This is a genomic window from Streptomyces katrae, from assembly GCF_000717655.1.
GTDB lineage: Bacteria > Actinomycetota > Actinomycetes > Streptomycetales > Streptomycetaceae > Streptomyces > Streptomyces katrae_B.
In genome coordinates, this window is the sequence record NZ_JNZY01000032.1 from 1 (window position 1) to 81,596 (window position 81,596).

58 protein-coding genes and 5 pseudogenes are annotated in these 81,596 nt (G+C 69.5%); 28 read left to right on the forward strand and 35 right to left on the reverse strand.

All coding sequences use genetic code 11. The features are described from left to right. Positions 1–657 precede the first annotated feature (657 nt). Both IF09_RS0130005 and IF09_RS0130010 read right to left on the reverse strand, forming a co-directional pair. Positions 658–1,176, reverse strand: a complete 519-nt coding sequence (locus IF09_RS0130005; protein ID WP_030300945.1) for a hypothetical protein — start codon at positions 1,174–1,176, stop codon at positions 658–660. Positions 1,177–1,401: 225 nt separating this feature from the next. Then, on the reverse strand, positions 1,402–1,728 hold the full coding sequence (locus IF09_RS0130010; RefSeq protein WP_030300950.1) for a hypothetical protein: 327 nt from the start codon (positions 1,726–1,728) through the stop codon (positions 1,402–1,404). A 74-nt stretch (positions 1,729–1,802) separates the two neighbouring features. On the opposite strand from IF09_RS0130010, the pseudogene IF09_RS48345 reads away from it, so the two are divergent. The 5 genes and pseudogenes from IF09_RS48345 to IF09_RS0130035 all read left to right on the forward strand — a co-directional run. After that, positions 1,803–2,223 (forward strand): annotated as a pseudogene (locus IF09_RS48345) (transposase); the annotation flags it as partial. 139 nt (positions 2,224–2,362) lie between these two features. Continuing rightward, positions 2,363–2,872, forward strand: coding sequence for a hypothetical protein (locus tag IF09_RS43625; RefSeq protein ID WP_234321193.1), 510 nt, complete (start codon positions 2,363–2,365; stop codon positions 2,870–2,872). A gap of 648 nt (positions 2,873–3,520) precedes the next feature. Continuing rightward, positions 3,521–4,843, forward strand: coding sequence for an AAA family ATPase (locus IF09_RS0130025; RefSeq protein ID WP_030300955.1), 1,323 nt, complete (start codon positions 3,521–3,523; stop codon positions 4,841–4,843). Then, positions 4,840–5,493, forward strand: a complete 654-nt coding sequence (locus tag IF09_RS0130030; RefSeq protein WP_030300957.1) for a hypothetical protein — start codon at positions 4,840–4,842, stop codon at positions 5,491–5,493. Before IF09_RS0130025 ends, IF09_RS0130030 begins: the two co-directional genes overlap by 4 nt. A gap of 217 nt (positions 5,494–5,710) precedes the next feature. Continuing rightward, positions 5,711–6,175, forward strand: a complete 465-nt coding sequence (locus tag IF09_RS0130035) for a hypothetical protein (RefSeq protein WP_030300959.1) — start codon at positions 5,711–5,713, stop codon at positions 6,173–6,175. Positions 6,176–6,418: 243 nt separating this feature from the next. Here IF09_RS0130035 and IF09_RS45895 read toward each other — a convergent pair whose 3' ends face one another. From IF09_RS45895 to IF09_RS0130075, 6 genes are all read right to left on the reverse strand, one after another. Then, the gene (locus IF09_RS45895; protein WP_037636354.1) at positions 6,419–6,661 is read right to left on the reverse strand and encodes a hypothetical protein; all 243 of its coding nucleotides are present in this window, start codon (positions 6,659–6,661) and stop codon (positions 6,419–6,421) included. An 18-nt stretch (positions 6,662–6,679) separates the two neighbouring features. After that, a complete protein-coding gene (locus tag IF09_RS0130050; protein WP_030300963.1) occupies positions 6,680–6,958 on the reverse strand; it encodes a hypothetical protein in 279 nt (92 codons plus the stop codon). A gap of 124 nt (positions 6,959–7,082) precedes the next feature. Next, a complete protein-coding gene (locus tag IF09_RS45900) occupies positions 7,083–7,781 on the reverse strand; it encodes a hypothetical protein (protein ID WP_158710078.1) in 699 nt (232 codons plus the stop codon). A gap of 493 nt (positions 7,782–8,274) precedes the next feature. Then, positions 8,275–8,805, reverse strand: coding sequence for a hypothetical protein (locus tag IF09_RS0130065; protein ID WP_030300969.1), 531 nt, complete (start codon positions 8,803–8,805; stop codon positions 8,275–8,277). A gap of 199 nt (positions 8,806–9,004) precedes the next feature. After that, positions 9,005–9,193: a hypothetical protein gene (locus IF09_RS40785; RefSeq protein ID WP_051833099.1), complete on the reverse strand. Its 189-nt coding sequence runs from the start codon at positions 9,191–9,193 to the stop codon at positions 9,005–9,007. A gap of 638 nt (positions 9,194–9,831) precedes the next feature. Next, complete coding sequence (locus tag IF09_RS0130075; protein ID WP_030300971.1) at positions 9,832–10,287, reverse strand: DUF3592 domain-containing protein; 456 nt, start codon at positions 10,285–10,287, stop codon at positions 9,832–9,834. Positions 10,288–10,558: 271 nt separating this feature from the next. Between IF09_RS0130075 and IF09_RS0130080 the strand changes: the two genes are divergently transcribed. Beyond that, entirely contained in the window at positions 10,559–12,130 is a 1,572-nt protein-coding gene (locus IF09_RS0130080; protein WP_030300973.1) for an alpha/beta hydrolase, read from the forward strand. 204 nt (positions 12,131–12,334) lie between these two features. On the opposite strand, the gene IF09_RS0130085 is transcribed toward IF09_RS0130080, so the two are convergent. From IF09_RS0130085 to IF09_RS43635, 6 genes and pseudogenes are all read right to left on the reverse strand, one after another. Continuing rightward, a complete protein-coding gene (locus IF09_RS0130085) occupies positions 12,335–12,838 on the reverse strand; it encodes a hypothetical protein (RefSeq protein ID WP_030300975.1) in 504 nt (167 codons plus the stop codon). Next, positions 12,835–17,454: a putative T7SS-secreted protein gene (locus tag IF09_RS0130090; RefSeq protein WP_051833101.1), complete on the reverse strand. Its 4,620-nt coding sequence runs from the start codon at positions 17,452–17,454 to the stop codon at positions 12,835–12,837. The genes IF09_RS0130085 and IF09_RS0130090 overlap by 4 nt, the downstream gene beginning before the upstream one ends. Beyond that, positions 17,454–18,017: a hypothetical protein gene (locus IF09_RS0130095; RefSeq protein WP_030300979.1), complete on the reverse strand. Its 564-nt coding sequence runs from the start codon at positions 18,015–18,017 to the stop codon at positions 17,454–17,456. The genes IF09_RS0130090 and IF09_RS0130095 overlap by 1 nt, the downstream gene beginning before the upstream one ends. After that, on the reverse strand, positions 18,017–18,448 hold the full coding sequence (locus IF09_RS0130100) for an SseB family protein (RefSeq protein ID WP_030301057.1): 432 nt from the start codon (positions 18,446–18,448) through the stop codon (positions 18,017–18,019). Before IF09_RS0130100 ends, IF09_RS0130095 begins: the two co-directional genes overlap by 1 nt. Before the next feature lie 1,797 nt (positions 18,449–20,245). Continuing rightward, complete coding sequence (locus IF09_RS0130115; protein WP_030301062.1) at positions 20,246–20,725, reverse strand: lamin tail domain-containing protein; 480 nt, start codon at positions 20,723–20,725, stop codon at positions 20,246–20,248. A gap of 351 nt (positions 20,726–21,076) precedes the next feature. Beyond that, a pseudogene (locus IF09_RS43635) lies at positions 21,077–21,406 on the reverse strand (transposase); the annotation flags it as partial. A gap of 370 nt (positions 21,407–21,776) precedes the next feature. Between IF09_RS43635 and IF09_RS0130125 the strand changes: the two are divergent. Further along, positions 21,777–22,322, forward strand: coding sequence for a hypothetical protein (locus tag IF09_RS0130125; protein WP_158710079.1), 546 nt, complete (start codon positions 21,777–21,779; stop codon positions 22,320–22,322). A gap of 400 nt (positions 22,323–22,722) precedes the next feature. On the opposite strand, the gene IF09_RS40790 is transcribed toward IF09_RS0130125, so the two are convergent. Next, positions 22,723–25,854, reverse strand: a complete 3,132-nt coding sequence (locus IF09_RS40790; RefSeq protein ID WP_037636355.1) for an ATP-binding protein — start codon at positions 25,852–25,854, stop codon at positions 22,723–22,725. 361 nt (positions 25,855–26,215) lie between these two features. On the opposite strand from IF09_RS40790, the pseudogene IF09_RS43640 reads away from it, so the two are divergent. From IF09_RS43640 to IF09_RS40795, 3 genes and pseudogenes are all read left to right on the forward strand, one after another. Continuing rightward, positions 26,216–26,494, forward strand: a pseudogene (locus IF09_RS43640) (RHS repeat-associated core domain-containing protein); the annotation flags it as partial. Positions 26,495–26,853: 359 nt separating this feature from the next. After that, the gene (locus IF09_RS0130140; RefSeq protein WP_158710080.1) at positions 26,854–27,264 is read left to right on the forward strand and encodes a hypothetical protein; all 411 of its coding nucleotides are present in this window, start codon (positions 26,854–26,856) and stop codon (positions 27,262–27,264) included. A gap of 320 nt (positions 27,265–27,584) precedes the next feature. Continuing rightward, positions 27,585–28,717, forward strand: a pseudogene (locus tag IF09_RS40795) (RNA-guided endonuclease InsQ/TnpB family protein). A 73-nt stretch (positions 28,718–28,790) separates the two neighbouring features. Here the strand turns inward: IF09_RS40795 and IF09_RS0130150 are convergent. From IF09_RS0130150 to IF09_RS42040, 4 genes are all read right to left on the reverse strand, one after another. Next, complete coding sequence (locus tag IF09_RS0130150) at positions 28,791–34,169, reverse strand: DEAD/DEAH box helicase (protein ID WP_051833104.1); 5,379 nt, start codon at positions 34,167–34,169, stop codon at positions 28,791–28,793. After that, on the reverse strand, positions 34,166–35,122 hold the full coding sequence (locus IF09_RS0130155) for a hypothetical protein (protein ID WP_030301073.1): 957 nt from the start codon (positions 35,120–35,122) through the stop codon (positions 34,166–34,168). Before IF09_RS0130155 ends, IF09_RS0130150 begins: the two co-directional genes overlap by 4 nt. Next, positions 35,115–37,133 (reverse strand): hypothetical protein, encoded by a 2,019-nt coding sequence (locus tag IF09_RS0130160; RefSeq protein WP_030301074.1) that lies wholly within the window; start codon positions 37,131–37,133, stop codon positions 35,115–35,117. The genes IF09_RS0130155 and IF09_RS0130160 overlap by 8 nt, the downstream gene beginning before the upstream one ends. A 306-nt stretch (positions 37,134–37,439) precedes the next feature. Then, positions 37,440–41,984, reverse strand: coding sequence for an AAA family ATPase (locus IF09_RS42040; protein ID WP_158710081.1), 4,545 nt, complete (start codon positions 41,982–41,984; stop codon positions 37,440–37,442). Between the two features lie 108 nt (positions 41,985–42,092). Between IF09_RS42040 and IF09_RS42045 the strand changes: the two genes are divergently transcribed. Further along, a complete protein-coding gene (locus IF09_RS42045) occupies positions 42,093–42,962 on the forward strand; it encodes a hypothetical protein (RefSeq protein ID WP_051833107.1) in 870 nt (289 codons plus the stop codon). Positions 42,963–43,283: 321 nt separating this feature from the next. After that, a complete protein-coding gene (locus IF09_RS42050) occupies positions 43,284–43,508 on the forward strand; it encodes a hypothetical protein (RefSeq protein WP_051833109.1) in 225 nt (74 codons plus the stop codon). Positions 43,509–43,741: 233 nt separating this feature from the next. Here IF09_RS42050 and IF09_RS42055 read toward each other — a convergent pair whose 3' ends face one another. Both IF09_RS42055 and IF09_RS42060 read right to left on the reverse strand, forming a co-directional pair. Continuing rightward, positions 43,742–44,071: a hypothetical protein gene (locus IF09_RS42055; RefSeq protein ID WP_051833111.1), complete on the reverse strand. Its 330-nt coding sequence runs from the start codon at positions 44,069–44,071 to the stop codon at positions 43,742–43,744. Further along, positions 44,047–44,502 (reverse strand): hypothetical protein, encoded by a 456-nt coding sequence (locus IF09_RS42060; protein ID WP_051833113.1) that lies wholly within the window; start codon positions 44,500–44,502, stop codon positions 44,047–44,049. The genes IF09_RS42055 and IF09_RS42060 overlap by 25 nt, the downstream gene beginning before the upstream one ends. Before the next feature lie 131 nt (positions 44,503–44,633). Between IF09_RS42060 and IF09_RS0130180 the strand changes: the two genes are divergently transcribed. Beyond that, complete coding sequence (locus IF09_RS0130180; protein WP_234321194.1) at positions 44,634–45,242, forward strand: TetR/AcrR family transcriptional regulator; 609 nt, start codon at positions 44,634–44,636, stop codon at positions 45,240–45,242. Next, positions 45,239–45,586 (forward strand): nuclear transport factor 2 family protein, encoded by a 348-nt coding sequence (locus tag IF09_RS0130185; protein WP_030301082.1) that lies wholly within the window; start codon positions 45,239–45,241, stop codon positions 45,584–45,586. Before IF09_RS0130180 ends, IF09_RS0130185 begins: the two co-directional genes overlap by 4 nt. A gap of 309 nt (positions 45,587–45,895) precedes the next feature. Here IF09_RS0130185 and IF09_RS0130190 read toward each other — a convergent pair whose 3' ends face one another. Then, positions 45,896–46,906, reverse strand: coding sequence for a hypothetical protein (locus tag IF09_RS0130190; protein WP_030301083.1), 1,011 nt, complete (start codon positions 46,904–46,906; stop codon positions 45,896–45,898). Positions 46,907–46,915: 9 nt separating this feature from the next. After that, positions 46,916–51,619: a DUF6531 domain-containing protein gene (locus IF09_RS0130195; RefSeq protein ID WP_051833115.1), complete on the reverse strand. Its 4,704-nt coding sequence runs from the start codon at positions 51,617–51,619 to the stop codon at positions 46,916–46,918. Positions 51,620–52,217: 598 nt separating this feature from the next. Between IF09_RS0130195 and IF09_RS40810 the strand changes: the two are divergent. Next, a pseudogene (locus IF09_RS40810) lies at positions 52,218–53,158 on the forward strand (IS110 family transposase); the annotation flags it as partial. A gap of 4 nt (positions 53,159–53,162) precedes the next feature. Then, positions 53,163–54,089, forward strand: a complete 927-nt coding sequence (gene mobF, locus IF09_RS0130205; protein WP_078613539.1) for a MobF family relaxase — start codon at positions 53,163–53,165, stop codon at positions 54,087–54,089. On the opposite strand, the gene IF09_RS0130210 is transcribed toward mobF, so the two are convergent. Beyond that, positions 54,010–54,798 (reverse strand): AfsR/SARP family transcriptional regulator, encoded by a 789-nt coding sequence (locus IF09_RS0130210; protein ID WP_051833119.1) that lies wholly within the window; start codon positions 54,796–54,798, stop codon positions 54,010–54,012. The two genes, mobF and IF09_RS0130210, sit on opposite strands and share 80 nt — an antisense overlap. A 345-nt stretch (positions 54,799–55,143) precedes the next feature. On the opposite strand from IF09_RS0130210, the gene IF09_RS0130215 reads away from it, so the two are divergent. From IF09_RS0130215 to IF09_RS0130240, 6 genes are all read left to right on the forward strand, one after another. After that, a complete protein-coding gene (locus IF09_RS0130215; RefSeq protein ID WP_030301088.1) occupies positions 55,144–56,010 on the forward strand; it encodes an alpha/beta fold hydrolase in 867 nt (288 codons plus the stop codon). Then, positions 56,007–57,275, forward strand: coding sequence for an NAD(P)/FAD-dependent oxidoreductase (locus tag IF09_RS0130220; RefSeq protein WP_030301090.1), 1,269 nt, complete (start codon positions 56,007–56,009; stop codon positions 57,273–57,275). The genes IF09_RS0130215 and IF09_RS0130220 overlap by 4 nt, the downstream gene beginning before the upstream one ends. Positions 57,276–57,340: 65 nt before the next feature. Further along, entirely contained in the window at positions 57,341–57,619 is a 279-nt protein-coding gene (locus IF09_RS0130225) for an acyl carrier protein (RefSeq protein WP_030301092.1), read from the forward strand. Beyond that, positions 57,612–58,835, forward strand: a complete 1,224-nt coding sequence (locus IF09_RS0130230) for a beta-ketoacyl-[acyl-carrier-protein] synthase family protein (protein WP_030301093.1) — start codon at positions 57,612–57,614, stop codon at positions 58,833–58,835. The genes IF09_RS0130225 and IF09_RS0130230 overlap by 8 nt, the downstream gene beginning before the upstream one ends. Then, a complete protein-coding gene (locus IF09_RS0130235; RefSeq protein WP_030301094.1) occupies positions 58,832–60,025 on the forward strand; it encodes a beta-ketoacyl synthase N-terminal-like domain-containing protein in 1,194 nt (397 codons plus the stop codon). Before IF09_RS0130230 ends, IF09_RS0130235 begins: the two co-directional genes overlap by 4 nt. A 90-nt stretch (positions 60,026–60,115) precedes the next feature. After that, a complete protein-coding gene (locus IF09_RS0130240) occupies positions 60,116–60,820 on the forward strand; it encodes an RNA polymerase sigma factor (protein ID WP_063607446.1) in 705 nt (234 codons plus the stop codon). 137 nt (positions 60,821–60,957) lie between these two features. Here IF09_RS0130240 and IF09_RS42065 read toward each other — a convergent pair whose 3' ends face one another. The 5 genes from IF09_RS42065 to IF09_RS0130265 form a co-directional block, all read right to left on the reverse strand. Continuing rightward, on the reverse strand, positions 60,958–61,692 hold the full coding sequence (locus IF09_RS42065; protein WP_051833121.1) for a 4'-phosphopantetheinyl transferase family protein: 735 nt from the start codon (positions 61,690–61,692) through the stop codon (positions 60,958–60,960). Then, positions 61,689–62,435: a 3-oxoacyl-[acyl-carrier-protein] reductase gene (fabG, locus tag IF09_RS0130250; RefSeq protein ID WP_030301098.1), complete on the reverse strand. Its 747-nt coding sequence runs from the start codon at positions 62,433–62,435 to the stop codon at positions 61,689–61,691. The genes IF09_RS42065 and fabG overlap by 4 nt, the downstream gene beginning before the upstream one ends. Positions 62,436–62,506: 71 nt before the next feature. Next, positions 62,507–62,974: an ester cyclase gene (locus tag IF09_RS0130255; protein WP_051833123.1), complete on the reverse strand. Its 468-nt coding sequence runs from the start codon at positions 62,972–62,974 to the stop codon at positions 62,507–62,509. Positions 62,975–63,189: 215 nt separating this feature from the next. Beyond that, positions 63,190–64,626 carry a DHA2 family efflux MFS transporter permease subunit gene (locus IF09_RS0130260; RefSeq protein WP_051833124.1) on the reverse strand — a complete coding sequence of 479 codons (1,437 nt, stop codon included), beginning with the start codon at positions 64,624–64,626 and terminating at the stop codon, positions 63,190–63,192. A 44-nt stretch (positions 64,627–64,670) separates the two neighbouring features. Then, on the reverse strand, positions 64,671–65,144 hold the full coding sequence (locus IF09_RS0130265; protein ID WP_030301103.1) for an ester cyclase: 474 nt from the start codon (positions 65,142–65,144) through the stop codon (positions 64,671–64,673). Positions 65,145–65,401: 257 nt separating this feature from the next. Between IF09_RS0130265 and IF09_RS42070 the strand changes: the two genes are divergently transcribed. The 5 genes from IF09_RS42070 (at position 65,402) to IF09_RS0130290 (ending at position 69,985) form a co-directional block, all read left to right on the forward strand. Further along, a complete protein-coding gene (locus IF09_RS42070) occupies positions 65,402–65,914 on the forward strand; it encodes a TetR/AcrR family transcriptional regulator (protein ID WP_158710083.1) in 513 nt (170 codons plus the stop codon). A 228-nt stretch (positions 65,915–66,142) separates the two neighbouring features. Beyond that, a complete protein-coding gene (locus IF09_RS45905) occupies positions 66,143–67,033 on the forward strand; it encodes a hypothetical protein (RefSeq protein ID WP_158710084.1) in 891 nt (296 codons plus the stop codon). Beyond that, positions 67,030–68,601, forward strand: coding sequence for an acyl-CoA carboxylase subunit beta (locus IF09_RS0130280; RefSeq protein ID WP_030301112.1), 1,572 nt, complete (start codon positions 67,030–67,032; stop codon positions 68,599–68,601). Before IF09_RS45905 ends, IF09_RS0130280 begins: the two co-directional genes overlap by 4 nt. A 13-nt stretch (positions 68,602–68,614) precedes the next feature. Continuing rightward, positions 68,615–68,824, forward strand: coding sequence for an acyl-CoA carboxylase subunit epsilon (locus IF09_RS0130285; RefSeq protein WP_030301114.1), 210 nt, complete (start codon positions 68,615–68,617; stop codon positions 68,822–68,824). A 132-nt stretch (positions 68,825–68,956) separates the two neighbouring features. Continuing rightward, positions 68,957–69,985, forward strand: a complete 1,029-nt coding sequence (locus IF09_RS0130290) for a hypothetical protein (protein WP_030301116.1) — start codon at positions 68,957–68,959, stop codon at positions 69,983–69,985. 8 nt (positions 69,986–69,993) lie between these two features. Here the strand turns inward: IF09_RS0130290 and IF09_RS0130295 are convergent, their stop codons facing one another. Together IF09_RS0130295 and IF09_RS0130300 are read right to left on the reverse strand one after the other, a co-directional pair. Further along, entirely contained in the window at positions 69,994–70,968 is a 975-nt protein-coding gene (locus IF09_RS0130295) for a GlxA family transcriptional regulator (protein ID WP_037636359.1), read from the reverse strand. Between the two features lie 769 nt (positions 70,969–71,737). Beyond that, positions 71,738–72,703, reverse strand: coding sequence for an endonuclease/exonuclease/phosphatase family protein (locus IF09_RS0130300; protein ID WP_234321195.1), 966 nt, complete (start codon positions 72,701–72,703; stop codon positions 71,738–71,740). 471 nt (positions 72,704–73,174) lie between these two features. On the opposite strand from IF09_RS0130300, the gene IF09_RS40815 reads away from it, so the two are divergent. Then, positions 73,175–73,687 (forward strand): DUF6000 family protein, encoded by a 513-nt coding sequence (locus tag IF09_RS40815; RefSeq protein WP_234321196.1) that lies wholly within the window; start codon positions 73,175–73,177, stop codon positions 73,685–73,687. Positions 73,688–74,547: 860 nt separating this feature from the next. Here the strand turns inward: IF09_RS40815 and IF09_RS40820 are convergent. The 4 genes from IF09_RS40820 to IF09_RS0130325 form a co-directional block, all read right to left on the reverse strand. Then, positions 74,548–77,406: a polymorphic toxin-type HINT domain-containing protein gene (locus IF09_RS40820; RefSeq protein WP_051833129.1), complete on the reverse strand. Its 2,859-nt coding sequence runs from the start codon at positions 77,404–77,406 to the stop codon at positions 74,548–74,550. Then, positions 77,316–78,455: an ALF repeat-containing protein gene (locus IF09_RS42075; RefSeq protein ID WP_158710085.1), complete on the reverse strand. Its 1,140-nt coding sequence runs from the start codon at positions 78,453–78,455 to the stop codon at positions 77,316–77,318. The genes IF09_RS40820 and IF09_RS42075 overlap by 91 nt, the downstream gene beginning before the upstream one ends. Positions 78,456–78,747: 292 nt before the next feature. Next, positions 78,748–80,391, reverse strand: a complete 1,644-nt coding sequence (locus IF09_RS48080; protein ID WP_051833132.1) for a S1 family peptidase — start codon at positions 80,389–80,391, stop codon at positions 78,748–78,750. Positions 80,392–80,458: 67 nt separating this feature from the next. Further along, complete coding sequence (locus IF09_RS0130325) at positions 80,459–80,938, reverse strand: hypothetical protein (RefSeq protein ID WP_063607448.1); 480 nt, start codon at positions 80,936–80,938, stop codon at positions 80,459–80,461. Between the last annotated feature and the right edge of the window lie 658 nt (positions 80,939–81,596).

Below are 81,596 nucleotides of genomic sequence, written 5' to 3' on the forward strand. Positions count from 1 at the left end.
CGTTGCCCCACTCGCATTCGTCCCACAGCCGGCGCTTGGGGCCGCGCACGTACTGCTTCCACCGGTCCAGGGCCAGGATGACGTCTCCTGGCTGCAGGTAGTTCCGGGTGTGCTCGAGGCGGGCGATCTCCGCCACCGTGCGCCCGGAGAGACCGTCGATACCCGGTCTCCCACCGTGTGCCCGGAGCTGCCGCGGGAAGGCGGCCCGGAGGTGTCCTGGCCGTCTACGCGGCATGGACCTTTCTGATGGTCGTCATGCGGCCCATGCTGCCATGGCGTGAACGTGGCCGAAGACGCATGCTCCCGTGGCATCGAAGAGCAGGACGTTCCAGCGGGCGAGCGGTTTGTACGTCCGGCGGGGCCAGGTTTTCGGGCCGGCAGCCTGCCATTCCCCTCGGTCACCGACATGGCTGCGCGGGACCGCCGACGTACGCTGCCGGAGCTCCACCACTTCAGCCGCCGACTGGGAGTACCCGCGTGAGCGAGCCATCGTACGGATCCGGCGCCGAAGTCGGGGAGGCCTGCCTGTGACCAGGCCTGTTGCACGGTGGCCGTATTCCCTCGGCGGACGCCGGCCTATTATTTGCAAAGATTCGCCTGAAATGCCGGTTTGCCTGAAGCTTGTTCAGCGGGAACTCGCGGGTCGTTCTGTGCGCTTCAACTGGGGATGTCCGTGGGTTCGGTGGGGCGGACATGGAAGGGGGCTGCGGCCAGGCGGCGGGCTTCGGCTGTGACCTCAGTATCGATCTGAGCTGCTGCTTTGTCGCCGCCGTATTCGAGGAAGGCGTACTTGTCATCGAGTTCGGCGAGCCGTGCTGTCAGGGCCAGCTCATGCCCGTAGCGCTGGTTGATCCGGAAAGTGAGCTCCCAAGGTTTTAGCCCGCCGGACAGCATGCGTCGTGCGAGCGCTCGTGCGGCGGCTTCTTGGCCGGCCTCACTGGTGGCCGGATAGAGAATGAGGCCGAGCTCATCGAGCGCTTCGGGGAGCAAGTCGTGCACGTCGTAGTCCGCCTCGGCGCGTGTGCAGGCTGCCAGCACCCGAAGTCCGGGGCTGTCGAGGCCGGCGACGAGCGCGTCACAGGCCGCGCTGACGACATCGCTTGCAGGGATCTCACCCACGCTCCAGAGAGCGGCGCGGTCCTGTAGTTCGCTGGCTGCTGCATCGGTCGACGGCATCCGCCCATGATCCCTTCACTCTGGGGTCATGTGCGAACAGGTTTCACTGGTGCTGCTGCTCGGCAGCTTGCTCCAGCAGGGCCCGCGCGGAGCCTGGGCCTCTTCGAGCTGCCGGTCGACGCGGAGACGTTCTAGCGTTGCGTCCTGCCCGCGCATTCGAGGTGTTGATCCAGTGCTTGCTGACGCGGCCAGTCTTCGTGGCGGTCTGGTTGTTGAGCTTTCCGATTAACCTCCGGTGGCCGGCGAAGGAGGTTCGTTCCCGGTGACGAGGGTGACTTGGGCGGTCCATGACCAAGGCTCCGGGGGCGGATCCCAGGTCACCTCGACGTCGGTGTCGTGGAAGTCGCGCGCGAGTTCCACGACCATGACTACCGCAGCGGCGCGCGCGTCCTGCGGGTCGGTATTGATCGGAACGTCCAAGCGCCCGCAGAGCATTCCGCCTTCCACGGGTTGGATGCTGAAGCGCCATCCCTCCGGCGTCGCCAGCAGGACGATCCCCTTGGGAATTCCCCAGGCGGGCCGCTTCTTCTTCTCCTTCTTGCGTCTCACCATGCCGCTATCCAACCTCGTCGGGATGGTGGCGATGAACGGGGGCGGAGGGACTGCTGCCGCGGCGCGGTTCGGTGCCGGTCTGGCCGTGGTGGTCGGGCACCGCCGCCACCAAGGCCGATGTCGAGCGCTGTTGGCAGTCCTTCCTCCGCCGCTTCGACCTGGAGCACGCTTTCCGCCTGTTCAAGCAGACACTTGGATGGACCAAGCCCCGTCTCCGCAGCTCGGAGGCTGCCGACCGGTGGACGTGGCTGGTGATCGCCGCCCATGCCCAGCTCCGGCTCGCGCGAGCCGCTGGCCACCGATCTCCGGCGGCCCTGGGAGAAACCGGCTCCGCCGAACAGGCTCACGCCCGCCCGGGTCCGCAGGGGGTTCAGGAACCTGTGCACCAAGACCGGCTCCCCGGCCAGTGCACCGAAACCGTCTCGTCCGGGGCCTGCCCGGGCGCCGGGTTCGAAGAACGCCCGGCCACCCGTCATGACGGGGGCAGAGTCATAGCCACCGGCGAGGCGGACAGCCACCCCGCACACCACCAAACCGCGGCACACCGAGGAGCGGCAAACTGGACGGCCTGGACCATGTGCAGCGGGCACGAGGCCGAAGAATTTCACGGGGTACGTCGGTGGATCTCAGTTCAGTGATCATCGCTGTCGCAGGCGTCGCAGGAACCCTGGGAGGGGCGCTGCTCACCCAGCGCGGCTCCGAACGAGCGAAGCGTCTGGAGATAGAGCTCGTCCGAGACCATGAGGAGGTCCGCGAGGCCCGTTCGCTGCGACGCACCTGCTATGTGGAACTCAACCGGGATGCTCGGCAGTTCACCACCGCACTCAACCGCCACCTGCACGTCATGAGGGAACGCGGCGTGGCGGAGGGCGACAGCGACGCACTCGAGGAAGCGAAGAACGCGCACCGCGATCGATACTCCGAAGCACAGATGATCGCCCCCGAAGAAGTACTCAGGCGAGCGAGTGTCGTCAATCAAGCCCTGAACAAGGTCTACGGCCAGGTCAAGCGCCTCGAACGCGGTACCCCCGAACCAGGCGAAACGATGGAGACGGCGGCCCAGGCCCAGTACGAGGTCTGGGAGATGCTCCGAACTATGAGAACCGCTATGCGCCACGACCTCGGTGTGTCGCATCAAGATTGAGAGCTGGCGCAGCTGGCGCTCAGCTCCGTGCGAGCTGCGCCGTCCTGATCAGCTTTTCAGGCAATCCAGCTGCGCGCAGGGCGTGCGGTAGGACGCCCCCCCCCCCACGTGCTCTCGTCGACGTTGACGTTCGTGCCAGCCGGATCGGCGATCCCGGTGCCGGGCGTCTCGACCCTATGGACCAGCTTCTTCACGTTCCTGGGCTCGTTGGTGATGTGCTCGACGGGACGCGGGCTGTCGGTGTCGGTGTCGGTGGTGATGCTTGTGGTCGTCGTGGTGGGAGTGGCGAAAGCGGAGGAGGAGAGCGAGACGCCTCCACCGGCCAGGAGGGGGTGGCGATGAGTAGGGGGCGACACGTCGGGTCCCGGTGGCGGTCGTGGGCGAAGGCTCCTCAGGAAAGTACGGAGTGCGCAGGGGCAGGTTGCCCGTCTGTCGGCTCTGCCGGCGTTGAACCGTGACGATGGGCAGCTTGCTCCAGCAGGGCCCGCGCGGTGTCATCAGTTCACTCGGCGGCAGCGACCGGCCGTCCCGGCGCTTGGGGATCACCGCCGGTCCGGCGGTCCCGCACCGACCGCTGCTCGTATGCCGGTGATGTCTTCGACGCTAGGGTGGCAGGGCACGTGACGGCCCAGAGGAGCAGACCAGAGGATGATCACCCAGATTCGGATCGACGGCTTCAAGTCGTTCCGCGACTTCAGCCTCGATGTGCCGCCGACGCTCCTCCTGTTGGGCCCGAACGGAGCCGGGAAGTCGAACCTCTTCGATGCGCTGCGCCTGGTCGCCGGCATCGCCGACCGCGGCTTCGAGGCAACGGTCCGCGAAGACTCCCGGCTGTCCCCGGGCAGTCTGTTCCACCGGGGCGCCGATGGGCCGGGCCACACGCTCGCCATCACCATCGGAACACTGATCGCCTCGCAGGACGGCCCACTCCCGGTCCGTATCCGCCTGAGCGTGGGCCGCATGCCGAACGGCAAGGTGGGAGTGCACAGGACGAGCGCCATCTGGGTCAGCAGCCTCGTCAAACCCGGGTGGATGTCGAACGTGGGGCTGGATGAGGAAGCGCAGTCTGCCGTCGCGCAGGCGCGCTCTGCCTTCCTCGCCCGCACGGACGACGTGGACTATCTGGCTTTCAAGGGGAACATCGGCCCTGCCTGGGATCCGCAGGCTCTGGGGGACTTCGAAGGCGGCGCCGAAGAGGACGGTGAAAGGTACGCCGAGGACTTCGCGGTGGCGCCGGGCGCCGAGCTGCGCGCACTGGTGGCCCGTGAGTGCGCCTCCTGGCACCCCTTCGTTCTCGATCCGGAGGCGCTGCGCACGCCGACGGCTGCCGTCGCCACCGGCAGGACCACCCCGGACGGCGGCAACCTGGCGGCGGTCCTGCACCGCATCAAGGACGAGTCGCCCGGCAACTGGAGGCGGTTCGTCGGGGATCTGGCCGCGCTCATCGACGGAGTGCAGGACATCCGGCCGCTGTACGACCGGCGCCGGGATGAATATGACTTCGAGGTGGAGTTCAGCAACACGGGCTGGATCAGCCCGCCCGCCCTCTCCGACGGCACCCTGCGGATGGTGGCCCTGCTCGCCGCTGCCGCGGACCCGGTCTGGCCGTGCGGGATGTACGTGGAGGAGATCGAGAACGGCATGCACCCCGAGCATGTCGCCGATCTCGTACGCAGGCTCAGGCGAGGCACCGGAGTGACACCGGACGCCGCCGCCCCCGCCGCCCCGTACCGGCAGCTCATCGCCACCACGCACTCCCCGGCCCTGCTGGCAGCGCTCCGCGACGACCTCTCCGGCAGCCTCGTCTTCATGGAGCAGGCCGACAGGGTGGATCCGCAGACGCAGAGCGTCGTCCGCACGACCGTGGCCCGTCCGCTGCGGGCCTTCGATCCGGAGCGGGACCCCGGCGAGACGGTCTCACCGGAGCACGTGGAGAGGCTGCTGAGGAACCTGGGCCGGGGGGCGTCGTGACGTACAAGTACCGGCCGCTGCAACCCGGGCTGCTCGTCGAAGGCAGCGACGGGCCCTACCTGGCGAGCCTCGTCAAGCGCCAGCTGGACCGGCTGATCCAGCAACGCAGCTCGCAAACCGTGGAGGTACTGCGGTGCGAAGTGTCCGGCGTACGCACGAACGACAAGCCGGAGCGGGTATTGCGCGCGGCCGAGGAACTCGCCCGGGACTGCGACGTGGTCTTCGTCCATGGTGATGAGGACGCCCGCGACGAACGCCTGAAGCTGGTCGCCGAGCTGGAGCAGAGGCGGGGACTGGTCGCACGGGCCGGGGTCTCGGTACCTCTCGTTCCGGTGCTCATGACCGAGTCCTGGATGCTGGCTGACCGGAAAGCCCTGGAACAGGTCGTCGGAGCCGAACCCCTGAAGGCGTACCCGTACACCGCGCCCTCCGCGCTGGAGGGCCATGTCACGATGAAGGGCTGCAAGGAGAAGCGGAACCCCAAGCAGGTCTGGAGGGCCCTCCTCGGGCCGGACGGCCGCGACGTACTGAGCGACAGCGCGGAACTGCTCGTACGGCGCACGAACCTCGAGGTGCTCGAGCAGCTCCCGTCGTACCAGAAGTGGTGCGAGGACACCGCGCGGGCGCTCCGGACCCGGAACTTTCTGTAGCAGCGCAATTCCTGGCCGGGTGAACAACGGCCATCCACCGGCACCGGTGTTGCCGGCCCGCTCCCGCCCTGCCTCCGTCCGCTCCCTGGAGCGGTACGCCCCGCTCCGGCGTCGACGCGGGCACCCGGAACCGTCGTGTCGAACGCGACGTCAGCGCCGCGCCGGGCGCCACGCAGCTGTCCGACCCGCCCCGTTCTGCGGCTGGTTGTATAAGGGCATGAACGCCATACTCACCAGCCTGATCGCGGTCCTCGGCACCCTGCTCGGCTCCACCGTGACCCACGTGTTCCAGCAGCGCTCCGCCCGGCGGACGGAGGAGACGGCCCGCGATGAGCGCCTGCGGCAGGAGCGGCTGGACGTGTACGGCACGTACGCCGGGCTGCTCGTCGAGTTCCGCCAGGCCATGCTGCACCACTGGTTCTGCGTCCGGGACGGAAAGGACGCGGACGCGGAGGTCGCCTTGCGGGGGCGTTCGTTCGAGCGGCGCTCCGCGGCCCAGAATGCGTTGTTCCGGCTGCACCTGATCACGGAGGAGCCCGAGGTGCTCGCCGCGGCGGACGCTGCGTTCACGGAGGTGGGCAAGCTGGACCGCCCCGTCGACCGCGAGGCCCTCATCCCACGGCGCAACGCCACCAGCGATCTGATCAACGCGTTCGTCACGACGGCCCGTCGGTACGTCTAGGGCCTGTGCGCGTGATCGTTCGGCTGTCTTGAGCGGTCGTCGATCCAGATGGTTGCGGCCCGGAGGCGGAGGCCGACGAGGTGGCTGTCCGCGTCTACCTGGGCACTGCCACCGCCGCAGTTCTCAGCATGTGGCTCCGCACATGATCGGCCGGACGAGTTTTGGCTGCGAGGGCGAGGGCGAGGGCGAGGGCGAGGGCGAGGGCGAGGGCGAGGGCGAGGCGAGGGCGCCGGGCTGCCCGGCTTAGCCGAGGTAGTCGAGCTGTAGTACGGCGATGGTTCGGGTGTTGTGCCCGACGAGGAGGATGGCCCGCACGTCCGGCGTGATGATCTGACGAATCACTTTGTCATCAACGCCGTAGGGGTGTGTCGCGTCCAGCGGGTGTTCGCAGGCCATGGCGAGGGCTCGGGTGAGGTTCTCGCTGGCCTGCGGCGGGAGGGCGTCGTAGACGGCCTCGGCGGCTGGGTCCAGTTTCAGCGCGTACACACGCCCATACTCTCAGTTTCAGGCCGCGCCGCGGGCCGGTCCGGGTTCTCCGAGGATCCGGTGGGTGGCGTCGATCCATTCGCCGGGGAGTTGTTCGCCGCGCTCGTCGAACGCGGCCAACTCGCGGGCCTGTTCGACGGCGTGCAGGGTGCCTTTGGCGATGCGCTCCCACTTGGCGAAGACGGTGAGCAGCTCGTGGGCCGGCGCTCGGTTGATCTCGCCAAGGAAGCGCTGGGCGAGGTCAGGGCTGCCGAGCGCGTCGCGGATCCGTTCGATTGTCCACGGTGTCTCGCCCATGACCGCCTCCTCGCAGTTGGTGCGACCACGGTATCGCAGGAGGCAAACGTGAGTGGGCTATCGATCGGGTCTTGCGTGCGGGTCTGGTGACCCGGGCACCGCTGCCGCGTTGTCCAGTCCTGGCCTACGGTGTGCGTTGCCGGATGGGTACCCGGGCCTCGCCCCAAGCTGTTGAGCGAGGACTGGGCGCGGGCCCTGAGGGTGCTGCCGGGTGTGCTGGGGGACGAAGTGCAGTCGGAGGATGTTCGGCGGGCTGTGGGTGAAATGCCGTTCCGGCAAGGGCCCGGCTCGCGTAGGCCGCTGCCCCCGTGAGGCGACGCGGCTTCGTGTTGTGCAGCCATCCCTGACCAGGCGTGGGGACCCGCTTGCCCTCGGCCGCCCCATCGCGGCGTTCGCTCCTCGCTGTGGTATTGGTCCAGCAGGATGCGGTTGAAGTTGACCAGACTGGGGAGTTCCATCCGCTTTCGCAGATCGTGTACCGCCTCGTCGAGGCGTTGGGCTTCTTTTGTCGTGCGGCGGCTTTGCGCTGGTCTCGCAAGACTGTTGCAGCGATGGTGGCGCCCAGCAGGATGAGGCCGCTGGTGGCGATGACGGGGAGGGCCCAGTCGGGCAGGCTGCTGGTCTTGCTGTTGGTGGATACGTAACTGGGCGCGAGGATGATCACCACGCCCAGGGTGAGGGCCCCCGTAGCGATCGTGGCTTGCGTTTTCCGTCGGTACTGCAGTTCAGCGAGGTCCCGTTGTAATGCTGCTTGGGTTTCGGCGGCCGCGCGTGCTTCGAAGTCGTCCGTGTACTTGTGTGGCGCGGGCTTGATGTCTGTCATGCGCTACCAGACTCCTCGGGTCCGAACGCTTCGCCCATGTCGAGCGGGGCCTTCGGGTTGCTTAGCTTGTGGGGTCGTGGGCCAGGTCTCGTTGTGAAGGTCCGTGCTGGGCATCTTGAGGATCGTCTTGTGGCAATCGCCCCGGTGGTCATCGGCGAAGGGGTGCTCGGCGCTGTGCCCGAGCTGCTTGAGGAAACCGTCGAGCTCTTCCCGCAGAAGGGGCCATTCGCCTTCGGGGTACTGCTGCTTGAGCCAGGCCTCGAGGGCGCGGTCGCAGGCTCCTTGTGTGCGGCGAAGAGCGGGGTCTGTCCCATGGGGCCGTCGTCTTGGCGGTCCATACGTCTGGCCCAGACGAGGTTGCCGGCCGTTGACCTGCTGGCGGTAGACATCGCAGATGACGGTGGGGCAGTGCATGGCCTCGGGCGGGCCGCTGCGGGGCACGTATTCGATCACGACTTCTCCACGATGGGCACGGGTTGGGCCCTGGTAACCATCAGGGGAGCTTGGTGGCGGCCTTCTCGTAGTCGGCGGCTTGCGCTGGTGTGAGGAGTCGGCTGACACGTACCAGGGTCCCCCCGTGGAGGTAGTCGTATTCGGCGAGTGCGGGCAGGGCCTTGCTTGCCGCCTGGATGTATTCGGCGCGGGCTTTGGCTTCGGCGGCGGTCGGGAAGACTTCGATGCTGCCGCCGAGTTCGAGGGCGTCGGCTTCGCGGCCTTCGGTTTGTTCGGCGGGGATCCGCGCGTCGGTGAATGTGATCTTTGAGGTGTAGCCGTTGGGCCGGCCGAGCATGTGGTTCTGATCGCTCTCGGCGGTGACGGTCGTGCCGAGTTTCGCGGAGGGTACGGCGGCGGAGACGGCAGCGAAGGCGCTCGAGGCGTCACCCCCGGCCTTGCCGGGGGCGGGCGCGGCCTCGGCGGCTTTCCCGTTCGGGGCGGCCTTGGGCGTAGAGCTGGTGGCACTGCTGCACCCTGCGAGCAGGATGGCGGCGACGGCGGCTGAAGTGGTGATGGCGGCTCGGTTCATGGGATCCCCTGGGGTGCGTGAGGGCCCTATCTGACCGGCTGCTGAGGAGGGATGGGGCGAGTGTTGCCGTTTCGTGACGGCGATGGGGCGCGCGAGCCGCCGGTGCGCGCCCCTTGCGGGGCCACGGCCGGGTGATCGCCAGTCGGCGTCGGGCCGCCGCGGTCCTGCTGCTCGGCCATCACCGTGTAGCCGAGGTTCATCAGGCGAGCATGTACAGCTCGAGGTGGTGGGCTTCGCCGGGCCCATCGCGGAAGCCTTGGACGAGGCGGGGGTCGGCCTGCTTGGACCGGTAGCCGGGGTCCCAGTCGACGCCATCCCAGTCGGAGTGCGCGTGGCCGGCGTCACCGGGCTGGCGGGACACGTCGGTGGCGCGGATGCGGATGGTCACGGTCGGGGCTCCTCTGTCGATCCGGGGCAACAGGAACGGGTCGTCAGGGTTCGTGCCGCGGCACGCGGCGCAGTCCTCGGCGTCTCCAGCGGTGCGCGCCGCTCGGCGTACAGGCGCGCGCGAGGATCTCTTGACCGTCCTGCTGCAAGAGGTCGAAGGCGACGAAGTAGGCCGGCCAGCGCGCGGTGAGGCCAGCGGCGCCGCAGGTGGCGTCGGCGCTGCAATGCATCCAAGGGCAATCCACCTGCCCCGGTGTCCCAGACCACCAGTTCGCCATCGAGGACCAGGCCGTGCGGCAACTGTGCCTCGGCGGCCGCCGGACACGCGACAGCAAACCTTCAGCGGGAACGACACCGGCCTTCAGCAGAAGAACTACACCCCACAACCCGACCACCAGGCAAAACCCACCTGAAAGCCCTGTCGCCAACCACTGCACATCACACGTCGCCCATCAAGAGTCCGAAGAAGCATTCGGGCTGGTCTGACAGTTCTTCACCACATCGTGTGGCTCGCCGTATCTGCGCATTGGGGACTGTAAACGAGCTCTGTTAGCTGGTCTTGAGCCGGAGAGATGCTTCTTCATGACTCCAGGTGTACGGACCCGGGTGTTTCGCGAACGTTTTGCACGTCAAGGCCCCTTACGACAGGCCCCCTAGGGCGAACCCCAGCCCCATCGCGACGAACAACGCGCCCAGTGCGCTGAACAGCCACCAGAAGGCGGTGCCCTCGGCCGGGAGGGTCCAGCGTGACGGGTCTGCCTGGTCGTATCGGACCTCGACGCGGGCACCGACGGGGAGGGTCCTGGCCTTGGGCCGAGCGATGTTCGTCCGGGTTTCCATTGCGCGGCCGTCGCCCGTGCTCCAAGTGATGACCGGGTAGTACACGGTGGTTCCGACGCTCCGGCTGGTGCTGCCGGCATCCGAGGCCGGCGCGATCCGGGTCTCCTCAAGACGGGTCACCACGCCCCGCGCAGTGCTGCCCTCCCTCAGCAGGAACCGGACGCGCCGGATCTTGAGGGAGGCGACGACGCCGATGACCGACCCCGCGGCGGTGAAGACCGATGCGAAGAGCAAGAGGACCTGGGAAGCAGACACAGGGGCGTCTCGATTCTGGAGCCGAAGAACTCCTGACAGCATGCCAGTGCGGCGATCTCCCCTTGCGGCAGGCCCGTGGCCGGGACGGCCCTCAGCGCAGCCCGCCAAAGGTCTCCTCCCGGAGGAGGAGACCGGACCGGGGCGCAGGTCCCGGACCAGGGGGTGGACGGGACCGGGGTCCTCGTGCCCTTGGGCGATGTGCCGTACCAGGGCGGGTTCCTAGCCTCGGGGCATGCGATCACACGAAGCGGACGATGCTCAAGGAGACCCCGTGACCACTGTCAGCCCCGCCGCACGCCGCGCCTTGGCCGTGGGCCTGACCCTCGCCGCCTGCCTCACGTCCTCCCCCGTCCTGGCCACGGCCGCCGAGACCCCCTCCCAGGACAGCTCCGGGGCCGGACTGGACCGGTACTACCGCCAGCACCTCGGCTGGGGCAGCTGCATCAAGGGCCCCGACGACACCACGGGCCGCGATCTGGACCAGGCCGGCGTGCAGTGCGCGGACGTGACCGTGCCCCTGGACTACGCCGACCCCCGGGGGCGCACGATCACCGTGGCGATCTCCCGGCTCAAGGCCACCGACACCCGCCACCGCATCGGCGCGATCCTCCTCAACAACGGCGGTCCGGGCGGTCCCGCGCTCCAGTCCCCGCCGCAGGCCCGTGCGTCGATGAAGGAGGTCGGCGCCCGCTACGACATCGTCGGCTTCGACCCGCGCTTCATCGGGCGCAGCACCGCGCTGGACTGCGGCTTGCCCGTCGGCATGACCTGGCTGTCCGCCGGCACCGGCCGGGCGGGCTTCGACCGCCAGGTCGCCCTGCAGAAGAGCCTGGCCGACAAGTGCCGGGCCACCGACGCCGCGGTGCTCCCGCACATCACCACCCGCAACACGGCCCGCGACATGGACGTCATCCGCGGCACGCTCGGCGAGCGGAAGATCTCCTTCCTGGGCTACTCGTACGGCACCTACCTGGGCACGGTCTACACGCAGATGTTCCCCGGCCGCCACGACCGGATGGTGCTGGACGGGGCGATCAACCCGAGCGACTACCGCCCCCGGCTGCTGAAGGGCACCGAGCACGAGAACGAGAAGGCGCTGTCCGACTGGGCCGCCTGGGCCGCGGAGCACCACGACACCCACGGCCTCGGCCGCAGCCGCGCCGAGGTGCTCGCCGCCGTCGACCGCATCGTCGCGGCGGCCGCGCGCGGTCCGCTGACCATCGGCGCCGGCGCCGATGCCTTCCGGATCGACGACAGCCAGGTGCCGCTCCTCCTCTTCTCGGGCATCGCGGACGACACCGCCCCGGCGCGGGCGTCGTTCGGCGAGCTGCTTTCCGTACTGGCCAAAGCCGCGGAGGGCCGGCCGACGACGGTGCCGCCGATGCTCGTCCCGGAGCTCCGGTACGTGCTGCGCGGTGAGGGCGAGCCCACCGGCGCGCAGTCCGCCGTCATCTGCGGGGACGTGGCCGGCGCGCGCGATCCCGAGCTCTACTGGCGGGACATCGAGCGCAACCGCACCGCGCACCCGCTGTTCGGCGCTCTGACCAACAACATCAACCCGTGCGCCTTCTGGGACTCGCCGCGCGAAGAGCCCACCCGGGTGCGGCGCGATGCCCCTGCACTGATCGTCGCCGCCACCGGTGACCCGCGTACGACGTACAAGGGAAGCGTCGAGCTGCACAAGCAGCTGCCGAGCTCCAGGCTGGTCACCCTCGAGGGCGCCAACCGGCACGCCCTCTTCGGGCGCTACGGCAACGCCTGCGTGGACGACCAGGTCAACCGGTACCTGGCCACCGGCAAGCTGCCGGCGAGGGACCGGACCTGCGTCAAGCAGGCGGGGTAGCGGCCCGCGCTTCACGTTCCGAGCGCGGGCCAGCAGCATTCTGCGGTTGTTCGTCGCGGTCTTGGCGAACGCCGACTTGAGGGGAGACGCTCTCGCATCGCCCTGACTGGATTCTTGCGGGGGCCCGTACCCCGGGTGGCTTTGCGGCCCGAGGCAACGGGGTGAGCGGCGCGGGTACCCACCTCGCGCCCTCCGGTCAATGGGTCAGCTGGCTCGCACTGGAGCCCACAGGCTGACGCTCCACACGTCCCCGTGGCCCGCGTGACAGCCCCTTTCCTCCTCCTCGTCGTCCACGACGAGTACGGAGACGCAGGACTTCTCCGCCCGGTACTCCAGGAAGCCTCCCTGGTCGCTGAGGGTGAACTCCGGGACCGGAGGGGTCTCTGAGAGCGTCTGCACGACCTCGGCCCACGCGGTGTACGGTGCGAACCCGACGCCCGTGCCCGCGGCCCACCGGGCGGCCAGCTCGGGGGCGTTCGCGAGGCGGTGCAGCTCGATCGAGCCGCCGGACATCACCCACTCCTGCCCGGGGTTGAAGTAGAACTCGACGAACCCGTAGTCGCGGCGCAGCGAGACACCGCCCTCGCCGACGACATCGACGTGGCGGTGCGGCAGGGCCCGGTCGACCTCGGCGAGGGTGGAACCGATGCCGATGCCGTGCAGGCGCCCGGTCGCGATGAAGGAGGCGAGGAATTCAATTCCGGTCACGGCCAGTTCTCCAGTTTGTCGATCAGGGCCTGCATCTCCGCGGAGCGGTTCTGCGAGTTGCCCCAGTTGTGGGTGTCCATGTGTTCCTTGGCCGACTTCGCCTTGGCCAGGAGGTCTGCGCGCAGCTTGGGGTCGTTGTTCACCGCGTCCACGGCCTGCCGGACGCTCTTGTCCGAGGCCCAGCCGTCCTCCAGTCGAATGGGGGCGCCCTGGATGTTGCCGTCCTTGTCCACGGTGATGCTGACCTCGTGCTCCCCCTTCTTGAGCGGGATGTGGATGTGCGCGCCCTTCGTCGCCCAGTCGGAGGCGACCGGGGACACCCGGATCTTGCAGGGCTTCAGGCCGAGGGGGTCGGACCAGGTGTGCGGGTTGTGCACGTACGTCGCCGGATTGGGGGCGGGGTCGAGGCCGAGCGGGTCGTTGCTGAGGTAGCGGGCCGTCTCGGGGTCGTAGTGCCGGTGGAGGTTGTAGTGGAGGCCGGTTTCGGGGTCGAAGTACTGGCCGGGGAAGCGCAGGGGCGTGTACGCCGTGCTCCCGCTCGCCCACGTCGTCGTACCCCAGAGCGTGCTGCGGGTCCGCCAGGCGAGGTCGCCGGACTCGTCGACGAGTTCGGTGGGTGCACCGACGAGGTCGGTCACCATCGCGTAGAACCGGTCGTCCACGGCATCCTGCGGCGTGTCGACGCCGATCCTGCGCTCGGTCTGCGCGACCGGCCGCAGCCCCAGGTGGTCCCAGGTAAGTGCGACGGGCAGCGGCAGGGCGCCGCCCCGGCTGACCTGTTCGCACAGCGTGGCGCCGTCCCAGGTGAAGAGGGTTTCCTCGAGGACGCTGCGGCCGTCGTCGGCGAGCCGCTGCTTGGAGGCACGGCGGCCGAGCGGGTCGTAGCGGTAGCGCCACACCGTGCCGTCCGGCGTCACGGTGGAGGTGAGCCGGTCCTCCGAGTCCCAGGTGTAGTGCCAGGTGTCCGGCTTGCGCGACAGCCGCGTCTTCTGTCGCAGGACGGTGCGGCCCTGAACGTCGTGCTCGTAGCGGACGTCGCCGGCCCGCGTGATGCGGGTGCCCTCGAACGCCCGCGGGCCGGTCGCCTCATGGCCGGGGTGGCTCGTGGGCCAGGCCGCGGCGGTCTGGTTGCCCGCCGCGTCGTACGCGTACGTCTCCGACCAGCCGGCGGCGTGCACGGCGGTGACGCGGCCCATCGCGTCGAGGTCGAAGCGGCGCGTCCCGGAGAGCTGGTCCTCGACGGCGGCCAGATGCCCGTCCGCGCGGTAGGAGTACGCCCGACGCTGGAGGGTGCGGCTGCGCCCCGATATCTGCTGTTCGGCGAGGCGTCCGCCCGCGTCGAAGCGCTGGGCGAGGGCCACCGTCCCGCCGAGCCGCCGGACGAGTTCCCGGCCGGCCGCGTCGCGCTCGAAGGCGAGCGTACGGCCGCAGGAGCTGAGTTCGGCGGGGCGGCCGGCGGCGTCGTAGGTTCGCGTGGTGACGGCGCCGCTGGGGGTGGTCCGCCCCGTGAGCCGGCCCAGTGCGTCGTAGTCGTAGGTCAGCTCGCGGCCGTCCACCGTCTCGGACTTCAGCCGTCCGTAGCGGTCCCGCATGCGTACCAGGGTGACGTCCGCGTTCACCGCCACCGCGAGTTCGTCGAAGACGTCGTATTCGTAGGTGGTGACGGAGCCCTCGCTGTCCTTCCGGAGGACCTGGCCGAGCGCGTTGCGTTCGAAGCGGGTGGTCTGCCCGAGCCCGTTCACCCGCTCGGTCAGCCGTCCGGCCGTGTCGTACCGGTAGCGCAGCGAGCGGTCGTCGAAGTCGGTCTCGGACATGGTCCGGCCCGCGGCGTCGTACTCGTACTCCCACGTCAGGCCCTGAGGGTTGGTGACGCCCGTGAGCTGCAGGTTGACGTTGTGCCGGAACTCGTACCGCGATCCGTCCGAGTCGGTCCGGGCCACCAGCAGGTCGAAGTCCGTGTACTCGTACTCGGTGCTCTGGCCCAGGGCATCGGTGTGCGTGCGGCAGTTGCCCTCGCCGTCGTACGTCCACGTCTGGCGTGCGCCGTCCGGCTCGGTGCACGCCGCGAGCAGGCTCTCGACAGTCCACTCGAATCGGGTGACCGCTCCCAACGGGTCGGTGATGGTTGTCGGCCTGCCGAACGCGTCGCGTTCGTAGCGCGTGACGGCGCCCAGCGGGTCGGTGACCTCCATGGGCAGGCCGGCCGCGTTGCAGCGAACGCTCGTGGTCGCGCCGAGCGCGTCGGTCACCGAGGTGAGGTGTCCCGCTTCGTCGTAGGCGTAGCGGGTGGTCGCTCCGATGGCGTCCGTGTACGAGGTGCGGTTGCCACGCTCGTCGTAGGCCTGGCGGACGACGGTGCCGTCGGCGTGGGTGAGTCGGACGGGCAGGCCGAGTTCGTTGTGCTCCGCCCGCACCCGCCGCCCGTCCGGGCGCACGACCCCGGTGAGCCGCCCCTCGTCGTCGTACTCGGAGAGCGTGAGGTGGCCGAGGGGGTCGGTCTGGGAGAGCAGCCGGTGGTGGCGGTCGTATGTGGACCGGGTGACCGCCCCGGTCGGGTCGATCTGCCCGACGACCTGGACCCGGTCGTTCACGAGGTAACGGGTTGTGTTCCCCAGCCCGTCGGTGATGGACGTCAGGCGCAGGCCGGTTTCCGGGTCGGTGTCGTCCCAGGTGAACCGCGCCGCCATGTGGCCGTTGCCGCCGGCTTGGGCGGTGCAGCGGTGGCGTTCGTCGTAGACGTAGTCGAACCGGCCGCCGTTGGTGTCCGTCCACGAGGTGATCCGTCCGTGGACGTCGTATCCGAAGCGCAGGGGGCGGCCGCAGGAGTTGGTGACGTCGGTGAGGTGGCCGTCGGTGTAGCCGTACCGGAGGATCTCCTGGTCGGTGCCGTCCTGCGCGGCCGCGGCGAGGTGCAGGGCGGTGACGCGCCCGTCGGCAGTGGTGATCTTCAGGTGCTGGCCGCCGTGGTGGACGACGGCCCGCGGTGCGCCGCTCGCGTCGTACTCGAACGCGATCCACCGGCCGTTGCGGTCGTCGATCTGCGTGAGGAGCGCCAGCTCGCCGTCGGGGTGCTCGGTGAAGTGCCGGACGTGGCCGGTCTCGGGGTCGGTGAGCGTGTACGTGCCGCGGTCGCGGTCCAGGGCCCAGCGGCGGCGCCCGTGCGTCGGCAGTACGGGTACGCCCGGGGCCGGGTGCGGGTACGCCAGCAGGCTGCCGTCCTCGCAGATGAGGACGACGCCTTCGGAATCGATTTCCAGCCGCTGGTCGATGGTCGACGACCAGGACGGCCCGAACCACATGCCGGCCCGGTAGGACGACTCGAAGGTCCGCGTGAACACCAAGGGGAAGGATCCCGGAAGCGCGATGTCGGTCTGCGGCAGGACCATCCGGCCGGTGGCCATGTCGACGGGGTCTCCGTCGCACACGACCTCCTTGGGCGACCGACCCGTGCCCTCGGGGTCGCCGCCGTGGGCGCCGCGCCCCTTGCCGGTCGGCACGTCGTCGAGGTGCTTGGCGATCGAGCCCACTTTCTTGAGGGAGCCGAGGCCCTTGGAGCCGACGAGTTCGGGGAGCATCTTGCCGATGCCCTCGGAGGGGTCCTTCATGAACTCGTCGAGCATCTGCTTGCCCGCGCCCCAGGGATCGTTGACTGCGGTGACCAGGCCCGCGGCCGTCGAGTTGAGGTGCGTCAGGTATTCCGCGGGGTGTGTGAGGTTGTACGGGTCCATCGGGTTGAGGCCGCGGGCGAAGGTGAGGATGCCGGCCGTGCCCTTGACGACGCCGCCGGCCAGGTGGGTCTTGGCGAGTTCCAGGTAGTCCAGGCCGTCGCCGAGCTGTTGGGCGTACGAGGGCTTGGGCGGGGCTGCGTCGCGGGCCGCGCGGACGGCCGTACGGGTGGTCTCGGCGACCTCGTTGCGCTGCTTGCGGGCGCTGTCGAGCTTGTCCTGAGCGGCGTTGGCCAGGGCTTTGCCGGGGTCGACGAAGTCCTTGGCGTCGACCGGCCTCGGCGGCAGGGGGTCCTTCTTCTCCTTCACCGCGTCCTTGTAGACGTTGACTTGCTTGTTGTGCGCGTTTCGGGCGTCGGTGGAGACCTTCTGGGCGTGTTCGTACTCCGCCAAGGCCTCCTTGGCCTGGCCCTGGGCCCATTCGACGGTCTCGGCGAAGCGCCCCATCGCCTCGGCGGCCTTCCCGAACGCCTCGGCCGCCTTGAACCAGCGGGGCGGCTCCTTGGCCACCGCCTTCTGGAAGGCGTCCGCGGCCTTGCCCTTGAGGCCGTCGGGCTCCCCGATGCCCTTGAGACCGTTGCCGACCTGCTCGAAGGAGGCCTTGAAGTCGTTCAGGTGCGAAACCTGGGCGCGGATCTTGGAAACGCTGCCGTAGACCAGCTTCTTCGGGTCGTCGGTCTGGCCGAGTTCCATCTCGGCGACGTCCGCGCCGAGCACGTTGGCGGCGGAGCGGCTCTTGTCGCGGATCCAGTCGCCGGCGTCGTCGAGTCCGACCTCCTCTGCCAGGTCGGCCGTCTTGTCACCGGCCCACTCGACGGCGTCGCCGACCTTCTCGACCGCGTGCTCGGCCTTGTCCTCGATCGAGTCCGGTATGAAGTCCCGCCAGCCCATCAGTTCCCGCCCCCGTTGCCCTTCGTCTGCTCCAGCAGGTCCTTCAGGGATCCGATCTTCCCCGTCGAGGTCACCGTGTCCTTCGTGTCGGACCAGGTCTTCTTGATGTCCTCGGCGCCCTTCTCGAAGGACTCCTGGCTGTAGTCCGGCTTGTAGACGTCCGCGCTGAAGATGTCCCCCCAGCTCTTCTGCTCGATCTCGTCCTCGGTTGCGTGCGGGTTCCCGTAGCCGGCGTTGACGGCCACCTTGAACGCGCCGTGGATGTACTGCTCCTCCTCCCACACCGTGCCCGCGGCGATGCCCAGGTTCCCGGCGAGCGTGGAGGCGTCCTGGATCAGAGCGCGCACGCCCCACTCCCAGCGCTCGCAGAAGCCCTCGAAGTCGGTGGCCAGGCCGGCGTGTCCGGCCTCCATCCCCGTCATGGAGAGGTCACTGAGACCCTCGCCCTGCGAGGCGCCCGCCGCGTCGGAGGACTCGCGCAGCTCGGAGATGGCCGCACGCAGGCCGTCCCGGATGTTCTTGACGGCTGCGGGAGAGACCTCGAGGTCCCCGTCGCCCGCCATCAGGCCACCTCATCGGCATCGAGGTCGACGGCGTACGCGTCGGGGACGATCCCCTTGACCGGAGGGAAGAACATGGACCCGTCCTCGTCGGCCACGTTCACGGCGACCCCCGCCGGACCGCCGACCATCGGGACCACCGCGTCCACGAGTCGGGCGCCCAGGATCGCGACGTACTCCCACTCCCGGTCGCCGGCGCCGCGCGCCCGCGCGAACCGGGCCAGCGCCGCCTCGTCCGTGAAGGCGTAGAACCAGCGGATCCCACCCTGGACGGCTGACATCAGGCCACTGTGGGCGATGCCGCCGGACTCGCCAGACTCGTCGGCCGGGAGGGTCAGCGGTACGAGCAGCGCGGCGCGGCGGAACTCGCCGACCAGCCGCGCCGGATCACCGCTGCCGTCCCGGATGGCAGCTATTTCCTCTGTCAGTTCCATGGCCCTCATCCCCCCGTGTGCCGCTCAGCGCCCGATAGAAACCGTACCTCGTGTGCCGGTCTCGCTCGGTTGGCCGGACAGCCCCACGCCGACCCCGACCGACGAGATTGCCTCGAACCAAGCAGCCGTACGCTCCGCCGGATCGGTCGGGCTTGCGGCGGCCCTCGGCCGCGTCAATTCCGCGTTCCAGTTCGTCGCGATCGGGTCCGCGCCCCCTCGCCGCGACATTCGGAGGGCTGATGGCATCGGTGGTCGGTATCCGGCCGGTGTTCCTGTGCCTGAGCGCGGTCGCCGCGCTGACCGTCGTCCTGCTCAGGCCGTGGCGCCGGCAACCGGTGTCCGTGGTGGCGTGAGCCCCCCGCCGCTCCGGCAGCGGCTCCAGGCGTGGCGGCCGCCCCCCTGAAGGCGGCGTAGGCGATTGGTTGCCGACGTGCTCAGCGGCCGACTACGGCGCACAGTCACATCGGCCACGCTCGTCGCATCGGTTCGGCTCATGGATGACTCGATGTGGGCGGGAGTGCGGGAGCGGGCGCACGCTCCCATCGCTGCGCCAGCCGGCGACCGCGCCTCTGGCGCGATAGGGCACAGGTTCTTCCTCGAGGACCCTTGAACCCGGCCGAGCTGGCCGACGCAAGCTCGCCAAGGCCATCAAGGTCGGCATCAAGGCCTTCAAGATCTACAAGGAAGTCAACAAGGTCTGCGACGCCATCCACGACGCCGAACGCGGAGATTCCCGCGCGGCTGAGGTGATGTCCCGGGCCAAGAAAGCGGCCAAGGAAGCCCGCGAAGCCGAGGCGAAGGCTGCCCATCGGCAGGGAGAAAGCCGGCAAGGAAACCGCCACCAACAGCGCAGGCACCGGGAGCAAGACCGCTCGAGAAGGATCCGACGCCGAGTCGGGCGCAGGCTCCGCCTAATCGCACAGCAGCGGCGGGGCGGACGCAGAGGCGGGGGTGGCCTGCAAGCTCAACAGTTTCCCCACCGGCACCCGCTTCCAGGGTTCCTAGTGATTCTGAGTCCCTTCAGTCCCTGAGATCGTCTTCTCCGCGCGTGCGGAGGTGTTCCGTACGTGGAGAGGTGCGCCTTTGCTCGCGCGGAGAATCTGTTCTCCCGCGATCAGGTAGCCCGGATGCCGCATTTTGGTTCAGCGGCTGGCGGTGATCCACCGAACGAGGGCTGCGTTGGTCGTGTCGTCGAGTGGGGACAGGAGGCGGAGGGCTTCCAGGTCGCCGGGGAGTGGGGGAATGCCGACGGTGGTCAGCGCCGCGTGGAGGTCCAGGCGCCGTCGGTCCCAGGGCTTCAGGGCCCGGGCGCGGCGTGGGTCGGGTGGCTGCGGGTGTGCGCGCGGATTCTCCTCGTGGTCGGAGGGTGGTCTGTCTTCTTCGCCTGGTTTCTGTGGTGGGACGTCGCAGGGAATGGGCTGCACGGAGTCAGCGCCGGGGGAGCGGTAGGGGTCGAGGGTCAGCTGAGGGACCGTGACCGCTGACGGGGAACACTGCCAGGGCTCCACATGATCCTCCTGAGGTCGGGTGTGCCGCTGCTTTTCCGAAGTGCTGGAGGCGCCGCCTGGGGTTGGGGCGGGCCTGGGTGAGTTTGTGCGCTCTCAAGCCGAATCGCGTCACCCGCACGTGTCTCGAAAGGGTCCACGGTGTGTGCGGCAGAGGTGCGGTGCAGGCCTGATGGCGTCGGGCGGTCATGCGCCCAGGGGTGGGGGGTGGCGTGCCGCGGCTGGTTGCCGCGGCACGCGGCGCCGGTAGTTGGCAGTTCACGGTCCCCGATGGTGTGGCTGCCGACCCGGGTTAGCGGCGGTGGTAGTCGTGGTGTCCGCGGCCCCAGGTCTCGGTGTCGATGACGTTTCCGCGGTCGTCGCGGAGGGTGGCGGTGTCGCGCTCGTCCCAGATCTGGTGGCGGCGGTCCTGGTAGACGTCGCGGTGGGTGTTGCGTCCGTTGCCGGTGTGGACCTTGACGCTGGAGCGGCCGTCCAGGCGGAGGTGGTTGAAGCGGTAGCGGTTGCCCTGCTGGTCGGTGAGGGTGAAGCCGTGCAGGTTGACGGCATTGCGGCCGGTGTTCTTCACCTCGACCCATTCGCGGTTCAGGGTGCGGTTGTCGCGGCCGCGGCTGTCGTGCTGGACATCGCCGATGACGATCGAGGAGTGCGGGCCGCGGTGGCCGGGCCTGTCGTCGTCGTGGGCGGCGGCCGGGATACTGGCCGCGCCGACCAGGGCGCCGGCGGCCAGGACCGTGGCGAGGAGACGGCGGGTGGAGAGAGAAGCAGACATGCAGATGGCTCCTTGAACAGTCAGCCCAGCCCGGCGTTGTCCAAGCTGGGCGGGCTCCGTGCGGGTCCCGGTGTATTGCCGGGGAGCCACACTTTGGCCCGCACCACCGCTGACTGCCACAACTTGGGATGTCTGTTTCTCAATGCGGACATGTCCGTAACTCTCTCCTGCAAGGGGCAGCCGTCAAAGTCCAGTTGACGTGAATAGAGCGAAGTTCGGGGGCAGTCGTTGCGTTGCCGAAGTGAGAGGGTTTAGGCCACATAAGCAGTTCATTCACGCCGTGTCGTGTGCTGTGCGCCGAATGGGTTCCGGCTTCCGTAACAGGCACTTCTGCCATTTCCTCGCACACAGTTACGCTTCTCCGCTCTGTTGTGCGGGACTAGGGTCCGTCTTCAAACTGATCTTGCCCAGACAGGAGTGACGCGGTGTGACCGCTGCTTCGTAGGAAGTGGCGGTCTTGTCGTACCGGGTGGCGATGCCGCGGAAGCCCTTGAGCTGGTTGAAGCAGCGTTCGACGAGGTTGCGTCGGCGGTAGATCTCCCGGTTGAAGCCTGGTGGCCGGCCACCGCGGCTCCCGCGATGGTGCCGGTGCCGCTGCTGGTCGACCTTTTCGGGGATCGTGTGCGCGATGCCGCGTTGCCGCAGGTAGCTGCGGAAGCCGCGAGAACTGTATGCCTTGTCCGAGCAACTCCCACTCTTGATCGGTGAGTTCATGGTGGCGTATCACCCCACCGTGATCCACGGCCCGATGATCTTCGAAGACGGACCCTAGCCGGTCCGCTAGCAGCTTCATAAGCACCCCTGAACGCCGCTCGTACGCCTCCAGATGTCGCGCACAGCCCCCTCCGCGGCTTAGGAAGTGTCCGGTAATTCTTCCGGCAGTCCCTCCTGTTCTTCTTCCTGGTGTCTGTGCCCGGCTGTACCGATCATCGGTACAGCCGGGCGGGCCCAGCCAAGGCCCTCCTGGAAGTGGAGACATTCGTGGGCGTCAAGCATCGACGGCTCAAAGTGTCGCCTTCATTGAACCGGTGGCCAAAAAGGAGTGTTCTGCATGAAATTTTCACAGCGTGGTCCGCGCCGACTCGGAGCCCTCACAGCGGCCGGTATCGCCGCGGTCTGCATGACCGCCCTGTCCGGCGCTCCGGCCACGGCGGCCTCGGGGCCGCAGTGGATCTCCAGCGGCGCATTCTCCGGCTACGTGTTGTGCGCCAGCCCGAACACCGAGTTCGTGTACATGGCACCCACCAGCGCGGCCACGGGCAACACGTACTGCCAGTGGCTGCAGTTCGGCCCAAACACCCAGTTCACCCTGTACAACCTGGGCAAGAATCAGGTGATGGCCTACACCGACGGTAACGAGGGCCTTGTCGTGATGGAGAACAACGGCACCTCCAAGAACCCGAACAAGGAGCTGTGGTCGTGGGGAGGACAGGAGGGCTGGGGCGCCGCGGCCCTGCAATCCTTCTACGACAGCGGACAAAACGTCGACGCCAAGGCCCCCGCCGGGGACTACCCCCGCACCGACCCCGTCCGCACTCGCGGCTGGCGCCACGGCCACCAGCGCGAACTCACCTGGAACGAAGTCACCCCCAGCTGACCCTCCCACGACCTGGGAACAGGCCGGCGACCGGCGTCGCCGAGAAAACGACCTAGACTGGAAAGCACCTCCGCCCTAGACCCGCGCCGCGCCGACCGCACAAGATCCGCAAGTGAAGGTGCCGTCCGGGACCGCCGCAATCGGTCCCGGACACACCCATTCTCCCGCAAGGCGGGGCTCGGTCAGGCCTGCGGGGCACCTAACCTGGCGCACACACGGCTTGGGTGGTTTGCTGTGCGCGGACGCGTACCTCGACCGCGGTACGAGCAGCGTTCGGCCCGTGAACGCGCAGCCCGAGACCGTGTCAGCGCAGCCGAGGCCGAAGGGGGAGCCCGATGCTCGGAACGTCCGCCGGCGTGGGACGGCACGCTGCGTTCCGGCCTCAGAGGGCGCGGAACGCCTAGGGGACTGCCGCATTGGTCGGCGCGAGGGTCCTGTCCTTCGCCGGGGCCGTTGTGTCCACGCGGCTGATCACCCGCGAGGTACGGCGCAGACGAGCCAGCAGCTCCGTCGCCTCGTGGTCGGTCAGCAGCAGCGATTGGGCGATCTTGCGGTCGCTGTGGCCGCTTCGCACCATCTCCAGCATCTGGTGCTCGGTCACCGACAGGGCGGGAGTTACGGGGGGCGAAGGGCGGGGCCGGATCCCCACTGCGCTCAACGCCCGTCGCACCCGACCGGCCAGAAGGACACTGCCACAGGTGTCGGCCAGCTCCAGTGCCTCGGTCAGTGCCCGGCGTCCGCGATCGCTCTCGCCGATCCGCGTCAGGCCGGCTCCCAGTTCGTACCACGTACGGGCCAGCTCCAAGCGTGCCGGTGAACGTTCCAGCGCGGTTACGGCTTCTTCCAGCAGAGCCAGTCCTTCCCGCCCGCCCGTCACCACGCCCAGGCAACGCAGCGCCGTCCCGATCGCTCGATCGGTGCCCCACCGGTGAGCCAGCTCGACTTCTTCGGTGGCGAGCTCGCGCGCCTCCCGCTGTCGTCCGAGCGCCAGCAGGCAGGTGGCGGCCTGCGACCGCCAGGGCATCATGGCGAGATTCGTCACGTGCGCGTATCTCTCCTGAGCCCCGTAGTCCAGCAGGACGGCGAGGGCGGCACTGTGTTCTCCCCGTTCCGCCAGAAGGCGGCTACGCACCAGAAGCGTCGGCCCCTGCCAGAGCCACCCCGCGTGTCCGCTTTCCGCTTCCGAGGCCAGCGCTTCGGTGGCCAAGGCCCATTCACACCGCTCGATCAGCGATTCACCCACCAGAGCCGTCATCCCGAGCCCGACTCTGCGTTCGAGCCCCCCGGCGGCCTCTTGACCCGGATGTCCGAAGTCCGGAGTGAGCCCGACCTGGCGGCCACGGCGGGTGCGGACGGTCAACTGCCACATCATGGCCGCGGAAACCAGCCGGAAGGAGCCCCACCGCTCCCCCAGGCTTGCCACCTGGGCGAACCGTGCCGCCGCGTCGTCAAGGCGGTCAGTGGTCACGAACCCCATCCCGGCAAGACTGACGAGCATTTCGGCGCCGTCCCTGACGGCGATCCCGCCTCGCAGTGCCCGGTCGAGAAGGTCGTTGGTGACCGCGGCGCTTGCCTCCCCCGTGACGGCCGCGGCTGACAGCGCCGCCAGGACCGCGCACTCTCCGGGTGTGGCACCGGGCAGGTCGTATGCCCGTAGCCGCTCGGCGTGCTTGCGCGCCGCCGCCAGTGTGGACATGTCCTCGTAGCCGATCAGCAACATCTGCGCCTGCAGATACCACGACACCTCTCGGCCGAGCCCCGTGCCGTCATCCGCCTGGTGCAGCTCTTCGACGGCTCGCGCGAGCACGTCGACGGCACGTGCGTGCTCGTGCCCGCCGACGAACAAGGCACCGGCGAGCAGGTGGGCGGCCTGTGCCCGCGCGTAGGGATCCGTCAGCGTCGAGAGAGCCTGCGTCAGGTGGTGCATGGCCGCCGTGTCGTCGACCAGTGCTTCGGCGGCGCCCAGTTCTAGCAGCAGAGGGCCTTGTTGTGCGACGGTCATGGGTTCCCGCAGCGCCCGGCGGAGGTAGGTGGCGGTGGTCGCCGGGGCTCCCCGGCTGCGTGTGAGGCGGGCCGCCTCCCGTAGTGTGTCCACCCTCCACTGCTCACCGCTGGGTTCCGCCAGCAGGAGATGGGTGGCCACCCTGTCCCCCGCCGCCCCCTCGCGCTTGAGCAACTCTGCTGCCCTCGCGTGTCCGGTGGCTAGCTCGACGGGTCCCATCACGGCGTCGGTGATCGCCCGGCGGATCAGGGGATGGTCGAACCGCGGTACGTCACCCGGTGCCAGGACGCCGATCCTCTGCAAGCTGCGGCCCTGCTCCTTAGCCTCCGCCTCGGCCAGACCCGCGAGTTCGGCCACGATATGCCAGGCGACCCCGTCTTCGAGCACCACGAGAGCCCGGGTCAGTTGCCGGACCGGCTCCGGCTGGCTGCTGAACCGCTCCACCACGGTTACGGCCAGGATCTGACCCTGGAACTCTGCGACCCGGGACGCGTGTTCGGCGCGGGGGGTGACCGCGTGGTCGGCCAGGGTACGCAGCAACTCGCGTAGCAGCAGCGGGTTTCCCTGCGTCGCCGCCGTGCAGGCGGAGACGAACTGCGGATCGGCGTCGTGCCCCAGAGCCGTCCGCACCATTGGCGCGACACTGTCGGCGGTGAGGGCAGGCAACCCGATCTTCCGGCAGTGCGGCTGTGCGGCGATGCGTTGCAGCAACGGCTGGGCCTCTGCCCCGGTGCCCGCACGTGCCGCCAGCACCACCACCAACGGCAGGCTGCGCAGCCGCCGCACCACATACTCGAGCCAGCGCACCGAAGGCCCGTCCGCCCAGTGAACGTCGTCGATCACCAGCGCGATCGGGCCGTCGTCGGTGACATGCACCATGAGCCAGTACAAACTGTGCAGGACGCTCAGCGTCGACTCCGCTGACAGCCCTTCCTCTCCCCCACCGGTGCCCTCCACGCGCAAGGCGTGCGACGCAGGTTCGGCGGGTCCTGAGAGCAGTCGTTCCCGCCCGGCGTCATCGGTGCCCGCCAACAGCGGCTCGGCCAGCTGCCGGACGACCGAGAAGGCGAAGTTCTGCTCCAGCTCTGCGCCACTGGCCTGCACCACCCTTAGGCCGTGCTCCTGCTCATCGGCCGCCCAGGCGTTCAGCAGGGAGGTCTTCCCCATGCCCGCGTCCGCCCGCACCAGCACCACTGTGCCCTGACCGGCACGCGCCACCCGCGCAGCGTGCGCCAGCACCGCCAACTGGTCGGTCCGCTCGGCAAGAGCAGCCCTCCTCGCCTCACCGCTGGTGGCCGACGGAGCAGGCGGGCCGGAGCGCCCGGCCGTGAGTAGGGCGCCGGCGTCGGCACCCTCCAGCCCCAACGCAGCGACCAGCATCTGTACGGTGCGGCGTTGGGGCCGATCGCGGCGGCCCCGCTCCAGGTCCCTGATGGACCGTGCGGTCAGACCGGCCGCCTCGGCCAGCTCCTCCTGCGTCAGGTGCGCCGCACGGCGGAACTTCAGCAGAGCCTCACCGAACGCTTGCAATGAGCACCACCGTCGGCAAGGCGTCGACCTTGCACTGCGACCGCAACGAGCACGGCCACCCTTGCTCGACCACTACGGCGCCCCCCTCGGCGGCCACTACCCCCGCTCCTCGCGACGCCGTTCGGGCGGAGGCCGGCCGGAGCGACCATGTCCATGGTCCTACCTGTTGGTAACAGGAACCGGACCATACCGGCGATCTCCATGCCGCCCAAGGGAGCCGGACCGGTTTGGCGTCTTTCCGACGGTACTTGTACGTCGAGGACTCGAAGCGCACGGCCGGTCGGCTTCATCCGGCCGCGGAGCCGCCGGCCGCAGTCGGCCCGGTCCGGCCGTGCGGCACCGCGTGGTGGAGTCGCAGGCGACGAGCTGGAACCGGGACGCCTCCGCCTACACCCCGCTGCGCTTCCCGGGCCAGTACCACGACCCGGAAACCGGCTTCCACCACAACTACTTCCGCACCTACGACCCGGAAACCGCCCGCTACCTGACAGGCGACCCGCTGGGCCTCGCTCCCTCCCCGAACCCTGTCGCCTATGTCAGCAACCCGCACGTGTGGGCGGACCCGCTGGGGCTCAGCCCCTGCCCGCAGAAGGGCGAGGAACGGAAGGCCCTGGGGCCTTCCGAACGCGGTGACACCGTCCCGCACCTGGAGGGGTCGACGATCGTCGCGCGCTTCGCCAAGCCGGGGGAGGAGTTCAACATGGTGATCTCGGTCGGTCAGACGAGGCCGGGCGGATTCGGAACCTTTGATGACGTACCCAACCTGCAATTCGTTCGCGATCAGATGGCCATCCGCACCGACTGGAAGGGTGACGACCTGCTCCTGCAGCGCTACCGCATCTCGGAGGGGGACCCGATCCTCGTCCAGGAGAGCATCATCGGACCCCAGATGGACCCGAAGCTGGGCCCTCTGCCCGGCGGCGGGACTCAAATAGAGATCATGGAACGATCGGACCGATCCCGGCTGATCCCAGTCGGCCCACCCACGGAGATCCCCAAGTGACAGAAGCAGAACCCGGCCTCGTGGTTGCCTGGACCCAAGGCGACACCACGGTCCGGTGGAGCGGCCCCGCCGGGAACGTCGAGAAGCAGTACGAGCTTCCGCCGCGGTCCGTCGTGGCGTGGCGTGAGTACGAAGAGACACTGGTGCTGGTGGTGGAAGCGCTGGACTTCGCACCCTTCACCCCGTCGGACAACGCAGTGGTCTTCCGGGCCGACGGCTCGGAGCGGTTCAGGCTGCACCCACCGCGCGACCTGTTGTACGACGCGAGCAAAATGCACGGCTTCTACGACGCCTTCCCGCAGGACGGGCGGCCCCTTCTGATCATGGTCGCGCGCAATGCACCCGATTTCCAAGGCCGCATCGACGTGGAGACCGGCGAGATCGTGGACACCAACCACTGGCGATGAGCCGGAGGAAGAGTGTCAGCTAGCAAGGCCTGAAGCGGTATGGCTGTGCGGCGTCGGCGACGCAGTACGCCAGACGCAAAAATGGTGTCGCACAGCCGTGACCGTGCCGAAGGCCCGCGCGCCTCTAGTGCGGGCCTTCGGGACGCCTGGAAGCGGTGTGCATCCAGGGGAACCTCACCCCCGCGAGGACGGCACCCGCCGCTCCTTCGACCGTGCCGGGTACAACCGGCATACCGCGACGATCACCATCCGTCAGCCCCGACACAACGCCGAAAACCTCGGTAATCCCGGGCGTGAAGCTCGTGCGGCAGGTGAAGCTGATGCCGGAGGCCGACGAGGCCGCCGCGTTACGCTTCACCCTGCGTACGGTCAACGAGGCCGCATGCTGGGTATCCGGCGTGGCGTTCGAGCATGGCGTACCGCGTGAGTACGAGCTGCGGAAGCACACCTACGCAGAGTTGAAGATGCGGGGACTGGGAGCGCAGGCCGCCCAGCACGTGATCAAGAAGACCCGCGACGCCTACACCACGTTGAAGGCGAACATCCGCGCCGGGAACCTCGGCAGGCCCGGCTCCAGGCGTCGGATCAAGGCGGAATCCAAGCCGGTCACGTTCCGCCCCGAGGTTGCACAGCCGTACGATGACAGGTGCCTGTCCTGGCAGTACGACCAGCAGACCGTGAGTATCTGGACGACGGCCGGGCGTCTCAAGAACGTCCGCTTCGCGTGCTCCCCGGACGCGCTCAGGATGCTTCGCGAGCACCGCAAGGGCGAGTCCGACCTCGTCGAGCGCGATGGCGTGTTCTACCTGGTCGCCGTCTGTGACATCCCCGAGCCGGACGTGTACGAGCCGGACGGTTACGTCGGCGTGGACCTCGGGGTCGTCAACATCGCCACCACCACCGGCTACCGGGCTGCCGGACGCGGCCTGAACCGGACCGGCACCGGGCCCGGCAGCTCGAACTCCGCCGCACGCTCCAGGCCAAGAGCACCAAGTCCGCGAAGCGTCTCCTGAAGAAGCGCTCCCGGAAGGAAGCCAGGCATACCGCCCACGTCAACCACATCGTCGCGAAGACCATCGTCACCGCCGCTGAACGCACCGGCCACGGGATAGCCCTGGAAGACCTCACGGGCATCCGCAGCCGGGTACGGCTCCGCAAGGACCAGCGGGCATCTCTGCATTCGTGGAGCTTCCACCAGTTCGCCGCCTTCGTGGAGTACAAGGCGAAGCGTGCCGGGGTGCCGCTGGTGTACGTCGATCCGGCGTACACCAGCCAGCAATGCTCCGAATGCAGCCACATCGACCTGAAGAACCGGGTCGATCAAGCGACGTTCGTGTGCCGGTCCTGCGGGACCCTCCTGCACGCGGACGACAACGCGTCCCACAACATCGCCCGCAAGGGCGAGACCGTGTGGACTGCGGGGCGTGAGTCACGCGTCCCTGCCACCCCCTAGGGGTGTCTGGACGGAGGAGCCAACCCAGCAGCCAGCTGGACGCTACCTCCAAGCCTGGCCCTTTAGGGCCGGGTCAAGTTGACAGTGCCCGGATCTGCTCGATGATCTGCATCGGGCTCTTCTCCAGGGTGAACCAGTCGGCAACGATGATCCGGCCTGCGTCCTGGGTGTGCTCAAGTGCGGCGTCCAGGGCGGGCTGGAGGTCGGCACTGATCCGGTTCTCTTCGCACATGTGGAGTGGATGCTTCGCTACCACGGCATGGCGCAGGCCGCCTGAACTGAAGACCAGTGCGGGCAGGTCGCTGTCGAGGAGGGTGTCCTTCAGCATCTTCTGGAGGCCGGTCAGGGACCGGTAGGCGCGGTCGGTGGAGGTGCTGGCGAGACCGCCGGAGAGGACGGTCAGCAGGTCGCCGGCGAGCCGCCAGTCGAGCAGGGGGTGGTAGGCCATGTTGGAGTAGTCGCGCAGGCAGCGGGGGCACGAGGAGGTGCAGATGTCCGCGTGATCGGTCTGCCGCAGTGCGTCCAGGTACGTGTGGACGGCCTGCATGAAGCGGGCGATGATCTCCGGGCTGCCGAGGTGGGTGCTGAACCCCGCCCCGTTCTCAAGGGCATCGGCCAGGAAGGCGTAGGCGACGGGGTTGCCGGCGGGGTGCGGTCCCGTGTGGATTCCGGCGAGCAGTTCCTGCCGGCCGACATCGAGGAAGTTGGCGGCCGCGCTGCGCAGGAGGAATGCGAGCGAGTACCAGGCGGCCCGCCTGCCGTGGCTGATGTCGCCTCCGAAGGCGGGGGCAGCGGGGACGACGTTGAGCCGGTAGCCGTGGACTTCGTCGATGGCGGCTGCCGGGCCGAGGAAGAAGAAGTCCGTGGGCAGGACGGCCCCCAGGGCCACCTGCAGCTGATCGTCCTCGCCCGGGCCGGGAACGCGGTATCCGCCCCAGGGACCCGAGTTGCGGCGCAGCGAGAACAGGCCGCCGTTGTTGTCGTTGACGATGTACCGCTCGCCTGGTCCGGAGTAGACGTCCGCCTTCTCCCAGGAGGTGAAGTCGAGGGCCGCGAGGTCTGCGGCTGCCCGGGATGAGACTGTGTTCGGGGTCCAGGCGAAGACCCCGTCGAAGTCGCGCGGCGCGCTCGCCCGGAACCCGGCGGGCTCCCGCAGGTCGACGATGCCGTACTCGCCGGACCGGCACATCGGGCAGATGCTCTCGCTGTCGGACGGCGTCTTCTCGACGTGGTTGCAGACGCGGCACAGGCCCACGGTCCGGGCGTTTTCGAGTGGTTCCGCCACGGGCCTCGGGCCCCTGGGCAGGGGCTCGAAGTCGGTGACGCCGGTGACGGTGTAGACCTTGCCGTCCTTGACTACCTCGCTGCCCGGTGCGAACTGGGAGACGGACATGGCGATGTCCCGGTCGATGGTGCCGCCGGGCGGCCAGGGGAACCTCTTCTGCGGGACGTCCAGGTAGAGCTGCCTGACGCGGGTCGGGAAGCCGAACATGGGCAGCAGGCCCGCGTGTGCGAGCCGCTCGCTGAGCTCCTCGGAGCCCGTGGGCCTGGCTGCCACCTCAGTGATGTTGTCCAGCAGCTTCTCCCGCCACTCGCGGTCGAAGAAGTCGGCGGACTGGAACGGGGTGAAGGCGGTGAGGGCCTGTGCCGTCGCGGCCAGAACGCTGCTCTGCTGGTCGAGCCAGTTCCGTACGTCGGGCAGGGCGGCAGCCCAGTCCCGGGCCTTGCCGAACTCGCCGTGCACGCTGCCTGATCCGCCATGGGTGTCGAGGTCGCGGAACGCGAGGCGCAGCACTTCGGCGGCCATGGCCCGTTTCAGGATCTCCGGACGCTTGAGGGTCAGGTAGGGCGGGGGCGTGGGGTCGTTGGTGATGGCGGACGGGTTGGCGAAGTAGTGCTCGTCGTGGCTACGGCCCCGGCAGACCGTGAGGGCGGCCGCTACCGGAGAGGACCGGCGGCCGGCACGTCCGACCCGCTGCTGGTAGTTGAAGCGGCTCGGCGGCATGTTGGCCATCAGGACGGCGGAGAGCGGGCCGATGTCCACGCCGGCTTCCATCGTGGTGGTGACCGACAGGAGGTCGATTCCGTGCACGAGGGGAATCTCGGGCGGGTCGTTGAGGAAGACCTGCTGGAAGCGGGCCTGGCGGGCCTGGGCGTCGAGCCGGTCGGTCTGGCCCGTCAGCTCGGCGCAGTTCAAGCGGAAGGCGGCGCGGCTGCTGGAGGCCTTCCAGGCGTAGTAGTCGCCCGCTTCGGGGTTTGCGTCGGGCGACGGCTTGGCGGGGAGCTGGCTGCGGCACCGCGTGCAGGTTCCCGCGCTCGGTGTGAGGTGTCGGCGCCCGCAGTGGGTGCATGTCCAGGAGTGGCCGGGAGAGGGCTGTACGGCCGTCTTCCTCGGGTCGATGAGGTATTCGTGTACGGTGCCGCTGCCCCAGGCGGCTTCTGCCTGGGCCTGTACGTCGTCGGGGTGGATGCCCTGGTGCTCGGCGACGGCGGCCCAGAATTCCCTGAGCCGTGGCGGGGGCTTGGGCCTGCCTTCGCGGAGGCTGGTGAAGCGGCGCAGTTCAGCGAGGATCCGCAGGCTCGCGCGGCCGAGCCCGTCATGGTCGGGTGTGGCCGGAGCGGTGGCAATCGAGCCCAGGCCGAGCGACTCGATGTCTCGGCCGGCGCCGGAGAACAGGGATTCGAGGGTGTTCTCCAGGAGGCCGTCCTCAGAGCTGAGGGCGGCCTGCGCCGCTTCTGAGGTGTTCGCTTGGAGCGCGGGGGGCTGCTGTTCCCAGTCGAAGAGCTCGTGCCACGGCCGCTTCCCGACGCTTTGAACACTCGGCTTCGGTCCGGCGGGGTTGACTCCCAGGGAGAGCAGCCGCGTGTTGACGTGCACCTTGGCCAGGGAGTCGAGTGTCGGCGGGGAGGAGAGCCGTGCTGCCGCCGCGGCCGCGGCGGCTTCCTCGCCGTCCATCAGCGCCATGCGCAGCTCGGCTAGATCATTCTTGTTCCGCGTACGCAGGCGCGCGATCGCGTCGGCAGTGGCCGGGGTCTGCGCTCCTTGTGTATCGCGGATGTGGGCGACGTCCTCGGCAGCGGCGGCTGACTGGCCGAGTTCGTCCAGGGCGAGGAGGCGGACGAGGTCTTGGTAGTGGCGCAGTTCCATGCCCGCGGAGAGCTTCGCGGCATCCTGCCGGCTGTCGGTGAAAACGATCAGCTTGCGTTCAGCGGGGTCGGTGAACTGCTCGGCCAGCTCGTCCGACAGGACCTGGTTGATTTTCTCGAAACCGGTCCTCATCGTCCGGATGGGTGAGGTCAGCCGGACGGGGTCCGTGATGGGCCGGCGCGTGCGGTCCTTGGTGTAGACGCGCTCCCAGTCGGCTCCGCAGCAGGGGCTGCGGGTGGGGAAGGGCGGGAGGGAGGAGAGGGCGAGCCTGCTCTGTCCGGTCTTTTTGTCCGTGGGGGTGGTTACGTGGAAGCTCCAGCCGGTAAAGCCGGATTCCCGGTTGTGCAGGTGGCCGGTGGCCGGATCGTAGACACTGCGCCGGAAGGCGAACGTGGCGCTGTCCTTGTCGGCGCTCCACTCGGCGTCGTCGTCCGCGCGCTGGGGCTTCGTGGACGGCCAGTACACGACGTAGTTGGCCGCCGTACGGTCCTTGCCCGCCTGGTCGGGGACCCGGGAGAGATCGGGGCTGTCGGGGAGCAGGACCGATTTGAAGAGACTGCCTCCGGTGGCGTTCTGGGGGGCGTAGCCGCCGAGCATCGCCTCACCGCAGGACTGGCAGTACAGCAGCTCCAGGACGCGGGCGCCGCAGTCGCAGGAGGTGCGCGGGACGGAGTAGATCCTGCCCACGGACCGTTCGGCGTGCCGCAGGTGATCGGGGACTTCAGAGCACCGGCGGTCGGTGCAGGCCCACATGCCCGCGACGTTGCGGAAGAAGAGGTGGATGCGGATCCGGGGCAGGCCGCTGGCTCCGGCGGCTGCCGCGGCGCGGATGGCGGTTGCCGTCCCGTGCAGGGCCAGGCCGGCCTCCTGCGCGCTGCTGGCGGGGAAGAGCTTCCAGGCCAGGGAGGCGGCGGCCATCGAGGGGGCGGAGGGTGCGCTGGATCCGGCGCCGAGTGCGCTGGCCAGCGCGTCTGCCGCGCGGGTCGTGTCAAGCAGCTGGGCGGCCTCGGCCGGATCGGGTTCCGTGCGGGAGTACTCTGCCAGGCGGCCGGCCGCGCCGGAGATGTTTTCGGGGCCCTGGGCGCGGGGTGCGGCCTCTCCGGGGATGAAGTGGAAGGAGCCCTCGTCTGCGGCGAAGAACTCCTGGAGGAAGCGCCTGTCCGTGTCGCGCGTCTCGTCGAGCGAGGCGGATGCGGCGAGGATGCGGAGCTTCTCGGGGCGCTGGCTGAGGCCGAGCCGGTGGAGGAGATTGCGGATCAGGTATGCGGTCTCGGTGCCCTGCGTGCCGCGGTACATGTGCAGCTCGTCCAGCACCAGGGTGAACCGGGCGTCCTCGTACGCGTCCAGCCACTGCGCGGTGCTGCGGAAGAAGTCCTCGTCGCGGCTGCGCTGGAGCATCACGTTGAGCATGGAGTAGTTCGTGATCAGGATGTCGGGGGACGCGTGGTACATGTCCCACCGGCTGCGCATCTCCGCGCCGTCCAGGCGGGGGGCGAAGTAGCGGATGTCCTCATTGCCGCTGTCCTCGGCGGCTTGGCGGGCGCGCTCGCCTCGGGCGGCGGTGGCTTTCAGGTAGGTCCGCAGCTCGTCAACGGCGAAGAGCTGGTCCGGACTGCCGGTGACAGGCGTGCTGCCGGTGAAGCGCCCGAAGTAGAAGCGGTGTCCCTGGCGGTGCTCGTCGAGCCATGCGCGGACCAGGTCGCTGTCCAGGGCGCGCCTGAGCCTGACGAGCTGGTCGTCGACGAGCGCGTTCATCGGGTAGAGGATCATCGCCCGGACCGCGGGGGCATGCCCGCTCTCGCCCTCCCGCTGCGGGCGGTATTCGGCAGAAGCGCGCTCCCACCACCGGCCGGGTACGGCGGGGTCGCCCTTCCAGTCCCGTGACTCGCGCAGCAGATCGGCCAGGATGGGGATGAGGAATGCCTCGGTCTTCCCCGATCCGGTGCCTGCGGTGATCACTGCGTTGCGCCCGGGGGCCATCGTGCTTGCCAGAGCCCGTTCCTGGTGGGTGTAGAGCTGCATGCCCTTCTCGAAGAGCCCGCGCTCGGCGAACTCAGCCAGCTCTTCGGGTGCCTTGGCTGCCTTGGCCGATTCGGCGATGCTGTGTCCGGTAAGGGCGTACTCGGGCCGGAGTTCGACGAAGGGGTCGGCGTAGACGCCGCCGGGCTGGTCGAGCAGGGCCCGGCGTTCGGCCTGGAGGGCGTCGTCGCGGAGGCGGAAGGCGGTGTCGTAGTAGCGCAGGTAGGCCTCGACCAGGGATTTGTGCGTGGCGAAGGCGTCGAGGCCGGGCAAGGGCGTGCTCATGCGGTCTCCAGGCGGCGGTGCAGGGTGTGGGCGATGCGCTCGGCAACGAAGAAGGGGACTCCGTCGTAGTGCTCTGTATCCGCCGTGCGCAGGCTCGCGAGCCCTGTGCACAGGACGGCTGTGCGTTCGTGGGCCAGTGGCAGGGGCGCCCTGCGGTCGGCGGTCAGGCGTCCCAGGGCGTTGCGTCCCACCTGGCCGGGAACCGGGCGGTCGGCCTTCCAGCGCAGGGGGAGCGCTGAGGGGCGGAGGGCGTGGTGGATGCCCGCCCTCCGGTCGACGCTGTGCCAGGTGGGTTCCAGGGGAGGGACGCGCGTGCGGGGGCCGGGTGCCGTCTGGCGGGCAGGCTCACGCAGGAGCGCGTACCGGTCGAGCTGGCCGAACTGCTTGTACTTGTACAGGCCTGGTACGGGGCGGCGGCCGACGGGGCCCACGGGGCGGAACCGGCCAGTGAGGGGATCGAGCAGTTCAGCCGCGCTGTCGTATGCCGGCGGAGCTGTCTCCGGTCCGGGGTCGAAGGCGTTGAGGGACCGGGCGGCGGACTCGGCTGCGCAGGGCACGACCGCGGCGCTGACCTCCGCGGCGAATTCGTGGAGGCGTGATCGCTCCGTGTACTGGAGCCACAGAGCCGTCGGCAGCGGTATCCCAGAGCGCTCATGCTGCGGCGCAGCCACTGCCCCGCGCTTGGTGTAGAAGCCCGGGACGCCGGGGCGGGCGCCGGTGAGCACAGCGGTCTGGGTGTTCCCGGGCAGGTCGGTGACCTGGCAGGGGTTCGCATACCAGCGGCCGCCGCGCCAGTCGACGGTGGCGGCGCCGAGCGCCTCAATGCGGCTGAGCCACCGGGTGACGGGCTGCCTCTCACAGCCGCTGGCCCACGAGGCGTCACGGATGAGCACCGAAAGGGATCCGGTGCCCTGCTCCGCCATCCAGGAGATGAAGAGGTCAGGGTCAAACACGCGTGAAACTCCCTTGCGGGAACTGGCTCAAGGCCGCTTCCCGGTAGCGCTTCCACAAGGCGGCGTGGGGAACCCCTGCCAGACTGAAGAGAACGATCTTGCTCCAGAAGTCCTTGGCTGCTCTGCTCAGGGTCCCGAAGTCCGGTTCCTGCGGCCGCAGCAAGGCGACGTCTGTCCTCGTCTCGTCAATGGAGACCAGCCACACGGCCTCGGGCGGGACCGGTACGGATGCTGTCCCGCCGCCGCACAGGGCGGGAGCGCGCTGCTTCCACCACGCGGGCTCCGGGGGCCGCCGGACGGGGATGAAGTGTCCTTGCGCCGTCAGGAAGCGCGCGTCTGCGCCCAGCGGGACGGCAGCGGTGCCAGCGGGCGCACCGCAAGGAGAACCGGGCAGAGGTCCTGCCTGGGGATCCGCTGCCGGCTCGAGGTAGAACTCGGATTCCGTGCCGCCGACGGCGAGCACGTGCCGGCCTGGGGCCAGGCCTCTGCCGCGCAGCACCACCAGGCCGTCGTCGGGGACGGCCAGCTGCTGGCCGTCCAGAGTGACCAGTCCGGGCTCGCGGAACTCCTGGGAGACCGCCGCATCGGGCTCCCCGCCGTGCAGGAACAGAGAACGGTGGTGCCATTCCTGGTGCACGCGCAGTCCGTTGCGCAGGCTCAGGCGCCGGCCCGGGACGTGGCGGATGTTCTGGAGGCCGGATCGGGACAGAGCGTCGGTGAGCGCCGTCTCGTCGGAGAACTGCAGCTCCGGGGAGGCCTGCCAGCCTGGAATCGGGACGGTGCCAGGGCGGTACCACCGGTGTCCGGTATCCGTCAGCAGCCTCCGGACCTTGCTCTCGCCGGAGGGGGTGAACAGGAACACGTACGGCTCGAAGACGGTCAGCACGTCCGTCTCCGTCCAGCCCCCGGCGACCGGGTCCTCGCGCAGTGCCAGGACATCGCGGCCGCTGACGATCCGTACGGCGCTCTTCGCCCCGCGTGCGGTGAGCCCGGCCCGCAGGGCCTGGGCCACGCCGGGTACCACCCCGGAGAGTGTGTACGCCCGGTCCCCGTCACCCGAAGCAAGCTCCAGCGTTCCGCCCGGGTGCCGGAGGGAGTCGCGGTCCACGCCGGGCACCGCCTCCGCGTGCCAGCGCACCTCCCACCCCGTGAAGTCCTCCTCGAGTACGACGCGCAGGGGCACCCGGAGCAGGCCGCCGTCGATACGGTCTTGGGCGGTGGTTCCGTCCCAGCCCTCGAGCAGCGAGGCAAGCAGGGGCTCCAGGAGATGGCTCTCGGACTGGGAGCGGAGCGCCTCGAGAAGCCGCGGGGACAGGCCCCTCGGATCGGCGACGCTCCAGCCTTTGAGCTTCTCCAGCAGTCGCGCGCCAGGCACCGGCTGGCCGGGGGACAGGCCGGATGCCTGGAAGAACCGGATCAGGGCCGCGTGATCGGAAGCCCTGACCAGTGCCTGGGACTGGGCGTAGCCGATCTTCCGATAGGTGGCGTTCTCCCTGATCGTGCTGAGACCGCGGGCCCCGGCCTGTGCGCGGAGCCATTCGTCCAGGTAGCCCCACTGGTCAACAACGGCGCTGTAGTGGCTCTCAAGACGTCCGCGGTGCCGGTCGCCGCCCCAGGAGGGCCTGAGCACTTCAGCCAGGCGCGCGTAGTACGCGGGAGCTCCGGGTCCCCGTTCGCTCCGCTTCATGTTGGCAGCCGCCAGGACAGCCGCCGCGAGGAGCGGCAGGCAGGGCGGCGGGCCCTCCTGCCTGCCCCGCCTCCATCTCAGGCACTGGTCGGCGACCGGCGTATACGGGTTCTCGTGCCAGGCGAGCACGGAGCTGACCGCGGGGCCGAGTTCTTCGACTGCTTCCCCGCCCTGAAGCGTCTTCAGCTCTGTCTGGTCGATGAAGAAAAGGACCGGGGTATCCCTGCGGTCCTCGCCGAAGAAGGCACTGGCCAGGCGGTCCTGCCACCATTCGAATCCCGCCCAGTAGCTGTTCGGCTTCCCAGGGGGCGGTGCGATCGTCATCGTCGCGCTCCGCGGCGGCGGCAGGCGCGGGCTGTACCTGCGGCCCGACTTTGCGCAGGCAGCACAACAACCGCGCGCACGTGCATGAAAAGCCCCCCACCTCACGAAACCGTGCTGATGAGCAGACAGCACGCCACAGATTTATCACCTCGCAGTCTTCTGTTCATAGTTACCGGGTTTCTCGCCACGAGATGCAGTCAGCTGCTTATGTGATTGTTCAAATGCCTGCAGATTCAGTCGTGCTGACGGACAATGAGAGAATTTCTGTGGCCCTGCAGGAGCTTTCCGGGCCGTCTTCGCAGCGCATCACGCCAACCGTGTGACGTTTTTCCAGCCAGCGGCCCGCTGCAGGAGCCTGACATCGACCGACAGGGTCGCCAGGCCCGCGGGGCCGTAGAGATGGAGCACCGTGACCGGGTGCCCTCCGCCCGCGGCGATGCCGTGGACGGGAGCGCCCGTCAGCAGCGTATGGACGAGGCCGCCCGTCTGCGGGTCCCAGAGCCGCACACCGCCGGCGTCTCCTGAGACGAGCAGGGTGCGGCCGCCGGGCACGGGCAGGCCGGCCATGGCAAAGGTGTCCGGGGACTCCCAGGTGGCGATCCTGGTCCGGCTGGCAAGGTCCCAGACACCGATGTGCCTGCGGTTCGACATCGCCAGAAGCGGGCCGCCGTCGCCCTGCAGGCTGCACAGGACGCTGCCGTAGCCGTCTCTGTGGTCCCAGCAGGGCAGTACACCGGTGCGGCGTCCGGAGGCCACGTCGATGAGAACGAGGTCCTGGCCGGCACCCGCCACGACGGTGACCTCGCCGGATGGCGAGGGGGGCAGGGTCCCCAGCAGGCAGACGGGGGAATCGCCGACGTCGGGGCTGAGCGGGACCGTGCTAGTGGCGGACCACCCGTCCTCATGGTGCAGAACCACTGAGGTGAGCTCTGTGATGTTGCCCGCGGTGCCCGCGGAAACAGCCATCGGCAGGCCCTTGCCCGTCCAGGCGGTGCAGGAGGACGAGACGGACCGCGACTGGTCTCTGCGGCCCGTCATCACCATGTCCCCCGACGTAAGATCCCAGACGGACAGGTCGCCGTTCGGGTCGCTGACCGCCACGCGCGCCCCTGAGGAAACGAGCGGCAGGACCTGGCTGACGAGACCTGTCCCGATCCGCTTCAGCCGGACTCCCGTCGCGGCACTGTGCACATCGAGCGCGCCACGCGTCGCCAGGACGACGGCATCGCCGCCCGGGCCTTCACCGGATGCGGGCAGAACCGACCTGCACACGGACCATGTGGGTGTGCGCCGCCGGTGCTGGTCCAATGAGGGTCCCGGGTACACCGAGTCCGCCAGCCCGTCCTCATGGAGCGGCCCGCCGAAGCCGGGATCCCAGATCCGGATGCCCTGCGGGCCAGCCGACACCACCCTCGGGCCCGCGGGATCTTCAAGGACCGCAAGGGCATCCACGGAAGCCATATCGGCATCGAACGAACGGGCTGAATCCGTCCCGAGGCCCTGCAGCGTGATGCGGCCGCGTGCGACATAGGCGAATGCCGTCCCGCCGGGTCCCGCCACCGCCGCGCCGCCGCCTTCACGGGTGATCACCACCGGCTCAGCGGTGAAGGGGTTCCACACCTGCAGGGGTACCAGGGGATTGGGGGACTCTGCGATCAGCACGTCGTCTTCAGCGCTGTCCGGCCGGGCGACGCCAACCACACCCGACACCCGGCCGCCTCCGAACGAAGCACCCGCCATCGTGCCCGATACCGGGTCCCACAGGCGGATGCCGTCCTCACCGCACACGGCGACCAGCGCCTCGCCGCTCCTGCGGCGCACCACCGCAGTCAGCCGGCGGGAAGGCCCCTGCCCGCGGCCGTACTCCCGGGTGATGCCGTCCGGGAACCCGGAAGCCACAGACAGCCTGTCCGCGCGCGGCCTCCACACGAAGGCGCCGCGGCTGGTCAGGACGCACAGCTTCCACAGCGCGGAACCATCCGCCAGGACATGCACGTCAAAGGCGCGGGGCAGCGGCATCTGCGCGATGCGCTGCCCGGATACCGGGTCGTAGATCCGCACGTCACGCTGCCCCAGCGTAACGAGGAAAGTGCGTCCGCCGGTCGCCAGGATGGTGCGTAGCCGGTGCACCGGCCCCGTGTCCAGATCCGCGACGCGCCTTCCCGTCCTGGCGTCCCAGACCCGGACACCGCCTGCCTCCGCCGCGACGGCGATCAGCTGGCGCCCGTCCAGCGCCGGCACCACGCAGAGGGCGTTCGTCTGCCCCGGGGCTGGCGCCAGGACGTTTACGTGCGCTGTCCAGTGCCCCCACAACAAGGTCACCGGCAGGCCGTCCAGCGCGCCGGCCCGCAGTCCGGCTTCCCCGCCGGAGCCCCGTACGGCGCGCTGGAAGGCCATGCTGCCCATACGCGAGGCGTAGCCGGTGTCCGCATCGGCGTACGGCTCGATCAGCGCCGCAGCCGTCAGGTTCCGCCGCTCAGGGTCCCCGGTGGGAAGCGGCAGCGCGAGGCGGGCGCGCAGGGTTCCGGATGTCTCCTGGGCGAGGAGCTCCAGCGGCACCTCACGGTCGGTCAGGATGCCCCCGGCCGCTGCGTGGTGCAGGAAGTGCCTGCGAACATACGGATGCGCCAGGTGTGGCCCGGCACGCTCCACCAGCCCCGCAAGGGCGCGGGTGACCGCGGCCTGCGCAGCCATGTGCGCGCGCGGCCCGTCCGGGGACGTTTCTGCCGCCGGGTCCGGGTCCGGCAGCCAGCCGCGTCCCGTCAGCAGCAGGTCGGTCAGCCGCTGGTGCACGGGGCGGTAGACGGTACGGGCATCCTCCTCAGCAGTGGCGAGGTAACCCGTGAGGCGGCCGGACCGGAGGGTGCGGATGGCATGGTCAGCCGCATCCGTGTCCGCATAGCCGGCACCAAACGCCTCGCAGGCCAGCGCAGCCGTGACGGCGGGCCAGACCTCCGACCACGGCAGTCCGGCCCCCGGCGCGAACGCGGTCGCGCGCAACGCGGTGACCAGCAGGCCGGCACCGACCCCCTCAGCGGCGGCTACCGCCTCGACGTCCTGGCGCAGGAGCCCGGTGGTGCCGTCGGCAAGACGCCTCAGCCAGCCCGCTTCGCCGAGGTCCTGGCGCACCGCGGCCGTTCTCAGCTGGTCGGCGGCGATCCTGGCGTCCAGGAAGGAGGGCGCGACCGCATCCGCGATATGCCGTGCCGCCGCCTCGGCAGCCTCTTGCGCTCCCCGGTAGGGACTGGTCTGCGGCGCGCACAGCAGGGCGGCGGTGTAAGCGGCGATATCAGCGGTGCAGTCGCGGCCGTCGGTCCGCAGGACCCGTACGGCCGTTTCCTCCGTGCCCAGGGCGTCGGCTGTACGCAGGGCGTCGGCCAGCTTCCGGAGCAGCTGGTCCGCCCGCTCGTCGTGCAGGGCCGCCCCGGACGCGTACACGGTTTCAGGCGAGCTGCGGACGCCGACCACGAGGCGGACGGCCCGGCCGGTACCGCCGTCGGCAGTCAGCCGCGACAGCGGGACGATGACATCGCCCACGCAGGCGAGCGGGTCCTCTGCCTCGTCCAGTGCGTCGATGACGATGCTGACAGGACCGGCCGGGCTGGAGGAGGCCCTCCCGGCCAGCAGGCCGAGCAGGGTCTGCAAGGGGAGCTCGCGGCCGTTGGGGGCGCTGCCGAGCGCGGACAGCAGCTCTTCCACCAGCACCCGCGCGGACTTGTTCCGCGCCAGGACCGCAACGTCGACCGCACCGGGGTGGGGCCGCAGACCGTCCGGGATGCCCGCCACTACAGCTGCGTACTTCGGATCGGCCGCGAAGCCGGCGTCAGCCAGGGTTACAAGGCGCGCCAGGAGGGCCGACTTCCCCGAGCCGGCAGCGCCGGTCACCACGAGGACACCCTCGCCTTCCCGCACGAAGGCGACCATGCGCGCCATCGGCTCGGCCCGGCCGCTGAAGTACCAGCCGGGATCGCCCGTCCCAGCCCGCCCAGAAGCCCGCTCCAGCCAGAACTCCTCCAGCGGGCCGGCCTCAAGCGTGAGCTGGCGCAGCGCCGGACTCGCCGTACCCTCCACCGCCTGGAAGCGCGGGTTGGGCAGACAGGCACTCGGAGCCCTCCCGCGCGAGTGCGGCACGATCCACTCGGCGCTGACCAGATCCTTCTCCACGCCCTCGTCGTCCACGCCCACCTGGTGCAGGAGCTGTTCCCACTCCGCGAACGACAGGTAGGGGGCGGTGTAGCCGACGGCCTCGTCCCGCATCCGCTCACAGGCCAGGGCGATGCGCCGCGTAAAGGAACCGACCAGCGGCCGCTCATAGTGGTTTCCGGCCGTGACGACAGCCGTCCCCTTCAGACTGTGGCGTTCGGGGGACAGGTCCTCGAACAAAGTACTGAGCTCAGCCCGGAGTGTGCCGGACTCGCACGAGTCGACGAGCACCAGCACATGTTCGGACTCACTGTCGAGCGCCGCGGTGATGAGCTCGCTCGTCGGGAACGCAGTCGCCAGCAGCCGCTCCTCCTTCGTCTTGGGCAGCATCAGATAGTGGCGGGGCGCCCGGCGGCGAAGCCCGTGACCGGTGATGTACACGACGACGGCCTCCCTATAGCTGGCCGCCGCCAGATTCTGGGCGTGCAGGAAAGCGCGCAGCTCGTCCACGGAGCGCGGCGGCGGATCCGCCCGCACCACCTCGAAGCGCCGCTCGTCCCCGAGCGAGGGATCCGCCAGCCATCCGGTGACCCGCTCCACCTGGGCGGCGACACCCTCCAGGAACCCCGCCTGCCCGTCCTCGTAGCCGTCAACCGCGACGACCACCAGCCGCCTGCGGACGATGCCGTCCATTGCTTCCGCGCTCAACTGCGTCCCCCTGCTCAGCGGCGCCAGCCTAACCCGGCCCGTGCGGCCAGCCGTTGGCTCTCGCTACGATCAGCCTCCTACGGCCGAAAGCCGGCGGATGGGGGAACCATGAGCGCGCTGCAGATCGTCGGAGTGCACGGAATCAGGCAGGGATCGGCCGCGACGACCGCAGGGCTGAGCGACAGCTGGCAGACCACCCTTGACGCGGCACTGTCCGCTGATCCTGGCAGCGGGATCAGTGCCGTGGTGACGGTCCCCTCCTACCAGACCGTCTTCCCGCGGACGCCTACCAGGTTCGTGCGGCTCGGCGGCCAGGAGGCGGGCGCACTGTCGGACGACGCCCCCATCGACGAGGAGGAAGAGGCCTTCATTCTCCGGGCGCTGGCCGCCTATGCGCCCTCCGCTGCCGAGGACGACTCCCCCGAATCCGGTCTCACTCTCGGGGAAGGGCCGCTCACGCCCCGGATCGTGCGCAGGATCCAGGCCGTGGACCGCCAGATGGGCAAAGGCGTGACGGGCCGCATTCTGTGGCTGGTGCGCGAAGCCCACGCCTACCTGCGCAACGAGGAGACGGCTGCCGCCGTACGCGCGGCGGTTGCGGGGGCACTGGCCGCCACGGGCGCCCGCTTCGTCGTTGCCCACTCCCTGGGCAGCGTGGTGTTCTACGACATGCTCCGCCGCGGAGAGGCCACGGAGGTGACCACACTGGTGACATGCGGGTCCCCGCTCGGCTGGCTGGCCGGCCGCAAGGGCATCCATACGGAAGACGAGCCGCTGGCCGTCCCCACCGGTGTGGAGTGGACCAACCTGCACGCCGCGAAGGACTTCGTCACAGGATGCGCAGGCCTGTCCCGCTTCGCAGCAGGCGTCACGGACATCGAGGTGAACAACGGCGCGTTCCCCTTCTGCCACGACGTCCACCGCTACCTCGACAAGCCCGCCCTCGCCAGCGTCATGGCCAAGGCGCGCACCGCCTGAAGGAGCAGACCGGTTCACCCGGACCCTCGCGTCCGCCGACGGAGGAACGGGCGTGGAGGAGCCTGAATCGTCGAAGCCGTCTCGGGCTGGTCCGTGGCGAGATGGCCGCTGTCGGAGTTGTTACTGACTCTTCCCTTGCACCCGATGCCACATCAGGTGCCTTGTTGTCAGCGGTCGCGCAATTCCCCAAGACCTTCGTGATCAGCTTCACGTAATTCCCCATTGGCGCTGGGGGTGCGAGTCGACCAGGAGCAGCACTGCTCGGTGGAGCGGCCGAGCGACGCACGGGCTGCTGTCGTAGGCGGGTGAGAGTCTGGGCCCGTGCTGATAGAGGGATTTGAGAATGCTTCGGTCGTAGCCGGGGAAGAGCTCCTGGCGTTGCCGGGGTTCTGGGCGGCTTACCTGATGTGGCTGAGCCAGACGGAGGAGGACGACGACACCACTCCAGGATGGTTCGGTGTCGACGGAGCCGATGCCGATGCTGCCTGGGAGGCGCTGAACGGTGAAGACCAGTGGCCTGTCTTCCGGATCCCGTTCGCGGGGTGACGGAGGCGGCCATGGACAGATAGGCGGGCCAGTCGGGCCGCATCGGCTGTGGCACCAGCGTCTGGGCCTGGAGCACAGCCGCGTCCACTGCCTTGGTGCCTTTCGGATGCAGGACGGCCGCGGTGATGCTGCGGGTGGCCACGTCCACCGCCATCGTCAGCTCCGGCCGCCGAGCCTGGCCGTCCTCGCACACGACCATCACGTCCAGCAGAGTGCTGTCCATCATCACCAGCTCACCGGGCAGCGTCGCGACCGTCGGAGTGAACACCGGCACCGGCCGGGACGCGCGCCGCCGTTCCCCGGCGGCCGTCGCCGCCAGCCCCTCCTGCCTCGGCGAGAGACCGCACCAGCCGGTTGAACGTGGCCATCGGCGGCACCGCCACCGTTCCGGGCCCGTGGGTGTCCTCCAGCAGCCACCCCACCTGGCGCCGCAGCCGGCTCAACGTCGCCGTGGAACGCCCCTGCTGCTCCTCCAGCGCCCGCTTGATCGCGGCCACCACCCGCGGATCGGCCCGCCCGAACGCGGACCGCTCCCGTTTCAGCCGGCCGTCGACGAGACCCATCCTCCCTGCTCGCGGTGGCGGGCTCGCATCCGGCCCACCGTGGCTACGCTGACCTGCTCCCCGGCTGCGGTCAGCTCGGCGGCCTTGGCCGCCTCCCGTTCGGCAAGCCTGTACATGGCGGGGTCGTACTCGGGTCGGGGTGGCCAGTCCCGGTGGGGCCGGATGTGGCCAGTCTCGACCTCCAGGATGTGCCGCTCCCAGGCCGGGGCCTTCTCCCGGACCGCGGCGTCAAGCCCGTCCAGCGGACCGTGGACGGGAACACGCGGCGGCCGCCCCGGCCGGCGGGGGTCCAGGACAGCGAAGTCCTGGGTCCTGGCGCCCTCCTCGGCGACCAGTCGGTAGCGCTGCCCGTCCAGGCCGGCCAGAACGTGGACGCCACCGTCGAACCGGATCCGGTCCCCGACTTCGATGACGGCTGCCGGACGCTTCACCGCTCTGGGTGCTTGCGCCGACCGGCCGGCACGGCGGTCACGAGAGTCTCCTCGAACCCTGACCGATCTGGGGGAGCGGCGGGACGGACCAGCCGTGCCGGCGTGCTATTTTTGTGAGCGATCGTTCAACTATGGGGGTACCGGTGGGCCGCAAGCAGCTCTGGGATCAGGCGGACGTACTGGCCCGCGCCATGCGACTGTTCCGCCGCCGCAGCTACCTCGGGGCCTCGCTGCGGGACATCGAGGAGGCGACCGGACTGCATCCGGGCAGCCTCTACCGGGTCTTTCAGAGCAAGGAGGGCCTGTTCTGCGCCGCACTGGACGCCTACAACGACCAGGTGGTGCAGGGCCGCGTCCACGCCCATCTCCTGGAACCGTCGGACCCTGTGGCGGGCATCCGGTCGTTCTTCACCTCGACGTTCGAGACCGGCCTCGATCCCGATCCGGGATGTCTGCTCACCAACACCGCGGTGGAGTCCTTCACCGTTCCGCAGGCCGCCGCGGGAGTGCACCGAGGGCTGGAGACGATCGAGTCCGGCTTCGCCGACGCGCTGACGCGCGCCCGCGCTCTGGGCCTGCTGTCGGCGGATCTGGACGTCGAGGTGTCGGCAGCCCGGCTGCTGGCGCTCTATCAGGGCCTGCTGGTGCTGGTCCGGGCCGGCGCCCCCGTCACGAAACTGCACACCATCACCGAGGGCGCAATGGCGTCGATCGGCTCCGACAAAGAAGGACAGCGATGAGCGACTCGCAGCAGCTCTGGACGAACTACGCCGCGTGCTGGTCGGCCGACCCCGGCGAGCGGCTTGCCGCACTCGGCGCGGTCGCGGTCGAAGACGTCGCCTATCGGGACCCGGGCACGGAGGTCGGCGGGCTGACCGAGCTGGCCGCCTACATGGCCGGATTCGCCGGAGCCTTCCCCGGTCACCGATTCCGTATCGACGAGGTAGTCGAGCACCACGACCGGTCGCTCGCACGGTGGACCCAGCTCGGCGAGCAGGACGAACCCGCCATGGCGGGCGTGAGCACCGCACTCCACCGCGACGGCCGGCTCGCTGACATCACCGGGTTCTTCCTCCCCGCGTAAGCGGATCCCGCAGTCTCGCCCAGCCTGTCGCCGACAGGCTGGCGCCGCTCGGCGAGGTCACCGGCCACCGCCACTTCGGTGGCCGGGCACTGCTCCGACACGAAGACCGTGTCCTCCGTCGGGGCACCGACCGCAGCCGCCGACCGGGCTGCCGTGCCATCTCGGGCAGGGGCGTGGTCCGTGTCAGCGTTGCGGGAGTCGGCAGACTCTCGACACGGCGACTCAGTGGTGCCGTCCCCGCTCCGATCCGGCGAGGGCGGAGCCGCTCGCGGCCTGTTCGGGGAGCCGCCGTAGCTTCGGGTGGGCCCGTCAGGTGGTCGTCCAGCGTTGCACCGTCTCTTGGTCGTGGGTGAGCCAGGTGCCGTCGCCGAGGGGCACGGCTGCAACTCCCGGAGCCTGGGGGTAGTCCAGTTCGGCGACGGGCTCGAGTGTGCGTGCGTCGAGGAGGAGGTGGATGCCCTCCTCCGCCCACTGCTCCTCGGCCGCCACGACCAGGATCCGGTTGTCGTCGACGAAGCCCGGGGTGTAGCCGACGAAGACCCACTCATCGGGCAGTACGTTGCGGGCTTCGACGATGACGTCGTCAGCGCCGTCCTGCGTGCGGCAGAGGTATCCCCCGCCGACGTCCTGGCTGACCAGCACCCCGTCCGCACCGAGTCCGACGTAGGGTTCTTCAGCAGTGCCCGCCGCCCGGACGCCGAGCCCGCCGGCCGCGTAGGTGACCAGGAGGCAACGGGCGCCGTCCTGGCCCATGGAGGCGGTCAGCAGGACCTCGGAGCGTGCGTCCGGGAACTGCTGGAAGGCGTAGGTCGCCGAGAAGGTCGGCAGGACGTGCTCGCTGAGCACTTCGCCGGTGGCCAGGTCGAGGGCGCGGCAGATGTCGCCCGCGGAGAGCCCATCGGGTCCGACGGGACCGGCCATGGTCGCCAGGAGGACTCGGCCGGCGGGGTCGGGGGTGCACGCGCCAGCGGCCTCGGGCGATTGCTGCCAGTCCCGGTGACGGTGCTCCCAGCGGACGGTGCCGTCGGGCTCGTGGACGGTGACGGCCTGGCGGGTGCTGATGGCCAGGCCTCCGTCGGGCAGCGGCGAGCAGTACGGGCTGGGGTCGTCGGGAGCCGGGTCGGCCCACACGGCGCGGTCGGCGAGCACCCGGGACGGGTCGGTGCCGACCCTGCCGACGGTGATCGTGCCCTCGTGCCGGGTCACGAGCCGGTGCGCGCCGTCGCGCAGGAGCCAGCCGTCCATGTTCCCGAGCGCCTCGGCGATACCGGGCAGGGATTCATGGGCGAGCAGCCGTACGGGTACGCGGGGGTGGTTCATGTGCTCGTCCTAGTTCGGGTCCGGGGTATAGCGGCTCGGCCAGTAGAACTGCCGCCGGTGGGTGGGTTTGTCGTCACCATACGTCGGCCCCGCGAGCATGCCCTCGATGCGGATGATGGGAGCACAGAAATCGGGACAGACGCTGCGCATGGCCGCGCCGTGGGTGGGCAGCCAGTCATCCGAGCCCTTGCTGTGCAGGCGGCTGAGGTAGTGGAGGATGTTCTGCTCCGCATGCCCGCCTGGGACTTTGGGCGGTGTCGGGGGGAGGTACTGGTCGTTCGGGAGTGGGTACAGGCCCATCTCCTGGGCCAGCTTCCGCTGGGCGGGAGTCAGTTTACTCTTGCTGGTTCCGGCGACGATGAGGACGTCCTTGCCCTTGTGGCGTGTGGCGATGATCGCGACGGTCTGCCCCTCCCGTTGCCGCTTGTTGGGCAGGACCTGGGAGATCTTGTGGGCCATGTCTTCCAGGCCCTGCATACAGGGCGCCAGGCCGAGGGGGTCGGCCTCTGTGGCGGGGTTGGTGACGTAGCCGGCGGGGTTGGGGGCGGGGTCCAGGCCGAGGGGGTCGGGGCTGACGTAGCGGCCGGTCTCCGGGTCGTAGTGGCGGAAGAAGTTGTAGTGCAGACCGGTTTCGGGGTCGGCGTACTGGCCCGGGAAACGCAGAGGGGTGTGGGCGGTGGCGTCCCGGTTCCAGGCGGTGGCGCCCCACTGCGTGGCCCGGCTGTGCCAGGCGGTGGCGCCTGTGTGGTCGACGAGTTCGGTCGGTGTGCCGACGAGGTCGGTGACGATTGCGAAGAAGCGGGAGTCGACGGACTCCTGGCCTTCGGCGGCGTTGTGCGTTGTACGGTGCTCGGCCTGGGCGATCGGGCGGTGATCGTCGTACTCCCAGGTCAGGGTGGTGCCGGTGGCCGAGTCGGTCTGTTCCGCCAGGCGACTGCCGTCCCAGCTGAACAGGGTCTCGGCGACGACGGTCCCGTCGGGGGCGTGCTGCCGCTTGGCGGTGCGGCGGCCGAGCGGGTCGTAACGGTACGTCCACCGGGTGCCGTCGGGTGTGGTGCACGCGGTCAGCCGGTCTGCGGCGTCCCACTCGTAGCGCCAGACGTCCGGCTTGCGGGATATTCGCTTCTTGCGCCGCTCGACGATGCGGCCGGCCGCATCGTAGGTGTAGTGGAGTCCTCCGGCGGATGTCAGCCGGTTTCCGCTGTACGCGCGCGGCCCGCGGGACTCGGGGTGCGGGGCCTGGTCGGGCCAGTGCGCGGACGTCTGGTTGCCCTCGCTGTCGTAGGCGTAGGTCTCCGTCCAGTGGTGGGCCGAGATGCGCAGTGGGCGTCCCGCCGGGTCGAGTTCGTAGTGCCTGCTGCTGCCTGTCAGCCCGTCGGTGACGGTTTCGAGCCGGTCGTCGGCACGGTACGCGTAGAGGCGGGAGCTGAGGGTCCGGCCCTGAGCGGTGAGACGGTGCTCCCGGACCCGGCCCGCGGTGTCGTAGGAGGTGCCCAGGACCACGGGCCGCTCGGGGCTGCCGAAGGACCGGGCCACTTCGCGGCCTGCGGCGTCGTGGGCGAACGTGATGCCGTATCCGTGGAGGGCGAGGTGCGTGCGGTTGCCCGCTTTGTCGTGGGTGAGGTGGGTGGTGGCCCCGCTGGGGGTGACGCGGCGGGTCCGGCGGGAGAGGGCGTCATAGCTGTACCGGCTGGTGCGCCCGTCGACGGTCTCGGCGACGGTGCGGCCCATGGCGTCCCACTCCAGGGCGAGCCTGGAGCCGGCGGAGTGTGCCTCGGTGAGGCGCCCGGACCGGTCGTAGACGTACGTGGTGACGGCGCCGTCGACGTCACGGGCGGTGACCCGGCCGGCGTCGTCCAGGTAGGTGGTGACCTTCTGACCCAGCGGGTTGGTGCGGGAGCGCGCACGGCCTGAGGGGTCGTAGGCGTAGCGCAGGGTGCGGCCGTCGAAGTCGGTTTCGGAGACCAGGCGCCCGACGGCGTCGTACGCGTAGCTCCAGGTGAGTCCGGCAGCGTTGTGCACCTCAGTGAGGCGCAGTTCGGTGTCGTAGCGGAACTCGTAGCGCGCTCCGTCAGGCGTGGTGCGGGAGGACGGCTGGTCGAAGTGGGTGTACTCATAGCGGGTGACACCGCCGTTGGCATCGGTCTCGGTGAGGCAGTTGCCCTCCCCGTCGTAGGTCCATCGCTGGGTGGCGCCGTCGGGACGGGTGTGTGAGGTGAGGTGTCCCTCAACGCTCCACGTGCATGTGGTGACGTCGCCGTCGGCGTCCGTGACCGAGACGGGCCGGCCGAAGGCGTCGCGGGTCAGGGTGGTCGTTCTGCCTTGGGCGTCGGTGTGGGACAGGACCATACCGGCGTCGTCCGAACGGTAGGTCTGGCAGATGCCCAGCGGGTCGGTGACGGCGGCCAGGGCGCCGTTCGCGTCATACGCGTACCGGGTGGTGGCCCCGTCCGGGGTAGTGAGGGTGGTGTTGTTGCCGCGGTCGTCATAGGTGCGGCGCCACACGCTTCCGTCGGCAGCGGTCACAACGGTGGGCAGACCCCGATCGTCGTACTGCATGGTGGCGAAGGAGCCATCCGGTTCGCGTACGGAAGTGAGGTTGCCGTGCTCGTCCCAGGTGTAGCTGACGGTACGGCCCTGGCTGTCGGTGCGGCTCAGGAGCCGGTCGTAGCGGTCCCAGACCTGGCTGACCGTGTTGCCCAGGGGGTCGGTCTCGGCGACGACCTGGAGGAGGTGGTTGAGCAGGAAGACGCTGGTGGCGCCGGTGGAATCGGTGTAGCGAGTAACGCGGTTCTCGGTGTCGTAAGCGAAGGAGGACGACAGGTAGCCGTCCGGCCCTACGGTCTGTACGACGCGGCCGGCGCTGTCGTACACATACCGGAAGGTCGAACCGTTGCGGTCGGTCCATGAGGTGATGTGATCGCTGTCGTCGTAGGAGAAGCGGAGCGGCAGGCCGGACGAATTGGTCACCGCGTTGAGACTGCCGCGTTCGTCGTAGCCGTACGTCATGACGGTGACCGGGCCCGCCTGGGTACGCAGCAGAAGCGAGTCGATACGTCCGTGGCTGACCACGATCTGAACCCGGTAGCCGCCGTGGTGACTGACCGTCGTGGGCGCTCCATCGCTTCGGCGGGTGAACGTGATGCCGTTGCCGTGGCGGTCCTCGATCCCGGTGAGCCAGTACGCCGGCGAAGTGTTGTACGGGCTGCCCGTGAAAGAGCGCGTTGTACCGCTGTGCGGGTCCGATATTCGATAGGTCGTCTGCGCGTCGGCCTCCTCGCTGTACGAGAGAGGCAGCCTGGGCCCTTCGAGCGGCAGGACGGGATCGCCGCCTTCCTCCGGGAAACGGGGGTAGACGAGGAGTGAGCCGTCCTCGCGCGCCCAGATCACACCGCCACCGAGCGGGTCGGCTTCCAGGCGTTCGTCCAGCGTGGATGCCCAGCTGCGGCCGAACCACTGCCCGTAGCGGTACCCGGAGAGGTGGGTCCGGCCAAGGGTGAGCGGCAGGGTGCCGGGGAGGGCGAGGTCGGTCTGGGGCAGCGTCATCTCGCCCGTGGCTACGTCGACCGGGTCGTTCTTGCAGGTCTTGCCATTCAGCGGGATGCTGTTGCGCCGGGGATCGTCCTTTGCGCCATGCAGCGAGTCCGGCTTCGTACGGACGTCCGCACCGTTCTTGCGGTGGTTTACACCTCCACCTGCGCCGCTCTTGCCCTCGCCACCTCCGCCGGAACCTTTCTTCTTGATGCGGTTGAAGTCGTCGTGGAGGGCTTGGTCGTTCTTCTTGTGATCGGTGGATATCTGCTTGACGGCCTTCGGGAGGGTCTTTCCGACGTGGTCGCCCATCGCCTTGGTGGCTTTGCTGAGGGCTGCCATGGCCTTGTCGGCGACGGGATCGATGGCCTGCGCGATGGAGTCGCGGCCGCGAGTGCGGCCATGGTGGTGCTTGGCTTTGGTCAGCTTCGAGGTGGTCTTGCCGTGGATGCCGGTGCTGACGTGGGTGAGGTTGTTGCCCGCGCGGTGGTGTTCGTCGTGTTCGATGTGCAGGTCGATCAGACCGGTGCCGGTGCTGCCCGTGGTTGCGCCATCGGCGGATGCCAGGTGGAGCGACTCCTTGCCCGACTGGACGCCGTCGCTGAAGCCGTCCTTGCCTGCCTTCTTCGTCTGATCGAGGTCGACGCCGTCCTGGATGCCCAGGGCCATGGAGCCAAGCTGGACGACGAGGTCCGCAGCCATACCCTCCAGGGCGGCGACAGCCGGTTCGGTCATGGCGGAGACGATGTAACCAACGGCTTCCTCGGCGCATTCTTTGATGAGGCGCTTGATGACTTCCTGCGTAGCGCGCATGGCGCCTGCGCCGATCAGCATCGACAGACCACCGGTGACCGGTATGAGGGAGAGGGCGATGCCAGCCTCGGAAGCCAGATATCCCAGTTGGACCAAGGCCGCGCCCTTCATGGCGACAACGGCGTCGGCCGCCAGTTCCATCGCCCCGGCGATGGTGCGGGCCGCGCCGGCAATGTCCTTGAAGTGCTTGCCCTTGACCTTGTTCCAGTGCCGGTTCAGAGCCTCGATCGACTCGCCCTTGCTGGCGGACAGCAGGCGTTCGACGTGGTTGTTGGCGAGCTGGCCGTCGTCCAGGAGGTCGTCTGCGAACTCACGGAGCGCGTCGGCCATCTCACGGTAGGCGTCCTCATCGACGTTGGGCCAGGCCACACCGATCAAGTCAAGCAGTGTGTCCGCCCAGTCGGGCACCGTAACCGACATACCCCACCCCCGTGGTCAAATCTGATCAAACAACCGAACAGTCATACCACGGGGCCACTCTGACGGGTGATCCGCATCTGCGAACCGGACACCCAGTGCACATGGAGCCGCCGAGGTTGACGTGGCGCGACACCCACATCGCACTTTGACGCCCCGGCCCTCTGCTGCTGGGGAATGCCCTTGTGTCGTCGTCACTCTCGCGCCGGCCGTAGCGGAGCACGGTCCTGCACGGCTCCTTGAGAACTGAACGTGTGCTCCCGATTCCACGCCTGGCGGCCCTGCCGACGCAGGGGTGGACCGGGGGCTGGGCGCTCGCACGGTCTGCCCCCGCGGGCTCGTCGGGTTCGGGATCCTCGTTGGATGAGCTACCGCACGGTGACGCGTTTTTCCTCACGAGCTTCGAGCTCTGGACACGGCGTGCGCCCGTGCGGCCTTGCGGTGCCGCGCACGGCTGACGAGGTGGCGGGCCTTGGAGCCCTGGAATTAGTGCGCCGTGCGGCCCCGCGTGCTCGTCTTCGAGAACGGCACCGGAGAAGGGGCGGGATCCATGGACGTGTTCTGCGGGATCGACTGGGCGGAGGGACACCACGACGTCGCGCTCGTCGATGACACGGGCTGGCTGCTGGCCAAGTGCCGGATCAACGATGACCTGGATGGCTACCGGGTGCTGCTGGATCTTCTGGCTGAGCACGGCGACACTGCGGAGACGCCGATCCCGGTGGCCATCGAGACCAGCCGCGGCCTGCTGGTCGCCACGCTGCGGCAGGGCCCCGGCAGATATACGCGGTCAACCCGATGGCTGCCTCCCGCTACCGCGACCGGCACGGAGTCAGCCGCAAGAAGTCGGACCCGGGCGACGCCCTGGTGCTCACGAACATCATCCGCACCGACGCGCCGGTGCACCGCCCGCTGCCCGCCGACACCGACCTGGCCCAGGCCGTCGCCGTCCTGGCCCGCGCACAGCAGGACGCGGTCTGGAACCGGCAGCAGGTCGCCAATCAGCTGCGGTCTCTGCTCAGGGAGTACTTCCCGGCGATGATCGAGGCGTTCAGGGACAAGCCGGGAACCCTGACCCGCCCCGATGCCCGCCGCATCCTGGCCGTTGCGCCCACACCTGCTCTGGCCGCCAAGCTCCAGATGTGGAGGCTGACCGCCATGCTCCGGCGGGCCGGCCGCCGGCGGGGCATCGAAACGGACGCCGAACGAATCCAGCAGCTCTTCCGCGAGGAGGCCCCGCGGCAGCTGCCCCTCGTCGAGGACGCTATGGGCAAGCAGGCACTGGCCCTGCTGCTGCAGCTGGACGCCGCCTGTCAGGCGGTCGATGACCTGGCGCGGGCCACCGAGGAAGCCTTTCGGTCACACCCGGACGCGACGATCATGCTGAGCTTCCCCGGGATCGGTCCCCAGGTCGGTGCCCGCATCCTGGGCGAGATCGGCGACGACCGGACCCGGTTCGCCACGGCTGGAGGGCTGAAGGCGTACGCCGGCCGACCTGCTCGCCAAGGGCGTCTCCCCGAAGAAGGCGTTCAAGGCCGGCGCCCTCGGACGCCGCGTGATGGTCACCGGCGTCGACTTCGTGTTCCGGCCGCAGCCGACGATCTACCTGGCGCTGGGGGATGAGGAGACCCGCAGGGTGATCGAGGCCGCGCACGAGCGGGCGATCGTACGGGTGCTGGAGTGGATCGAGGACGAGGTCGCGGTGATCCGGTACGGCAAGGACGGCATCTACCGGGTGAGGCCGCCCGGCGGTCTGGTCGCCGCGCGCTTCCGCCACTACGAGGCACGCTCCGGGATGCCGCTGCTCCATGACCATCTGCTGCTGTCGGTGAAGGGACAGCGCCTGGACGGGAAGTGGGGCTCGATCCACACCACGGCCCTGCACGAGGCCACCGTGTGCGCCTCCGCGCTCTACAACGAGCTCGTTGCTGCAGAGGTCTGCGAGGCGCTCGGGCTGGCGACCGAGCCGCGCATCGTCACCCCGGGGCGCCGGCCTGTGATGGAGATTGCCGGGGTGCCGCACGAGCTGATCCGCCGGACCTCCCGGCGCAGCGACCAGATCGCCGCCTGCCTGGAAGAGCTGGAGCACGAGTACGTCACCGCCGTCGACGACGACGGCGAGCTGAAGTTCCTGCCCGTGGTCTCCGAGCGGGCCCGCGCCAAGCTGAACGCCATGGCCGCCCGCAAGACCCGCCCGCCCAAGCAGAAGACCCTGCCGCTCGCGCAGTTGCGCGCTTGGTGGAAGGCGATCGCGATCCTCACCTCCGGGGTGGCCGCCGACGTCCCGCGCGTCCCCGGTATCGCAGACGAGGCACACCGCCCCGTCGACTGCGCCGGGCGCCTCAGGAGGCGGTCTGGGCGGCGAGGGGCTTGTCGGGGGTGGTGGTCGGGGTGGGTCTGCGGAGGGACTGGTCGGAGTTGAGGACCGCCCGGTAGAGGGCGTGGATGTGGGGAGAGGGTTCGAGGCCGAAGCGGCCCGAGAGCTCGTTGCGCAGGTCGCGGTAGATCTCCAGGGCTTCCACGCGGCGCCCGGCGCGGTAGAGGGCCAGCATGAGGTGGGCGTGCATCTGCTCGTGGGTGGGGTCTCCGGCCGCGTGGGTGAACAGTTCGCCCAGGAGTTCGTAGTGCCGTCCCAGTCGGAGTTCGGCGTTGATGCAGCGGTCGAGTACGGCCCGGCGGCGCTCTTCCAGTTCCCTCGCGCGGATGGTCAGCAGCGGTCCGGTCGCCAGGTCGGCGAGGGCCGGGCCGCGCCACAGGGCGAGGGCCTGGCGGAACCGGGTTGCGGCCGCGGCGTCGTCGCCGGCTGCGACCGCGCGGTGGCCGCGCTCGGCCAGGCGCTCGAACTCGTCGGAGTCGACCTGGGTGAGTTCCGGGTTGAGCTGGTAGCCGCCGGGCCGTGTGACGATCACGACTCTTGGGTCGGTGGCGGGCGCGCCTGTCGTGGCGAGTGCGCGAAGTTTGCCTATGTAGGTGTGGATGGCTGCGCTCGCGCTGCGCGGAGCCTGCCCGGCCCAGAGTTCCTCGGTACATTCCGTGAGCGACACCAGGCGGCCGCGGTGGAGGGCCAGCAGGGCGAGCAGTTTGGCCTGTTTCGTTGCCGTCGGGGTGACATCGACTCCCTTGATATGCACAAGTAACGAACCCAGCACCGAGATATCCATCAACCCCCCCGAAGTTAGTGGTTAGCCACTAGTCACATAGCCTAGAAACTTCTGAACTGAGTTGTCAATGCACATTCATGTGACGTGGGCGGCATCGGCGCAGGTGGAAGGCTCTTTCGCGTACCGCCGGGCCGGTGCTGCGAAGCGGAACTAAAGCCTCACGCAAGCCCGCCTCCACCACGCCGCGAGTGTCCCTCCAGCTGGTCTCCACTGCTCCGGAACTCCCCCTTCATCCAGCTCCTCATCGGCGCGTTCCTGTCTCTACGGTCTCGTCAACTGCACCGACCACATCGGCGATGACGAGGAGTGAGGCCCGTGCCGGCACAACGAGGCTCACCGTCCGGGGCCTCCTGGAAGCAGTACGCGGACCGTGAGTTCGACGGTGAGACGCTGCGCATCTGGGAGCGCCCCACCGACGACCCGCACGCACCGCGCATCGCTCTGGTGCACGGGTTCGAGGAGAGCCGGCAGAGCTGGGAGCCGCTCACCGCACACCTGTCCCCGGATCTGCGCCTGTACGCCCTGGACCTTCCCTGGCGCAACGGATCGCAGCACCGGTGGGCGAGCGGCGGGACCTCCCCGGCCTGGCTGGAACGCGCCCTGTCGCTCCTGCCCGGACGGCCGGACCTGATCGTGGCGCACTCCTACGGGGCGACCACCCTGCTCGACCTGCTGACCCGGCGGGTCGAAGCCGCCCGGGTCCCGTCCGTGCTGGTCGCGCCGGTCTTCCGGCCGGACGACCGCCCGATGGACCCCGGCTTCTTCGACGAGGCGGTCCAGCGCTTCCGCGGGGTGCTCGCCGACGGGCTCCGCGCCCAGATGGGGCCGCGTGCGCAGACCGTTCCCGTGGACATCCTCGCCTCCATGGCGGACAAGGTCCGCGAACGGGTGGAGCCGCACGGCTTCCTCCAGTTCTACGCGACCCTCGCGCGCTGCCCTGACCTGCGGCTTGAGGACGTCGACGTACCCGTACTGATGATCAGCGGAACTCGCGATCCGTCCGCTCCCCCGCAGGCCGTCGACGCGCTCCGCTCGCGCATCCCGCACTTCTCCCTCCATCAGGACCCCGGCTTCAGTCACTTCTGTCAGTTGCAGCAGCCGGGCCCGGTGGCAGAGGCGATCACCGCCCAGCTCACCCGGCTGGGTCTGCGCCCCATCGAAGAGGAAGCGAACCACGCATGACCGCACCCGAAGACCGCCTGTATGACGTCGTCATCAGCGGGGCGAGCATCGCGGGCTGCGCCGCCGCCGTACTGCTCGCCCGGCGTGGCGTGCGGGTCGCCCTGCTGGAACGCCGGTCCGACCCGGCCGCGTACAAGGTGCTGTGCACGCACTACCTCCAGCCCTGTGCCTACCCGGTCCTCGACCGGCTCGGGCTGGTCCCGGCGCTGGAGAAGGCCGGAGCCGTCCACAACGAGGCGCGCTGGTACACCCGGTGGGGGTGGATCGAGCCGAAGGCGGCGCCCGGCGAGCCCAGGCTGCCGTACGCCTACAACGTCCGCCGCAGCACGCTCGACCCGCTGATCCGCGCCCACGCGGCGGACACCCCGGGTGTCGACCTGCTGCTCGGCCACAACGTCACCGGTCTGCTCCGCGAAGGCGGGCGGGTGGCGGGCGTGAAGGTCAACGGGCCGGACGGCGAGCGGGAGATCCGGGCGCGCCTGGTCATCGGCGCCGACGGCAAGGACTCGGCCGTCGCCAAGCTCGCCGAGCTGCCCACGCGTACCCATGAGAACCAGCGCTTCAGCTACTTCGCCCACTTCCGCAACCTGCCCCTGAAGGACGGCATCACCCACTCCTGGTTCCTGGAGCCGGACGTGGCGTACGCGATGCCGAACGACGACGGCGTCACGATCGTCGCCGTCATCCCCGACAAGAAGCGGCTGCCTGCCTTCCGTGAGGACCTGGAGGGCAGCTTCATGCAGTTCGTACGCGACCTGCCCGCAGCGCCCGACATCGACGCCGCCGAACGAATCACCAAGATCACCGGAACGGTCAACTATCCGCTGCAGTCGCGCAAGCCGGTCGGCCAGGGCGTCGCCCTCATCGGGGACGCGGCCGTCACCGGCGATCCCCTGTGGGGTGTCGGCTGCGGCTGGGCGCTGGAGTCCGCCCAGTGGCTGGCCGATGCCGTGGGGCCGGCCGCGACCGGCCGGGGCGATCTCGACGGTGCGCTCCTCGCCTACGCCAAGCGTCACCGGCGCAAGCTCGGCGGCCATCAGCACCTGGCCGCCGACTACGCCACCGCCCGGCCGTTCAACCCCTTCGAGCGGCTGATGTTCTCGGCGGCGGCCCGCGATGACGCGATGGCCCGCCACATGCACATGTTCGCGTCGCGGCTCATCGGGCCGCTGCGCTTCCTCAATCCGATCGCGCTGGCGAAGGCATCCGCGGTCAACCTGCGTTACCGCGGGGCTCCCGCGCACCTGTCGCACCGCGCTTCGTGAGCCGGTTCCCGCCGCTCACACCCACGTCGCGACGCACCTCCCGTCACTGAGAAAGGCATTTCACCATGAGCACCGACACGACCTACGCCCTCTCCGCCGAGCAGGACACCATGCTGCGCGAGATCATCATCGAGGTCCTGGAGCTGGAGGCGGGCGAGCTCACCGACACCAGCGGCTTCATCGAGGACCACGACGCCGACTCGCTGCTGGCCATCGAGATCCTCGCCCGCATCGAGAAGGACCTCGGCGTGGTCATTCCGCAGGACGACCTGGTCGAGATGGGCAACCTCAACGGCGTCCGTGCCGTGGTGACCCGCAGTCTCGCGGGTGGCAGCAATGTCTGAGCCGGGCACCCGCAGGGTCGTGGTCACCGGGCTCGGCGCGGTCAGCAGCGCCGGCATCGGAGCCGCCGAGTTCACGGCGGCGATCCGGGCGGGAGCGCCCACGACCTCGGAGATCAGCAGCTTCGACACCACCGGGTTCCCGCACGTCCACGCGGGTGAGGTGAAGGACTTCGAGCCCCGCGAGTGGCTGCGCCGCATCGACCCCGGCCAGTGGGGCCGCAGCAGCCAGTTCGCGGCGTCCGCGGCGCGACTGGCAGTCGCCGACGCCGGGCTGGCGGAGGAGGACCTCGCGGCGGCCCGGGCGGGTTCGGTCATGGGGACGACGAGCGGTGAGTCCGCCGTGATCGAGGAACTCGTCGCCGAGTGGGCGGCCGACAGCCTCAAGTCGATGACTCCGGGGCGGGTGGCCGCGGCCCCCGCCGGGCGCATCGCCGCCGCGGTCAACCACGAGCTCGGCCTGACCGGGGAGGCGCTGACGCTGGCCACCGCATGCTCGGCCAGCAACTACGCGCTCGGTTACGCCTACGACATGGTCGCGGGCGGCGACGCCGACTACATGCTGGCCGGCGGCGCGGATTCGCTGAACCGCTGGGCTCATGCCGGATTCTTCCGGCTGGGCGCGCTCGCGGAGGAGGTGTGCCGCCCCTTCGACGTGGACCGCAGCGGCATCCTGACGGCCGAGGGCGGGGTCGCCCTGCTGCTGGAGCCGTACGAACGGGCCGTCGCCCGGGGCGCCCGGATGTACGCGGAAGTGCTCGGCTACAGCGTGAACTGCGACGCCGAGCACATGGTGCACCCCGACCCGACCAGCATCGCCGCCTGCATCCGGGACGCGCACCGCAACGCGGGCGTCACCCCGGAGCAGATCGACTACATCTGCGCGCACGGCACCGGCACCCGCACCAACGACGCCACCGAGGTGGCCGCGGCCCGCGAGGTGTTCGGCGACCGCATACCGCCGATCAGCTCCATCAAGTCGATCATCGGTCACACCATGGGCGCGGCCAGCGGCTTCGGCGCGCTGATCTGCTGCCAGGCCCTGTACGAGGGCTTCTTGCCGCCCACCGCGAACGTCGAACAGGTGGACCCGGCGCTCGGTGCGGGCGTGGACCCCGTACCGGGCAGTGCGCGGCCGGCCAGGCCGCAGGTCGTGGAGAACCACGGGTTCGCGTTCGGCGGCAACAACGCCATCACCATCCTCGGGAGAGTCTCATGAGCAGCGCCACGGCCATGGTCGCCGCGGAGGAGGTCGCGTCGGGGCACGCCCTCGGCCGGACGGCGGCGCTCGCCGTCACCGCGGTCGGCGTCGCGACGCCGGCCGGCCTCGACCCGGTGGAGCTCGCCCGCGCCGTGCTCGCCGGGCGTCAGGGCTCCGCGGACACGGAGGGCCTCGGTGACGAGGCGCTGCCGCCGCGGGGGGCCCGCGTGGTTCCGGAGCTGCAGAACGCGTTCGCAGAGCACATCGGCCGCAAGGGCAACCGGCACCTGGACCGGACCACCCGGCTCGGGCTGCTCGCCTGCCAGTTCGCCCTGGAGGGGCACACCGGGCCGGTGGGTCCCCGTACCGGGGTGGTGCTCGGCACCAGCACGGGCAGCATCCGCAGCTCCAGCGAGTACTCGATGGAGACGCTCCGTCAGGATCGCCCGTACCTGGTGAACCCGAGTCTGTTCCCCAACACGGTCATGAACTGCGCGGCGGGCCAGATCGCGATCCGGCACGGCCTGAAGGGTGTGAACGCCACGCTCGCGGGCGGCCACCTCGCCGGGGTGCAGGCCTTGCGCTACGCCCGCAACGCCCTGCGGCAGGGGCATGCAGACCGTCTCCTGGTCGGCGGTGTCGAGGAGTACTGCGCGCAGAGCGCGTGGGGCTGGCACCGCTCGGGCGCGCTCGGCATCGACGCCCCGGTGGGCGAGGGAGCGGCGTTCCTGATGATCGAGCCAGCCGCGGCGGTGCACGCGGCGGGCCGCCGGGGTCTCGCCCGGATCCTGGCCTGTGAGACCGCTTTCGCCGGCGGGCGCGGGCTGGGCGACGCGCTGGCCGCCGTGATCGGCGCCGCGCTGGTCCGCAGCGGGAAGGACCCGGCCGAGGTGCAGGCCGTGTCCCTCGGCTCCACGGGCCAGAGGGGTCTGGAGCTCGTCGAGCAGCGCGCCGTACGCGCGGCGCTGGGCGGGCGGCTTCCGCAGCGGGTCATCCGGGTCAAGGACACCGTCGGTGAGTGCTTCAGCTCGGGCGGCCCGCTCCAGATCGCGGCGCTGCTCGGTGCATGGCAGGACCAGGGTGCGGCCGCCGCGGGCGAGACCGCGGTGGTGACGGCGGTGTCCCAGGAGGGCCAGGTCGGGTGCGTGGTCCTCGACACCAATGAGCTCGGTACCGGTGAGCTCGGCGCCGGTGGGCTCGGCGACTGACACCGGCGGAACGTGAACGGCGGGGGCCGCGAAAGCGGCTCCCGCCGCATCGGTTGACGGCTTGCAGGCCGGAAGGGCGGAGAGGTACCCATGATGTTGACGCAGTCGCGACCCGCGCCTGTCCTCCGTGAGCTCACGGACGTACCGGAGCAGGATCCGGGGCAGCTGGTCGCACGCTGTCTGGCCGGCTCCCAGGAGGCGTGGACGGCGCTCGTGGAGAGGTACGCACGGCTGGTCTGGACGGTTGCCCGGTCCCACCGGCTGAGCGACTCCGACTGCGAGGAGGTCTTCCAGCTGACCTGGCTGCGCGTGCACCAGAACCTGGCCCGCATGCACACCCCGGAGCGGTTCCCCGCCTGGCTGACGACGTGCGCGCGGCGCGAGAGCCTGCGCCAGTACGAACGCACGGTGCGCTACGTGCCCGTCGAGGACATGACCACCCTGGACCGGGACCGGGACCGGGACCGGGACCGGCGCACGGAGTCCGGTCCTGAGGAGGCGCTGCTCGAGCGGGAGAGCCGCGCCGAGATCCGTGCCGCGCTGGCCCGATTGTCCGAGCGGGACCAGGCGCTGCTCGCGCTGGTCAGCGCCGATCCGGCGCCCAGCTACGACGAGGTGAGCCTGCGCCTCGGCATAGCCCGCGGTTCGGTGGGGCCGCTGCGCGGTCGGGCGCTGCGCCGGCTGGCCGGGCAACTGGACCGGGAGCGGGAGCGTCAGGCGGAATCCGCTTCGGCCCGGGGGACGCATGCCGGGTGGACCGAGCCGCCCGAGGGCGCGGGCCAGGCACTGATCTGACGTACCAGTGCGGCGGAGGGAGTGCCCACCGCCGCCCGCAGCCGGGCGAGCAGGGCCTCGGCGTCCGCGTCCGTCTCCGACGGCCGTGTCGGCGTCGGGGTGCTGTCATCCGGCATACCGGTGCTCCTCGCTCTGTCTCATACCGCCGTGTCGAGTATCCGTCCCGGCGGTATCCGTCTGTGGCGGATGTGACGCGTGCCGACGGGGGCGGCGGCACTGGCCGTGTACCCGTCGGGGACTTCGAGATCGATGATCTGCGGCCCGCCCGGCACCTGGACGGGCGCGGGCCCCATTCCGTGCGCCAGCCCCGTTCCGGCGGCCTTGAGCCATGCCTCCCGGCGCACCCAGGTACGCAGGAACGCCGCGGGCCGCTCGCCCTCGGGCGCGGCTTCGATGGCGCGGAGCTCGTGGGGGGCGAGCCACCGGGACACGGTGTGCCGCGTGCGGTCCAGGACGGGACCGGATTCCACGTCCACGCCGACGGCGCCGCCCGTCGTGAAGGCGTAGAGCACGCCGTCGCCGGAGTGGGACATGGAGAATTCGAGGCCCTGGTCGTTGCTGACGTACGGGCGGCCGTGGGGTCCTGCGCAGACGGGGCACGCCGCGCGGGCCGGTGTCGGCTCCCCGCGTGAGGCGGGGAGGTAGCCGGCGAGCAGCAGGCGCAGACCGGCGTGTGCGAAGGCCCGGCGGTGGCGGTGCAGGGACCGGCCCGGCCGGGTGGCCCGCTGCCACTGCCGCTGTCCGTCGCCGTCGCCGTTGCCGTCTTCGTCGCTCGGGTGCAGACCGGGCCGTGGGGTCGCGCCCGGCGGCGGCACGGAGAGCCACCACGTGTGCAGTTCGCCCGTGCCGGGCGCCGGGTGCGCGGAGGTCACAACGCCACGCCGCCGTCCACTTGCAGCACCTGGCCGGTGATGTAGGAGGCCTTGTCGGAGAGCAGGAAGGCGGTGAGGTCGGCGACTTCCCGGGCGGTGCCGAAGCGTCGCAGCGGTACCGATGCGAGGGCTTCCTTGGTCGCCTTCTCGCTGAGCTGGTCCGTCATGTCGGTCTCGATGAAGCCGGGGGCGACCACGTTGACACGGATGCCGTGACGGGCGAGTTCCTTGGCGAGGGTGCGGCTCAGGCTGTTCACGCCGCCCTTGGACGCGGCGTAGTTGGCCTGGGTGGCGTGTCCGTAGACGCCGGCGACCGAGGAGATGTTGACGATCGCGCCGGCGCGCCGCTTGAGCATCCCGAAGCCGACGGTGCGGCAGAAGTTGAAGGTTCCGGTGAGGTTGGTGTCGATCACGCTCTGCCAGTCGTCGACCGGCATCATCACCAGGTGGTTGTCCTTGACGATCCCGGCGGAGTTGACCAGCCCGTAGGCCGGGCCGAGGGCGGCCTCCGCGCGCTTGACGAAGGTTTCGACGGACTGGTGGTCGGCGACGTCGCAGGGCTCGTGGAAGCAGTTCGCCCCTTGGGCCCTGACGAGTTCGACGGTCTCCTCCGAGGCGGCGGACGCGCTGCGGCCGCAGAAGGCGATGTCGTATCCCTCGGCGGCGAGTTGGACGGCGATCGCACGGCCGATACCGCGTGATCCTCCGGTGACGATGACGAGACGGCCAGAGCGCTGCGGCATGGCGGGGGTTCCTTCACAGATCGGGATCAGGTCGGGGTGCGGCGGTGGAAGCAGGGGGGACGGGGGCCCTGTCAGGGGCTGGGCAGCGGGGCGCCGAGGCCCACGTACACGTCGAGCAGATCGTCGGAGAGCCAGTACTCGGCGATGCGTCCGGTGTCGTCGAGGCGGAGGATGTCGGCGCCGCGCAGGGTGACCGGGGTCCCCGGGGCGGCGGTGACTCCGGCGGGCCGGCCGTGCTGCCAGCTGCCCTGGAAGATCCACCGGCCGATGACGTGGTCGCCGTCGGCGAACGGCCCCAGGTCCGTCCGGATACGGGCGTTCTCGTAGGACGAGCGGAAGGCGTCGATCCAGGCGACGAACTGCTCGGACGTGCGGAGGGTGGCCGGGTCGGGCATTCCGTACTGGGGGAGGTGCAGGACGAAGCCGGGGGCGAGGATCTCGTCGGCCCGTTCCCGTCGGCCGTTCCAGAGTTCCATCCACTTGTCCCACAGCTCGGTGTGCCGGTCGTGCTGCCGCGGAGTGGTCGCAGTGCTGGGCATGGTGCTCCTGGGGGTGCGGGCGGATCGTCCGTCCCTACAGAGCGCTCGGAACGCCGCTGGATACACCCGTGCGCCGGAAGGGGCGCGTACGCACGGAAGCCGGGCGGGCACGGCGTGGTGAGCCGTGTCCACCCGGCTTCCGTGTGACGGATCCGGCGTTCGGGGGCCCGAGGGGCAGGCCTCCGGGCGAAGGGTCTGGTGGGGCAGGCCGGACGTCAGCCGGCCTTGGGGCGATCGGACCGGAGCACCAGGGCGACGAGGGCGGTGGCAGCCGATGCCGCGGCGGTGAACCACCAGCCGTAGCGGAACGCGGTCAGTGCGGCGTCGGAGCCGACCGGGTTGCCGATGAGCACCACCAGGATCGACACCCCGAGCACGAAGCCGACCTGACGGAACATGTTGTTCAGGCCGGAGCCGGTGGCCACGGCGGTCGGAGGGAGGTCGCGGGTGCTGGCGCCCATCAGCGGGGCGAGGGACAGGCCCATGCCGATCCGGGTGAGCAGGACGCCGGGGAGCATGCCCAGCAGGTAGTTGGACTCCACGGATATGCCGAGGGCCCACCAGGCGGCGCCGATCGCGATGACCGTCGACCCGAGGACGATCGAGAGCACCTGCCCGATCCGCGCCACGAGCTTGCCGGACAGCACCGACAGGAACGGCAGCAGCAGGTTGCCCGGCGCCATGGCCAGGCCGGTGGAGAGCGCCGACCATCCCCAGACGTTCTGGCACCACAGCGACACGGACAGGACGGTGGCGGCGAAGCTCATGTAGTACAGCGCGGCGGCGAGGTTGGCGATGGAGAAGTCGCGGATCCGCAGCAGGGCGAGGTCGATGACCGGGCTGGCATGCCGGCCGGAGCGGAAGAGCAGTGCGGCGACGAGGACCACGGCGGCGGCCAGGCAGCCGAGGACCCGGGCCGAGGTCCAGCCCCAGTCGGGTGCCTTGATGATGCCGAGGGACAGCAGTCCGATGCCGCCGGCGAGCAGTACGGAGCCGAGGAGGTCGGGCATCGGCCGGCGCTGTCCGGCGGGGCCCCGTCCGGAGGCGAGCACCTTGCCGCCGACGACGAGGGCGACCACGCCGATCGGGAGGTTCACCAGGAAGATCCACGGCCAGGAGACGTTGACGAGGACGCCGCCGACGAGGGGCCCCGATGCCGCGGCGACGCCGGCGGCGGTGGCCCAGACCCGCATGGCCTTGGCGCGTTGCTCGGGTCCGTAGGTGACCATCAGCAGCCCCATGGAGGTGGGGCCGAGCGCGGCGGCGCCGACGGCCTGGAGCACGCGGGCGGCGTTGAGCATCTCCACCGATCCGGACACGGCGCACAGTCCGGAGGCGAGGGTGAACAGGAGGAGGCCGGTCAGGAAGACGTTCTTCATGCCGAAGCGGTCGGCGAACCGGCCCGCGGGGATCAGCAATGCCGCGAAGACGATCGCGTAGCCGTTGAGGATCCAGGACAGGTCGGCTACGGACGCGCCCGTGAAGTCGGCGCCGATGGCGGGGAAGGCGACGTTGACGATGGTCAGGTCGAGGGTGGAGACGATGATGCCCGCCGAGATCGTGCCGGCGGCCAGGATGCGGCGCCAGTCGCGGCGCGGGGTCCGGCCGGGCGCTGCGGGGGCCGGCCGTTCGGTCACGGGGTGGGTGCTCATAAAAGTCCGTTCAGGGTGCTGGGGTTCAGGGGTGCCAAGGCCGGTCAGTCCTTGATGAGGCCGAGCTGCGTGAGGAGCCCGAGGGTGTCGGCGACGGTCCAGTACTCGGTGAAGCGGCCGTCTTCGATGCGGAGGATGTTGATGCCCACGTGCTCGGTCGGCGTGCCGATCGGAGCGGTGGCGCCCGGGGTGCCGCCCCGGTGCACGGCGGTCGCCCGGTAGCGGCCGGCGACCATATCGCCGTCGACGATCGGACCGGGCTCGTCGGTGAAGTGCAGTTCCTCAAGCGCCCCGCGGGTGCCCTGGATCCAGGCGACCAGACCCGCGCGGTCCACGATCTGGTCGACGTTCGCCGTCTTCATGCGGCCCGCGAGGCTGGTGCCGTGGACGGTGAACTTGTCGGCGAGCACCTCGTCGGCGCGGGAGAAGTCGAGCTCGCCGTTCCAGAGGGCGTTCCACTTCGCCCACAGGGCGCGGGCGGCCTCGGGGGACGTGGTGGCGGGAGCGGATCCGGACATGTGGGTACCTCGCAAGGCTCGTAACGGAAGTCGGGGTGGCTGGGGGGGAGGTGCCGCCTGGGGACGGCGGGGGTCCCGAACCCCAGGCGGCAAGAGGTGACCGACCGCTTGCAGAGCGGCGCCACAACCGGGAAGATAGTACTTAGTCACTACTCAGTCAACGCCGCCCGTCCCCCCGCCGGGCAAGGCAAGAAGCAGGTGCGTGGTTACATATGGGCATGCAGAGAATGACGGGCGCCGATCGGCGGAAGCAGATCTTGGGAATCGCCTCTGAAGAATTCGCCCGAACCGGCTTCTACGGAACATCGGTCGAAGTAATTGCCCGGGCAGCCGACATCAGCAACCCTTACGTATTCCGGCTCTTCGGAACGAAGCGTGGTCTCTTCATCGCAGTTGTCGAGGCGATGTTCGACGAGATCGTCGAGAACTTCAACCGGGCCGCCGCCGAACTCGGAGGTACGGACGCCCTGATTGCGATGGGCGAGATGTACCGCACGCTCGTCCGCGAGGACCGCACGTTCCTGCTGATTCAGCTGCACGGTTTCGCGGCGTGCGACGACCCCGAGATCCGGGCCGCCGTCCAGACCGGGTTCGGCCGCATGTGGCATGCGGTCCAGAGCAGGTCCGGGGCGGACGACGTCACGGTCAAGCAGTTCCTGTCCCTGGGAATGATGCTCAACGACATGGCCGCCATGGACCTGTGGAACCTGAACGAGCCCTGGGCCGAGGCCTGCGTGGCGGTGCTGCCCGTCGAGAACTGGTCGCCCTGACGGCTGCGAACGGCCCCTGCCACACGGCGGCCCTCGTGTGCGGACCCGTCTCCCGCCGCCCAGGGGCCGTCCCCCCCACAGGCCGGGCGGACCCGCGCCGCGCACACCGCGCCGCGCGCACCCGGCCCAGGTGTATCCCGGAGCGGTCCGGTGAGCTCTGTTCCCCACGCAGTGGCCCGCACGGGGCCACTCGGGTCGAGAGACCGAGTCCGGGACGGGAGCCTGTTGATGCGCTTCAGCGAGGCCGTGACGATCAACGCGGCCGTGACATGGCTGCCGGAGCCGAGCGGGAGCCCCGCCGCGAGGGCGGCGGAATTACTGGTCCCGCAACCGCCGTCCGCGCTCGACATGGCCGTTTCGGCGGCCCGCGACGCATTGACGCTGGCGGGCGTCGAAGGCGTCGAGATCGACCTGCTGATGCACAATTCGCTATCCCGGCACGGTGATGATTCTCGCTGCCCCGCTCACGACGTGGCATGCCGAATAGGCGCGATCGCCGCCGTTCCTCTCGGAATTCAGCAGGGCTGTCACTCCGGAACGATGGCCCTTTACAGCGCCGCGATCCAGCTCGTCACGGACCCCGCGGTCGAAACCGTCCTGGTCACGACCGCCGACGCACATGCCCCCGCGGATTCCGGTGGGGGGACGAGCGGACACGCCGCACATCACGACGGTGCCGCCGCAGCGGTTCTGAGCAGCTCCGGGAGCGGTCTCCGGCTCGTCGCCCAGGTGGTCCACGCAACGGCGGACGGGGACGCGTCCGCCGACGCCGGACCGGACGCGGTACGCAAGGTGCTCACCCAGGCGCTGGCCGAAGCCGGGCTCGCCGCCGGCGACCCGCGGATTCGCCAGGTCGCCCTGCCCCGGCTCGGAGCCCCGACGCTGGAGTCCGTCTACCTGCCAGTGGTGCGCGAGACCCTGACGGGCACTCCGCGGCCGGTGCCCGCGCGCACCGGTCATCTCGGGTGCGGGGACACGCTCGCCTGCCTGGCGGACATCACGGACCAGCGGCTCCTCGATCCGGGTGAGTTCGCGCTGGTGCTCACCGGAGACGGCGGCTTCACCTGGTCCTGTCTCGTGGTGCAGCAGCCGGAGCGCGGCGAAGGGAGCCACCGATGAGCGGGACCGGGACGCCGACGGAGTCGAGGGCGCGGACGGCGGAACTGCAGGCGATCCGCGAGCAGGCCAGGCGCGGGCCGAGTGAGAGGGCGACCGAGGCGCAGCATGCCAAGGGCAAGCTGACGGCGCGGGAGCGCATCGCGCTGCTGCTGGACGAGGGTTCGTTCCAGGAGGTCGAGCAGTTGCGCCGGCACCGGGCGACCGGGTTCGGTCTGGAGGACAAGAAGCCCTACACGGACGGTGTGATCACCGGCTGGGGCACGGTCGAGGGCCGTACGGTCTTCGTCTACGCGCACGACTTCCGGATCTTCGGCGGCGCGCTGGGCGAGGCGCACGCGACGAAGATCCACAAGATCATGGACATGGCGATTGCGGCGGGTGCTCCGCTGGTGTCGCTGAACGATGGTGCGGGTGCCCGTATCCAGGAGGGCGTTTCCGCGCTCGCCGGGTACGGCGGGATCTTCCAGCGGAACACGAAGGCTTCGGGTGTGATCCCGCAGATCTCGGTGATGCTCGGCCCGTGTGCGGGTGGTGCGGCGTACAGCCCCGCGCTCACGGACTTCGTGTTCATGGTGCGTGAGACCTCGCAGATGTTCATCACGGGCCCGGACGTGGTCAAGGCGGTGACGGGCGAGGAGATCTCGCAGAACGGGCTCGGTGGCGCCGACGTGCACGCCGAGACCAGCGGCGTCGCGCACTTCGCGTACGACGACGAGGAGACCTGCATCTCCGAGGTCCGCTACCTCATCTCGATGCTGCCCTCCAACAACAGGGAAAACCCGCCCTCGTACCCGAGCGAGGATCCGGCCGGACGGCGCAACGACGTACTGCTGGACCTGGTGCCCGTGGACGGGAACCGTCCGTACGACATGGTGAAGGTGATCGAGGAGCTCGTCGACGACGGCGAGTACCTGGAGATCCACGAGCGCTGGGCCCGGAACATCATCTGCGCGATGGCCCGGCTCGACGGCCAGGTCGTCGGCATCGTCGCCAACCAGCCGCAGGCCCTCGCAGGCGTCCTCGACATCCACGCCTCGGAGAAGGCCGCACGTTTCGTGCAGCTCTGCGACGCCTTCAACATCCCCATCATCACGCTCCTGGACGTTCCCGGCTTCCTGCCCGGCGTCGACCAGGAACACGGCGGAATCATCCGCCACGGCGCCAAACTCCTCTACGCGTACTGCAACGCCACCGTCCCGCGGATCTCCCTGATCCTGCGCAAGGCCTACGGCGGCGCCTACATCGTCATGGACTCGCAGTCCATCGGCGCGGACCTCACGTACGCCTGGCCCACCAACGAGATCGCGGTCATGGGCGCCGAGGGCGCCGCCAACGTCATCTTCCGCCGCCGGATCGCCGAGGCCGACGACCCCGAGGCCATGCGGACCCAGATGGTCAAGGAGTACAAGGCCGAGCTGATGCATCCGTACTACGCGGCCGAACGCGGTCTCGTCGACGACGTCATCGACCCCGCCGAGACCCGCGCCACCCTCGTCAGCGCCCTCACCATGCTCCGCAACAAGCACGCCGACCTGCCGTCCCGCAAGCACGGCAACCCACCGCAGTAGGAGGAAGAGACACGTGAGCACTCCCGCCGTCGCCGCTCCACTGCTGCGCGTCGAGAAGGGCAACCCCGAGGCCGAGGAACTGGCTGCGATCACCGCGGTCCTCCTGGCCCGGGCCGCTCCGCAGCCCGGGGCGCCGGCCGCCCGGTCCGCCGGCTCCACGGCGGGCCGACGACGGCCGCAGCCGATGCCGGCCTTCCGCGCGCCGCATTCCTGGCAGAGCTGAGCACTCGTCACACGGCCTTCGTCCCCCTTGCCTTCCGGGTGAGGCGGATCACGGTGGCGCGGTGTCCTCGCCGCCGTGACGGGCCGCTCTGTCCGGGCGACCCGGGAACAGAACCTCGACAAAGGAGCCCGAATGCGTTTCGGGAACAATCCCACCATCCGTGCCGTGTCCACCTGGCTGCCGGACACCCGCCAGACGGCGGAAGCCGCCGTGCGCGCCGGACTCGTCTCCGAGGACGACGCACGGGCGACCGGTGCCCGTGAGGTGCCCGTGTCCGAGGACGCCTCCGGCCCGGAGATGGCCGTACGGGCAGCCCGGCGAGCCCTCGCCCTCGGGGGTGTGGCCGGCGCGGACCTCGACATGGTGGTCCACGGCTGGATCTACCACCAGGGCCAGGACTTCTGGTCCCCGGCCCACTACGTGGCCCACCAGTTGGGAGCGGTGGACGCGATCCCGATGGGCGTCCAGCAGATGTGCCACGTGGGCGCGATGGGCCTGCACACGGCGGCGGTCCGGCTGGAGGCCGACCCGTCGGTGCGCACCGCGCTCGTCACCACCGGCGACCGGTTCACCGCGCCCGGCTTCGACCGGTGGCGCAGCGACTACGACGCGGTCTTCGGCGACGGCGGCACCGCGGCCGTGCTCGCCCGTTCCGGGCCGGGGCTGCGCATCGTTTCGTACGCCACCTCGGCGGCTCCGGAACTGGAGACGATGTACCGCGGGGACGACGGCTTCAGCCCGGCTCCGCTCACCCACTCCGCGCCGATAGACGCCCGGCGTACGAAGAAGGCCTTCCTCGCGTCGGGCGGCATGGCCCGGTTCGGCGAGATCGGCCCGCAGAAGGTGCGCAGCACGCTGATGACGGCGCTGGCGGAAGCGGGCCTGACCCCGCACGATCCGCGGATCCGCTGCGCGACGCTGTCCCGGCTCGGGCCGAAGACGATCGAGCTCCTCTACCTCCCGATCATGGAAGACGTCCTCAAGGCGGAGATCCTCCAGCTCGGTGGGCAGACCGGACACCTCGGCGGCGGGGATGCCCTGGCCAACCTCGCCCACGTCTGGGAGGAGGACCTGCTCGCGCCGGGTGAGTACGCCATCAGCTTCAGCGGTGGCGGCGGCTTCACCTGGTCCTGCCTGATCGTCCAGCGCGTGGTGGCCTAGAACTCCCGTCACGGGCGGGGGGTGTCCGGGGTGCGCAGGCGGCCCGGGGTGGTGCCGAGGCGTTGGCGGAGCAGGGTGGTCAGGGTCGAGGCGTTCTCGTAGCCCACCCGGCGGGCGACGGCATCCGTGGGCAGATCCGTGGTGCGCAGCAGGTGGGCGGCCTGTTCGAGCCGGATGGTCTGGGCGAAGCGCAGGGGCGACACCCCCAGCACCCGGTCCACGGCCCGCTGCAGGGTCCGTTCGCTCGCGCCGACCGCCCGGGCCGCGTCGGCCATCCGCAGGGGTTCGTCGATGTGCTGCCGCACCCAGCGTTCGAAGGCGCTGACCGTGGGATCCGTGCGGGCGAGGTGGCTGGGGATCGCGTAACCGGCCTGGGTGGGGCGGTCGTCGACGACCAGGTAGCGGGCCGTGAGCTCCGCCAGCACGGGGCTCGCCTGCCGGACCAGGGCGAGCGCCAGGTCGAGGTGGGCCATGGCGGCGCCGGCGGTGATCACTCCGTCGGCGTGGGCCAGCATGTTGCTCTCCTCCAGTCCCACCAGCGGGCAGGCCTGCCGGAAGGCCGGGGCCAGCCACCAACTCGTGGTGGCGGAGAGCCCGTCCAGGACCCCCGCCTCGGCGAGGAGGAACGTGCTCGTGCAGGCCGCCGCCAGGGGAATGCCGTCGGCCCGGGCCTGGCGCAGGGCCTCGCGCTGCGGACCGCGCTCCGCCGACGCCACCCAGTCCAGCAGCGGCTCCGGCTGCTTGGGGCCGGCGCCCGGCACGACGAGGAGATCGGGCCGTGGGGCGTCCTCGACGGCGACGGCCTCGATCACGTGCCCGGAGGCGGTGCGCACGGCGCCGGAGCCGCTGACCCGGGTCAGCTCCCAGCGCGGCGGGGGATGGGGCAGCTCGCCCCGCAGCTCATTGGCCATCTGGAGGACGTCGAGGACCGTGGCCAGCCCGGAGTCGAAGAGGCCGTCCATGACCAGCACCGAGATCCGCATGTCGGAAACGGTAAAGCATCCGGCGGATCCGCCACTGAGCGTGGTCAGGGGCCCGCTCCTACGGTGGGCGTACCGCACGGCGCGCACCGCACGGCGCGGTCCGCCACCGTAGAAGGAGAGCCTCCATGACCAGCGCTTCCGTCCCCGAGACCACCCGCGTCGGCCTGCTCGCCCGGATCGAGGCCAAGCCGGAGCACGCCGACGACGTCGAGGGGCTGCTCACCGGAGCCCTCGCCCTGGCCCAGGAGGAAACCGGTACCACCGTCTGGTTCGCCCTGCGCCTCGGCCCGACCACGTTCGGCGTCTTCGACGCCTTCGGCAGCGACGAGGCCCGCACCGCCCACCTCCAGGGCAGAGCCGGCCGCTGGACCACCAGCGGGCCTGCCGCCAGCGCGGCGACCGCGTCCGGCCGCCGGTCGCGGCCGAGGCCTCCCACCCTCGGGCCCCGGGCCTCGAAGCCGGCCAGAATTGAGCCGCGAAGCGGCTCAACCAGGGGTCTGGAGCGAAGCGGAAGACCCCAAGGCCGAAGCCCGCGAAGCGGGCGCCGGCCTCGCCCCGCGCGGGGCGGGGCCTCACCCTCCGTCACCGGCCGCGCAGCGGCCGGCCTCCCTTCCCCAGCGCGCAGCGCTGGGGGTCCCGCTCCTTGTCGTCCCTGGCCCTTGCTCGGTGACCCGAGAGAAGGGTCAGGACGTCGGGAGTGCTGTAGTCGGCAGCTTGCCTGGCTTTTGCTTCGACCGTTTCGTGGTCTCCGGGCCTGGCCAGCATGCCCTCAGCCGCTGATGGTTACGCTTTCGATGATGATGCTGTGGTCAGATTTGCTGGTGGGAGTGACGGTGCACCAGTTTCTGGTCTGGTTGCTGAAGATGTAGTCGATCTTGGCCTCGATGGCTGGGGTGGTCCCGGTGGCCGCGGTGGTGTGGGTGGGGCGTCCGGTGCGTGAGGAGCCGTTCTGGTCGCATTCCTGGTAGCCGGGGGTACTGGGGCCGGTGGAGTAGAGGCCGACGGGCCAGACACCCGGGGCCGGGTTCTTCGGGTCATCGGGGGAGCGTGAGTTGAAGTCTCCGCCGAACACCGTCTTGGGGAAGGTATCGACGATCGTTTTGATCTCGGTGAACTGCTGGCCGCGGAAGTCCTGGGTGGGGTTGTTGGGGTTGGCCCCGACCCTGGTCGCGTGGACGGTGCACAGCCGTACGTCCCAGTTTGATGCGGTGGCGCAGTGGAAGGGGGTCTGCTGTCCGGCGGTCGGCTGGGTAGTCGGGTATGTGCGTGCGTCGATGATCTGGCCTTTGACGACGATGGCGGTGCCGATCCGGTCGGCACGCCCGGTGTCCTCGCCGCAGCGGCTGTTCTTTCTCGTTCCGTCGTTGTTCAGCCACTGGTAATTGTCGAAGGCCTTGCTCCAGCCCGGGCCAAGCTTGGTCATCAGCAGGGTGAGGTCGTCTTCGCAGACTTCTTGGAGCAGCACGGCTTCGACGCGGTTCACCGCGACCTGGGTGGTGACCACGTTGGCTTTGTCTTCCGGTGTGCCGGTGCCCTCGCAGTGGTAGGAGGAGCGTTGGGGCCCGCACATGTTCCAGGACATGACCTGAAGGCTGTGGGGGAAGTCCTCGACCGCATAGGGCATGACTTCCGGACCACCGGTGGCGGTGGGCTGGGCGAGAGCCGAGACGCCTATGCCGGCGAGGCCGATGGCGGCGGCGAGGGCAGTGAGGGTCTTGCGGGCGCGGTGTCTCACGCGGGTTCCTTACAGTGGGCGCTGATTGGTGCTGGTTCGACGGTAACCCCGCCCCCGCCGGGGGCGTGGTCCAGATATGGCGGGGCTGCTGAGCCAGGCGTGTCACCTGGCTGGCGCCGACCCCGTAGCGGCAGGTGGGCGTGTTCGGATTGTCCTTCATCGTCCGGTAGGAAGGCACGGCGTGTGTGTACCGAAGGGCCCGCTTGGCTTTGGTCACGGGTTGTGGCTCTGGCTCAACTTCTGTGGAGCAGTAACGTTGCGTGCTGCCGAAACCCCGCTCACCTGACCTGGGGTCCAGGTGGCGTCCCGCCCGTCCAGGGATCACCGCAGGCGTACTGCGCCCCACGCCCTCGGCTGCGTGCTTGTTGCGAGAGGATGGGGTGGTGATCCGCCAGGACCCTGAGGTACAGGCTCTGTTCCGCCGCTATCGCCCCCCGCGCGCCGCTACCTGAAGCTCGGCGGAGCAGTACTTTGTATGTCGCGCGAGGAGTACGAGGCGTTCGTTCATGCCTGGCCACTGACGCGAATGCTGTCTCCGACGCCGAGCTCACCATCCTCTTCGAAGGCAGCTGGCGCGAGCGGCGGACCGCGGCACGGCTCGCCGTCGTCTCGCGCCGTAACCACTTCCGCGAGCATCTGGGAGCGCTGCCGCTGGAGAGCGAGGTCTGCTGCGCGGGCGGAGCCTACTGCGTGGCGCTGGCGAGTTTCGGCACCGCACGGGACGCCGACCTGCTCGCCGCTTACCTGGATCGCTACCTGCGCCGGCCCGACCTCTCCTACGACCAGCCCACAGCCATGGACGCCCTCGCGTACACCGACTCCGTCCTGCACGGCGACCGGGCCAGGCACTTCCTCCAGGAGGGCGGCATGTCGCCGCAGTGGTTCCAGGACGCGCCCCACATGCACGGCGATGACGGCATCTCCACCTACCTGGGCGGTATTCGCCTCGCCTGCGCCGTCATCGACGAATGCGCCGACCCCTGACCCCCATTGGCTTTGTTCGCTTCAAAGGTTGACTCCCTTCGCCCGCGCCCGAGCTCCAGGGCAGGCTCAATCCGGCGATGACGGCGGCGAGAGAGTGGAGGCTGGGCAGGTCGTCCTGTCGAACGGCGTCGAGCCACTCCGGGAGACGCTCGCCCTAGCGGTCAGTGAGCATAGTCGCGAAGGACCGGACGTGACGGGTAGGGCGTTGAGCTCAGGGCACTGGTTGCGGACGGTCTGGAGCTGGAGCTGGAGCTGGAGCTGGAGCTGGAGCTGGAGCTGGTCGGGCTCGGCGAGGGTTTCCGGGCGTATGAGGACCATCCGGACACCGTGCGGGGCGACGGCGGCCGGGCGGTCACAGGTCGTGGTGAGGTGCGCTTCTTGTGCACTCCGCTGCAGCACCAACCGGATCACCGGCATCGTGAAGGCCATACTCGTCCTTCACCACGAACATGAGACTGGGAAAGGCTCACTCACTTCCTGACACAAGTGGTGTGCCCGCGCTTTCGGCTGAGCCCACCACTAGGTTTCTATTCTTGCTTGCGCTGCTCAAACTCTTCCAGTAGTTGGAACAACCTTTCTACCGCATGGGCGTCGTCGTCCGAATTCAGTTGGTGCCAGTCAAATCCGGCCCAGTCATAAACTCCGGATTCTCGGAGAACTAGGTACGGCCAGAAAAGATTTGACCCACTTCCGTCGGACTTGCGAGCGACCCACTCACTGAAACCGCCGAGAAGCGACCCTGTGAGCCCCGTGTCATACCCCACCAGGAATGCGACGTAGTCCGAGAACGAGCCATTTAGCCCATACATTCTGGGCCGGAGACGGGCGTTCTTGATTACGGGGTCCACAGTGTTTCACCTTTACTCATTCGGGGTGAAGGTGTAGCGATTCGAATTCGGCACACGGGTGAGTTTCCCGAAAGTTCGATCATACAGCTCGGCTGCGTCTTCCCATTGAGCCATGTACTCGTCCATGCTTTCACCGAGACGTCCGGTCCAAGCGTCAAAGACCCTGCCGTCCTTGACCGCAACAAAATGCTCATCCCACGTGACATCCTTGCCCCGATACCTCCACATCTGGTGACCCATTCCGGGCCGGACAGAGATACGCATTACCTCGCCGCCACCGAGCACATCGATGATGTGGAGCGCGCAGCCCTCACATCCACCCTTGTCCGTGGGGAGGTCAGTGGTCTCCCTCGCCCGCCACGAGTCGCCGAGATCGGGAACACAGTCAGCATTGTGGACGAGAACCGGGGTCGCGCCTGCCAGCACATAGTACGTATGGAGATCATCTACAGTCAGGTTGTACGTACGCGCATGCTGCGCATAGGTGCGATTTGCCGTGATCCGGACCTTGTCGCCGCTACTGGTGAGCAGTTCGTCGCCAGGCCCGAACTCGCGCGCTTCGAGCCACCTGTTGACCGTCGGACTCCAGAACGGGTGCTCGAATGTTGCCGTGAGCTTTCGCGGCCCTTGCCTGGTTTCGATGGTCAGTTCATTGAAGTACTTGTCATCCTCGGTGGCGATACTCCTGGTTACTTTCTTCTCCACCGAATAGCCGCTCACAGGGTCCGTGGCGCGAACGCTGTCGCCGACCTTGATGTCTTCGATATTGCGGCTGCTTCCGTTACCCATCAGGACTCTGGTGCCCGCCGGGAAACACTTGCATCCCTTCAGGGAACGGTACAGAAGAGCGAACCCGGCACGCAGGGCCCGAATTTTGGAGTTGATGGCGACGTCTCGGGTGAGTTCGGCGCACGCCCAGAGGCCATCGAGGCCACTCCCATTGAAGCAGGTGTACAGGTTGCTGAGCCCGAGGAGTTCGTTGCCGATGAACCGTATGTCGTCGTTGTAGGGCTCGAGTGCTTCGCCGAACTCGGTTGCGAGCATGCATGCGGGCTTCTTTATGCACCAGTATGCGTATTGCTTGTCGGTCATGCAGTCGGTGCCGGCGAATCCGCACCTGTACTGGCGTCGCGCTTGCTCCCCGGGGTCGTTGCGCCGTCGTTCCTCGGCTTCCCAGTACTTCTGGGTGTAAGCGTCGTAGGCCTCCTTGGAGGCTTGGAGCGCGGCGCCGAAGTCCTTGCCAGCGGCGAGGGCGGAGTCCTTGGCCCGGGCGGCTGCCGCCCAGGCCAGTGATGCAGAGGTGCGTGCGGACTGCGCGGATATCTCTGCGTCGGCGGCCGACTTGCCGGCTTCGTCCGCAGCCTTTTCGGCGCGGGCGGCGGCGTCGCGGGCGGCCTTCGCGGATTGTGCTGCCCGGTTGGCTGCTTCCTTGGCCTTCGCTGCGGACGCTGCCGCCTGGTCGGCGAAGGTTTTGGCCGCGGCTGCAGATGCGGCGGCTTGCTGGGCGTAGTCGTTGGCTTCATCCGATTTGTCGCGGGCCAGGGCTGCGACCTTCGCGGCTTCGGCTGCGTCCTGATGAGCAGTCGCGGCGATCTCGGCGGATTCGGCGATCAGCGCCAGTACGCGTTCTTGGTGGTTGGCTGCCAGGAGGTCCTTGCGCTGGGCTCGGTGCTGGCCGTTCTGGATGAATTTGTGCACTTCGGCGTCAGAGCTGTGCACGGCGATACGCGCGGCGGCTGCCAGTTCCGGACCGCCGATGGAGGCGAGCTCCGCAGCGCGTACCCGTTCGTCTTCGACGCGGGCTGTGTGCTGTCCGGTCTCGATGAACTGGCGGTACTGTGCGGGGTCGCCCGACTTGAGTGCTTTGCGTCCTGCTTCTTGCAGGATCGGGCCGGCCCCGTCGATGATCTGCGCGATGTGGACGCCGAACTCGTCCGCGCCGACCTGGTACTGGCCGGTGGTGAGGAAGGCGGTGACGGCCTGCGCGTTGCTCTTCAGGGCCTGCTCGGCGGCGCCGCGGATGCTGGCGGCTCCTGCGTCCTCGGCCAGGCGTGCGACGAGAGCGCGCTCGTCTTGCTGGGCGGCTTCCGTCCAGCCGGTGCGGGCGTACTGGTTGATGTCGGTGTCCGAACCGGCGAGGGCGACGTGGGCGGAGATCTCGCTCCACCCGCCCTGGGTCTGCGCGGTCTTCAGGGCCACCTTGCGCGCCTTGGCCGCGATGGCCTTGACGTCGACTCCGGGTTGGGCTGCTTCGACGGAGAGGGCCTTCGCCTGGGCCGTCAGGTCCTTGGTCTGCTGGGCGGCCTGGGCTTTGTCCTTGCGGCGCTGGTCTTCCTGTGCCCGCAGGTCGGTGGCGTGCTCGAGGCCGGCGTTGGTCCGGCCGAGGAGGCCTTCGGCCTCGATCTCGCGGGCGAGCTTGTAGACGTCCCTTGCCTTGTCGACCGCATTGGTGGCGTCGATCGCGGCCGTGGCGGCTGCGGCGGCGTGTGCGGTGGATTTCGCTGCTGCGTCGGCGGCCTCTCCGGCATGTTCGGCGGCATCGTCGGCTGCCTTCGCGGCGTTCTCGGCATGGTTGGCCGCGGATTCGGCGGCAAGCCGGGAGTCGCGGGCGGCGCCTGCTGCCCTCCTGGCGAGATCGGCGGCCTTCGAGGCGGCTCGCTTGGCCTCGTTGGCGTAGCGGCGGGCGCTGTCGGCGGCGGCCCGGGCCTGGGCGGAGCTGGCGCCGGCGGCGTCGGAGGCATCTCCGGCGTCGGTGGCTGCCCCTGCGGCGGCAAGCGAGTTCAGTGCGGCGCCGACTGCGGCCAGTGCGGCGTCGGCGGCACCGTTGGCGGACGCCTCGGCCTGGGCCGATGCCTCCGCGATACCCCGCACCGCCTTGACGATGTCGCGTGCGTCCTGGGCTGCCTCGCGTGCCTTCTTGGCTCCGAACGCGTTGGTTGCCGCGTCTGCTGCCGCGTTGTTGGCGCGGGTGGCTGCCTTCGCGGCGGAGGCCGCGGCACTGGCTGCCTGGGCTGCTGCGTTGGACGCAACGCGGGCGGCGTTGGTGGCAGCACGGGCTGCGGTAATGGCCTGCTGGGAAGCGGAGGCCGCCGGCGGGCGTACTCGGCGGCCCGAGATGCGGCCGCTCCGGCCTTCACCGCGTCGTCCTTGGCGTTCCTGGTCTCCTGCGCGGCCGTCAGTGCTGCCAGCTTGGCCTGCTCCGCCGCCTTGACAGCACGGTCCGATTCGGTCTTGGCCGCGTTGGACTCTTCCTTCGCCTGCCGGCCCGCTTCACGGACCTGCTGGGCTAGCTGTGCGATCGTGGCGTGCTCTTCGTCCGCGGCGCGGGCTGTGTGCTGCTCGACCTCCAGGAAGTCGCGGATCTCCTCGGCCGAGCCCCGTAGGGCGATACGGCCGGCCGTGCGGACGTTCTCGCCGCCGACACTCAAGATCTGGGCGACTTGGACACGCTGGTCTTCCTCGCGCCAGGTGTATCGGCCTTCCCGCAGGAAAGCTTCGACCTGGTACTGGGAGCCTTTGAGTGCGGCGCGGCCCTTTTCCTGCTCCATGGGGCCCGCGGTATCGATGATCTGGGCGACCTTGAGCCGCTGGTCCTCTTCGAAGGGTGCCTTCCACCCCTCTGCCAGGAACGCCTTTGCATCGGCGGGTGTACCCGTGTATGCCTTGTGCGCGGCTTCCTGGAGGTTGGGGCCGCCGACGCTGCCCATCTGGGAAGAGGCAACTCGGTCGTCCTCGACGGCGATCTGGGCGGCCTGTTCGAGGAACCGCTTGACGTCGTCGTCGCTGCCGGTCAGGGCGACCTCTGCGCCGGCTTTGATGCCGGGGCCGCCGTCCTTCCACAGCTGGACCACGCGGCCGCGGTCGGTGGGCGGAATGACGTAGCCGGCGGCGGGCGGCGGGGTGACTGGTTCTTCGGCCACGGCGGGTGCTGCGCTGAGGAGACCGGCTAGGAGTGCCAGAGGTACCGCGGTACTGCCGATCACACGTCTCGTGCTGCCGATCAGCCCAGCTGGTCTGCGGCGCAACGGTATGCGCTTCAATCTCGTCTCATTTCATCAACGGCAGGTGGGCTGTTCTGCGAACAGGCCGCCTGCCGTACGTGACTTGCTCCGCCCCGCACCGGGAGGGTGGTTCCGGTGCGGGGCGAAGCGGTGAGTCAGGTGTGTCGCCTTGGTGGTGATGCCGGGTGGCCGGCAGGGCCCGGTTCCGGGATCAGGGAGTCCAGGTGGCGGTGATGGCGATGGAGCCTGGGGTGCCGCTGGTGCCTTGCAGGTCGACGGTGCTGGTGGTGTTCCAGGTGCGGTCGGTGTGGCGGATGGTGTGCAGGGCCTTGTTGTCGGCGGCTGTGACGGCGAGCTGGAGTTCGCCGTTGACGGAGGCTGCGGCGACGGACTTGGCGGTGATGGTGCCGAGGATGCCCTGCAGGTCGCCGAAGGTCTCCCAGTTGCCGTCGCCCTTGCGGATGGCGTGGTACTGGTGGGTGCCATTGTCGGTGGCGATGATGATGTGGGCGTCGCTGCCGGTGCCGGCCATGGTGACGGCGGTGATGGGGCCGGTGGGGTTGGCGGCTCCTGCGACGTTGCCCCAGATGCTCCACTTGCCCGCAGTGTTGCGGATGGTGTGGAAGGCCTTGCCGCCGGAGATGGCGGTGACCTGGAGCTGGCCGCCGGCGCCAGCGGTCGCCGCGGCGGTCACGGTGCCGATCGGGCCGACGGCGGAGGCGAGGTTACCGAAGATGGTCCACTCGCCTGCGCCGTTGCGCATGGTGTGGAAGATCTTGCCGTCGGCGACGGCAACGACGTGCACGTCGTTGCCGATGGAGACGGCGGATACCTGGGTGAGGTTGCCGAGGACGCCGGCGACGTCGCCGACGTTGCCGAAGCCGGTCCACGTGCCGTCTTCCTTGCGGATGGTGTGGAAGAGGCCGCCGTTGTTGCTGATGGCGAGGACGTGGGTATCGCCGTTGATGCCGGCGGCGGTGGCGGAACGGATGCCGCTGATGTTGCTGGCCTTGCTCTGGACGTCGGTGAAGCCGGTCCAGGAGCCGTCGGGCAGGCGGATTCCCTGGTAGAGGCTGCTGCCGGACTGCACCAGGGTCTCGGTCTGCCAGCCCGCGACCCGGGCACGGTAGCCGTCGATCCACTCGCGGAGGTCATCGACACGGGCGGAGACGGCGCCGGTGCGGGTCTCGGCGGCATCGGTGCCCAGGCACCCGCCCTGCCAGGACCGACTGTTGACGCCAACAAGCTCACCGGCCGAGTTCAGCAGCGGACCGCCGGTGTCGCCCTTGCACAGGACGTCGGTGCCCTTGCCGCTGATGGCGAGAGTGGTGGCATCGGCCGAGGCGGTGGTGAAGGCACCAGTGTGGAGCTTGCCCGGTACCCACTCGGTCTTCGTACGCCCGAACCCGGCGGCCGTCAGTTCGGCCCCGGCTGCCGGAGCGGCGCTCGCGCGCTTGACGCCAGCGATCCCGGTGACGGGTGCGGCCAGGCGTGCCAGGACCAGGTCCCGGTCGGTGCGCGGGGCGAGCTCGGTGACCTCGACGGCCTGTCCGCCGTTGAGGGTGGCGGTGGTCTTCAGCGCGGGCTTGCCGGCTGGCACCGCGTCGCCGGGCGTGGCACCGAAGCAGCTGGCGGCGGTCAGCACCCAGGTGGCGTCGATCAGCGAGCCCGTGCAGGCACGGCCGTTCGCCGCGTCGCCAATGGTCAGCCTGACGGCGTAGGTGTGTTGACCGGCCTGTGCCTCAGGGCCGGTGAGGGCCTCGGCCGGAGCGACCGCAATCAGGCCTGTTGCGACCGTGGTGCCCGTGAGCAGAAGGCCGGTCAGCCGAGTGGAACGGGGACGGGGGAAAGGCATGGACATTCCTTCGAGGCAGAGTGTGAGGGCCGCGGGCGGCGTGTAGTTTCCCGGGGCGGGCAGAGATTCAGCCGGTGATGCGGATCTCGACGAGGACGCTCCGGGCGCCCCCGACGGTGCCTTCGCCCACGCTTGCGTAGCCGTCCTTGGGGATGTTGACGGTCTGAGTGGCGCCGTTGGCCGTGAGGTCAGCGCTGAGCGGGTGATCGGCGGCATCGATGGCATAGACGCGGGCCAGCTCGAGAGTCAGCTGGCCGCTCGTGGAGTGAGCAGTGAAGCAGTAGAACCGCTGGCGGTTCACGTTGGGTTCGACGACTGTGACGACTCGGATCTGCTTCTTGGTGTCGTCACAGTCGGCCAGCGTGATGTTGCCGTCACCCCGGATCAGCTTGATGCCCTTCTCGGCCAGGATCTGCGCCGAGTTGGGGTAGTTGAGGTCCTCGACCGCGAAGGGTGCGGGAGGCTCGGCCGCCAGCGATGGGGCGGAGGTAACGGCCGAGGCGGTGGCGGTGTAGGCGCCGATGGTGCCGAGGGTGACAAACAGCATGGCGGCGACGGTCAGTCGACGGGCGCGCGAGAGCACCAGCGATGTCCTTTCAAGGGCGGAAAGAAGGTTGATGATGTGCCTGGTATCCCGGTCAACTCGACTCGGTTTAGGTATAGGAGAGATAAAGGCGCAAGTGTAAAAATGTCGCCTCTCTTCCGCACTGTCAAACCCGGGTTGTGTGAAAATGATCACTGCCGCTACAGGGTAACCGTGGGTCGATTAGCCTCGCGCGGGGCGGGGTTCGGTGGGGCGGGATACATGGATGCTGTCCTTTTCAAGCCGGATCTATGCAGGTGGGGCCGGGTGAGGTGAGTAGGTTGCGCAGGAATGCGGAATCAGAAGTTCCTTTTGTGAACTTCTCAAATGCTGCAAGCATAACGAGTTGTGGACTCGGGACTTCTCGACGTTACGGTCATTTCATCCCGTTTCCTGCATGGTCTTCAGCGCGTGAATTTTCGAGCTATTCACCAAGGCTGCGGATTCCTTGGCTTCGACGCCACCTTGATTCACTTGGAGAGGTACGGGTCTCATCGCTGACTCGTTGGGCATTCCTGCCACCTGCGACACCGCGGGTGATTGTCCCTGGGGCGCTGCGGTAGTTGTTATCGCGGGTGGGGGTGTCGTTCGTACTGGTCAGGGTGGGTTGGGTCCTGGTGGT

What these genes read in the sequence shown, in the direction of transcription:
- IF09_RS0130005 (WP_030300945.1), bottom strand. Translation starts at nt 1,176, where the DNA reads ATGCCGTCGACCGATGCAGCAGCCAGCGAACTACAGGACCGCGCCGCT.
- IF09_RS0130010 (WP_030300950.1), bottom strand. Translation starts at nt 1,728, where the DNA reads ATGGTGAGACGCAAGAAGGAGAAGAAGAAGCGGCCCGCCTGGGGAATT.
- IF09_RS0130025 (WP_030300955.1), top strand. Translation starts at nt 3,521, where the DNA reads ATGATCACCCAGATTCGGATCGACGGCTTCAAGTCGTTCCGCGACTTC.
- IF09_RS0130035 (WP_030300959.1), top strand. Translation starts at nt 5,711, where the DNA reads ATGAACGCCATACTCACCAGCCTGATCGCGGTCCTCGGCACCCTGCTC.
- IF09_RS0130050 (WP_030300963.1), bottom strand. Translation starts at nt 6,958, where the DNA reads ATGGGCGAGACACCGTGGACAATCGAACGGATCCGCGACGCGCTCGGC.
- IF09_RS45900 (WP_158710078.1), bottom strand. Translation starts at nt 7,781, where the DNA reads ATGACAGACATCAAGCCCGCGCCACACAAGTACACGGACGACTTCGAA.
- IF09_RS0130065 (WP_030300969.1), bottom strand. Translation starts at nt 8,805, where the DNA reads ATGAACCGAGCCGCCATCACCACTTCAGCCGCCGTCGCCGCCATCCTG.
- IF09_RS0130090 (WP_051833101.1), bottom strand. Translation starts at nt 17,454, where the DNA reads ATGGGCTGGCGGGACTTCATACCGGACTCGATCGAGGACAAGGCCGAG.
- IF09_RS0130095 (WP_030300979.1), bottom strand. Translation starts at nt 18,017, where the DNA reads ATGGCGGGCGACGGGGACCTCGAGGTCTCTCCCGCAGCCGTCAAGAAC.
- IF09_RS0130100 (WP_030301057.1), bottom strand. Translation starts at nt 18,448, where the DNA reads ATGGAACTGACAGAGGAAATAGCTGCCATCCGGGACGGCAGCGGTGAT.
- IF09_RS0130115 (WP_030301062.1), bottom strand. Translation starts at nt 20,725, where the DNA reads ATGTCTGCTTCTCTCTCCACCCGCCGTCTCCTCGCCACGGTCCTGGCC.
- IF09_RS0130125 (WP_158710079.1), top strand. Translation starts at nt 21,777, where the DNA reads ATGAAATTTTCACAGCGTGGTCCGCGCCGACTCGGAGCCCTCACAGCG.
- IF09_RS0130150 (WP_051833104.1), bottom strand. Translation starts at nt 34,169, where the DNA reads ATGAGCACGCCCTTGCCCGGCCTCGACGCCTTCGCCACGCACAAATCC.
- IF09_RS0130160 (WP_030301074.1), bottom strand. Translation starts at nt 37,133, where the DNA reads ATGACGATCGCACCGCCCCCTGGGAAGCCGAACAGCTACTGGGCGGGA.
- IF09_RS42045 (WP_051833107.1), top strand. Translation starts at nt 42,093, where the DNA reads ATGAGCGCGCTGCAGATCGTCGGAGTGCACGGAATCAGGCAGGGATCG.
- IF09_RS42055 (WP_051833111.1), bottom strand. Translation starts at nt 44,071, where the DNA reads ATGGGTCTCGTCGACGGCCGGCTGAAACGGGAGCGGTCCGCGTTCGGG.
- IF09_RS0130180 (WP_234321194.1), top strand. Translation starts at nt 44,634, where the DNA reads ATGGGGGTACCGGTGGGCCGCAAGCAGCTCTGGGATCAGGCGGACGTA.
- IF09_RS0130185 (WP_030301082.1), top strand. Translation starts at nt 45,239, where the DNA reads ATGAGCGACTCGCAGCAGCTCTGGACGAACTACGCCGCGTGCTGGTCG.
- IF09_RS0130190 (WP_030301083.1), bottom strand. Translation starts at nt 46,906, where the DNA reads ATGAACCACCCCCGCGTACCCGTACGGCTGCTCGCCCATGAATCCCTG.
- IF09_RS0130220 (WP_030301090.1), top strand. Translation starts at nt 56,007, where the DNA reads ATGACCGCACCCGAAGACCGCCTGTATGACGTCGTCATCAGCGGGGCG.
- IF09_RS0130225 (WP_030301092.1), top strand. Translation starts at nt 57,341, where the DNA reads ATGAGCACCGACACGACCTACGCCCTCTCCGCCGAGCAGGACACCATG.
- IF09_RS0130230 (WP_030301093.1), top strand. Translation starts at nt 57,612, where the DNA reads ATGTCTGAGCCGGGCACCCGCAGGGTCGTGGTCACCGGGCTCGGCGCG.
- IF09_RS0130235 (WP_030301094.1), top strand. Translation starts at nt 58,832, where the DNA reads ATGAGCAGCGCCACGGCCATGGTCGCCGCGGAGGAGGTCGCGTCGGGG.
- IF09_RS0130240 (WP_063607446.1), top strand. Translation starts at nt 60,116, where the DNA reads ATGATGTTGACGCAGTCGCGACCCGCGCCTGTCCTCCGTGAGCTCACG.
- fabG (WP_030301098.1), bottom strand. Translation starts at nt 62,435, where the DNA reads ATGCCGCAGCGCTCTGGCCGTCTCGTCATCGTCACCGGAGGATCACGC.
- IF09_RS0130255 (WP_051833123.1), bottom strand. Translation starts at nt 62,974, where the DNA reads ATGCCCAGCACTGCGACCACTCCGCGGCAGCACGACCGGCACACCGAG.
- IF09_RS0130260 (WP_051833124.1), bottom strand. Translation starts at nt 64,626, where the DNA reads ATGAGCACCCACCCCGTGACCGAACGGCCGGCCCCCGCAGCGCCCGGC.
- IF09_RS0130265 (WP_030301103.1), bottom strand. Translation starts at nt 65,144, where the DNA reads ATGTCCGGATCCGCTCCCGCCACCACGTCCCCCGAGGCCGCCCGCGCC.
- IF09_RS45905 (WP_158710084.1), top strand. Translation starts at nt 66,143, where the DNA reads ATGCGCTTCAGCGAGGCCGTGACGATCAACGCGGCCGTGACATGGCTG.
- IF09_RS0130280 (WP_030301112.1), top strand. Translation starts at nt 67,030, where the DNA reads ATGAGCGGGACCGGGACGCCGACGGAGTCGAGGGCGCGGACGGCGGAA.
- IF09_RS0130290 (WP_030301116.1), top strand. Translation starts at nt 68,957, where the DNA reads ATGCGTTTCGGGAACAATCCCACCATCCGTGCCGTGTCCACCTGGCTG.
- IF09_RS0130295 (WP_037636359.1), bottom strand. Translation starts at nt 70,968, where the DNA reads ATGCGGATCTCGGTGCTGGTCATGGACGGCCTCTTCGACTCCGGGCTG.
- IF09_RS48080 (WP_051833132.1), bottom strand. Translation starts at nt 80,391, where the DNA reads ATGCCTTTCCCCCGTCCCCGTTCCACTCGGCTGACCGGCCTTCTGCTC.
- IF09_RS0130325 (WP_063607448.1), bottom strand. Translation starts at nt 80,938, where the DNA reads ATGCTGTTTGTCACCCTCGGCACCATCGGCGCCTACACCGCCACCGCC.